The organism is Streptomyces sp. NPDC026092, assembly GCF_040638605.1.
Taxonomy (GTDB): Bacteria; Actinomycetota; Actinomycetes; order Streptomycetales; family Streptomycetaceae; genus Streptomyces.
Window position 1 is genome coordinate 1 of the sequence record NZ_JBEZYN010000011.1, and the last position, 114,115, is coordinate 114,115.

General features: G+C 70.7%; 100 protein-coding genes and 1 pseudogene (1 of these 101 cut by a window edge). 52 read left to right on the forward strand and 49 right to left on the reverse strand.

Annotation, left to right across the window (positions count from 1 at the left end; genetic code table 11):
- Positions 1–464: 464 nt before the first annotated feature.
- Both AB0F56_RS19230 and AB0F56_RS19235 read right to left on the reverse strand, forming a co-directional pair.
- Positions 465–1,130, reverse strand: coding sequence for a DUF402 domain-containing protein (locus AB0F56_RS19230; RefSeq protein ID WP_362010915.1), 666 nt, complete (start codon positions 1,128–1,130; stop codon positions 465–467).
- A 44-nt stretch (positions 1,131–1,174) separates the two neighbouring features.
- On the reverse strand, positions 1,175–2,566 hold the full coding sequence (locus AB0F56_RS19235; protein ID WP_362011446.1) for a class II fumarate hydratase: 1,392 nt from the start codon (positions 2,564–2,566) through the stop codon (positions 1,175–1,177).
- 165 nt (positions 2,567–2,731) lie between these two features.
- On the opposite strand from AB0F56_RS19235, the gene AB0F56_RS19240 reads away from it, so the two are divergent.
- The gene (locus AB0F56_RS19240) at positions 2,732–4,267 is read left to right on the forward strand and encodes a ricin-type beta-trefoil lectin domain protein (RefSeq protein ID WP_362010917.1); all 1,536 of its coding nucleotides are present in this window, start codon (positions 2,732–2,734) and stop codon (positions 4,265–4,267) included.
- A gap of 55 nt (positions 4,268–4,322) precedes the next feature.
- Here the strand turns inward: AB0F56_RS19240 and AB0F56_RS19245 are convergent, their stop codons facing one another.
- The 5 genes from AB0F56_RS19245 to AB0F56_RS19265 form a co-directional block, all read right to left on the reverse strand.
- Positions 4,323–4,967: a lipoprotein gene (locus AB0F56_RS19245; RefSeq protein WP_362010919.1), complete on the reverse strand. Its 645-nt coding sequence runs from the start codon at positions 4,965–4,967 to the stop codon at positions 4,323–4,325.
- Between the two features lie 34 nt (positions 4,968–5,001).
- The gene (locus AB0F56_RS19250; RefSeq protein WP_362010922.1) at positions 5,002–5,643 is read right to left on the reverse strand and encodes an HAD family acid phosphatase; all 642 of its coding nucleotides are present in this window, start codon (positions 5,641–5,643) and stop codon (positions 5,002–5,004) included.
- Positions 5,644–5,813: 170 nt separating this feature from the next.
- Positions 5,814–7,517 carry a fumarate hydratase gene (locus AB0F56_RS19255; RefSeq protein ID WP_362010925.1) on the reverse strand — a complete coding sequence of 568 codons (1,704 nt, stop codon included), beginning with the start codon at positions 7,515–7,517 and terminating at the stop codon, positions 5,814–5,816.
- Positions 7,518–7,690: 173 nt separating this feature from the next.
- Positions 7,691–8,299 carry a TetR/AcrR family transcriptional regulator gene (locus AB0F56_RS19260; protein WP_362010927.1) on the reverse strand — a complete coding sequence of 203 codons (609 nt, stop codon included), beginning with the start codon at positions 8,297–8,299 and terminating at the stop codon, positions 7,691–7,693.
- On the reverse strand, positions 8,296–8,661 hold the full coding sequence (locus tag AB0F56_RS19265; protein ID WP_362010930.1) for a DUF1304 domain-containing protein: 366 nt from the start codon (positions 8,659–8,661) through the stop codon (positions 8,296–8,298). Before AB0F56_RS19265 ends, AB0F56_RS19260 begins: the two co-directional genes overlap by 4 nt.
- Before the next feature lie 102 nt (positions 8,662–8,763).
- On the opposite strand from AB0F56_RS19265, the gene AB0F56_RS19270 reads away from it, so the two are divergent.
- A complete protein-coding gene (locus tag AB0F56_RS19270) occupies positions 8,764–9,477 on the forward strand; it encodes a DUF1707 domain-containing protein (RefSeq protein WP_362010933.1) in 714 nt (237 codons plus the stop codon).
- A 193-nt stretch (positions 9,478–9,670) separates the two neighbouring features.
- Positions 9,671–10,042, forward strand: a complete 372-nt coding sequence (locus AB0F56_RS19275) for a WhiB family transcriptional regulator (RefSeq protein WP_362010936.1) — start codon at positions 9,671–9,673, stop codon at positions 10,040–10,042.
- 113 nt (positions 10,043–10,155) lie between these two features.
- On the opposite strand, the gene glpX is transcribed toward AB0F56_RS19275, so the two are convergent.
- Positions 10,156–11,187 carry a class II fructose-bisphosphatase gene (glpX, locus tag AB0F56_RS19280; RefSeq protein ID WP_362010938.1) on the reverse strand — a complete coding sequence of 344 codons (1,032 nt, stop codon included), beginning with the start codon at positions 11,185–11,187 and terminating at the stop codon, positions 10,156–10,158.
- Positions 11,188–11,304: 117 nt separating this feature from the next.
- Here glpX and AB0F56_RS19285 point away from each other — a divergent pair, with 117 nt between their 5' ends.
- Positions 11,305–11,838: a DUF4245 domain-containing protein gene (locus AB0F56_RS19285; protein ID WP_362010940.1), complete on the forward strand. Its 534-nt coding sequence runs from the start codon at positions 11,305–11,307 to the stop codon at positions 11,836–11,838.
- 73 nt (positions 11,839–11,911) lie between these two features.
- Here AB0F56_RS19285 and AB0F56_RS19290 read toward each other — a convergent pair whose 3' ends face one another.
- The 4 genes from AB0F56_RS19290 to AB0F56_RS19305 all read right to left on the reverse strand — a co-directional run bounded on the left by AB0F56_RS19290 (position 11,912) and on the right by AB0F56_RS19305 (position 15,642).
- Positions 11,912–12,502 carry a malonic semialdehyde reductase gene (locus tag AB0F56_RS19290; RefSeq protein ID WP_362010943.1) on the reverse strand — a complete coding sequence of 197 codons (591 nt, stop codon included), beginning with the start codon at positions 12,500–12,502 and terminating at the stop codon, positions 11,912–11,914.
- Positions 12,503–12,659: 157 nt separating this feature from the next.
- The gene (locus tag AB0F56_RS19295; RefSeq protein WP_362010946.1) at positions 12,660–12,899 is read right to left on the reverse strand and encodes an exodeoxyribonuclease VII small subunit; all 240 of its coding nucleotides are present in this window, start codon (positions 12,897–12,899) and stop codon (positions 12,660–12,662) included.
- Positions 12,900–12,909: 10 nt separating this feature from the next.
- Entirely contained in the window at positions 12,910–14,130 is a 1,221-nt protein-coding gene (gene xseA, locus AB0F56_RS19300; RefSeq protein ID WP_362010948.1) for an exodeoxyribonuclease VII large subunit, read from the reverse strand.
- Positions 14,131–14,295: 165 nt separating this feature from the next.
- The gene (locus AB0F56_RS19305) at positions 14,296–15,642 is read right to left on the reverse strand and encodes an APC family permease (RefSeq protein WP_362010951.1); all 1,347 of its coding nucleotides are present in this window, start codon (positions 15,640–15,642) and stop codon (positions 14,296–14,298) included.
- Between the two features lie 129 nt (positions 15,643–15,771).
- On the opposite strand from AB0F56_RS19305, the gene AB0F56_RS19310 reads away from it, so the two are divergent.
- Together AB0F56_RS19310 and ppgK are read left to right on the forward strand one after the other, a co-directional pair.
- Positions 15,772–16,776 carry a 4-hydroxy-3-methylbut-2-enyl diphosphate reductase gene (locus AB0F56_RS19310; protein WP_362010954.1) on the forward strand — a complete coding sequence of 335 codons (1,005 nt, stop codon included), beginning with the start codon at positions 15,772–15,774 and terminating at the stop codon, positions 16,774–16,776.
- A gap of 107 nt (positions 16,777–16,883) precedes the next feature.
- Positions 16,884–17,636, forward strand: coding sequence for a polyphosphate--glucose phosphotransferase (gene ppgK / locus AB0F56_RS19315; protein WP_362010957.1), 753 nt, complete (start codon positions 16,884–16,886; stop codon positions 17,634–17,636).
- A 36-nt stretch (positions 17,637–17,672) separates the two neighbouring features.
- Here the strand turns inward: ppgK and AB0F56_RS19320 are convergent, their stop codons facing one another.
- Complete coding sequence (locus tag AB0F56_RS19320) at positions 17,673–18,224, reverse strand: DUF6542 domain-containing protein (RefSeq protein ID WP_362011449.1); 552 nt, start codon at positions 18,222–18,224, stop codon at positions 17,673–17,675.
- 332 nt (positions 18,225–18,556) lie between these two features.
- Between AB0F56_RS19320 and ychF the strand changes: the two genes are divergently transcribed.
- Positions 18,557–19,645, forward strand: coding sequence for a redox-regulated ATPase YchF (ychF, locus tag AB0F56_RS19325; protein WP_362010960.1), 1,089 nt, complete (start codon positions 18,557–18,559; stop codon positions 19,643–19,645).
- Between the two features lie 133 nt (positions 19,646–19,778).
- Here the strand turns inward: ychF and AB0F56_RS19330 are convergent, their stop codons facing one another.
- From AB0F56_RS19330 to AB0F56_RS19345, 4 genes and pseudogenes are all read right to left on the reverse strand, one after another.
- Positions 19,779–20,042, reverse strand: coding sequence for a type II toxin-antitoxin system RelE/ParE family toxin (locus tag AB0F56_RS19330; protein WP_362010962.1), 264 nt, complete (start codon positions 20,040–20,042; stop codon positions 19,779–19,781).
- Positions 20,035–20,304: a type II toxin-antitoxin system Phd/YefM family antitoxin gene (locus tag AB0F56_RS19335; RefSeq protein WP_007266282.1), complete on the reverse strand. Its 270-nt coding sequence runs from the start codon at positions 20,302–20,304 to the stop codon at positions 20,035–20,037. Before AB0F56_RS19335 ends, AB0F56_RS19330 begins: the two co-directional genes overlap by 8 nt.
- A gap of 199 nt (positions 20,305–20,503) precedes the next feature.
- Positions 20,504–20,569, reverse strand: a pseudogene (locus AB0F56_RS19340) (Uma2 family endonuclease); the annotation flags it as partial.
- A gap of 92 nt (positions 20,570–20,661) precedes the next feature.
- Complete coding sequence (locus AB0F56_RS19345; protein WP_362010966.1) at positions 20,662–22,299, reverse strand: PucR family transcriptional regulator; 1,638 nt, start codon at positions 22,297–22,299, stop codon at positions 20,662–20,664.
- Between the two features lie 238 nt (positions 22,300–22,537).
- On the opposite strand from AB0F56_RS19345, the gene pucD reads away from it, so the two are divergent.
- The gene (gene pucD, locus AB0F56_RS19350) at positions 22,538–24,943 is read left to right on the forward strand and encodes a xanthine dehydrogenase subunit D (RefSeq protein WP_362010969.1); all 2,406 of its coding nucleotides are present in this window, start codon (positions 22,538–22,540) and stop codon (positions 24,941–24,943) included.
- A gap of 96 nt (positions 24,944–25,039) precedes the next feature.
- Complete coding sequence (locus tag AB0F56_RS19355) at positions 25,040–26,764, forward strand: AAA family ATPase (RefSeq protein ID WP_362010972.1); 1,725 nt, start codon at positions 25,040–25,042, stop codon at positions 26,762–26,764.
- Between the two features lie 14 nt (positions 26,765–26,778).
- On the opposite strand, the gene AB0F56_RS19360 is transcribed toward AB0F56_RS19355, so the two are convergent.
- Entirely contained in the window at positions 26,779–29,727 is a 2,949-nt protein-coding gene (locus AB0F56_RS19360; protein WP_362010974.1) for a hypothetical protein, read from the reverse strand.
- A gap of 60 nt (positions 29,728–29,787) precedes the next feature.
- On the opposite strand from AB0F56_RS19360, the gene AB0F56_RS19365 reads away from it, so the two are divergent.
- Both AB0F56_RS19365 and AB0F56_RS19370 read left to right on the forward strand, forming a co-directional pair.
- Positions 29,788–30,351 (forward strand): hypothetical protein, encoded by a 564-nt coding sequence (locus tag AB0F56_RS19365; protein WP_362010976.1) that lies wholly within the window; start codon positions 29,788–29,790, stop codon positions 30,349–30,351.
- A 63-nt stretch (positions 30,352–30,414) separates the two neighbouring features.
- The gene (locus tag AB0F56_RS19370) at positions 30,415–30,942 is read left to right on the forward strand and encodes a hypothetical protein (protein WP_362010978.1); all 528 of its coding nucleotides are present in this window, start codon (positions 30,415–30,417) and stop codon (positions 30,940–30,942) included.
- A 55-nt stretch (positions 30,943–30,997) separates the two neighbouring features.
- Here the strand turns inward: AB0F56_RS19370 and AB0F56_RS19375 are convergent, their stop codons facing one another.
- The 4 genes from AB0F56_RS19375 to AB0F56_RS19390 all read right to left on the reverse strand — a co-directional run bounded on the left by AB0F56_RS19375 (position 30,998) and on the right by AB0F56_RS19390 (position 36,523).
- Positions 30,998–32,734, reverse strand: a complete 1,737-nt coding sequence (locus AB0F56_RS19375; RefSeq protein ID WP_362010981.1) for a TraM recognition domain-containing protein — start codon at positions 32,732–32,734, stop codon at positions 30,998–31,000.
- Between the two features lie 14 nt (positions 32,735–32,748).
- Positions 32,749–34,860, reverse strand: a complete 2,112-nt coding sequence (locus AB0F56_RS19380; RefSeq protein ID WP_362010984.1) for a peptidoglycan DD-metalloendopeptidase family protein — start codon at positions 34,858–34,860, stop codon at positions 32,749–32,751.
- Positions 34,861–34,866: 6 nt separating this feature from the next.
- A complete protein-coding gene (locus AB0F56_RS19385) occupies positions 34,867–35,547 on the reverse strand; it encodes a hypothetical protein (protein ID WP_362010987.1) in 681 nt (226 codons plus the stop codon).
- A 460-nt stretch (positions 35,548–36,007) separates the two neighbouring features.
- Positions 36,008–36,523: a hypothetical protein gene (locus tag AB0F56_RS19390; protein WP_362010990.1), complete on the reverse strand. Its 516-nt coding sequence runs from the start codon at positions 36,521–36,523 to the stop codon at positions 36,008–36,010.
- A gap of 502 nt (positions 36,524–37,025) precedes the next feature.
- Between AB0F56_RS19390 and AB0F56_RS19395 the strand changes: the two genes are divergently transcribed.
- From AB0F56_RS19395 to AB0F56_RS19435, 9 genes are all read left to right on the forward strand, one after another.
- Positions 37,026–38,495, forward strand: coding sequence for a conjugal transfer protein (locus AB0F56_RS19395; protein WP_362010993.1), 1,470 nt, complete (start codon positions 37,026–37,028; stop codon positions 38,493–38,495).
- A gap of 114 nt (positions 38,496–38,609) precedes the next feature.
- A complete protein-coding gene (locus AB0F56_RS19400; protein ID WP_362010995.1) occupies positions 38,610–38,873 on the forward strand; it encodes a TrbC/VirB2 family protein in 264 nt (87 codons plus the stop codon).
- A gap of 73 nt (positions 38,874–38,946) precedes the next feature.
- On the forward strand, positions 38,947–39,504 hold the full coding sequence (locus tag AB0F56_RS19405) for a hypothetical protein (RefSeq protein WP_362010998.1): 558 nt from the start codon (positions 38,947–38,949) through the stop codon (positions 39,502–39,504).
- Between the two features lie 7 nt (positions 39,505–39,511).
- A complete protein-coding gene (locus AB0F56_RS19410) occupies positions 39,512–42,523 on the forward strand; it encodes an ATP-binding protein (protein WP_362011001.1) in 3,012 nt (1,003 codons plus the stop codon).
- Between the two features lie 38 nt (positions 42,524–42,561).
- Entirely contained in the window at positions 42,562–43,125 is a 564-nt protein-coding gene (locus AB0F56_RS19415; protein ID WP_362011004.1) for a hypothetical protein, read from the forward strand.
- A gap of 62 nt (positions 43,126–43,187) precedes the next feature.
- Entirely contained in the window at positions 43,188–45,452 is a 2,265-nt protein-coding gene (locus AB0F56_RS19420; RefSeq protein WP_362011006.1) for a hypothetical protein, read from the forward strand.
- Positions 45,453–45,463: 11 nt separating this feature from the next.
- The gene (locus tag AB0F56_RS19425; protein ID WP_362011008.1) at positions 45,464–46,084 is read left to right on the forward strand and encodes a hypothetical protein; all 621 of its coding nucleotides are present in this window, start codon (positions 45,464–45,466) and stop codon (positions 46,082–46,084) included.
- Positions 46,085–46,199: 115 nt separating this feature from the next.
- Positions 46,200–47,537, forward strand: a complete 1,338-nt coding sequence (locus AB0F56_RS19430) for a WhiB family transcriptional regulator (RefSeq protein WP_362011011.1) — start codon at positions 46,200–46,202, stop codon at positions 47,535–47,537.
- 24 nt (positions 47,538–47,561) lie between these two features.
- Positions 47,562–47,801 (forward strand): hypothetical protein, encoded by a 240-nt coding sequence (locus tag AB0F56_RS19435; protein ID WP_315891379.1) that lies wholly within the window; start codon positions 47,562–47,564, stop codon positions 47,799–47,801.
- A gap of 71 nt (positions 47,802–47,872) precedes the next feature.
- Here the strand turns inward: AB0F56_RS19435 and AB0F56_RS19440 are convergent, their stop codons facing one another.
- The 4 genes from AB0F56_RS19440 to AB0F56_RS19455 all read right to left on the reverse strand — a co-directional run bounded on the left by AB0F56_RS19440 (position 47,873) and on the right by AB0F56_RS19455 (position 51,343).
- A complete protein-coding gene (locus tag AB0F56_RS19440) occupies positions 47,873–48,256 on the reverse strand; it encodes a DUF4913 domain-containing protein (protein ID WP_362011014.1) in 384 nt (127 codons plus the stop codon).
- Between the two features lie 34 nt (positions 48,257–48,290).
- Entirely contained in the window at positions 48,291–49,448 is a 1,158-nt protein-coding gene (locus AB0F56_RS19445; RefSeq protein WP_362011016.1) for a hypothetical protein, read from the reverse strand.
- 41 nt (positions 49,449–49,489) lie between these two features.
- Positions 49,490–50,125 (reverse strand): hypothetical protein, encoded by a 636-nt coding sequence (locus AB0F56_RS19450; RefSeq protein ID WP_362011018.1) that lies wholly within the window; start codon positions 50,123–50,125, stop codon positions 49,490–49,492.
- Positions 50,126–50,233: 108 nt separating this feature from the next.
- Entirely contained in the window at positions 50,234–51,343 is a 1,110-nt protein-coding gene (locus tag AB0F56_RS19455; RefSeq protein ID WP_362011020.1) for a threonine synthase, read from the reverse strand.
- Between the two features lie 190 nt (positions 51,344–51,533).
- Between AB0F56_RS19455 and AB0F56_RS19460 the strand changes: the two genes are divergently transcribed.
- The gene (locus tag AB0F56_RS19460) at positions 51,534–53,108 is read left to right on the forward strand and encodes a S8 family peptidase (RefSeq protein ID WP_362011022.1); all 1,575 of its coding nucleotides are present in this window, start codon (positions 51,534–51,536) and stop codon (positions 53,106–53,108) included.
- 83 nt (positions 53,109–53,191) lie between these two features.
- On the opposite strand, the gene AB0F56_RS19465 is transcribed toward AB0F56_RS19460, so the two are convergent.
- On the reverse strand, positions 53,192–54,667 hold the full coding sequence (locus AB0F56_RS19465) for a translation initiation factor 2 (protein WP_362011025.1): 1,476 nt from the start codon (positions 54,665–54,667) through the stop codon (positions 53,192–53,194).
- 90 nt (positions 54,668–54,757) lie between these two features.
- On the opposite strand from AB0F56_RS19465, the gene AB0F56_RS19470 reads away from it, so the two are divergent.
- Positions 54,758–55,978 carry a DUF4190 domain-containing protein gene (locus AB0F56_RS19470; protein WP_362011028.1) on the forward strand — a complete coding sequence of 407 codons (1,221 nt, stop codon included), beginning with the start codon at positions 54,758–54,760 and terminating at the stop codon, positions 55,976–55,978.
- Positions 55,979–56,088: 110 nt separating this feature from the next.
- Here the strand turns inward: AB0F56_RS19470 and AB0F56_RS19475 are convergent, their stop codons facing one another.
- The gene (locus AB0F56_RS19475) at positions 56,089–57,489 is read right to left on the reverse strand and encodes a glycoside hydrolase family 18 protein (RefSeq protein WP_362011030.1); all 1,401 of its coding nucleotides are present in this window, start codon (positions 57,487–57,489) and stop codon (positions 56,089–56,091) included.
- A 225-nt stretch (positions 57,490–57,714) separates the two neighbouring features.
- Between AB0F56_RS19475 and AB0F56_RS19480 the strand changes: the two genes are divergently transcribed.
- The 6 genes from AB0F56_RS19480 to AB0F56_RS19505 all read left to right on the forward strand — a co-directional run bounded on the left by AB0F56_RS19480 (position 57,715) and on the right by AB0F56_RS19505 (position 64,539).
- Complete coding sequence (locus tag AB0F56_RS19480) at positions 57,715–58,467, forward strand: GntR family transcriptional regulator (RefSeq protein WP_362011032.1); 753 nt, start codon at positions 57,715–57,717, stop codon at positions 58,465–58,467.
- A gap of 195 nt (positions 58,468–58,662) precedes the next feature.
- Positions 58,663–60,402, forward strand: a complete 1,740-nt coding sequence (locus tag AB0F56_RS19485; RefSeq protein ID WP_362011033.1) for a hypothetical protein — start codon at positions 58,663–58,665, stop codon at positions 60,400–60,402.
- Between the two features lie 156 nt (positions 60,403–60,558).
- Positions 60,559–60,738 (forward strand): SPOR domain-containing protein, encoded by a 180-nt coding sequence (locus AB0F56_RS19490; RefSeq protein WP_362011035.1) that lies wholly within the window; start codon positions 60,559–60,561, stop codon positions 60,736–60,738.
- A gap of 46 nt (positions 60,739–60,784) precedes the next feature.
- Complete coding sequence (locus AB0F56_RS19495; RefSeq protein WP_362011037.1) at positions 60,785–61,228, forward strand: (deoxy)nucleoside triphosphate pyrophosphohydrolase; 444 nt, start codon at positions 60,785–60,787, stop codon at positions 61,226–61,228.
- A 143-nt stretch (positions 61,229–61,371) separates the two neighbouring features.
- Positions 61,372–61,812 carry an ATP-binding protein gene (locus AB0F56_RS19500; RefSeq protein ID WP_362011039.1) on the forward strand — a complete coding sequence of 147 codons (441 nt, stop codon included), beginning with the start codon at positions 61,372–61,374 and terminating at the stop codon, positions 61,810–61,812.
- A 147-nt stretch (positions 61,813–61,959) separates the two neighbouring features.
- Complete coding sequence (locus AB0F56_RS19505) at positions 61,960–64,539, forward strand: SpoIIE family protein phosphatase (RefSeq protein ID WP_362011042.1); 2,580 nt, start codon at positions 61,960–61,962, stop codon at positions 64,537–64,539.
- A gap of 83 nt (positions 64,540–64,622) precedes the next feature.
- Here AB0F56_RS19505 and AB0F56_RS19510 read toward each other — a convergent pair whose 3' ends face one another.
- Both AB0F56_RS19510 and AB0F56_RS19515 read right to left on the reverse strand, forming a co-directional pair.
- Positions 64,623–65,330, reverse strand: a complete 708-nt coding sequence (locus AB0F56_RS19510) for a PspA/IM30 family protein (protein ID WP_362011044.1) — start codon at positions 65,328–65,330, stop codon at positions 64,623–64,625.
- Between the two features lie 59 nt (positions 65,331–65,389).
- The gene (locus tag AB0F56_RS19515; RefSeq protein WP_362011452.1) at positions 65,390–67,474 is read right to left on the reverse strand and encodes a TPM domain-containing protein; all 2,085 of its coding nucleotides are present in this window, start codon (positions 67,472–67,474) and stop codon (positions 65,390–65,392) included.
- A gap of 172 nt (positions 67,475–67,646) precedes the next feature.
- On the opposite strand from AB0F56_RS19515, the gene AB0F56_RS19520 reads away from it, so the two are divergent.
- Positions 67,647–68,666: a hypothetical protein gene (locus AB0F56_RS19520; RefSeq protein ID WP_362011046.1), complete on the forward strand. Its 1,020-nt coding sequence runs from the start codon at positions 67,647–67,649 to the stop codon at positions 68,664–68,666.
- 200 nt (positions 68,667–68,866) lie between these two features.
- Here the strand turns inward: AB0F56_RS19520 and AB0F56_RS19525 are convergent, their stop codons facing one another.
- The 4 genes from AB0F56_RS19525 to AB0F56_RS19540 all read right to left on the reverse strand — a co-directional run bounded on the left by AB0F56_RS19525 (position 68,867) and on the right by AB0F56_RS19540 (position 72,730).
- Positions 68,867–69,637: a succinate dehydrogenase/fumarate reductase iron-sulfur subunit gene (locus tag AB0F56_RS19525; protein WP_362011049.1), complete on the reverse strand. Its 771-nt coding sequence runs from the start codon at positions 69,635–69,637 to the stop codon at positions 68,867–68,869.
- Entirely contained in the window at positions 69,634–71,526 is a 1,893-nt protein-coding gene (locus AB0F56_RS19530; protein ID WP_362011052.1) for a fumarate reductase/succinate dehydrogenase flavoprotein subunit, read from the reverse strand. The genes AB0F56_RS19525 and AB0F56_RS19530 overlap by 4 nt, the downstream gene beginning before the upstream one ends.
- Position 71,527: 1 nt before the next feature.
- A complete protein-coding gene (locus tag AB0F56_RS19535) occupies positions 71,528–72,364 on the reverse strand; it encodes a hypothetical protein (RefSeq protein WP_362011055.1) in 837 nt (278 codons plus the stop codon).
- A gap of 138 nt (positions 72,365–72,502) precedes the next feature.
- Positions 72,503–72,730, reverse strand: coding sequence for a hypothetical protein (locus AB0F56_RS19540; RefSeq protein ID WP_362011057.1), 228 nt, complete (start codon positions 72,728–72,730; stop codon positions 72,503–72,505).
- A 264-nt stretch (positions 72,731–72,994) separates the two neighbouring features.
- Between AB0F56_RS19540 and AB0F56_RS19545 the strand changes: the two genes are divergently transcribed.
- The 13 genes from AB0F56_RS19545 to AB0F56_RS19605 all read left to right on the forward strand — a co-directional run bounded on the left by AB0F56_RS19545 (position 72,995) and on the right by AB0F56_RS19605 (position 90,965).
- Positions 72,995–75,460 carry an ABC transporter substrate-binding protein gene (locus tag AB0F56_RS19545; RefSeq protein WP_362011060.1) on the forward strand — a complete coding sequence of 822 codons (2,466 nt, stop codon included), beginning with the start codon at positions 72,995–72,997 and terminating at the stop codon, positions 75,458–75,460.
- Between the two features lie 330 nt (positions 75,461–75,790).
- Positions 75,791–77,692: a translational GTPase TypA gene (gene typA / locus AB0F56_RS19550; protein WP_362011063.1), complete on the forward strand. Its 1,902-nt coding sequence runs from the start codon at positions 75,791–75,793 to the stop codon at positions 77,690–77,692.
- A 439-nt stretch (positions 77,693–78,131) separates the two neighbouring features.
- A complete protein-coding gene (locus tag AB0F56_RS19555; protein WP_362011064.1) occupies positions 78,132–79,751 on the forward strand; it encodes an ABC transporter substrate-binding protein in 1,620 nt (539 codons plus the stop codon).
- Positions 79,752–79,877: 126 nt separating this feature from the next.
- Entirely contained in the window at positions 79,878–80,807 is a 930-nt protein-coding gene (locus AB0F56_RS19560) for an ABC transporter permease (protein WP_362011067.1), read from the forward strand.
- Positions 80,800–81,744 carry an ABC transporter permease gene (locus AB0F56_RS19565; RefSeq protein WP_362011070.1) on the forward strand — a complete coding sequence of 315 codons (945 nt, stop codon included), beginning with the start codon at positions 80,800–80,802 and terminating at the stop codon, positions 81,742–81,744. Before AB0F56_RS19560 ends, AB0F56_RS19565 begins: the two co-directional genes overlap by 8 nt.
- A gap of 12 nt (positions 81,745–81,756) precedes the next feature.
- The gene (locus AB0F56_RS19570) at positions 81,757–82,815 is read left to right on the forward strand and encodes an ABC transporter ATP-binding protein (RefSeq protein WP_362011073.1); all 1,059 of its coding nucleotides are present in this window, start codon (positions 81,757–81,759) and stop codon (positions 82,813–82,815) included.
- On the forward strand, positions 82,808–83,956 hold the full coding sequence (locus tag AB0F56_RS19575; RefSeq protein WP_362011075.1) for a dipeptide ABC transporter ATP-binding protein: 1,149 nt from the start codon (positions 82,808–82,810) through the stop codon (positions 83,954–83,956). Before AB0F56_RS19570 ends, AB0F56_RS19575 begins: the two co-directional genes overlap by 8 nt.
- 149 nt (positions 83,957–84,105) lie before the next feature.
- A complete protein-coding gene (locus tag AB0F56_RS19580) occupies positions 84,106–85,731 on the forward strand; it encodes an ABC transporter substrate-binding protein (RefSeq protein WP_362011078.1) in 1,626 nt (541 codons plus the stop codon).
- An 82-nt stretch (positions 85,732–85,813) separates the two neighbouring features.
- Positions 85,814–86,737, forward strand: a complete 924-nt coding sequence (locus AB0F56_RS19585) for an ABC transporter permease (RefSeq protein ID WP_362011081.1) — start codon at positions 85,814–85,816, stop codon at positions 86,735–86,737.
- Positions 86,730–87,725 carry an ABC transporter permease gene (locus tag AB0F56_RS19590; RefSeq protein WP_362011083.1) on the forward strand — a complete coding sequence of 332 codons (996 nt, stop codon included), beginning with the start codon at positions 86,730–86,732 and terminating at the stop codon, positions 87,723–87,725. The genes AB0F56_RS19585 and AB0F56_RS19590 overlap by 8 nt, the downstream gene beginning before the upstream one ends.
- A gap of 6 nt (positions 87,726–87,731) precedes the next feature.
- Positions 87,732–88,706: an ABC transporter ATP-binding protein gene (locus AB0F56_RS19595; RefSeq protein ID WP_362011086.1), complete on the forward strand. Its 975-nt coding sequence runs from the start codon at positions 87,732–87,734 to the stop codon at positions 88,704–88,706.
- Positions 88,699–89,832 (forward strand): dipeptide ABC transporter ATP-binding protein, encoded by a 1,134-nt coding sequence (locus AB0F56_RS19600; RefSeq protein WP_362011089.1) that lies wholly within the window; start codon positions 88,699–88,701, stop codon positions 89,830–89,832. The genes AB0F56_RS19595 and AB0F56_RS19600 overlap by 8 nt, the downstream gene beginning before the upstream one ends.
- A 212-nt stretch (positions 89,833–90,044) precedes the next feature.
- Entirely contained in the window at positions 90,045–90,965 is a 921-nt protein-coding gene (locus AB0F56_RS19605; protein WP_362011092.1) for a hypothetical protein, read from the forward strand.
- A 13-nt stretch (positions 90,966–90,978) separates the two neighbouring features.
- Here the strand turns inward: AB0F56_RS19605 and AB0F56_RS19610 are convergent, their stop codons facing one another.
- Positions 90,979–93,120, reverse strand: coding sequence for a prolyl oligopeptidase family serine peptidase (locus AB0F56_RS19610; RefSeq protein ID WP_362011094.1), 2,142 nt, complete (start codon positions 93,118–93,120; stop codon positions 90,979–90,981).
- 174 nt (positions 93,121–93,294) lie between these two features.
- On the opposite strand from AB0F56_RS19610, the gene AB0F56_RS19615 reads away from it, so the two are divergent.
- From AB0F56_RS19615 to AB0F56_RS19630, 4 genes are all read left to right on the forward strand, one after another.
- Positions 93,295–93,489: a hypothetical protein gene (locus tag AB0F56_RS19615; protein ID WP_137993529.1), complete on the forward strand. Its 195-nt coding sequence runs from the start codon at positions 93,295–93,297 to the stop codon at positions 93,487–93,489.
- A gap of 55 nt (positions 93,490–93,544) precedes the next feature.
- Entirely contained in the window at positions 93,545–94,459 is a 915-nt protein-coding gene (gene mshB / locus AB0F56_RS19620; protein ID WP_362011097.1) for an N-acetyl-1-D-myo-inositol-2-amino-2-deoxy-alpha-D-glucopyranoside deacetylase, read from the forward strand.
- 2 nt (positions 94,460–94,461) lie between these two features.
- Positions 94,462–94,800: a DUF6113 family protein gene (locus AB0F56_RS19625; protein ID WP_362011454.1), complete on the forward strand. Its 339-nt coding sequence runs from the start codon at positions 94,462–94,464 to the stop codon at positions 94,798–94,800.
- A gap of 447 nt (positions 94,801–95,247) precedes the next feature.
- Positions 95,248–97,269 carry a hypothetical protein gene (locus tag AB0F56_RS19630; RefSeq protein ID WP_362011100.1) on the forward strand — a complete coding sequence of 674 codons (2,022 nt, stop codon included), beginning with the start codon at positions 95,248–95,250 and terminating at the stop codon, positions 97,267–97,269.
- 76 nt (positions 97,270–97,345) lie between these two features.
- Here AB0F56_RS19630 and AB0F56_RS19635 read toward each other — a convergent pair whose 3' ends face one another.
- Positions 97,346–98,920 (reverse strand): alkaline phosphatase D family protein, encoded by a 1,575-nt coding sequence (locus tag AB0F56_RS19635; RefSeq protein ID WP_362011102.1) that lies wholly within the window; start codon positions 98,918–98,920, stop codon positions 97,346–97,348.
- Positions 98,917–99,495, reverse strand: a complete 579-nt coding sequence (locus tag AB0F56_RS19640; RefSeq protein WP_362011105.1) for a phosphoesterase — start codon at positions 99,493–99,495, stop codon at positions 98,917–98,919. Before AB0F56_RS19640 ends, AB0F56_RS19635 begins: the two co-directional genes overlap by 4 nt.
- Before the next feature lie 174 nt (positions 99,496–99,669).
- On the opposite strand from AB0F56_RS19640, the gene AB0F56_RS19645 reads away from it, so the two are divergent.
- The gene (locus AB0F56_RS19645; protein WP_362011108.1) at positions 99,670–99,870 is read left to right on the forward strand and encodes a hypothetical protein; all 201 of its coding nucleotides are present in this window, start codon (positions 99,670–99,672) and stop codon (positions 99,868–99,870) included.
- A 57-nt stretch (positions 99,871–99,927) separates the two neighbouring features.
- Here the strand turns inward: AB0F56_RS19645 and AB0F56_RS19650 are convergent, their stop codons facing one another.
- From AB0F56_RS19650 to AB0F56_RS19660, 3 genes are all read right to left on the reverse strand, one after another.
- The gene (locus tag AB0F56_RS19650; protein ID WP_362011111.1) at positions 99,928–101,025 is read right to left on the reverse strand and encodes a PQQ-binding-like beta-propeller repeat protein; all 1,098 of its coding nucleotides are present in this window, start codon (positions 101,023–101,025) and stop codon (positions 99,928–99,930) included.
- Between the two features lie 77 nt (positions 101,026–101,102).
- The gene (locus AB0F56_RS19655) at positions 101,103–102,020 is read right to left on the reverse strand and encodes a hypothetical protein (RefSeq protein WP_362011114.1); all 918 of its coding nucleotides are present in this window, start codon (positions 102,018–102,020) and stop codon (positions 101,103–101,105) included.
- A gap of 254 nt (positions 102,021–102,274) precedes the next feature.
- A complete protein-coding gene (locus AB0F56_RS19660) occupies positions 102,275–102,499 on the reverse strand; it encodes a hypothetical protein (protein ID WP_362011116.1) in 225 nt (74 codons plus the stop codon).
- 115 nt (positions 102,500–102,614) lie between these two features.
- Between AB0F56_RS19660 and AB0F56_RS19665 the strand changes: the two genes are divergently transcribed.
- Positions 102,615–103,460 (forward strand): helix-turn-helix transcriptional regulator, encoded by an 846-nt coding sequence (locus AB0F56_RS19665; RefSeq protein ID WP_362011119.1) that lies wholly within the window; start codon positions 102,615–102,617, stop codon positions 103,458–103,460.
- Entirely contained in the window at positions 103,429–103,722 is a 294-nt protein-coding gene (locus AB0F56_RS19670; RefSeq protein ID WP_362011122.1) for a DUF397 domain-containing protein, read from the forward strand. The genes AB0F56_RS19665 and AB0F56_RS19670 overlap by 32 nt, the downstream gene beginning before the upstream one ends.
- Here AB0F56_RS19670 and AB0F56_RS19675 read toward each other — a convergent pair.
- From AB0F56_RS19675 to AB0F56_RS19695, 5 genes are all read right to left on the reverse strand, one after another.
- Entirely contained in the window at positions 103,705–105,327 is a 1,623-nt protein-coding gene (locus AB0F56_RS19675) for a protein kinase (protein ID WP_362011124.1), read from the reverse strand. The genes AB0F56_RS19670 and AB0F56_RS19675 overlap by 18 nt on opposite strands.
- Before the next feature lie 90 nt (positions 105,328–105,417).
- Entirely contained in the window at positions 105,418–106,713 is a 1,296-nt protein-coding gene (locus AB0F56_RS19680; protein WP_362011127.1) for a PQQ-binding-like beta-propeller repeat protein, read from the reverse strand.
- Between the two features lie 152 nt (positions 106,714–106,865).
- Positions 106,866–107,852, reverse strand: a complete 987-nt coding sequence (locus AB0F56_RS19685) for a sigma-70 family RNA polymerase sigma factor (RefSeq protein WP_362011128.1) — start codon at positions 107,850–107,852, stop codon at positions 106,866–106,868.
- 25 nt (positions 107,853–107,877) lie between these two features.
- A complete protein-coding gene (locus AB0F56_RS19690) occupies positions 107,878–109,110 on the reverse strand; it encodes an FAD-dependent oxidoreductase (RefSeq protein ID WP_362011131.1) in 1,233 nt (410 codons plus the stop codon).
- Between the two features lie 111 nt (positions 109,111–109,221).
- Positions 109,222–109,542, reverse strand: a complete 321-nt coding sequence (locus tag AB0F56_RS19695; RefSeq protein ID WP_362011457.1) for a hypothetical protein — start codon at positions 109,540–109,542, stop codon at positions 109,222–109,224.
- 361 nt (positions 109,543–109,903) lie between these two features.
- On the opposite strand from AB0F56_RS19695, the gene AB0F56_RS19700 reads away from it, so the two are divergent.
- Both AB0F56_RS19700 and AB0F56_RS19705 read left to right on the forward strand, forming a co-directional pair.
- The gene (locus tag AB0F56_RS19700) at positions 109,904–110,455 is read left to right on the forward strand and encodes a hypothetical protein (protein WP_362011134.1); all 552 of its coding nucleotides are present in this window, start codon (positions 109,904–109,906) and stop codon (positions 110,453–110,455) included.
- 129 nt (positions 110,456–110,584) lie between these two features.
- Entirely contained in the window at positions 110,585–110,884 is a 300-nt protein-coding gene (locus tag AB0F56_RS19705) for a hypothetical protein (protein ID WP_362011137.1), read from the forward strand.
- Here the strand turns inward: AB0F56_RS19705 and AB0F56_RS19710 are convergent, their stop codons facing one another.
- Positions 110,885–111,523, reverse strand: a complete 639-nt coding sequence (locus AB0F56_RS19710) for a hypothetical protein (RefSeq protein WP_362011140.1) — start codon at positions 111,521–111,523, stop codon at positions 110,885–110,887.
- A gap of 17 nt (positions 111,524–111,540) precedes the next feature.
- Positions 111,541–111,894, reverse strand: coding sequence for a hypothetical protein (locus tag AB0F56_RS19715; protein WP_362011142.1), 354 nt, complete (start codon positions 111,892–111,894; stop codon positions 111,541–111,543).
- An 87-nt stretch (positions 111,895–111,981) separates the two neighbouring features.
- Between AB0F56_RS19715 and AB0F56_RS19720 the strand changes: the two genes are divergently transcribed.
- Positions 111,982–112,575: a TetR/AcrR family transcriptional regulator gene (locus tag AB0F56_RS19720; protein ID WP_362011144.1), complete on the forward strand. Its 594-nt coding sequence runs from the start codon at positions 111,982–111,984 to the stop codon at positions 112,573–112,575.
- A gap of 9 nt (positions 112,576–112,584) precedes the next feature.
- Here the strand turns inward: AB0F56_RS19720 and AB0F56_RS19725 are convergent, their stop codons facing one another.
- A complete protein-coding gene (locus AB0F56_RS19725; protein ID WP_362011147.1) occupies positions 112,585–113,430 on the reverse strand; it encodes a transglutaminase-like domain-containing protein in 846 nt (281 codons plus the stop codon).
- Positions 113,427–114,115, reverse strand: the 3' portion of a protein-coding gene (locus AB0F56_RS19730) for a GNAT family N-acetyltransferase (protein WP_362011149.1). The gene runs 325 nt beyond the window's last position; only the last 689 of its 1,014 coding nucleotides appear in the window; its start codon lies beyond the right edge, outside the window; it ends in the stop codon at positions 113,427–113,429. The genes AB0F56_RS19725 and AB0F56_RS19730 overlap by 4 nt, the downstream gene beginning before the upstream one ends.

The following is a 114,115-nucleotide window of genomic DNA, read 5'->3' on the forward strand; positions in this document are numbered from 1 at the left end:
CCCCGGCCGGCGGGCGTGCGGCGGCCTGCCCGGGCGCGGGACGGCCACCGCCGTCGGGTGCGCCGGGCTGGGCCGGCACCGGTGCCTCGGCCGCCTGCTGCCGGGGGCGGGTGCGCTCATGCGGCCGGGCAGCCAGCGGCTGCCGGCCTTCGTGGGAGGTGGGATGCTCCGTCACGCGTGGGGTTCCGTCCGTCCGGGCCGGTGGTGCGATGCACTCGCTCTTCTCGCCGATGCCGCGCCTTCACGGGGGATAAACCCCTGGCGCGCGGTGGATGTGAATGCCCCGCGAGCAGCGGCTACGACAGGGGTCGGCACACCCGGGCAGACGTCCGGCACTGCTCTCCCCCTCAGAATGACTTACGGTCAGGTCCTGCGCTCTGCTCTGTGGTTGACGCCTCGTCCGGTGGATCACCGCCTTGCGGAGGACGATCCTACGTTTCCACCCCGGGGGCGCATCAAGGGTCTCACGGAGCGGTGTGCGCCGGAGTGCGATCCCAGTCGGCCGGCAGCTCGGGCACGGTCCACCCCGGATCGGGCCGCCAGTCCTCCCAGCCGTCGCGGAACGGAGCCCCCCAGGCCCGTAGGGTTTCGACGGCCGCCTCGCCCGCCGCGAGCACCCGCGCGGCCTGCGCCGCGTCCATCAGACCGTCGCGCTGGGCCTGCGCGAACTCGTCCTCGTCCCGCCACAGCCAACTGCGGTCGGGGTGGACGGAGATGTCGAGGAAGTGGTCCTCGGAGTCGACGCCGCCGGACCACCGGGTGCGGGGCTCCTCCAGGTTGACGTACCAGCTGCGGAACTGCCAGCCGCGGTCCCAGAACAGCCAGACCGACCAGGGTTCGCCGGGCCGGGCCAGCTTCAGGACGCCCTCGCCGGCCCAGCGGGCGCGGGCCGTGGTGCGCGGGGCGGTGTAGCGGGTGGCGAGCGGCTCCTGGTGCACGGACCTGCCGTCGGTGAGCACCGGCTTGACGCACTCGGTGCCCGGCGCCATCCAGACCGCGAGGAGCTCGGGGGTGTCGCGGACGACGGTCACCGGCCGGCAGATGTGCACGTCGCCGGAGCCGTTGTCGCGGTAGCGCCAGAGGATGTGGTCCCCCGGCGCCCAGTGGTGAGAGTCGCCCGATCCTGTCATGCGCAGATATTAGGGGCGCGTCCCACCGGCCGCTGCGATCCAGGTCACGGATGAGTCATACGCAGCACGTCGAGCGCCTCGTCCAGCTGCTCGACCGTCAGCGCCCCCCGTTCGACGTACCCGCCCTCCAGGACGACCTGCCGGATCGTCTTGCGTTCGGCCAGCGACCTCTTGGCGACCTTGGCCGCCTCCTCGTAGCCGATGTACCTGTTCAGCGGGGTGACGACGGACGGCGAGGACTCGGCGTACTCCCGGGCCCGCTCGACGTTGGCGGTGATCCCGTCGACCGTCCGGTCGGCAAGCAGCCGCGCGGCATTGGCCAGGAGTCGTACGGATTCCAGCAGGTTCTTGGCCATCACCGGGAGCATCACGTTGAGCTCGAAGTTCCCGGCCGCGCCCGCCACCGCGACCGTGGTGTCGTTTCCGGTCACCTGCGCGGCGACCATCAGAACGGCCTCCGGAATGACCGGATTCACCTTCCCGGGCATGATCGAGGAGCCGGGCTGGAGGTCGGGGAGGTTGATCTCGGCGAGGCCGGTGCGCGGGCCGCTCGCCATCCAGCGCAGATCGTTGGAGATCTTCGTGAGGCCGACGGCGATGGTCCTGAGCTGGCCGGACGTCTCCACCAGGCCGTCCCGGGCGCCCTGCGCCTCGAAGTGGTCGCGGGCCTCGGTGAGCGGAAGGCCCGTCGCTGCGACGAGTTCGGCGATGACGGCGGCGGAGAAGCCGGGCGGCGTGTTGATGCCGGTGCCCACCGCCGTACCGCCGAGGGGGAGTTCGGCGAGCCGGGGCAGGGAGCCGCGCAGCCGCTCGATCCCGTACCTGACCTGGGCCGCGTAGCCGCCGAACTCCTGGCCGAGGGTGACGGGCGTGGCGTCCATGAGGTGCGTACGGCCCGACTTCACCACGTCCGCGAATTCGGCCGATTTCCGCTCCAGGGAGGCGGCCAGATGGTCGAGGGCCGGGATGAGGTCGTGGGTCACGGCGGCCGTGGCGGCGATGTGGATGGAGGAGGGGAAGACGTCGTTGGACGACTGCGAGGCGTTCACATGGTCGTTGGGGTGGACCTCGCGGCCCTCGGGGAGCCGTTCGCCGGCGAGGGTGGCGATGACCTCGTTGGTGTTCATGTTGGAGGAGGTGCCGGAGCCGGTCTGGAAGACGTCGACCGGGAAGTGGGCGTCCCAGTCGCCGTCGGCGACCTCGGAGGCGGCGGCCACGATGGCGTCCGCCAGGTCCTGGTCGATCACTCCGAGCGAGGCGTTGACCTTGGCGGCGGCCGCCTTGATCCGGGCCAGGGCCGCGATGTGCGCGCCCTCCAGGCGCTGCCCGGAGACGGGGAAGTTCTCCAGGGCCCGCTGGGTCTGGGCCCGCCACTTGGCGTGCACGGGGACCCGTACCTCGCCCATCGAGTCGCGCTCGATGCGGTACTCGCTCACGGTGCCGCCCAGGCCACCCCCCGCGCCGCCGTTCCTGTCGTCGTTCAAGTCCTCGTTCATGACGTCAACCTCCATACAAAGGTGAGCACTTGTCTTGTTCTGCCTATTCCCATTGCGCTTACCGGCCAGTAAAAACCGTGGGTAACCCCACTTCCAGGAGGCGCAATGAGGCGCACCAGGTACAGACTCCGTTGGGCGATCGCGGCCACGGCCGCGGCCGCCGCGGCCTTCGGAACCATGACGGCCGTCGCCCCCGCCGGCGCGGCCGAGGCCACTCCCCGTACCGCTTCCTCCTCTTCCTCGGCACCGCTCCCGCCCGAGCTTGAGGCGATCCGGGCCGCCGAGGCCACCAAGATCTACGGCAGCCCCGAGGAGCGCCCGCTCGCGCAGCGCAGGACCGGGCTGATCTCGCTCGGCGACAGCGAGATCTCCGGCGAGGGCGTCGGCACCTACGAGCCGCCCACCAACGGGCCGACGAACTGGTGCCACCGCTCGCCCGACGCCGCCATCCACCGCACCGGGATCGCCGCCGACCTCACGTTCAACGTGTCCTGCTCCGGCGGCTACACCGGCAACATCCGGATCGGCGGCTCGAAGCAGTACGCCGACGAGCTGGTCCAGAGCGACAACCTGGCCATCAAGGCCCGCAACACCCGGATCAAGATGGTCGTGCTCGTCGCCGGAGCCAACGACGACCTCCAGTTCGGCCCCGTCATGACCGACTGCGTCACCCGGTACCTGACCCTCCAGGGCCCCTGCGAGCCGAAGTACGCCGCCGGCTGGCAGGCCCGCGTCGACGCCCTCGTCCCCAAGGTCGAGCAGACCGTCCGCGACCTCAAGACCGTGATGCGCGACGCCGGATACGCCGACGGCGACTACAAGCTCGTCGTCATGGGCTACCCGAGCCCGATCGGCCCCGACTTCAAGGACAACCCGAACTTCCCCGGCAAGCTGATCTGCGGCGGCCTCGGCTACGACTCCGACACCGTCTGGGGTCGCAACACCGCCGTCCCCGCCTTCGAGCGCGGCATGCGCAGGGCGGCCGCCGGCACCGGGGCGACCTACCTCGACAACTCCCGGCTCTTCCACGGCCACGAGGTCTGCATGGAGGACACCTGGGCCCGGGGCCTGTACATCGACCTCTCCAAGCCCGGCACCCCGGACGAGAACTCGGTCCGGCAGTCCTTCCACCCGAACGCGAGCGGCCACCGCGCCTTCGCGTCCTGCCTCACCCAGATCTACAACTCGGGCCTCCGTGAGGCGAGTTGCGCCGACGTCAACTCCAGCGGGACGCCGACCCTCTTCCCGTACGCCTGGGACGACGTCTACAAGCCGCTGAAGAACGAGGCCACCGGCAACTGCGTGGACGTGAACGCCTCCGCCAGCGCCAACGGCACGGCCGTCCTCGGCTGGGACTGCCACGGCGGCCGCAACCAGGGCTGGTGGTACGACTCCGCCCGGCAGACCGTCCACACCGAGCTGACCCAGGACCGCTGCCTGGACGTGCCGGGCGCCCGCTACCGCGCGGGCGAGGCGCTCATCGTCTGGAACTGCTCGGGCACCGCGAACCAGAAGTTCGTCCGCGACGGGGCCACGATCCGGCCGAGCGCCGCGACCGGGCTCTGCCTGACGCAGGCGGCGGCGAAGCAGCCGCTGCGGCTGCAGAACTGCGACGGCTCGGCGAACCAGCGGTTCGCCTGACCTGAACCCCGTGGCCCCCGTCCGGTGCGGGACGGGGGCCACGGTCATGTCCTGGTTACTGCTCGGCCTTCAGGGTGGAGCGGGCGAGGTCGTACGCCGGGATCATCTCCCGGTGCTCCTCGGTGTCCAGGCCGCCGAGATGGACGATCACCGTCCCCTTCGGGGCGGCGACGGCGAAGGCACGCTCCTCCTTCGACTCCTCCATCAGCTTGTTGTAGACCGTGTAGGTCACCTCGACGGCCGGCAGCGCACCGGCCTTCGTCTCCTTGTAGGAGACCTTGGAGGTGGACTCCTCCGCCTTCACGAACCCTTCGAGGGCGGTACGGGCCGGGCCCTTGCCGGCCGTCCACACACGCAGATAGCCGATGTTGCCGGCCGGCTTCGCGTCGACCTCGCAGACCAGCGTCGCGGGCCCCTGCTTGCCGATGATGGCGAATGCCTCGTCGTCGGTGATCTTCACGGCCGCCGGCTTCCAGTCGGCCGCCAGGCCGAAGGAGACCGGCAGTGCGCAGGCGCTCCCGGGGGCCCCGAGGGACCCGGCCGCCGCCTTGGCGGCGGAGGGGGAGGCGGTGGCGGAGGGGGACTTCGAGCCCTGGGGGACGTCGTCGGGCGTCGGCGTGGTGCCCAGGCAGCCGGTCAGGGTCCCGGCGGCCGCGAGTGCGGCGAACGCCGGGACCAGGACCCGTATCGGATGTCTCATGCGCGCGAGACTATCCGGCGCCTGCTGCGGCGGATCAGGAGAGCTTGCCGCCGTAGTCCGGCAGCTTGAAGGCGCGCTCGGCGTGGCCGCCGACGATGTCGGTGGTGTTGTTGCCGATGTTGGCGATGATCGTGTAGCCCTTGGCCTCGATCTCCGCGCGCTTCTCCGTCTTGTACGCGCTGACCTCCGCGAACAGGTCGGGCAGGGAGCGCACGTAGAGACCGTCGACCGGGTAGCCGGCCTGCTTCAGGTTCCAGTGCGTGAGCGAGTAGATGATGCCGGGCCGTGCGGTGACGAAGAAGACGGCGACACCGCGGTCGTGGGCGTCCTCGACCAGGTCGCGCACGTCGGCGATGGCCGGGGTCGGCAGCTCCCAGAAGGGGTGGAAGTCCGTCTCCAGGGAGGAGTTGTCGATGTCGAGGACGATCGCCTGCTTCTCGCGGCCGGCGTTCTCGGAACGTTCCTCGATGTACGGACGCGCCTGCGCGACGACGGCCGCGACGTCACGCCGCCAGGTCGTGTAGTCGACCTTGTCGAAGGCGGCCGCCGACGTCGAATGGGTGTCCGGGTCGGCCGCGGAGGCGGCGGGCGCGGGCACGACGACCAGCAGGGTGGTCAGGGCGAAGGTCGCCGTGGTTCCGGCGGCGGCGCGCCTGAGGAGGGGGGTGGAGGGCATGGGGGGCTCCCGAGTGGTCGACCGGCTCAGTGGTTGACATGCTCGCGGCCAATACTGGCCAGTAGGCGACGGGAAAGCTACCGGTTGGTAGCGAGTTTCTGAGCGGAGATCGACAACGCCCCTCGGTCCGGGGGGACCGAGGGGCGTCGTTCGGAAGGCTGGTCGGCAGGTCAGCCGAGGCCGGGGCCGCGGACCGGGATGTGGGTGAACGTCGGCTCCGGGGCCGGGTTCTGGAAGAAGTCGTTGCCCTTGTCGTCCACGACGATGAACGCGGGGAAGTCCTCGACCTCGATCTTCCAGACCGCCTCCATGCCGAGCTCCTCGTACTCGACGACCTCGACCTTCTTGATGCAGTCCTGCGCGAGGCGCGCCGCCGGGCCGCCGATGGAGCCCAGGTAGAAGCCGCCGTGGCTGCCGCACGCGTCCGTGACCTGCTTGGAGCGGTTGCCCTTGGCCAGCATGACCTTGGAGCCGCCCGCCGCCTGGAACTGCTCGACGTAACTGTCCATCCGGCCGGCCGTCGTCGGGCCGAACGAACCGGAGGCGTACCCCTCGGGCGTCTTCGCCGGGCCCGCGTAGTAGACCGGGTGGTCCTTCAGGTACTGCGGCATCTCCTCGCCCGCGTCGAGCCGCTCCTTGATCTTGGCGTGCGCGATGTCGCGGGCCACGACCAGCGGACCGGTCAGCGAGAGCCGGGTCTTGACCGGGTACTTGGTCAGCTCGGCGAGGATCTCGTCCATCGGCTGGTTCAGGTCGATCTTCACCACGTCCGAGGCCTCGTCGGCCTCGTTCAGGTGCTCGTCCGTCGTCTCCGGCAGGAAGCGCGCCGGGTCCGTCTCCAGCTGCTCGAGGAAGACGCCCTCGGCGGTGATCTTCGCGACGGCCTGGCGGTCGGCCGAGCAGGACACGGCGATCGCGACGGGCAGCGAGGCGCCGTGGCGCGGCAGGCGGACGACGCGGACGTCGTGGCAGAAGTACTTTCCGCCGAACTGCGCGCCGATGCCGATCTTCTGCGTGAGCTCGAAGACCTTCTCCTCCAGCTCCTTGTCGCGGAAGCCGTGGCCGGTCTCGGCCGAGCCCTCGGTGGGCAGCTCGTCCAGGTAGTGCGCGGAGGCGTACTTCGCGGTCTTCAGTGCGAACTCGGCGGACGTGCCGCCGACGACGATCGCCAGGTGGTACGGCGGGCAGGCGGCCGTACCGAGCGAACGGATCTTCTCCTCCAGGAACTTCATCATGCTCGCCTCGTTGAGCACGGCCTTCGTCTCCTGGTAGAGGAAGGACTTGTTGGCGGAGCCGCCGCCCTTGGCCATGAAGAGGAACTTGTACGCGCCGCCGTCCGTCGCGTACAGCTCGATCTGCGCGGGCAGGTTCGAGCCGGTGTTCTTCTCCTCCCACATGGTGACCGGGGCCATCTGCGAGTACCGCAGGTTGAGCTGGGTGTACGCGTCGTAGATGCCCTTGGACAGGGCCTCCTCGTCGCGGCCCGGGGTCAGCACGTTCTGACCGCGCTTGCCCATGACGATCGCGGTGCCGGTGTCCTGGCACATGGGCAGGACGCCGGCGGCGGCGATGTTCGCGTTCTTGAGGAGGTCGAGCGCGACGAACTTGTCGTTGCTCGACGCCTCCGGGTCGTCGATGATCCGGCGCAGCTGGGCCAGGTGGGCCGGGCGCAGGAAGTGCTGGATGTCCTTGATCGCCTCGGCGGCGAGGGTGCGCAGCGCCTCCGGCTCGACCTTGAGGAACGTACGGCCGTCGGCCTCGAAGGTGGAGACACCTTCGGCGGTCACCAGGCGGTAGGGCGTGGTGTCCTCTCCCAGGGGGAGCAGATCGGAGTACGAAAACGCAGGGCCGGGGGGGCGGGAAACACGGGACATGACGGCAGCCATTCCTCACTCGGCAGACGGCGACGCCACCTCCATTGGCGGCGCCTCCTCCAGCGTAGAACGCGGGCGAGGCACCGATCCTGTGAGGTAAGGCTCACTAGGGGGCGGGATCACGCCGAAGTGGAGTGTGGCGCCGCTTTCGGGCCAGGGGCGGTCGCGGCGCTTCAGGTCAGGGGCGTGCGGTGGAGGGCGATGAGCAGCCGCCAGGTGCGGGCCGAGATCTGTTCGGGGCCGGCGTCGATCAGGCCGTGCAGCCAGTCCGCGAGCAGCCCGGCGAAGGCGGCCGCCACCGCCGAGGCGACGAGGCCCGGCTCGGGCGCCCCGGCCAGCTCGCGCTCGCGGGCGCTGTACGCGCGCAGCTCCCGGTGGAGCAGCTCGCCGAGCGGACCGCCGCCGCCGGGCCGAAGCAGGCTCCGGTAGAGGGCCGCGTGCGGGGCGACCTGGGCGAAGAAGGCGGGCAGCGCGGGCGGCGGGGCGGCCGGGTCGGGCGTGCCGCGCCAGGCGTGCAGGGCCTCGACCGCGTCCCGTACGACATCGGCGCAGGCGTCCACGGCGAGGGCCTGGAGGTCGGCGTAGTGCAGGTAGAACGTGGCCCGGCCGATCCCGGCCCGGCGGACGAGCGCGGCGACGCCGACCTCGTCGAGGGGGCGCTCGGCGCACTCCTCCAGGAGCGCGGCGCGCAGCTTGGCGCGGGTGCGGGCGGCGCGGGGGTCGGTGGCGCGCGGGTCGGTTGCGCGCGGTTCCGGGGTCGGGGCCGGGGTCGGGCTGATCACCCCGCCCACAGTACGGCGGCCAGGGCGAGGGTCCCGGGAAGGGCCTGGGCGAGCAGGATGCGGCGGTTGGCGGTCAGCCCGCCGTACACCCCGGCGATCACGACGCAGGAGAGGAAGAAGAGCTGGACCCGGTACCCGGTGGGGTCGGCGGCGATCAGGCCCCAGACCAGTCCGGCGGCCAGGAAGCCGTTGTACAGCCCCTGGTTGGCGGCGAGGGGTGCGGTCCTGCGCGCCAGGTCGGCGTCGAAACCGGAGAGTTCGCGCCCCGGGCGGCGCTCCCAGAGGAACATCTCCAGGATCAGGATGTAGACGTGCAGGGCGGCGACGAGGCCGACGGCGAGGTTCGCGAGAGTAGTGGACATCTGTCCAGAATACATGGACAGGTGTCTGGGAGTGGCCAGGAGGCTCGGCCCGTCGGCCGTGCCCCCTAGTCGCGATCTATCGCGTTTCGCTACGCTGGCGTCGTGGACCTCGAAAAGCAGCCTCAGAAGCCGGTCGCCCCCGCCGAGCCCGCCCCCGCCCCGGCCGTTCCGGCCGCGGCTCCGGGTGACTCGCTGCGGGCCTCGGACGCGGACCGGGACCGGATCGCGGACATCCTCAGGGACGCGATGGCCGAGGGGCGGATCGACGCCGAGGAGCACTCCGAGCGGATCGACGCGGTCTACCGCGCCAAGACCGTGGGCGAGTTGGAGCCGATCGTCAGCGACCTGCCCGCCGGGAACCGCCCCCGCCCGGAGCCCGAGCCGACGTACGCGTACGGCCCCGACGACGACACCGGCCCCGCCGACACGATGGTCGCCGTCTTCTCCAGCTCCACCCGCAAGGGCCGCTGGCGGGTGGGCCGCAGGACCAACGCCTTCGCGCTCTTCGGCAACATCGAGATCGACCTGACCGAGGCGCTCTTCGCCCAGCGGCTGACCACGATCAACGCCACGTCGATCTTCGGCAACGTGGAGGTCCGCGTTCCGGAGAACATCAGCCTGCGCGGCAACGGCACGGGGATTTTCGGCAACTTCGAGGTCGTGACGCTGGAGGCCGCCGACCCGCAGGCCCCCGTCGTCGTGATCAACGGCTACTCGGTCTTCGGCAACGTCGAGGCCAAGCCCAAGCGCGGCAAGTGGATCACGGACCTGCAGAACGTCGTCCAGGACAAGCTGCGCAAGCACCTCGGCCACTGACGCCGGGTGGTGGTGGGCGGCCGGGGGACGGTCGCCGGCCGCACGTCGCTGACCAGGGATGACGGAGTGACCGGATTCCGCCCCTGCGACTCCGCACTCCGGAACTCGGCGGCACGCAGTGCATAGGCGCGCGCACAGCGGGTAGGGCTGCTCCATCGTCTCTCGCTCGCGAAGCCGTCGTCAGGAGTAGACCGTGCTGCCACTGCCGCATCAGCCCCTCCAGGTCGCCGCCGTGCCGTCCCAGCGTGCCCCCGCTCGGGAGGACGAGGCCGGCCCCTGGCATACGGAGGCGGTGTGCCGCCGGGACGAAGCCGGGCTGTTCTTCGCCCCCTCCAAGGAGCCGACCGCCTCGCGGCTCGCGCGCGAGGAGGCCGCCAAGCGGGTCTGCGCCCGCTGCCCCGTGATGGTCGAGTGCCGGGAGCATGCCCTGCTCCAGCCGGAGCCGTACGGCGTGTGGGGCGGGCTCACCGCCGCCGAGCGCCGCGTCGTGCTCGCCCGGCGCCGCCGCCGTGAGGTCGAGCTCAAGAAGGCCGCCGCGGCGGACCGGATCGCCGCGGCAGGCTGACGGCCCGAGCGACGGCTCCGACGTCGGCCGTACGTACGGAAAGGGGCGCCCCCACCGCACATGGGGGCGCCCCTTTCCGTATGGGCGTGGGCCGCGATGCGACCGCCGTGACGTTACTTCGCCCGGTCGAAGTCGATCTTGCTGTACGCGCGCAGCTTCGACAGCCGGTGCTCGGAGTCGATCTGCCGGATCGTGCCGGACTTCGAGCGCATCACCAGCGACGACGTGGTCGCGGTCTCCGAGCGGTAGCGGACGCCGCGCAGCAGCTCGCCGTCCGTGATGCCGGTGGCGACGAAGAACACGTTGTCGCCGCTGACCAGGTCGTTGGTGGAGAGCACGCGGTCCAGGTCGTGGCCCGCGTCGACCGCCTTCTGGCGCTCGGCGTCGTCCTTCGGCCACAGCTTGCCCTGGATGACACCACCGAGGCACTTGATGGCGCAGGCGGAGATGATGCCCTCGGGCGTGCCACCGATGCCCAGGAGCAGGTCCACGCCGGTGCCCTCGCGGACGGCCATGATCGAACCGGCGACGTCGCCGTCGGTGATGAACTTGATCCGGGCGCCGGTCTCGCGGATCTCCTTGACGATGCCCTCGTGGCGGGGTCGGTCCAGGATGACGACCGTGACGTCCTCGGGGGACATGTTCTTGGCCTTGGCGACCCGGCGGATGTTGACCGAGGCGGGCGCGTCGATGTCGACGAAGTCGGCGGCCTCGGGACCGGTGACCAGCTTGTCCATGTAGAAGACCGCGGACGGGTCGAACATGGTGCCGCGGTCGGCGGCGGCGAGGACGGCGATCGCGTTGGGCATGCCCTTGGCGTTCAGCGTGGTGCCGTCGATCGGGTCGACGGCGATGTCCACCTCGGCGCCGGTGCCGTCGCCGATCCGCTCCCCGTTGTAGAGCATGGGGGCTTCGTCCTTCTCGCCCTCACCGATGACGACGACGCCGTTCATCGAGACGGTGGAGACGAGGGTGCGCATGGCGTTGACCGCCGCGCGGTCGGCGCCGATCTTGTCGCCGCGGCCCACCCAGCGGCCGGCGGCCATGGCGGCCGCCTCGGTGACACGGACCAGCTCGAGGGCGAGGTTGCGATCGGGGGCCTCGGGGGAGACCTCGAGCTCGGACGGCAGGGAATGCTCGGTCATCGGAGCGCACCTTTCTGTACGGCGACGGCCGGAATAAAGAGGGTGCTGCGACTCTATCGGTACGTCGACAAATTGAGCAGAGGGGCCCACGTATGAGCACAACACCATGATGCGACCATGGTGGGCGTGGCAGGTATGCGAGGCAGGCAGACGGTACGCGGGATGTTCCAGTCGCTCGGGGTGATCTTGGTCGCCGCGGGCGTGATGTATCTCTTCATCCCGCACGACGACAAGGCCGACCCGGTCCAGGCGAAGGACTACCGGGTCGAGCTGGTGACGGCACAGCGGGCGGCGCCCTACGCGGTGCTGGCCCCCGAGGGACTCGGGGAGGGCTGGAAGGCGACCGTCGTCTCGTACAAGCGCGAGCAGAACGACGCCTGGCAGCTGGGCTTCCTCGACCCGGACACCCAGTACGTCGCGATCCACCAGTCGACGGCGGAGCCGGAGAAGTTCGTGCCCAAGGTCACTCAGCAGGCCAAGGACTCCGGGAAGACCCAGACGGTCGCCGGCCAGGTCTGGCAGCGCTGGGAGGGCCCGAAGTACGACGCCCTGGTGCGCACGGACGGCGGCGCGACGACGGTCGTGACGGGGACGGCCTCGTTCGAGCGCCTTGCGGAGATGGCGGGCTCGCTGCGGTCGAAGAAGGCGTAGACGTCACGCGTGTGTACAGGGAAAGCCCCCGGACTCCTGGAGTCCGGGGGCTTTCCCTGTGTGTGCGTGAGGCTCAGACGGTGGTGACGACGTCGTCGTAGGCCAGGCGCGGGGAGCGCGGGAACCAGGCGTCCTCGCCCGGCTTGCCGATGTTGACGACCATCAGCGGGGTGTGGTCGTCGTCCAGGAACTCCTTCTGGAGGCCCGCGAAGTCGAGACCGGTCATCGGGCCGGCGGCCAGGCCGGCGGCGCGGACGCCCACGATGAAGTACGCGGCCTGGAGGGCGGCGTTCAGCAGGGCCGAACCCTCACGGGCCGGGCGCTCGGAGAAGAACATGTCCTTGGCCTGCGGGAAGTGCGGCAGCAGGCTCGGGAGCTCCTCGTGGAACTCGTTGTCGGCGGAGAGTATCGCGACCAGCGGGGCGGCGGCGGTCTTCGGCTGGTTGCCCTCGGCCATGTGCTTCACCAGGCGCTCGCGGGCCTCGGGGGAGCGGACCAGCGTGATGCGCAGCGGGGTCTGGTTGAAGGCGGTCGGCCCGTACTTGACCAGGTCGTAGATCGCCTGGACCTGCTCGTCGGTCACCGGCTCGTCGGTGAACGTGTTGGCGGTGCGGGCCTCACGGAAGAGGAGGTCCTGGGCGGCGGAGTCAAGAACGAGGGACATGCGGCGTACCTTCCGGACTGCAAGGGGGGTTCAAGCGATGCCCTCACCGTACGGCGGTGTTTGGTGAAGTTTCAACTAATCCAAGCGGATAGTGATCCGGTTCACACCGTCATGGTACGGGACCCGGGACGGGAACCCGGCGCGGGGCCGTCGGGCCCTAGCCCTGGTTCGCGTCCTCGTCGTCGCCCTCGTCCTCCGAGGTGGACGTCGCGGCGTCGAGGCGGGCCCGTGCGCCCTCCAGCCAACGCCGGCAGACCTTCGCCAATTCCTCCCCACGCTCCCAGAGCGCGAGCGACTCCTCCAGGGACGTTCCGCCCGTCTCCAGACGGCGAACGACCTCGATCAACTCGTCGCGTGCCTGCTCGTATCCGAGCGCCTCTTCGGTGGTGGCTGCCATGGGATCCACCCTATGCGTCGGGTCCGACAACGCGCCGTACCGTGAACTCGCCCGCCGAGACCCGGGCCCGCAGCTCCTCGTCCACCGCGACCTCCTCCGGGGACCGGACGACCGACCCGTCCGCCCGCTGGAGCACCGCGTACCCCCGCTCCATCGTCGCGGCCGGGGAAAGCGCCCTGACCCTGGCCCGGGTGTGCGACAGCTCGGAGTCGGCCCGGTCGAGCAGATGCCCGAGGGTCCGGCGGCTGCGGTGGAGCAGCGCGTCGAGCTCGTCCTCGCGCTGCTCGACCATCCGCTGCGGGTGCTCCATGACCGGCCGCGCCAGGGCGTGCGCGAGCCCGCGCTCCTCCCGGTCGAGCAGCCCCCGCACCGTCCGCAGGGCCCGGTCGCGCAGGGCCTGCACCCGGTCCAGTTCCTCGCCGACGTCCGGTACGACCTTCTTGGCGGCGTCGGTCGGCGTGGAGGCGCGCAGGTCGGCGACGAGGTCGAGGAGGGGCGAGTCCGGTTCGTGGCCGATCGCGGAGACCACCGGCGTACGGCACTGCGCGACGGCCCGGATCAGCTGCTCGTCCGAGAACGGCAGCAGATCCTCGACGCTGCCGCCGCCGCGCGCCACGATGATCACGTCCACGTCGTCGTGCGCGTCCAGCTCCTTCACGGCCTGGACGACCTGGGGCACGGCCTTCACGCCCTGCACGGCCACGTTCCGTACCTCGAAGCGGACGGCGGGCCAGCGGCGCCGCGCGTTCTCCAGGACGTCCCGCTCGGCGGCGGAGGCGCGGCCGCAGACGAGGCCGACGAGGTGGGGCAGGAAGGGCAGCGGCTTCTTGCGGTCGAGCGCGAAGAGCCCCTCGGCGCCGAGGCTCCGCTTGAGCTGCTCCAGGCGGGCCAGGAGCTCCCCGATGCCGACCGGCTTGATCTCCACGGCCCGCAGCGACAGCTGCCCGCGCGGCGCGTACCACTCGGGCTTGGCGTGCACGACGACGCGGGCGCCCTCGGAGACGATGTCGGCGACGGAGTCGAAGACCTGGCGGTAGCAGGTGACGCCGATGGAGATGTCGTAGGAGGGGTCCCGCAGCGTCAGGAACACGACGCCGGCGCCCGGCCGGCGCGACAGCTGCGTGATCTGACCCTCGACCCAGATGGCACCGAGCCGGTCGATCCACCCCCCGATGAGCCGGGAGACCTCTCCGACGGGCAGCGGCGCTTCGGCGGACGTAGTGAGACCCATGCGCAGAGCGTAGTGAACGGCACGGACAGGCGGGGTGGTGGTCGGGGGGTGGTCGTCGATTCGGGCATGCGTCGATGCAGCCGGTCGTGCGGTCGTGCGGTCATGCGCGTGGGCGGCGTTCGCCGGTTCACGCGCGCGTGGCCGCGGCCCGCACACGTGGCCGCTTCACGCGCTCCGCTGCGCAGTCCCCTGCACGCCCAGCACCACGAGCCCCACGGCCAGCCAGATCACGCCCACCACCTGGGCCGCCGCCGACGCCTCGAAGATCACCGCGATCAGGATGGCCGCCCCGACCACGGGCATCACCACGTGCCGGAACCAGTGCGGCGGCCCCTCCATCCGGCGTACCGCGAACCACCCCACCACGCTCGCGTGCAGCAGCACGAACGCCGTGAGCGCCCCGACGTCGACGACCGAGACCAGGTGGTCCAGGCCGTCGTCCCGCTGGGCCGCCCACACGGCCGCCACCATCGTGACCGTCGCCGCGATCAGGAGCGCCACCCGCGGCACCCCCGAGTCCGTACGGGCCAGCAGCCGCGGCAGCCGCCGCTCCCGCCCCATCGCGAAGAGCAGCCGGCCCGCCGCCGCCTGGCCCGCGAGCGCGGCGAAGGCGGCCCCGATCGCCTTCGAGACCGCCACCAGGTCGTGCAGCCAGGTCCCCACCGACACGTCCACGGCGTCGTAGAAGGCGGACCCCTGCTTCCCCGGGTCGGCCGCGAGCTGGGCCGACGACAGCGGTTCGAGGAGCGCGACGAGGTAGGTCTGGGCCACGAAGAGGACACCCGCGAGCGCCAGACAGAACAGCACCGCCCGCGCCACCTTCTCCGAGCCCCCGGTGACCTCCTCGGCGAAGGAGGCGATCGCGTCGAAACCGAGGTACGAGAGCACGGCCACCGACACCGCGCCCACCACGGCCGCCGTCGAGAACGTCCCGTCCCCGGCCAGCGGCGACCACCAGTCGCGCCGCGCCCCGTCCCGTCCGAGCACGACCACCGCCGAGACGACGAAGATCAGCAGCACCACGATCTCCATGGCGAGCACCGCGAAGCCGACGCGCGCCGCCGCCCGTACGCCCCACAGATTGAGCAGCGTCGTGACGACCACGGCGATCGCCGTCCACACCCACTGGTCCACCTCCGGGACCAGCGCCTCCATGGCGATGCCGGCGAAGAGGTACGCGACGGCCGGGATGAGGAGGTAGTCGAGCATCGCCATCCACCCGGCGATGAACCCCGGCCCCTCGCCGAGCCCCTTGCGGGCGTACGTGAAGACGGAGCCGGCGAAGGGGGCGACCCGCACCATCTGCGCGTAACTGAAGGCCGTGAACGCCATCGCGACCGTGGCCACCACGTACACCAGTGCCACCGCGCCGTGCGACTTCGCGTCCAGGGTGCCGTAGATCCCGACGGGGGCCATGGGCGCGATGAAGAGCAGCCCGTAGACGACAAGGTCGCGGAACCCCAGGGTCCGCCGCAGTCCGGTGTGCGCTGCCACCTGTGCTTCCTCGGCCATGGGCCCAGTCTCGGCCACGGTACGGATCAGGGGCCGTACCGACGCGGCGTGGCGGGCCGCAGCCGTGGCGAGCTGAGTTCGTACGCCGGGCCGCAGCCGTCGCGAGCTGTGTTCGTACGCACCCTTACGATGGGACGCATGACTGCGACGCCCGCGACCCACCGCCCGAAGCGTGTCCTCCTCGCCGCTCCCCGCGGCTACTGCGCGGGTGTGGACCGTGCCGTGATCGCCGTGGAGAAGGCCCTGGAGCAGTACGGCGCGCCGATCTACGTGCGCCACGAGATCGTGCACAACAAGTACGTCGTCCAGACCCTGGAGCGGAAGGGCGCGATCTTCGTCGACCAGGCGACCGAGGTGCCGCCGGGCAACATCGTGATGTTCTCGGCGCACGGCGTGGCCCCGACCGTGCACGAGGAGGCCCGCGAGGGTCGCCTGAAGACCATCGACGCCACCTGCCCGCTGGTCACGAAGGTCCACAAGGAGGCGGTCCGGTTCGCCAAGGAGGACTTCGACATCCTCCTGATCGGCCACGAGGGCCACGAGGAGGTCATCGGCACCTCCGGCGAGGCCCCGGACCACATCCAGCTGGTCGACGGCCCCGAGGACGTCGCCAAGGTGGAGGTGCGCGACCCGTCCAGGGTGGTCTGGCTGTCGCAGACCACGCTCTCGGTGGACGAGACGATGGAGACGGTGGACGCGCTGAAGGAGAAGTTCCCGCAGCTGATCTCCCCGCCGTCCGACGACATCTGCTACGCCACGCAGAACCGCCAGCTCGCCATCAAGGAGCTCGCGGGCCAGGCCGACCTGGTGATCGTCGTCGGCTCGAAGAACTCCTCGAACTCGATCCGCATGGTCGAGGTCGCCAAGCAGGCCGGCGTCCCGGCCGCGTACCTGGTGGACTTCGCGAGCGAGATCGACGAGGCATGGCTGGAGGGCGTCACCTCGGTGGGCCTGTCGTCGGGCGCGTCCGTGCCGGACGTCCTGGTGCAGGAGGTCCTGGAGTGGCTCTCGGAGCGGGGTTACGTGGACGTGGAGATCGTCAAGACGGCCGACGAGTCGCTGACGTTCTCGCTGCCGAAGGAGCTCCGGAACAAGGACCTGCGCGCGGAAGCGGCCGAGCTGACCAAGGAGTAGCAGGTCAAGAAGGACCGGCTCACGGAGCACCGGCTCAAGGAGTAACGGCTCCGGGCTCGGGAGCCGTTCGAGGAGTCACTCCGCGCTCGAGCCCTTACCGTGGGTTCATGAACGTCTTCGGAGTGGACATCGGCGGTTCGGGCATCAAGGGCGCCCCCGTGGACCTGGAGCGCGGCGAGCTGGCCGAACCCCGCCACAAGGTACTGACCCCGCATCCCGCCACACCCGACGGTGTGGCGGGATGTGTCGTCGAGGTCGTGGAGAACTTCGGCTGGACCGGCCCGGTGGGCGTCACCTTCCCGGGCGTGGTCACCGGTTCGGTGATCCGGACGGCGGCCAACGTCGACAAGGGCTGGATCGACATGGACGCGGGCAAGCTGCTCCGCGACCGGCTCGGCGGCCTCGAGGTCACGATCCTGAACGACGCGGACGCGGCCGGCATCGCCGAGATGACCTTCGGCGCGGGCCGGGGCCGTAAGGGCACCGTGATCCTGCTGACGCTCGGTACGGGGATCGGCTCGGCGCTCTTCGTGGACGGCCGGCTCGTGCCGAACACGGAGCTGGGCCACCTGGAGCTGAAGGGCCACGACGCGGAGAAGCGGGCGTCGACGAAGGCCAAGGAGGACGAGGACCTCAGCTGGGAGCACTGGGCGACGCGTCGCCTCCAGAAGTACCTGGCGCACGTGGAGATGCTGTTCTCGCCGGAACTGTTCATCATCGGCGGGGGAGTGAGCCGGAAGGCGGACAAGTTCCTGCCGCTGATCGAGGACATCAGGGCGGAGATCGTGCCGGCGGAGCTGGAGAACAACGCGGGGATCGTGGGCGCGGCGATGGCGGCGGGCAGGCGCCTGCAGTCCTAGCTGCAGGCGGGGTCCGGCCCTCGGCGCCTCGCCCTCCTAGGGAGCGCCCCGCTGCTGAGCCGCGGCGGGGCCCTTGCCGGTCACACCGGCACCGGCACCGGCACCCTTCCCCCCACCGGAACGATTCCTCGCCCGTGCGGCGACGGCGCGCTGACGGCGCCCCATGTCGCGTACCTTCCGGACGCTGGTGATCAGACCGGCGACGAGGGTGCCGCCGTACAGCCACCCGGCGTGCACGGCGAGGGCGGTGACGACGGCCATGGCCTGCCCGCCGAAGCCGCCGGAACCGCCGGAGATGGGCACGACGCCGACGGCGAAGGCGATGGGCACGCTGATGGGGGCCGAGACGAGGTCGGCGGTGCGGACCCAGAGCGCGGTCAGGGCGCTGACGGGCAGGAACAGGAGCCCGTAGACGAGGGGCGAGCCGTCGAGGAGCAGCCAGTCGAGGAAGCCGAGGACCAGCATGGTGGCGGAGGCGAAGAGCCCGGCGCCGAGGCCGGTGAGCCGGGGGTTGGGCAACCGCCGGAGGGCGAGGACGAAGGGCGCGACCGGGGCCGCGGGCCGTCGTACGGGAACGGTGACGGGCACGGGCGGCCCGACGGGCGCCCCGGAGGGCGTGGCCCGCTCGACCCGGCCGCGGCCCGGGCGGGCGGCGACGCGGTAGACGGCGGCGCCCTCGACGAGTGCGCCGGGCGGCGTGACGGGGTTTTGCGGCCGCCGGCGGCCTTGAGGCTGACTTGTCCGTTGCTGCTCCACTACACCAACGTAGGTCGGGAGGGGGTGGCGGGGCGGCCCAGGACACGCCCTTTGGGTGACGTAGCCGTAGAGAACGGCCGAAGGTCGGCGTCACAGGCCGGTTCGGACCCCCCGTAAACTGGGGGATCGCCCCACCCGCGCACTTACTCCAGAAGGTCGCCACCGTGTCGCTCACGATCGGAATCGTCGGTCTGCCGAATGTCGGCAAGTCGACCCTGTTCAACGCCCTGACCAAGAACGACGTCCTGGCGGCCAACTACCCGTTCGCCACGATCGAGCCGAACGTCGGCGTCGTCGGTGTCCCGGACGCCCGCCTGACGAAGCTGGCGGAGATCTTCAGCTCGCAGCGGGTGCTCCCGGCGACGGTCGACTTCGTCGACATCGCGGGCATCGTCCGCGGCGCGAGCGAGGGTGAGGGCCTGGGCAACAAGTTCCTGGCGAACATCCGCGAGTCGGACGCGATCTGCCAGGTCATCCGCGCCTTCAAGGACGAGAACGTCGTGCACGTCGACGGCAAGGTCTCGCCGAAGGACGACATCGAGACGATCAACACGGAGCTGATCCTCGCGGACCTCCAGACGATCGAGAAGGTCCTCCCGCGCCTGGCGAAGGAGGCCCGGATCAAGAAGGACGTGGCCCCGAAGGTCGCGGCGGTCGAGGCGGCGAAGGAGATCCTGGAGCGCGGCGACACCCTCTTCTCGCAGGGCGTCCTGCAGGGCTCGGACAAGGCGGAGCTCCTCCACGACCTGCACCTCCTCACCACGAAGCCGTTCCTGTACGTCTTCAACGTGGACGAGGACGAGCTGACGGACGACTCGTTCAAGGACGAGCAGCGCGCGCTCGTGGCCCCGGCGGAGGCGATCTTCCTCAACGCCAAGCTGGAGCAGGACCTCGCCGAACTGGACGAGGAGGACGCCATGGAGCTCCTCCAGTCGGTGGGCGCGGAGGAGCCGGGCCTGGCGACCCTCGCCCGCGTCGGCTTCGACACCCTGGGCCTCCAGACCTACCTGACGGCCGGCCCGAAGGAATCCCGAGCCTGGACGATCAAGAAGGGCGCCACGGCCCCCGAGGCGGCCGGCGTGATCCACACGGACTTCCAGAAGGGCTTCATCAAGGCCGAGGTCATCTCCTTCGCCGACCTCGTCGAAACCGGCTCGGTAGCCGACGCCCGCGCAGCCGGCAAGGCCCGCATGGAGGGCAAGGAGTACGTCATGCAGGACGGCGACGTGGTGGAGTTCCGCTTCAACGTGTGATGCATCGAATGGCGCCACGTCGCTGATCTGACAAACGTGCAGTTCAGAAGGGGTCGAGTCCTCCGGGAGTCGACCCCTTCCGCGTCACCGTGCTGGATGGGGGCTGGATATTCTGACGCCGGATCAGCTGGCATCAGGTGTCGTAAACGGTGGAGCGGTGTCCGACGTGCACGACCCACACCACGAGCTCTCCGTTGTCGATCGTGTAGACGACGCGGTAGTCGCCGACCCGTAGGCGACGGCGGTCGGGCTGTGACACGAGTGCCGTGGTGTGGAAACCGAGGGGATCGGTCTCCAGCTCGGTCAACTTGGCCAGGATGCGCAGCGCCATGTCGCGAGGGATCTTCCGAAGTTCGGCTTGCGCCTCGGGGCGGAAGACGGTTCGGTACTCACTCACTGCGCGCCAGCGTCTCCCTCATGATGTCCTCGATCGGGATGCCGGGTGCCGGGTTGGCCATGCGCTCGTCGATGATCCGATTGATCTCGCGCTCTTCCCATTCCTGGTACTTGCGCAGCACCTCGATGGAGACGACGGCGGCGACTTCCTTGCCCCGGCGTGTGATCACTGTGGGTACGTCGTCGCGATCGGCGCGCTCCACGACCTCGGCGAGGTGAGCACGCACATCGCGGATGGACTCTATGGGCAGCGGCTGCGTCATGCGCTCAAGGGTACCGAGTGTCTCATGTGTACACAACGCGTTGCGGGCAGACGTTCGTCGCGGTCGTGCGTGCTGGATGAACACGTACTGTGCTGGATCGGTGCTGGACAAGGGCTCCGAAAACCGCGTTGCCGCCAGGTGGGAGCTCTGTGTCGAACGTTCCGCTTCAACGTGTAGCTGTTTCGCCGGAAGGGGTCGGATCCAGGTCCTCCGCGAACCAGCCTTCCGCGCGTGGCGGGCGCATCCGGTCGGGCAGTGCGGTCATGACTCAAGCCCAGCCATGTGCGGTCGGCGGGGCGGCGCCGATCGTAGGCCCCCGGAGGTGGCCGGCGGCCTCTCGTGGTTCGTGGGCTTGGTTCAGGTGGCTCTCAGGGCTGCCAGGAAGTCCAGTTTGGTTTCCAGGCGGGTCAGGTCGCGGCCTGTGAGTTGTTCTATGCGGGCGATGCGGTGGCGTAGGGAGTTGACGTGGAGGTGGAGTTGGGCGGCGCAGGTGGTCCAGGAGGCGTCGCAGGTCAGGAAGGTTTCCAGGGTGGTCAGGAGGTCCGTTCGGTGGCGGCGGTCGTGGTCGCGGAGGGGGCCCAGGAGGCGGGTGGCGAAGGCCTGGCGGGTTTCGGCTGGGATGAGAGGGAGGAGCGACAGGATGTGTTGGGTGAGGTCGTCGGGGCCCTGTACGGTCACCCGGTCCGGGGCGTCCTGAGCGACTCGTAGAGCCGTACGGGCCTCGTTCAGGGCGCGTTGGGCGTTGCCGGGCTCCGCCACCGGGGTGCTCGCGCCGATGGAGACGCTTTCCGTCGGGCCGAGCCAGCGGGTGAGCGTCGCCGAGAGTCTGCGGTGGAGGGCCGGCAGGTCCAGGGAGGCTGTGGGGACCAGTGTCAGGAGGACGGCCTGGTCCGCGTCCGTGGTGGAGGCTATGTCCTGGGGTGTGATCCGTATCGGGTGCTCTTGGAGCAGGGCCTCCTCCATGAGTACGCGGAGGGCCTCTGGTGGGATGGGGCGGTCCTGGAGCCAGGTGCCCTCGGCCACCACGAACTGGCAGCGCGGCCATGTGTCGACCTGGCTGACCACGCCCTGCGCCGTGCTGCGCAGCCGGACCGGGATCTCCTCCGGTGGGATGCGGCGCCGCATCAGGTCGAGGAGGCGGGTCGCCAGATCGTGGAGTGCCGCCTTCGACCGCTCGTGTGCGGATCGCGCGTCCGTTACCAACTCCACTATGTGGTGCAGGAGTTGTAGGTCCGGTGGCGGCCAGAGTGACGTGTCCGCTTCCACCACTATCAGCCAGTCGCCCAGTTCCTTGGCGGCCTGGGGCCGTTCGCCCGGGGCCTCTATCGGGAAGAGGTCGTCATGCCCCCTTCCTGTCGTGAACCGGTACGGAGCCTGCTCGTGTGCTCTCCGTGCCGCCAGGTATCTCGACGCCAGGGCCGTCGCCGTCCTTGTGCGCAGCAATGGTTCGACCCCTGCCACCTGGCGGCCCGTCGCGGACAGGACGCGTAGGTTCAGGCCTCGGCTGTGGCGCAGGAGCTCCAGTACCGAGCCCGGGGTGTCCTTGGCGGCCAGGAGCTGGCGGTGGCGTTCCACGACGGCCGCCAGGCCGCCGAAGTCCTCGTCCTGCAGGCGGCGCAGGGCGTACTCCGTGATCGTGGCGAACGCCGTCTCCGGGCGCACCGCGAAGAGCGGGAGGCCGTGACGTCGGCAGGCGTGGACCAGGTCGTCCGGGACCAGGCCGTGCTCGACCTCCCCGGCGGCCAGGGCCGTGACGCCCGCTCGGTCCAGGACGCGTACGTACGCCTCCGCGTCTCCGTCCTCGTGCCACCAGGCGAGTCCGGTGAGGACCAGTTCGCCGCCGGTGAGGAAGCGGCCGGGGTCGGCCCGGTCGATGATCGGGACGGCCGTCACGGGGCGGTCGAGGAGTGTCTCGTCCTCCTCTTCCGGGGCCACCAGAAGGCGCAGGCCCAGCTCCTCCACGTCCAGGAGTTCGCGCAGCCGTAGTCGTCGCATGATCGTCAGCTTTGCACGCGGTGGACTTGGTTGGGGAGGTATTCGTGCAGTTCAGCGGCTTGGCTTGGTCGGAACGCATCGTTGTCCACAAGCGCCCCGCCGCGCCGTTCTGAGCGATCGGTGACTGCCTCCGGGTCGTAGCCCCGCTGTCTACTTCTGCGCAGCGTGCCGCGTACGGGGGTCGCGGCTCCGCCTGGAAACCCGAAGAACATCGACAAGAGCATGAGGCGGTCTGATCATGGCTGGGAATCCCACCGGCATCACCGAGGTCACCCAGGGCGACCAAGGCTCCCGGAGCAAGGGCGGCATCGGGGAGTCCACGCTCCGTCCCGACGGCACCCTGAAAGTCACCGGTGAGTTCGCGTACTCCTCGGACATGTGGCACGAGGACATGCTCTGGGGGCAGACGCTCCGTTCCACCGTCGCGCACGCCGAGATCGTGGCCATCGACGTCGCCGAGGCCCTGACCGTACCCGGCGTCCACGCGGTGATGACGTACGACGACCTGCCCGCGCCGATGAAGTACTACGGCATGGAGTTCAACGACACCCCGGTCCTCGCCCACGGCAAGGTCCGGCACCACGGTGAGCCGGTCGCCCTGGTGGCCGCCGATCATCCCGAGACCGCGCGCCGGGCCGCCGCGAAGATCAGGGTCGAGTACAGGGAGCTGCCGGTCGTCACCGACGAGGCCTCCGCCCTCGCCGCCGACGCCCCGCTGGTCCACGAGAACCGCCGGGACTACCACGCCGGTCGCGTCCCGCACCCGAACATCGTGCACCGTCAGCCGATCATCCGCGGCGACGCCGACGCGGCGGCCGGGCGCGCCGACGTCGTCGTCACCGGCGAGTACGTCTTCGGCATGCAGGACCAGGCCTTCCTCGGCCCGGAGTCCGGTCTCGCCGTACCGTCCGAGGACGGTGGGGTCGATCTGTACGTCGCCACCCAGTGGCTGCACTCGGACCTCAAGCAGATCGCCCCGGTCCTCGGACTGCCCGAGGAGAAGGTCCGCATGACGATGGCCGGCGTCGGCGGCGCGTTCGGTGGCCGTGAGGACATCTCGATGCAGATCCTCGCCTCCGTGCTCGCGCTGCGGACCGGCAAGCCGGTCAAGATGGTCTACAACCGGTACGAGTCGTTCTTCGGCCACGTCCACCGGCACCCCGCGAAGCTCTGGTACGAGCACGGCGCCACCAAGGACGGCAGGCTCACGCACATGCGGTGCCGGATCGTGCTCGACGGCGGCGCGTACGCGTCGTCCACGGCCTCGGTCGTCGGCAACGCCGCGTCCCTCTCGGCCGGCCCGTACGTCGTCGAGAACGTCGACATCGAGGCGGTCGGCCTCTACACGAACAACCCGCCGTGCGGCGCGATGCGCGGATTCGGGGCCGTCCAGGCGTGTTTCGCGTACGAGGCGCAGATGGACAAGCTCGCGGCGAAGCTCGGCATGGACCCGGTGGAGCTGCGGCAGATCAACGCCATGGAGCAGGGCACGATCATGCCGACCGGCCAGGTCGTGGACTCCCCGGCCCCCGTCGCCGAGCTGCTGCGCATGGTCAAGGACCGTCCGCTGCCGCCCGGGCACCAGTGGGAGGTCGCCGACGGCGAGGCCGATGTACGCGCGCTGCCGGGCGGTCTGTCGAACACCACCCACGGCGAGGGAATCGTCCGCGGGGTCGGCTATGCGGTCGGCGTCAAGAACGTCGGCTTCTCGGAGGGCTTCGACGACTACTCCACCGCGAAGGTACGCCTGGAGGTCATCAACGGCGAGCCCGTCGCGATGGTCCACACGGCCATGGCGGAGGTCGGCCAGGGCGGCGTCACCATCCACGCGCAGATCACCCGCACCGAGCTCGGCGTCCAGCAGGTCACCATCCACCCCGCCGACACCCAGGTGGGTTCGGCCGGTTCGACCTCGGCGGCCCGCCAGACGTACATGACCGGCGGCTCCGTCAAGAACTCCTGCGGGCTCGTGCGCGAGCGGGTGCTCGAGATCGGCCGGGGCAAGTTCGGCTCGTACGTGCCCGCTTGGGCCGAGGACGGGCTGCTGCTCGAGGGCGGCAAGGTCGTCACCGCCGGCGGCGAGGTCCTGGCCACCCTCGCGGACGTCCTGGAGGACGAGGCCGTGGAGGTCGAGGCGGAGTGGCGGCACCGCCCCACCGAGCCCTTCGACCTCGTCACCGGCCAGGGCGACGGGCACGTGCAGTACTCGTTCGCCGCGCACCGCGCGGTCGTGGAGGTCGACACCGAGCTGGGCCTGGTCAAGGTCGTCGAACTCGCCTGCGCCCAGGACGTCGGCAAGGCGCTCAACCCGCTGTCGGTCGTCGGCCAGATCCAGGGCGGTACGGTCCAGGGCCTGGGTGTCGCGGTGATGGAGGAGATCATCGTGGACCCGAAGACCGCGAAGGTGAAGAACCCGTCCTTCACGGACTACCTGCTCCCGACGATCCTCGACACACCGACGATCCCGGTCGACTACCTCGAACTGGCCGACCCGAACGCGCCGTACGGAGTCCGCGGCATCGGCGAGGCGCCGACGCTGTCGTCCACCCCGGCGGTCGTCGCGGCGATCCGGAACGCGACCGGCCTCGAACTCAACAGGACGCCGGTCAGGCCGGAACACCTCATCGACCTCATCGGCCTCTGACGCCCGTCGGTTACGTCGGATACGTCTCCTGCTTTCTCTGCCCCTCGTCGTCGATGATGCTGTCCGTAGGCAACCGATGACAGCGGGGGAACCGTCGTGACGGATACGCACGTGTCGTGGCGTTCGATGAGGAAGTGCGAGCAGGCGTGGCTCGAAGGCGTCACGCAGCTGAGGATGCGTAACTGGGCCGCTGCCGCCGACGCCTTCAGTTCGGCCATCGACCACAATCCGCTGGCCGCCGACGCCTGGCTCGGGCTCCACGCCACGGGGATCAACCAGGGCCAGGCCATTGAGGCGATGCACGACGAGGCGCGTTCCTTCGGCGTCCTGCGCACGAAGCTGCAGAGACGGCTGGTGTCGCGGTTCCGGATCGGCCGGTACGTGACCTTCCGGCTGGAGACCTCCCGCGACCTATGGCTGGCGAGGGCGGCGAAGTACCTGGACGACGGTCTGCTCGACGCGGCGGGGAGCATGCTCTCCCAGGCCGTACTCGACTGCGACGAGACCCGCTTCGTCTGCGCGCGGTACGCCCTCCTGGCGAAGCGCTGGCCCCTCCTGCTGTCGTACGCCGAGGGCATCCGGGACCCGCACCTGCGCGACGAGTCGCAGCTCTACGTCGCCGCGGGCCTCATCGCCCAGGGGGTCTGCCACGAGGCCCTCAACGTGCTCGACCCGCTCCCTCGGGCGCTGGCGAACGACGCCGGATTCCTGGGGGAGTTGGCGTATCTGCGGGGGCGGGCGTACGAGGAGCTGGGGCGGGCGGAGGAGGCGCTGAAGCAGTTCCAGACGGCGTTCCGGTACAGCCCAGGCCTGGCCGATGTGGCCCAGCGGGCGAACGCGGTGGTTCCGCGGGCGGAGCGCGTACCCGCCGCCGAGGACGGTGGTGGTGGGCCGGCTCAGGCGGCCGGGCGTTCGTCCGCTGCCGGCGGCCTGACGGAGGAGGAGCGTGCCGCGTTGCTGGAGGAGGCGATGGCCGAACTGGAGGCGATGATCGGCCTCGCTCCCGTGAAGCGGCAGGTACGCGCGCTGTCGGCACAGTTGAGGATGGCGGTGGTACGCAGGGGCCAGGGGCTGGCCGCCTCGCCGGCTCCCCTGCACCTGGTCTTCGCGGGGCCGCCCGGCACGGGCAAGACCAGCGTGGCCCGTGTCGTCGGCAAGATCTTCGCCGGGCTCGGCCTGCTGGACCGGGGCCACGTCGTCGAGACCCAGCGCGTCGACCTCGTCGGGCAGCACTTAGGAGAGACGGGGATCAAGACGTCCAGGGTCATCGACGAGGCCCTGGACGGTGTTCTCTTCATCGACGAGGCGTACGGCCTGTCCAACACCGGCTACTCGGGCGGCGACGCCTTCGGCAAGGAGGCCCTGCAGGTGCTCCTCAAGCGGGCGGAGGACGACCGGCACCGGCTCATCGTGGTTCTGGCGGGGTATCCGGACGAGATGGCCGCGCTGCTGTCCAGCAACCCGGGCCTTGCCTCGCGCTTCAACACCCGGGTGGATTTCCCCTCGTACTCCGCCGACGAACTGATCCTGATCGCGAAGTCCTTCCTCGACGGCCAGGGTGACGTCCTCACCGAGGACGCGGAGGTCGCCCTGCGAACGTCCTGCGAGCTGGCCGTCACCCGGGACCTCGTCGACCCCCTCGGCAACGGCCGCTTCGCCCGCGAACTCGCCCGCAAGGCGTCCGCCGCCCGTGACCTGCGCGTCTACGACCTCCACGGCAGCGCGGGAACCCCGTCACCGGAGGAGGTCACGACGCTCCTGATGGCCGACATCACGACCGCGTACCGCGAACTCGCCGAGAGCGTCCCGCCGGCGGTGTGACCGACCGGGACGTCTCAGTCCCCCAGCCCGGGCCCCCGGTTCGGCCCTGAGCGCTGCTGGTCCGGGGGCGCCTGCTGGGGCTGCGTGGGGGCCGAGACGCTCCGCCTGCCGGTCACCTGGACACCCGGCAAGAACTGGTGCCCGGGGCGTGGGGCCTGGGGGGCGGGTGCGGGGGTGGGGGCCTGCGTGGGTGCCGGGGCCGCGGGGACCGGGGGTGCGGGCGGCCTCTGCTGCGGAACGGTGGCGGTGGGCTTGGCCTGCGGCGGGGGCGCGGCGCCCTCCTTCTCGGTCCCCTGCTGCTGGGGCGTCACGCCCCGTTCTGTGGCTGCTTCCTGCTGCTGGGGCGTCACGCCCCGTTCTGTGGCTGCTTCCTGCTGCTGGGTCGGCGCCGCCGGGCTCGGGGAGTTCGAGGGCCCGTCCGCGGCCGTGGCCGGCGTCGAGAGCTCCGGCCGCTGCCAGCGGAGCGGGATTTTCTGAATCCTCTGCACGGCGTTCTCGTTCCCGGCCTGTTCCGCGGCCACCGCCCTCGCCCGGAGCGCGCTCTGCCGGGCGATGGGGGAGAAGCCGGGCGAGGCGTTGCCGGTCTCGGCGGGCAGGGCGCGGCCGCCCATCTCGTTCAGCTGCTGCTGGATGCCCGACTCGGGGGCGAACACCTCGCGCGGAAGCTGCCAGGAGGCGGCTCCGTCCACGTCGACACGGTGTTCCTTGCCGTCCTCGGTACGGAAGGTCAACCCGTAGCCGATGTACTGGTCGTCCTGGTCGAACATCAGGTCGCCGGAGACCCGTCCGCGGTTGTCCCGAACCTGGTTCGCCAAGGTCTGCACGGCGGGGGGAAGGGGGTTGGTACGGCCGAGGCAGGCGACGTAGCCGTCGCCTTCGAGCACCCTTTCCGGATCGCCCTCGTTCTCGCCCGGGTATTTCAGCCGGAACGACGTTCTGCCATCCTCGCCCTGGAAGGTTTCGATGGCGCCCACGCGCCCGGGGACGAAGTTCAGGCGGTCCTTGAACTCCTCCCGCATCTGCGGGAACTGCACCTGGTGCTCCAGCGCCGGCGGCGGTGCCCCACCGATGATGGTCACCTTCGCGTTCGGGTTCTCCCGCAGGATGATCTCCGCGTTGGCGACCCCCGTCCCGCCGGAACCGGCGACGATCCAGTGCTCGGCGTCCGCCGGGTCGAAGCGGTTCTCGGCGACCTCGTCGCCCATCAGCACCCGGCCAGGGGCTGCCTCCCTCGCCGACTCCCACTTCTCGGTGGCATCCAGCGTCGTGAAGCAGCCTTCCAAGCGCCGCTTGACGGGCCCTTCCCCCAGCCCGTCGAACAGGGCCTCCCGGAGATTGGAGGAGTTGACAGCGGCGAGGACCGTCGCGGCGTCGGCCGCGTCCCGCTCGGCACTGGTGAGCTGCTTCCGAAGCTCGCTCGCTCCGGCGACACTCTGCCCTTCGAGCACTTGGAGACGCTCGCTGATAAGCCGCACGGCCTCACTGCGGCTCTCCACGCCCGGCCCGAGTTCGCCGTTGTCGCGCACGATTCCGGGGACCACTTCGGGGGTCAGACCGGTCGCGACATTGGGGGTACCTTCGACCCGCACCAGCAGAGGTGGCCCGGGGCGCTCGCTGCCGTCCCTGTTGAAAGCCTGCGCCTCGGCGAGCAGCGTGCCGTTCCCGTCGAGCTTCAAGTGGGCGCGGCCGTTCACCACGTCGCCCCGGGTGGCGAGTTGGTCCTCCCAGAGGCGTACCGCGGCAATGGAGATGCGGTCGCCGGGCTCCTCGACCCCCTGGTACGGGTCGACGCCCATCCATTGCGCCAGGTCCCGGTCCTGGTCCGCCGACTGCACGATCCCCTTGCCGGGGTCCTTGTGCCAGCGGCCCACGGCGTCGATGAGCAGGGCCTGATCGTCGCGCCCGGACAGGCTCGCGCCTCCGCCGATCGTCACCTTGCGCTGCGGGATCTCGCCCGCCGCGTTCTGCTTCTCCACCGTCTGCGCGGCAATCTCAGCCATCTGACCGCGGTAGTCCGCCCACTGCTCCGAGGCCGGCTCCACCTGCTCGCGGGGGAGCGGTACGCCGTTCTGGTCGTAGCCCGGCATGGGCATGGTGACTTCGCGCCGCCCGATGAACGCCTCGACCTGCCGCTGCGCGACGACGGCCGCTTCCCGGGAGGCCTGGAGCGTGGCGGCGTCGGTGGGGTCGAGTTGTTCGATGGGGCGGGCGAGCTGGTCGACGAGAAGACCGGCCTCTGAGGAGAGGAAAGGTGCCGACGCCAGGAGCCGTCGCCGCGCGGCCCTGTCCTCGGCCTGGAACGCGGCCTCCTGGGTCATGGGCGACACGGCGCGGAGGCCGCTGTGGTCGAGCAGGGCGGAGAGTTCGAAGCGGGCCTCTGCTCGCTCCTGATCGGACAGATGAGGCGCGGCAGCACGGTCGGCGAGCCAGTTCAGTTCGCCGATCCGGCCGTGGTCCCGACTCGACAGCTCGAGCCGATCACCGATGTCGGCCCCTTGCTCCAGAAGGCTCTCGCGTACCGGTGCCAAGCCCTGGCTCGACCGGTCCCGTGCGGCGACGAGCTCACCCACCTCGTAGGCGAGTACACGCGTCATGTGCTCCTGAGGAAGACCGTCGGAGAACTGAACGATGTACTGGTCCGTCGTCGTGTTCGTCGCCAACTGGGCGACCAGACCCGTCGGCATCGGTATGGAGTCCAGCCAGAGGGCCGCCATGGCCTTGCCTTGGGAGTCCTGGAGGGCCAAGTACTCCCGCGGGGTTCGCTCCTCTGTCCAGGCGGGGTCGAGCGAACCGAAACGATCACGCAGAACCGCCGACGCCACCTCGCGCAACTCGCTTCGGGCCGCCGCCACCAGCGTTGCCTGGTGTGCCCGCCGCTGTTCTTGGAACTCCTCGGAGGAGACTCCCTCGGCCCCCGCCGCAAGCGTGTCCGCCAGCAAGCGTGGATCGATCGAACCGTCCACGTGATGCCCTCCCCCGTGCTCTTCACGCCAAAATCATCGAACAACCCTTAGAATCTTGCCATGTTGACAGCTCGCTCATCGTTCGAAGCACATCTCTACATGGACCTGCACCGCTGTGCGGAGTGCGGTTCCGGCGACTTCGATCGTCAGCACCGGCTGGAGCAGCACGGCGATGACTTCGTGGCCGTGTACGAGGGCGCGTGTCGGCAGTGCGGAGCCCTTCGCCGCTTCGAATTCCGCATGGCGGAGGAGATTCCGCCGCCTCCGCCCGCCTTCGGCGGTTCCGAACCCTCGCAGATCCTCGACCCGGGGGAATTCCTCGATGTTGCGTTTCGGATCTCCGAGTCCACAGGACTTCAGCTCCTCAACTCTCCTGAGTCCGAGCATCACAAGCTGCGCGATTCAATGGTCTACTGCATCGCGGCGTTCGAGGAAGTTCTGAAGTTCATTCCGCCCGGTCAGGATGAGGTACCGGTCGGTGCCTTCACCTCGGAGGCGGGGTTGGACCGGTACAGGCAGGACCCGGGGAAGTTCAGTCGCCGGCTGATCGACATCTACCTCAAGAACGCCCGTGCGGTCCTGGCCGACATCGACCACGTCAGCTCTCCTGACACCCGCCAGTAGGCCTCGGCCCGGAGGGGGATTGCGATGTTGACAGCTCGCTCATCGTTCGAAGCACATCTGTACATGGATCTGCACCGCTGTGCGGAGTGCGGTTCCGGCGACTTCGATCGTCAGCACCGGCTGGAGCAGCACGGTGACGACATCGTGGCTGTCTACGAGGGCGCTTGCCGGCAGTGTGGGGCGACTCGTCGTTTCGCGTTCCGTATGGCCGAGGAGATTCCCCCGCCGCCGCCAGCCTTCGGCGGGTCTGAGCCGTCACAGATCATCGACCCTGGCGAGTTCGCGGAGGTCGCCTTCCGTATCTCCGAATCCGCTGGGATCCAGCTTCTCAACACTCCGGAATCGGAGCATTACAAGCTGCGGGACGCGGTGGCCTATACCGTCGCGGCGTTCGAGGAGATGCTGAAGTTCCTGCCGCCGGGTGAGGACTCCATTCCGGCCAGCGCGTTCACCTCAGAAGTGGGTAAGGCTCGCTACGAGCGCGACCCGGGCAACTTCGACCGCGACATTCTGGAGATGACCGTTCGGCGCGCGCGTGCCGTGCTCGACGACATCGACGAAGTCAGCCGCCCCCCGCACACCCCCCAATAGCCGCAGGGCGGCGAGGCCCTCGGCCCCGCCGCCCTGGATCACGAGCCGGCGTCCCTCAGCGCTTCGCGCCCGGGTCGTATGTCGCGAGCGAGGCCTGGACCGACTGGGCGTAGGGGCCCTCCCACCAGGGAATCGTTTCGACCAGGACCGGCTTCGTGCCGGAGGCGAGGACCAGGGCTCGGCCGGGGGGCATGGAGCCCAGGTCCGAGACGTGGAGGACGCGTTCGCGGCGGACGGACTCGTTGACCGTGCGGTTGCCCGACCAGTGGCCGTGCTCCGACTCGCGGGTCGTGGAGTAGTCGCGGTGTTCGTACTCGCCCGCCAGGTCCGAGAGGTCGCCGAGGAAGCGGGTGTCCGAGACACCGCCGCCGTACACGCGGATGTTCGCCGCGGACCACAGCTTCTCCATGCCGCGGTCGCCCCACACCTCGACGCCCTGCGCCCAGGACTGCAGGATCGTCATCAGGATGATGCCGCGCGAGCCGTAGTGCGAGTACAGGTCGGGCAGGGCCCGCCAGCGGCAGACGTTCGCCGCCTCGTCCAGGACGCCCACCAGGGGCTGAGGGAGGCGGCCGCCGCGCTGGGTGGTCGCGTACTCCTCGGCCGCCTCGACCGTCGCCACCGTCAGGGCCGTCACCAGCGGGCCCGCCGAGTCCGTGCCCTCGCGGGACAGGGAGTAGAGGGTGCCCCGGCTGCGGACGAACTCGTGCGGGTTGAACTGCGGGCGGGTGTCCTGCTGGTCGAGCGGCGTGACCCACTTGTTGATCTCGGGGTTGATCAGGCACGACGCCATCTGCTGGGCCACGCCGTAGATACCGCTGCGCTGCTTGTCGGGCGCCGTGAGCACGCCGTTGAGCGCGTCCGCCGGCATCTCGTGGCCTGCGCCGCGCAGGATGCGCTCCGGGGTGTCGTCCTTGGGGTTGGCGAGCCAGGTGTAGACCTGGGTGATCGGTGCGTTCGCCGTGGCGGCCGAGAGGAGCAGGTTGGCCAGGAGGTCCTGGCCGGCCGGGTCGAAGTACGCGTCCGTGGAGGCGTTCGGGTCGCGCGAGCCGGACGCGAAGTGGTCCGCCAGCTTGCGGGCCTTGGCGACATCGGTGACGTACGAGAGCGGGTTCCACCACCACGCGGGCGGCTCCGTCGCCACCTGCTGCGGGTCGAACACCCAGACCGGACCGACGGCCTCGCGCGGTCCGCGCGTGGCGTCCACGATGTCCCGCTTGTTGGACGTGACCAGCACCGCGCCCGGGCCGTCGAGGATCGCCGGGATCGCGCGGCGGGTCGTCTTACCCGTACGCGGTCCCCAGATGTCCACGTGCATGTCCTCGAAGGAGCCGAACAGCGGCTGCTTGCCCTTGACCGAGCGGCCGATGAACACGCCCGGGACCCGGCTCATCACGCCGAGCCGCTCCGCGGTCGCCGCCGCGCCCTTCATCGTCAGCTTGCCCAACTGCTCGCCCTTGGCGAGGTGGCCGGCGGCCGCGTCGACGTCCGGCTTCCGCTTCGCGCGCTGACGCAGGCGGTACGCCCAGAGGGCGAGTACGAGGACCAGGACGGCCTCGCCGGCCGCCACCGCGCTCGCCGCGCTGCCCGGCCAGGCGTAGTCGCCCTTCGCGAGGGCCACCGTGAACGAGAAGGGGTTGCCGGGCGGGGGCGGCGCGTCGTCGAAGGACGCACCGAGGTACGCGGCGCCCCACGCACCGCACAGCAGCACCAGGACGACGGCGACGAGACCGACTATCTCGTACGTCCAGTCGTCTTCGGCGCGTGGTCTCTTCTTCTGCTCAGCGGACATGTCTCGGACCTTTCTTACGCATGCTCATCGCCGTTGCCGCCGGCCTCGCCCGGGTTGGTGCCGGCCGGGATCGGGACCCGGTAGACGCCGGTGATCTGGCCCATCACGTCCCAGGTGCTGAACTCGACGTTCTTGCCGGTGCGCGGCGCGTGCAGGACCTTCTTCCCCTTCGGGTCCCAGATGAGCCCGACGTGCTCCGAGCCCCTGGGGCCCGGCCGGAAGAAGATGATGTCGCCGGGTTGTGCCTTGCTGAGATCGACCTTGTACGCGGCGAGCTTCTTCTCCTGCTCGTACGTCACCGATCCGATGTTGATCTTGCCGCGGCTCGCCTGGTAGTACGCCCACTGCGTGAAGCTGGAGCAGTCGAACGACACCGGGTTGTCGCCCTGGAGGCGCGGCGCGCCCCACACGTACGGCCGGCCGATGCCGCGCTGCGCCCAGCCGAGCGCCGCCCGGACCACGGGGTCGTCGGAGTCGGGCAGGACGCCCGTGATGCCGGCGCCGTCGGGCGCGACGGGGGTGCCGCCGCTGCCCTCGGCGCAGTTGGCGTACTCGGCGTCACGGCCGTCGCCGCCGCCGGGCGCGGTGCCGTAGTCGGGGTTGGCGGTGATCTTGCCGTTCAGCCAGTCCTGGGGGTCGACCATGCCGGGGCCGTTGTCCTGGCCGCCGACGAACGGGTTGTCGACACCGGGGACGCGGACCTCCCAGTGCAGGTGCGGACCGCTGGTGTTGCCGGTCATGCCGACGGCACCGATCTGGTCGCCGCGCTTGACCTGGTCGCCGAGCTTGACGTTCCTCGTGGACTGGTGGGCGTACTGGGTGATCACGCCGTTCGCGTGCTCGATGTGCGTCTCGTTGCCGTACGCGCCGCCGGAACCCGCCTTGACGATCTTGCCGTCGGCCGGGGCGTAGATGGCCGTGCCGACGGGGGCGACCAGGTCGAGGCCGGTGTGGTAGCCGAGGCTCCACATGCCGCCGCGCTGCTTGTACTTTGCGCCTACCTGGTACGTGCCCTGCTTCAGCGGCCACTGCCAGTCCTTGCCGGTCGAGGGCGCGTCCGGGTCGGGAGCGGGGGCTGCGGGGAAGGCCGCCAGGGACATGGGCACGGCCTCGTTGAAGCCGCCCTGTGCCGCCATCGCCTGGGTCGTCGTACCGCCGTCGCCGTTCAGGGGCGGCGTGGACCAGGAGCGGGCGGGGGAGGAGGCGATGCTGAGCGCCGTCGACGGGTCGGCGTTGTTGCCGACCGGCTCCGGGATGTCCGACTGCTGGCCGAGCGTGGGGAAGTTCGGGTTCTTGTCGACCGTCTGCTTCAGATGCGCGTACCAGTCCTTGATCAGGTCCTTGTCGCCCGTCAGGTTGCCCCGGTAGCGGGCGGCCTGGGTCAGGACGACGCGCATGTAGATGGTGTTGCTGGGGCGGGAGCCCGAGTACCGCATCAGCGCGTTCCAGGCGTTGGTCTCCGCCTTCATCGCGTGCAGGAAGTTGGCGGCGGCGAAGGCCGCGTCGTCGATGTTGTAGAGGTCCTTCTTGCCGTCACCGTTGCCGTCGGCGCCGTAGTCGGTCCAGGCGGGAGTACCGAACTGGAGGATGCCCATGTACCCGGCGCTGTTCTTGCCGCCGGGCGCCGCCGACGGGTCCTGCCCGTACTTGGTCTCCTGGTACATCTGCCCCACGATGAGCGTCCAGTCGAGCCCGTCGTAGCGGGCGGCCGCGCGCATGGCGGCGAGGATCATCCTCGGGGGTATCTCGTTCCGGGCGGTCGCGCTCGGCAGGTACATCTTGCCCGCGGGCACGATGGGGGAAGTGGCGGCCGCGTTACCGGTGTTGCCGGCCTCGGCGTTCTCGCCGTAGTCGCCGCAGGCTGCCGCAGCCGTGCCGCCGCCGATGCCACCGACAAGGCCGGCAATCATGATGAGGATGATGAAGCCGACGCCACCGATCGGCAGCAGACCGCCCGCGCCCAGGAGCAGCCACAGCTTGAGGTTGCCCTTCTTCTGGCCGCCGGGGCCGCCCTGTCCTCCACCGCCGCCTTGGCGCGCGGCCTGGGCGACGTCCTTGGCGGCCTTCGCCGCCTTGGCGACCTTCGCCGCCTTGGCGGCGGCCGCGAGCACGGCAGGAGCCACCATCGGCGCTTACCCTCCTGCCTGGTCGGACGTGCCGACGTTGCCGAGGCCGTAGATCGACACGTTGGACACCAGCCAGGAGCCACCGTGGGTGCCCTGGACCGTCACGAGCCAGGAGTTGGTCTCCGTACCGGTGTTGCGGCCGTCCTCGCTGCGGGTCGCGGTCACTTCGACCAGGCTGGAGAGCGTGATGCCACTGCCGTTGACGAGATCGTCGGCGACCATCGCGTCGCGGAGAACGGTCGCCTTGCCGCGCGAGGCGCATTTGGCGGCCACGCAGGTGTCCCAGGCCTTGCCGGTGGGGAGTGCGGTGTCCTGCCGCAACTGCCGGTCCTCCGTGGTCAATACGAGGAGCGGCGCCGCCCAGGATGCGTTCTTGTCGGTGTGCGCGTAGGTGTTGAGGCCGACCATGTAGTCGGACATGACCTTGTGCGCGGCGGCGGCCTCGGCTGGGGCGAGGATCGGCTTGACGGCGCCCGCGTCGGACACACCACCCTTGTTGTCGGAGGATCCGGACCCGGAACTCCCCCCAGCGGGCGCGGAGGGCGCGGTCGAACCCTCGGACTTCTCGCCGGACGTGTCTTCGTCTCCGTTGAAGAGGGTCAGCACCACGAGGGCGCCGACCATCAGGAGCCCCAGTACCGCCAGGGCGAGTGCCGCATTTCGCTTGTTGTCGGCGGGTGACTCCACCGTCCCGGGCCTCCCTCAGTCAGGTTGCCGAGCCACGGTAGGGGGAGAGTCGGGGAGGGGACGGCATGTTTTCCCCGCCGGGGAAAGCAGGGGACGGGGTGAGGAAAGAAGGGAAAACGGCGGCGTGTGGGGGAGTCGTGGAGGCGGAGGTGACAGATCCTCACGGGTGAGGTGGGGCCCCACCCGATGGCTCACGTGCGTGGGGCCCGGTTCGCGTCGCCGGACGGTCGAACCGTGGCAGGGGAGATCCGTCACGTTCAGGGCGGCGGGACCTGACGCCGTCATCCGCGAGCCACGAGGAACTCGACCGGAGCCCAGAGATCGAGATGCGGCATCGATCCACCGGGCATCGGTAGTCGTCCACGTCGGGAAGGACAGTGACTGGCTCAGCGCGACGTGAGGGTGCGCCCAGCACGGACTGGTCGGCGCGTCGTCGTCGGGCCCTCGGCCCATGAGGGCTTCAGGCCAGGAGGATCCCGAGAATCAGTAGTACCGCCACCACGCCGCCCATGATGTAGCGGGCCCTCGGGTCCTCGCCTTCCCAGAGGTCGTGGACGACCGCCCAGCCTGTCAGGCGGGCGGCGCGGCCGTCGTGGAGGCCGGTGGAGTCGGCGGGCGATGCGGCCTGGTCCTCGCCGTCGGCGTCGGATCCCTCCGCCGTCAGGTCGCCCGTGATGCCCTGCTGCTCCTGGGCCACGATCACCAGGCCTTCCAGGAGTTCGGGCATCGTGTTCGGCGTGAGGGGGTACGCGACCGTGCCGAACTCGGTCTGGAGGACGAGGCTGGACTGCCAGGGGTTGCCGGGCTCGTAACCGTCGATCCAGGCGTGCTTGGCGTCGTACCTCGGCGCCGCCGGGACCGCCGCGGGTGCCGGCTGTTCGGCCGACGGGGCCTCCGCTACAGGCTGCTGGGGCAGCGCCGCCGCCGGAGGGGCGGCAGATGCGGCGTACTCAGGTCCTGCGGTCTGGTCGCTCAACTCTCGTCCTTGGGAAGGTCGGGGACGCTTCGGCGCGCCCTGCGGCGCGTGGGCACCCGCATTGTGCCGAGCCCGCCCGCGGGAGCGGGCGTTCTCGAGTCCCGGAGGGGTGTCACGGTCACATCCGCTTTCCTCGTCTTTCCTCGCCGGCGCTCCTCGGTTTCCTCGATGGGGAAAACGAGGCGTCGCCGCTCCCTCCGTTTGCCACACTGCCCTCCGCACCTGGCCTCACCAGGGCCCGCCGCGCCCGATCGGCGGCCGGGATCAGACGCGGGGGGAGATCGAACCGATGACGGACCACAACAGCCCTGCCGGCGGTACTGGCGGGACTCAACCGCCCGCACAGCCCGGGCAGTTCGGGCCGCCGAGCGCGGCCGCCGGACAGCAGCAGCCTGCCCCCCAGCAGCCTCAGCAAGCGCAGCAGGCACCGCCGCAGGCTCCCGGGCCGTATGGCTACCCCGCCCCGGCGACCCACGCCTCCGCGCCGCAGCCCCAGACTCCGATGGCCTCCGACGCGGCGCGCGCCCAGGTGGCCGCCGCCTGGACGCGGCGCGCCCCGCAGGCCGCGGTGCCGCCCGGCGAGGCCGCCGTACCGGCGCTTCCGCCGCTCCGGCATCAGGCCCCGGGCGCCGCCGGCACGAGCAAGAAGGACCGGCGCGAGCAGGCGAGGCTCGAGCGGAAGGCCGCGTACGAGGCGAAGAAGGCCGAGCGGGAGAGCCGTAAGCGCGGTGGCGCCCCGGCGTCCACCGCAACGCCCGTCGGCGCCTCCGCCGCGCCCGCTCCGGCAGGTGCCGCCGCGAGTGCTTCGACAGGTGCCTCCTTCGTCGTCCCGCGCCCCGGTGGCCGCCTGCCGGCAACGGGCCGCGGCACGCACGTCGCGCTCCGGGCCACCCTGCTCTTCACCGCCTGCGCCTTCGCGCTCGGTTCGTGCGGAGTCATCGGCCTGGCCATCGGCAAGTCCTCCTCCGGGCCGACGGCCGCGCTCGGCAAGAAGGACGTCCAGAAGTACCGGCTCACCGAGTTCCCGACCCGGGCCGCCGCGACCTTCGCCGAGAAGTACGCGACGCTCTGTCTGACGTACGACCCGAAGACCGCCGAGCAGCGGCGTGAAGATCTCGCCCGCTACGCGACTTCCGGCGTGGACCGCGACTGCGGCTGGAACGGCCAGGGCACGCAGAGCGTCACAGGTGCCGTCTGGGACGGCACCATCGAGGACCTGCCCGAGTACGGGAAGAACGGCCGCTACCTCGGCGTCCAGGTCACGCTGTCGACGGGCCGCGTCACCGCCGTCTCCGTACCCGTGTACGTCGCGAATCCGACGTCGGGCTCCGGACTGCGGGTCGTCGGTGACGTCGGCGAGATGCCGCTGCCCGGCCGGGGCACCGCGCCCGAGATCGAGCGCGACTCCGAGGTCGTGGACAGCACGCTCTCGGACCAGCTCAAGGCGCAGGTGCTGCCCGGCTACTTCACGGCCTGGGGCGCCTCCGACACCACCGCGATGTCCCGGTTCACGTCGCCCGACGCCACCGTCGCCGCGACGTCCGGTCTTGCCGGAGCGCTCGCGGCCCCCTTGGTCCAGGAGGTCGAGGCGCTGGCCCCGGCCGGAACAGGTGATGGAGCCGTCACGTACAAGTACGGGCAGTCCGTGCCGGTGCGGGTGACGATCATCTGGGGCGGGGCCGGTGCTGAAGGCGCGCCCGGTCAGGAGACCACCCCGCAGGTCAAGCGCTCTTATCGGCTCACGGTCGTGAACACGGCGCAAGGCTGGTTCATCAAGGACATCCGCGGCGCGCTCCTCGACCCGGCGGGCGGACAGGGCGATGCGGACCCCGCTGCTCCGAGCGCCACGCCTTCGCCCGGACAGCAGACCCCGCCGGCCGGGGGTACCGCCACTCCGCCGCCCGCGACCGGCGCGGCCAAGCCGCCGGCCACGAAGCCGGCCACCGGCCAGCCCAAGCCGCCCAAGCCCTGACGGGGCACCGCTCGCCGGACGATCCGTCCTCTCGGTGCCGGCGCGCCCTTCCCCGATCCCTTCCCCTCGTTTTCCGCTCTTCCCTCACGATCCCCAGAACCGAAAGGACACATCATGTACCTGGCAGCGACCTCGCTGGAGGGCATGTTCGGCGAGATCCAGGAGATCCTCACCACCATCGGAACGATGGTCGCGGTGATCGCCCTGCTCATCCTCGGCATCCGCATGCTGATGTCCATGAAGCGCGGCGACGGCATGCGTGAGGCCTTCCAGGGCTTCGGCATGATCGCAATCGCCGCCCTGATCATCGGTGGCGCCACCGGTCTCGCCGGTGTGCTGATCGACCTCGGCAAGCAGGTCGGCGGCGAAGGCAACTGAGCCACCCGGCCGGGACCGCGCGGTCCCGGCCCTCGGAGGAGCACCGGCCGTCGAGAGAGAGGGGGATTGACCGATGGCGCAGGAAGTGTCCGGTGAGCCGGAGCCGATGGTCGCGTACGACCACACGGATCTGCTCAACCGGCCCAAGCGCATCTGGAACTGGGGCAACATCCCGCTCCCCGGCCTGCTGCTGCCCGCGTTGGGCGCGGCGTTCGGCTTCGGCGTGGTGTGGATGATCGCTCTGTTCTCCCTCTCCGCTTTCGTGCCCTTCCTGGGCATGTCGATGTTCACGTCGGTGCTCTACTTCGGCCCGCCCTTCGGCGTCTACTTCATCTGGGGCCGGCCGCTCCCCTCCGCCCTCACCCTCAGCCAGCAGCTGGTGGTCTGGGCCGACTACTGGTGGCAGCCCAAGCGGCTGCAGGGCCTGGCCGCCGACCGGGAGCCGCAGGAACTGCACTGGCAGGTGATCCTCTGGCAGCCGGGTTCGAGTCGCTGGCAGCAGAGTTACGAGCAGGCGCTCGGCGAAGCCGCGCGCCACGGTTCGTCGTACGGCGGTACGGAGCCGCCGATTCCGGCGCCCTCCGTGTCAGCACGCTCCGCCGCACCCTCCTCCTCCGAGACCGCAGGATGACTCCTCCATGTTCATGATGATCCTTCTGGGCGGGGCGGTCGCCTTCTTCGTGATCGCCATGATCATGGCCGCCTCCTCCTCCAAGACCAAGGGCGCCAACGGCGGCCAGGGTGGCTCGGGCGGCAAGTCCGGCAAGCAGGGCGGCGGTTCCGGTGGTGGGCGGTCGCAGGGCGACCGCGCCCAGTCCCGCCGCGAGGAGATGCGGCTGCCGTACCGCTACGCCGACGACATGATCTTCGTGCACGGCGACTCGGTGTGGACCGGCATCGTCCTGCCGACCTCGATCGACGAGTACCTCAACGCCACCGAGCTCCAGGCCATGGCCGAGGCGCCGGCCCGCGCGCTCCTCAACCTCGCGCGGGGTGACCGGAACGTCGAGTGCCACTACCGCAAGGTGTACCGGCCGATCACCGCCGTCGGCTGGGCCGAGGAGCTCAACGCCGTCGCCTGGGACCCGACCGAGAACTACAAGGCGTACAACTTCCGCAAGGCCGAGTACCAGGAGCGCATCGGTGCGATGCGCGAGCGGAACGTCCTGCTGGTCAAGCTGGGTTCGCTGAAGCGTGGTTCGGGCGACGGCAGTGGCGTGCTGCCCGGCGGGGACGATCCGGTCGAGGACCTCGTCCTGTCCCGGGCCGTGTCCGGCACGGCCGACAAGGTGGTGGCCGGCGCGACCGGTGTCCACGGCGAGTACCTGTCGCCGGGGCTGCTCGCCCAGTGGACGCAGGTCGCGCGCGAGGTGCACGAGAGCCTGGAGAGCCTCGGCGGTACGCCGCTGGCCCGCGAGGAGCTCGTGTGGCTGATCCGCAAGCCGCTCCACGGCGACCTGCCCGTTCCGCCCGAGCCGGTGCTCGGCTCGCGGTCGTGGGGGCCCGACCAGTTCGACCTGGTGGTCGACTTCTCGGGCGAGAACCGCAAGACGCACATCGTGCTGCACCAGTACGACGAGGTCACGGGCGAACAGCACACCAGCTACACGACGACCCTGGTCGCCGCCAACTGGCCGACGGAGACCCGGTTCCGGCAGTCGACCGCCTGGGCGCGGTACGCGGCGCAGAACGTCGAGTTCCCCGTCGAGATCGACATGCGTTTCACGCTCATCCCGTACATGAGGTTCAAGGACCGCGCCGGGAAGATCAGCGGCAACCTCCTCGACGAGATGAACGACATGGCGAACTCGGGCCGTTCGCCGGACACCAAGCTCGCCAACCAGGTCACCCGCGCCCAGCACCTCGTCGACGACATCGAGGAGCACAAGATGCCGGGGATGGAGGCGCAGATCCGGTTCACCATCTCCGCGTCCGACCCGACGGAGCTGGAGCGCCGCCGCCGCATCCTGGAGATGCAGTTCAAGCAGGACCTGAAGGTGACGCTGCTGCGTCCGACGCGTCAGCAGTGGCGGCTGCTCCAGTCGCAGCTGCCGGGCAACGCCCCGAAGCTGCCGATCGCGCCGTACCTGCGGCTGCAGGAGGTGGAGCAGCTCGGCGCCGGGCTGCCGACGGCCGGTACGGAGCTGGGCGACAACCCCGAGCAGCGGTCGGGCAAGAAGCTCGGCTGGGTGGGGAACCTGGTCGGCTGGGCGGGCAAGATGCCGGTCCACTACTCGCTCCACGTCGGCCCGGCCCGAAACGACGGCGGAGGCCTCGCCATCGTCGGCGCGTCCGGTGGTGGAAAGTCCTCGCTCGCGCTGCAGAAGTTCTACGAGGAGTCGGAGGCGGGCGTCCGCTGCCTGGTCATCGACCCGAAGACGGACTTCGCGCAGCTCTGCTACTACCTGGGCTACGGCGCCCAGGTGAACGACCCGGAGTTCGCCTCGGACGCGGAGCGCGGTGTGCTCGGTACGGCGGAGAGCCGGTTCCAGCCGGTGAACCCGGAGTTCTGGGCCGAGACGGAGGTCGTCGACCTTCTCAAGGGCCAGGCGGGCGTGCTGGACCCGTGGGTGATCGCGCGCGATGTACCGTCGGGCCGCCTGCTGGCCGAGTCGATGCTGCGCGGCTTCCTCGGCGACGAGGACTACCAGCGCGTGCGCCTGCCCGTCATCGAGGCGATGGCGACGGTCGTCGGCTGGTACAACTCGGCGATCCGGCAGGCGACGGAGCAGGGCCTGAGCGCCCGCGACGCGGAGCAGCAGGTGCCGCGGCCGACGCTGTGGAGCGTCGTCGACGAGGTGGTCCGGGCGTACGAGCACGCGCTCGCGACGAACGACCGCGAGGCGGCGAAGGACCTGAAGCTCGCGCAGATGCTCCTGACGGAGCTGCGGACGCTGCCGTACGCGCGACTGGCGTTCGCGGAGACGCCGCAGACCCTGTCGGCGATGCGCAAGCGCCGTACGGTCATCACGCTGCGCGGCTTCCAGTCGCCGGCGGCCTCCGACCCCCGTAACTGGAACCCGGCCGAGCGGCTCGCGGCGACGGCGCTGATGGCGGTCGTCGAGCTCGGCAGCCAGATGCTCGACGTCGGGTACGAGAAGAACCCGGTGACGGGCGAGATCGGCCTGCGCCCGAAGGCGCTGTTCGTCGACGAGGCGTACGTCGTCACGGCGACGGAGAGCGGCCGGGACCTGATGCGCAGGGCGCTGAAGCAGGGCCGTTCGTACCTGGCGGTGACGGTACTGATCACCCAGCAGGCGATCGACCTGGTCCAGATCGAGGACTCCGAGGCGCGCAGCGGTGGCGCGAACCAGATCCACACGGTCTTCGCCTTCAAGCAGAAGTCCGCGCAGGAGGCGTCGCTGGTGGCGCCGCTGCTCGGCCGCCCGGAGTCGGACGCGAAGGTGGTGGCGGCGCTCCAGGAACTCCGCACGGGTGTCTGCCTCCAGCGGGACGCGGACAAGCGGGTGGGGACGGTGGCGGTGGACCTGGTCTTCAAGGAGATCCTCGCGGCCACGGACACGAACGGCACGACCCGCCCGTCGCGCCAGGGCGTCAACCCGCCGCTGAGCGTCTGGGACTGGACGTTCCTCCAGGAGACCAACGACCTGGACCCGACGCCCACGCAGGAAGCCACGGCCGCGGTCTGACCCGCCCCGGCCCACCCGAACCGACCAAGGAGAATCCCATGCGCCTGACCAAGACTCTTGCCGCCGGTGCGGTCGCGCTGGCCGCTCTCGTGACGCTGACGGGGTGCGGGAGCGACGAGAGCGGCGGAGGCAGTGGCGGCGGTAGCGGCAGCTCGGCGGGCGCGGATGGACCGCTGAGCAAGCTCCCCAAGGCGAACACGATGGCCGACGTGCAGAAGGCCCTCGTGGAGCGCGGCATCGAGTGCAACGAGCTCAGCTCGAGCCGCGAGGGAATGACCTACATGGAGAGCGAGGCCAAGGACCCCGCCTGGGGCATCAAGGAGCGCGCCGCCTGCCATGACGGCGGCGGCAGCTCCGTCATCCTGCTCCTCATCGGTGACTTGGCCACGTTCCAGACGTCCCTGGCCAACACCGGTGACACCTTCACGGTCGGCCAGAACTTCGCGGTCGCCGCGGAGAACGACTCCACCGGCCAGAGCCTGGTGCAGAACGGTCTGCTCGTCCTGTCCTGCGACCAGAGCATCCGTGACAGCGTGCCCAGTGGCTTCGAGATCCACGAGGGTCTGGTCAAGGGCTGCTTCACCACGAACCACAAGGCGTAGTCACGCCCCGTCCCGGCACGCCGGACCCCGGAAGGAAATCGATAGCCGTGCGCCCTAGGGCCATGTCACGCGGAACCCGTACAGTTCCCCGTTCGCCGGGCAACCTGGTGCGCGGTGCCGGACGGATCGTCAGAGCCGGCCTCTTCCTGGTTCTCGCGCTGGTCGCGCTGACGCTGTCCGTGCCGAACACGGCGCAAGCCATCGACCTGAATCTCAGCTGCAAGGTCACCGGCGACGACATGTACAGCCACGACAACCCGGGCGCGAACGGCGAGTCCATCATCCCCGCGGTCAATCAGTGGGAGGACACGGGCCAGAAGGGTGAGGACGTCAACGACACCCGGGGGCTGATCACCGGTGCCGTCGACATGTCCGGCGGCCCCGCCGAGTACACGTTCTACGAGATCAACGGCATGCGGGGGCTGAACTGGACGGGGACGTTCAAGGGGCGGGGTGACGCCTCGCGCAACAACGGTCCGTCCGGTACCGGCGCCGACAATTGCTCGGTGATGGACTTCGTCAACAACGGCGTGGCCAACATGGTCTTCAACGGGACGAAGATCCTCTCGCGTACGGCCATCTCCATCAAGGAGCTCGCCTCCAACCCGAGTCCTCTCAGGGGCCTGTACACCGGCCGCGACAACGCCGTGACGACGCTGAAGGACCACGTCCTCACTCCGGCTGTGCCCGTCATGATCGCGCTGACCGGCCTCTGGGTGTTCACCAGGTGGCGCCAGCAGCAGATGCGCGAGGTCTGGTCCGGTGTCGCGTGGGCCTCTCTGACGACCATCGCCGTCATCGCCCTTCTCGCCGGCGGCGGTCAGAACAGCAACTACCACAAGGTCATCGAAACGGCCGACGCCGGTATCGCCGAGTTCAACGCGGGGGTGGCCGAGGTCGCCCTGGCGGGTGTGTCCGGGAAGCCGCAGTCGCCCTGTGACATGGAGGGCGGCAACAACCGCAACCGTGGGCTTCGTGCGTCGAGCTGCGCCATGTACGACACCCTGGTCTTCCGGCCGTGGGCTCTTGGACAGTTCGGCGTGGGCGGCACGAACTGCATATTCCGGAAGGACAGCGGCGGCAAGATCGAGAACGGTGCCTGTGTGGTGCCTGGCGCCGGCGAGTGCGAGTTCGGCAAGGGGCCACGTTGCGTGGACCTTCGGGTCAAGCAGGCCGTGTCCCAGTCGACGACCAACTTCGACCGGTATCCGGCCGACGGGAAGAAGCCGCAGGACATCGACAAGGAGAACGCGCAGTGGGTGCCCATCCGCAAGGACATCGCCGGCGGTGAGGGGAGAGGATACCCAGGTCGGTCCAACTCCGTTCCTGACCAGGAGATCTACCCGGTCGCGTTCAACGAGTGGGCGGGTCACAACGCCGGTGGACGGGTCGGCCTCGCCTTCTACTCCCTGGTGGCCGGACTCATCGTCGGCATCATGGTCATCGTGCTCAGCGCCCTCACCTTGCTCTGGCACGCCGTCACACTGATCCTCATCATCCTGCTGCCGTTGGTCGCCACACTCGGCATCCATCCGTCCCAGCAGAAGTTGCTCAAGGGCTGGCTGCAGACCTTCATCCACAGTTTCGTCCTGAGGGCGGGCTTCGGCGTCATCCTGACCATCCTGCTCGTGCTGTACCAGATGATCCTGCCGGCCCGGATTCCCCTGGGCATGCAGCTCCTCATGCTCCTCCTGGTCACCGTCGCCGTCGTGATGATGCTGAAGAAGCTCATCGCGGGGAACTTCAGCCCCCAGATCGCCGGTGCGGCGGATCTGGGTGTGGGCGACATGCCGGGGGCCGTGGCAGGGAAGGCCGTGCCCGCGCTGGGAGCGGCCGGCCGGATGGGCGTCGGTGCCACCAAGGCCTCGGGTCGGGTCGCGGGGAAGGCAGCCTCGAAGGGGGCGGGCTACATCGCCCGCGGTGCGGACAGCAAGTGGAACCAGGGCCGGCTCCAGAAGGGTGGCTGGATCGCGGCGAACAACTCCAAGCGCCAGCAGCGGAAGAACGCCCACAAGGCGGCGACGGTTCAAGAGGACTCGTACCAGAAGGTCGTGAACGGGCAGAACGACGGAGACGGTTCCGCGGAGAAGACCTCCCGTCGCGGCCGCGTGAGCCAGACCGGTACCACTCCGCCGCCGCCGGCCACGCCGCAGCCGGCACCGGCGCCCGCGCCGCAGCAGCCCGCGCCTCAGCCTGCGCAGCAGCCCGTGCCGCAGCAGCGGCCCCGGACTCAGCCGCCGCAGCAGCCCGTGGTGCAGCCGCCTGCCCAGACGCAGCCGCCTCAGTTGCCGCCACAGCCGCGTAACAGCAACCGGATGCCTGAGTAGGAGGTCCGCTCATGTCACGAACGCGATCCGCGACTGTCGCCGATCATCTGAAGCGGCTTCTCCGGCAGGACGAGAGCGACGCGTGGGCAGTGAAGCTGCTGCCCCGCGTCGTCCTCGGACTCGCGGGGGCGTACACGCTCTTCATCCTGGCCTCGTCCAGCGCGAGCTCGTTCATCACCATCTCCGCGCTGCTCGCGCTCGGCCTGCTGGTCTTCCTGCTCCGCCGCCGCGGTCAGTTGCTGCTGGCGCTCGGGTCGACGGTCGTGACCGCCGCGTTCGCCGGGTATCTGGCGGCCGTGGGGGACATCGCGCGGGGTGCTTCGTCCGGGTTGCTCAGTGGGCAGGCGGTGTTCGGGCACTGGGCGCTCGCCGGGATGGCGCTGCTCGGGGCCTGGATCGTCAAGGAGCACCCCGGGCGGCGCGGGCTCACCGTCGTGCTCGCCGATGTCGTGCTGCTCGTGGCGGCCGGCGTGGGCACGGTCGTGCCCGAGGTTGCCGTGCCGCTCGGGTTCGTCGGCATCGTCGGCGTGCTCATGTTCCGGGGTGGGGGAGGTGCCGCCATGGGGCGTCTCGTACGACGTGTCCTGCGGCGGACCGCGCCGGACACCGAGGCGAACAGCAAGCGGGTCTGATGTCGAGTCAAGAAGATGTGGAGCAACTCGGTTACGGTTTGGAACAGCTTTGCGGTCGCCATTTGCACTGCTCTAGAGTCCCCAGGTATCAAAAATTGCCACGGGGGGCACTTTCATGGTCACAACCGCTCGCAGGACCCTTCCCTCACCACCCATATCCACCGGGGCCGGCGCCGCATCCGCGTCCCTGCCCTGCCGGCGCCGACCGGACATTTTCCGCCATCCCCTTCTGGAGAACCCGCCCGTCGCCGCCGCCGAGCTGCCCCTGCAGGGCCGCCGTTCCCAGGCGCTCGCGCACGCGGCACGGCAGCTGTGCGCCTCCTGCCCGCTCCGCCAGGAGTGCCTGCGCGACGCCGTCCTCCGCCCGGATCCGGGCGGGTACCTCGCCGGGACCACCGAGCAGGACCGGCGGCTCATCCGCCGGCAGCTCGGCATCGGTACGCCTCAGGGTGACCTGACCGCGCCCGTCGACCTCCGGCACCGGGCCGCCGAACTCGCCGCCGTACTCGAGGCCTTCGCGCCGCTCGGGCACCCGGCCCGGCCCGTGCGCCGGCCCGCCCGGTCAGGCTCCCGGTCCGTGATTCCACCCCAGAAGACCCACCACGTAGCAGAGGTATCCATGGCGGATCCGGCAGACGAACGGATCACCTTCGCACTCGACGATCCTGTTCTCGCCGTGCGCAAGGCCGTCCTCACGCCCCTGCTGCACGCCGCGCTGCCCGCCGTCGAGGCCACCGAGCAGCTCGCCGGGATGCTGGCGCACGTGCCGTCCGCCGGACTCACGCCCGAGCTGGCGGAGGCCTGCCGCCGCGTGCGCCGCTGCCTGGAGGCCTGGCACGCCGAGTGCGGCGACGACGCGCCCCGCCGGCCTGCGGACACCGGGCTCGTCGGCTCGGTCAGCGTGGAACTGGCGACCAGCGACCCGATAGCCGCCCTGCGCCAGGACCTCTTCGAGCCTCTGTTGCGGCGGGTCTCTGAGTCGATCGTCCGCATCGAGGCGGTCATGTCGGTCCTCGACACCGGTCAGGGCGCGGCGGACGCCGTCGCTGGCACGAACACGAGGAGTATCGGCCTGACCGATCTCCGCGCCGCCCTGCGCGAACTCGCCGCGCGCATAGAGGCGTACGAAGGAGTGGCGACCGCCACTGCCACCGCTTCCGCCTCCGTCGCCGCCCGTCCGCGCCTGCGCTCCGTGCACACCGGCGACGCGGTGGTACGTCCCTTTCCGGCCACCACGAGCCTGCGTCAGGCCGTCGACCGGGCCGTCGCGGCGTTCCCCGGTCCGTTCACGGCCCGCGACGTCCTGCTCGCGCTGCCCCCGGAGGTCTTCCAGGAGTCGGCGAAGTCGATCAGCAACGTCCTGTCCGCCATGGTCAAGTCCGGGCGGCTGCGGCGCGTGTCCCGGGGTACGTACACCATGGACCCCGAACACCCCCTCGCCGCGCACTCCTGAGCGCTCTCCTGAAAGGACCCTGTCGTGCAGCCCACGCCACCGGCGGCCGAAGTCCGCATCTTCTCTCCCAACGCGGGCCTGATCGACGGAGTTCCCGTCACCGCGCCGCCGTACGGCGACATCCAGGAGGTCGTCATCTCGATCCTCCAGCAGCGCGCCCAGCAGTTCGGCGCCCCGGCCCCGGCCTCCATCACGGACGACCGGTACGGCGGCGCGATCCGTCTGCTCATCCACCCGGACGGGACGACGGAGGCGCTGGACTGACGCGTCCCACGGGTGCGGCGGCCGGACGGACGACCGACCGCACCCGTCGGCCTTTGCGCGGCGACATCGGGCTACGCCTGGGGGTCGTACTTCTCCAGGGGCAGCGGGTCGAAGGGATAGACCGTGTGCCCGCCGACCTTGGGCGAACAGGCCGCGAACGGGCCCATGTCCGTGTCCATGAGCACCCGCAGGTGCGGATCGGCGTGGTGCAGCCACCACGTCGACATGCCCAGGGCCGGATCGTGACGCAGGTGCTCCCAGGCCAGCCACAGCGCGGAGAGCCGCGCCCCGGCCTCGGGGTGCTCCCACCAGCGGGGGCACCAGGTGGACACCGATCCGTTCACGCGGCGGCGGATCGTGGGGGAGAGGTACTCGGTGACGAAGGCGAAGACGTCCGGGAAGTAGAACTCCACTTCCTCGCCGGTCTCCTGCCCGTCCTCGGGACTCGTGCTCACGTCGTACCCTTCCTGGTCGCGGGGAGGCTGTCGGTCACCGCTCGACGTCCGTGGACTTGGGCGCGGCCTCGATCGTCGGGTTGATCACGCCGTGCGTACTGGCACTCGCGGCGCGGCGGGCCGGCACGGTGATGGTCTTGGGCATCTCCACACCGGGCATGAAGGCGTTGGCCGCCGTGGGCTGCTTGACCTCGGGTTGCTTGGGCACGGGCGCCTTGACCTCCGGCTGCGTGGTCTTGGGCTGCTCGGCCGCGGGCTGTTCGGCCGCGGGTCCAGCGGGTGCCGGCACCTTCGTCTCGGGCGCGGTGACCTCCGGCTGCGTGACCTCGGGTGCCGTGACCTCCGCCGCCGTGACCTCGGGCTGCGTGACCTCGGGCTGGTCGTTCTCCGCAGCCGGCCCAGTCAGTTCCTCGTACGTCTCGACCGCCGACAGCTGGGCGACGGCGGCCGCGAGCGCTTCCTTCTGGTGCTCCGGGACGTCGAGGGCGGCGAGCTTGGCCACGAATGTCTCGGGGGTCGACCCGCCCGGCAGGTAGTCCTCCCTGCGCAGTTGACACCGCACGGCCGGGTCCGCCAACAGGTCGTGCATCTCCGCCGGCAGATGCGCCTGGTGAGGGAAGTCGATCGGGAACCCCACGGCGTCCCTGCCGACGCCCTGGGGCCCGAGGATCTTGGGCATCTCCGTCTTGCCGAGGATGGAATCGGCACCGATCTCGGCCGCGAAGACCGCGACTTGCCCGGTGACCTCCTTGGCGTACTCCGCGGAGGCCCCGTCCCAGATCTCGTAGGGGGCGTTGCTGACGGTGTCCTCGTCGAGAAGGTACCGATCGGTGAGCGCCGCCTGCACGTCCTCGTCCCACAGCTCGTACGATTCGAGCCTGCGGCCGACCGGTGTGTCCTCCAGGACCTGGTATCCACGGCTCTCACCACATGCCTGGGCCAGGAACCGGTGCCCCACCTCACGTGGCGCTCCCTCGGGCTGGGACCGCCAGGACCAGAACGCGCGGACTTCCCCGCGGTCCTGCGAGGTGGCCGACACCGTCTTGGCGACATGGTCGCTGAAGGCGAGGACGTCCTTGAACTTGTCCTTGCCTCCCGCCGCCTGCCAGTCGCTGTGCAGGAGGCCGACGGCCTCCGCGACCCTCTCCGGGGGGAGGGGGCGGCCCGCCTTGTACGCCTCCTCAAGTTCCATGGCACGTGCGATCTCGGCTTCTGTCAGCGGAGCGAATTCCGTCACAGGCCGGTCTCCAGGTACTCGGCGGGCGGCACCACCCGAAGAGACATCGCGGAGCCGCCCGGCATGTCGGAGGTCCACGTGGCGAAGGCGATCGTCTGGGACAGCATGATGAGCGGCTGCCCCGGAGCGCCACTGCCCGGCGCCCAGTAGGCGAATCGATAGGGCTCGCGGTTGAGTTCCCGCTGCCCGCGGTCGTTCCAGTACCGGGGGTGCGGAGGCTCCGGGAAGTCGTCGGCATCCCAGGGGCCGGTCCACGTGGGAGCGCCGAGTACGCTTTCGGCCGCCTTGAGGTACGTCGGCCACGTCTCCGCCGCGGCGTCGAAGACCGCGCCGTTCTCCTCGGCGGAGTCAGCCCTCAGCTGCCAGGTGTAGTGCCTCAGGGACACCAGCGGGCTCCATTGGCCGCCCATCCGGTCGTAGAACGTCCACCGTCCCCCGCCCGGCGTCCGCACGCGCAACTGCCGGTCGAACGTCAGCGGCTCCCAGCCGTACCGCCCACACCACTCACGGAAATCCGCGGACCCTCCCTGCGGCGGGCCCGACCACACCGACGGCCAGTCGTCGACGGCCCGCATGTTCGCGACCTCAGCCGCAAGGTCCTGCGGCGTCCGGCCGGTCGTCTCCGTCAGCATGCACATCTCCTTAGTACGTGGTGGATTCGACCGTACCTGGTGAGGACGGGTGGGCCCCCGCACGGGGAAAGCGCGAGGACAAGCGGGACACGCACGTGAGCCCCGCGCTCACCTCCGCCCCCCACCAAGCCCCGTCTTCGCCCCCGCCCCGCACAGCGGCACCACCGTCAGCCCCTCCCGCCGGGGGGACGCGCGGACCGCCGCCCAGCACGCCACACCCGTCGACTCGACGAAGAGACCGCGGCGGGCCAGGTCCAGTTGGGCGGTGTGGAGTTGGTCTTCCGTCACGGTCAGGAAGGTGCCGCCCGTCGCGCGGACCGCGTGCAGGATCTGGGCCGCTCGTGGGGGGTTCGGGATGGCGATGCCCTCGGCGAGGGTGGGGCGGGCGGGCTCCGGTTCGAGGAGGTCCTCCGCGCCCGCCTCGAAGGCGCGGGCCAGTGGGGCGACGGCGGCCGCCTGGACGGCGATCAGGGTGGGGCGGCGGTCGACGAGGCCGTGGCCGTACAGCTCCTCCACCGCCAGGGCCGCGCCCAGCAGGAGCGTGCCGTTGCCGACGGGGACGACGAGGGTGTCCGGGAGGCGGCCGCCGAGGTCCTCCCAGAGCTCGTACACGTACGTCTTCGTACCGTGCAGGAAGTGCGGGTTGTACACGTGCGAGGCGTAGAACGTGCCCGGTTCGTCGGCGGCCTCGCGGGCCGCCCGCGCCGTCGCCTCGCGGTCGCCCGGTACGAGGGTCAGCCGGGCGCCGTGTGCCCGGATCTGCTCCAGCTTCTTCGGCGACGTCGCCTGCGGTACGTACACCTCGCAGTCGAGGCCCGCCCGCGCGCAGTACGCGGCGATCGCCGTGCCCGCGTTGCCGCTGCTGTCCGCGAGGACGCGTTCCGGGGCGAGCCGGCGGGCCAGTTCGGCCAGCATGACCGCGCCCCGGTCCTTGAAGGACAACGTCGGCATGAGGAAGTCGAGTTTGGCCGAGACGTCTTCCGTGAGGGGGATGAGGGGAGTGCGGCCTTCCCCCAGTGACACGCGCGGCATTTCCGTCGCCAGCGGTAGTGCTTCTTCGTAACGCCACAGTGAATTCCCGCGTGACGCAAGGGACTCGAGTGAAACCGGGGCGCTCTTGAAATCAAGATCCCATGGGCCCTCGCACTGCGGACAGCGCCAGGTGAGGGCGTCGGCGGGGGCGTGAATACGGCATCGGGGGCACACGTAGGCCGTCATACGCGCCAGCATGGCAGCTGTGTGGCACACGTGTTACGGGGCGCTCGGGACTCTTGTGTGATTCCTATGGATCCGCCAATCTTTCGCTCGGCAGCCGGATGTGCGAAACGGCGTGGACATCTCATGTCGCTTTGTCATGCGCCTGCCATACCCCCACAGCAGCGCACCACCTATGAGGAGGATCCCTCACATGTCAGTGATGCGTGACTCGCGGCGCAGACTCGCCGCGGCCAGCGCCATAGCCGTCGCCGCCCTGGCCCTCGGCACCGCCGCCACCTTCCCGGCCACCGCGGCCGAGGCCGCTCCCGAAGGCGTGATCCAGAACGCCGGGGCCCCCGGGACGATCGCCGGCAGCTACATCGTCACCCTGAAGGACTCCGCCCCGGCGGAGACCTCGAAGGGCCGGGCGGTCGCGGCCAAGCACGGCGCGACGATCAAGAAGACGTACACCGCGGCGCTGAACGGCTACAACGTCGAGCTCTCCGAGGCGCAGGCGAAGAAGCTCGCCGGCGACCCGGCGGTCGCCTCCGTCGTGCAGAACCGTGTCTTCACGGTCGACGGTACGCAGCCCTCCCCGCCGTCCTGGGGCCTGGACCGGATCGACCAGCGGGCCCTCCCGCTGAACCAGAGCTACACCTACCCGGACAGCGCGGGCCAGGGCGTGACGGCGTACATCATCGACACCGGTGTCCGCATCTCGCACAGCGACTTCGGCGGCCGGGCGTTCAACGGCTACGACGCCATCGACAACGACAACGTGGCCCAGGACGGCCACGGCCACGGCACCCACGTCGCCGGCACCGTCGCGGGATCCTCCTACGGTGTCGCCAAGAAGGCCAAGATCGTCGGCGTCCGCGTGCTCAACAACCAGGGCTCCGGCACGACCGCCCAGGTCGTCGCCGGCATCGACTGGGTCACGCAGAACGCCGTGAAGCCGGCCGTCGCCAACATGAGCCTCGGCGGCGGCGTCGACACCGCCCTCGACACGGCGGTCCGCAACTCGATCGCCTCCGGCGTCACCTACGCCGTCGCGGCGGGCAACGACAGCTCCAACGCCTCCAACTACTCGCCGGCGCGGGTCTCCGAGGCCATCACGGTCGGCTCCACGACCAACACCGACGCCCGCTCCAGCTTCTCCAACTTCGGCACCGTGCTGGACATCTTCGCCCCGGGCTCCAGCATCACCTCGTCCTGGAACACGAACGACACCGCCACCAACACGATCTCCGGTACGTCGATGGCGACCCCGCACGTCGCGGGCGCCGCCGCCGTCTACCTCGCGGACAACCCGTCGGCCACGCCGGCCCAGGTGTCGACGGCCCTCACCAGCGCCGCCACCCCGAACGTGGTCGGCAACCCCGGCACCGGCTCGCCGAACCGGCTGCTCTTCGTCGGTGGCGGCGGCACCACCCCGCCGCCCGGCAAGAAGTTCGAGAACACCGCGGACTTCGCCATCAACGACAACTCGACCGTCGAGTCCCCGGTCACCGTCACCGGCGTCACGGGCAACGCGCCCGCCGCGCTCCAGGTGCCTGTGAACATCGTTCACACGTACATCGGTGACCTTCAGGTCCAGCTGATCGCCCCCGACGGCACCGCGTACACGCTGAAGGCGTTCGGCACCGGCGGCAGCTCCGACAACATCAACACCACGTACACCGTCAACGCCTCCTCGGAGGTCGCGAACGGCACGTGGAAGCTGCGGGTCACGGACAACGCGAACATCGACACCGGGAAGATCGACTCCTGGGCGCTGCAGTTCTGAGCGACGCGGACGCGCGTGACCGACTGACTGACTGAACGAGGGCGGTCGCCGATTTCGGCGGCCGCCCTCCGTCGTCCGTCGCGTCAGTGAGTGTCGAGGAGCCTGTCCATCGTCTCCCTGGGGAGTGCCGGGTTCGCCGCCGCCTGCTCCGACAACTCCTCGTCTTCCACGAGTTGAAGAAGCCGTTCGAGCGGAAGGGCGGGGTTCCGCGCCGCCCCCGCACGCACGCGTGCGTCCGGATCCCGGGTGAGCGTCTCGACGAGGGCCGGGTCCGCCGCCGGGTCCAGCGTGGCCAGCAGGCGTACGGCGGGGTCCTCGGCGGTCCCGAAGCGCGCGCCGAGCCCGGCGACCGGGAAGCGCGGGAGGCCGAGCAGCCGGTCGCGGTTCAGACCCGTGTACTCCAGATAGCAGCGCAGGAGCAGCTCGGCGGGCGCCTCGGGGTGGTGCTGCGCGAGGATGATCCGTACGCCCGGGTCCTCGTCGGCGGCGAGGAGCGCGACGAGTTCGGCCGGCAGCTCCGGGTTGTACGCGACGCGGCGGCGCAGCAGGGGATGCGCCGAGCGGGCGAGCGCGAGCGGCGCCAGGTACGGATCCGGGCCCACCTGGACGACCTCGTGCGGCTCGACGACGTAGTCGACGGCGGCCCGTTCGGCCTCGGTCAGTTCGGGGCGTACGGAGACGGCGGTACGGACGCCGGGGTCCGGGTCGCGCGCGAGGAGGTCCATCAGGTCCCGCGGGAGGTCCCTCCGCCGGGCGACCGCCCGCCGGGCCTCGGGGTCGCCGACGCGGGCCACGTGCGCGACGACGTCCGGCGGGGTGCTGTAGTTGTGCGCCAGGCACCACAGGTCGTCGCCCTCGCGCTCCTTGAGCAGCTCGTCCACGACCGCCCGGGAGAGGCGGCAGTTGACGAGGATGTGGTTGCGGGCGTGCGAACGGTGCCCGGGCAGGGCGCGCAGCTGCCGCTCCATCTCCGCCGCGTCGTCCTCCTCCGCCCGCCGGGCCCGCGTCCACTCGGCGGCGGCCCGCACGTCGGGGTCGGGGTCGGCGAGCAGGGCCGCGCGGCGCTCCTCGGTCAAGGACGACCACATCCGGGCCCCGTACACGCGGATCTCGGCGACCGGGTGGGTGGCGCGCGCGAGTTGAGTGCGGTACGGCACCTGGCCGGAGGAGATGAGCCCCTGGAGTTCGTCCCCGCCGTACGTCGTGAGCATCCGGTCGGTCACGTGGTCCGGCAGGTACCGCGGCCAGACCTCGTACCCCGGCCCCGAGGCCAGATGTCCGCGGACGAGCCAGTGCTCGTCGTCGACGAGCCGTCCGCGCACCTCCCCGGGGACGTGCGGATTGCGCGCGAGCGCTCCACGCGCGCGTGGAGCCGGGTGCGCGACGATCGCGTCCACGACCTCCGGGGGCAGGTCCCGGCGCCACCGGCAGAGGGCCGGCCAGACCGCCTCGTAGGGCGGTTCCAGCAGCCGCAGGAGGAGGTCGACGGGGGCGGCCGGGTTGACGGCGAGGCCCCTCAGGGCCGCGCTCCCCGGTCCCTCGGTCGTCGCCGTTGTCATGCGTGTACCGCCTCCGCCCCTGCACCACGTACGATGCGCGCGCCCGCCCGATCGCACGTTCGCACCACCCGCTACAGGAGCACCGTACTCGTGGAGCCCTCCCAGCCTCCCCAGGATTCCCCGCCGCCCCAGCCGCCCCAGGAATCCCAGCCGCCGCGCCAGAGCTGGCCCGCCCCCGCGGCTCCCGGTCCGTACACACCCGGCCCCTACGGCCCGTACGGGCCCTACGGCCCCGGTGCCGCCGGGCCCACCGCCCCCGGCCCCTACGGGATACCGCCGCAACGCACCACCAACGGCCTGGCCATCGCGTCCCTCGTCGCCGGCATCGTCTGCTGCCTCCCGCCCCTCGGCCTGATCTTCGGCCTGATCGCCCTCCCGCAGATCAAGAAGAGGAACCAGACGGGCAAGGGCCTCGCCGTCGCCGGCATCGTCCTGTCCTCCCTCAGCTGCCTCCTCATAGCCGTCGGCCTCGTCTCCGGGGCCCTCGGCGACGGGTGGCGCGACTTCAAGAAGGGCATGGACGAGGCGGCACGGGCGGATTCCACGTTCTCGCTGCGTACGGGCGAGTGCTACAACGTCGCCGGCAAGCTGGAGGCCGAGACCTCCGAGGTCGACGTGGTCGACTGCGCGAAGCCGCACGAGGGCGAGGTCACCGGCGCCTTCAAGCTCATCGGCTACACCAAGTGGCCGGGCGAGAGCACCGTCGACGACGTCGCGACGAAGCGGTGCGGCGACATCGGCAACGCGTACGCGCTCGACAGCTGGGCCTTCCCCGAGGAGGTCTACGACTTCTACTACATGCCGAGCCGCGACAGCTGGAAGTTCGGCGACCGCACCGTGACCTGTGCCTTCGTCGTCGACGGCGGCGAGCCGATGAAGGGGTCGCTGCGCGCCGACAAGACCACCCTCGACGCCGACCAGCTCCACTTCCTCACCACCATGAACCGGATCGACGACATCCTGAGCAAGGAGCCGGAGGCCGACGCGGACGAGGACCTGGCCGCCAACAAGGCCTGGGCGGGCAAGGTCCACGGCGCCATCACCACGGCGAGCCGGGGGCTGAAGAACCACTCCTGGCCGGCGGCCGCCACGACCGACGTCGACAAGCTCGTCAAGGAGCTGGAGACGTCCGCGAAGCAGTGGGACAAGCTGGCGAAGTCGGCCGACGAGGACGCCTTCTGGGAGCACTACGACCGGGCGTACGACGGCACCTTCTGGGACGCGGAGGCCCAGGCCCGCGCGACCCTGAAACTGGCGTCGACACCTTCCCCGTCGTCCACACCGGGGGCCGAGAGCGACTCCTCGGCCTGAGGGCGGTAAGGGCAGCCGTGTGCGCGTGAACGTGACGGGGCCGGGACTCCTCTCCGGGAGTCCCGGCCCCGCCCTCGTACCGAATCGCAGCGCCGTCCGCCGGACACTCCCTAGCGGCGGCCGAGGACGCGGTCGACGGTGCTGATCAGCTCGCCGTCGGGGGTGTCGCCGTCGAGCGACCAGAACATCGCGCCGCCGAGGCCCTTCGCCCGTACGTACGCCGACTTGGTGCCGAGCACCCACGGGTCGTCGTACGTCCACAGGGTGGTGCCGTCGAAGAGCCAGGCGTGGCCGGTGCGCCAGTCCCTGTGGACCTTGTACGTCCCCGAGTCCGCGAGCTTCTTCAGGGCCTTGTAGTCCTCGCTCCCGTTCGCCCAGGTGCCCGTGGCGGGGCCGGTCGCGGGCTTGCCGAGGCCGTTGCCGCCGCCCGAGACGCCGGTCCAGCCCTGGCCGTAGAACGGCATGCCCACCACGAGCTTGCGGGCGGGCGCGCCGCGCCGCAGCCAGTCGTTGACGGTCTGGTCGACGCTGAAGTCGCCGGACTTGGCGAAGAGCGCGGACTGCTGCGCGGTGGTGGACTCCCAGGAGCCGTGGAAGTCGTAGCCCTGGAGGTTCACGAAGTCGAAGTCCTTCATGATCTTGGGGACCTCGAAGCCCGCGTCGATCTTGGCGGGGGCGGTGGGGACGAAGGCGGTCAGCTCGTAGTGCTTGCGCTTGCCGCCGCGCTCCCGCTGCTGCTCCTTCTCGTACGCGTCGAGCTGGGTGCGGAACTCCCGTACGAGCGCGGTGAAGTTCTGCTTGTCCTCCGGGCGGAACACGGTGTCGACGTCGCCTGCCGAGGCCGGCCACTCCCAGTCGAGGTCGATGCCGTCGAAGAGACCCGCGGCGGCTCCCGCGCCGCCACGGGCGCCGTCGGTGGGCAGGTTGCCCTTGATGTGGAGATCGATGCAGGACGCGACGAAGGCCTTGCGGGAGGCGGGCGTGCGGGCCGCGTCGGAGAAGTGGGTGGACCAGCTCCAACCGCCCAGCGAGATCAGGACCTTGAGGCCCGGGTGCTTCGCCTTGAGCTCGCGCAGCTGGTTGAAGTTGCCGGCGAGGGGCTGGTCGGCGGTGTCGGCGACGCCGTCCACCGAGCCCGCCGCGTCGAGCGGGCGCACGTAGTCCGCCCACGCGTCGGCCTCGCCGGGCGTGTTGCCGGTGAAGCACTTGCCGTCCGGACTCACGTTGCCGAAGGCGTAGTTGATGTGGCTGAGTTTGGCCGCCGTGCCACTGGTCTCCAGGTCCTTGACCTGGAAGTTCCGTCCGTAGACGCCCCATTGGGTGAAGTAGCCGACCCGCTTGTAGGCGGTGCTCGACGCCGTGCTCGATGCCGTGCTCGACGCCGCGTTCCGCGACGTGCGGTCGTCGCCGCGCGAGGAGGCGGGATCGGCGCCCGCGGCGGGTGCGAGGCCGGCCACGAGGCCGAGGGAGAGGGCGGCGATCGTCAGCCGGGCAAGGGAAGTTCGACGCATGAGGCTCGTTTCCTGTGCGTGTGCCGGAAGGGAGCGGTGCTCAGCGGTGCGCGGCTGAAGTTATTGGTCTGGACCATTCCCGTCAAGGTCTCGCGCGGCTATACCTGCGGTAAGCGCAGGCGTAAAGGCAAATCATCACTTCGAGTGAAACTCTGGCCCATGCTTGCGGGTGGCCACCGAGGGTTGTCAGTCTGTAGCTGTCCGTCAACCTGAGGGGAGTGTCCTGTGACGTTCGGTGAGCAGCCCGCCTATTTGCGCGTGGCGAGCGATCTCCGGAAGAAGATCGCCAACGGCTCGCTTCCGCCGCATACCCGTCTCCCCTCGCAGGCACGCATCCGCGAGGAGTACGGGGTCTCGGACACCGTGGCCCTGGAGGCCCGCAAGGTGCTGATGGCCGAGGGGCTCGTCGAGGGCCGCTCGGGTTCGGGGACCTACGTGCGGGAGCGGCCGGTGCCGCGCCGGATCGCCCGCTCCGGATACCGGCCGCCGTCCGGCGCCAACCCCTTCCGTCAGGAGCAGGCCGCCGACGGGGCGCGTGGCACCTGGGAGTCCAGCAGCGAGCAGGACCTCGCGAGCGCCGCGGTGGCCGCCCGGCTCGGGATCGAGCCCGGGGAGCGCGTGATGCGCACGCGGTACGTGTACCGGGACGCGGGCGAGCCGATGATGCTCTCCACCTCCTGGGAGCCGCTCGCGGTCACGGGGCGGACGCCCGTGATGCTGCCCGAGGAGGGGCCGCTCGGCGGCTGCGGGGTCGTGGAGCGGATGGCGGCGATCGACGTGGTCGTGGACAACGTGGTGGAGGAGGTCGGCGCCCGTCCGGGGCTCGCGGAGGAGCTCCTCGCGCTCGGCGGCGTCCCGGGGCACGTGGTGATGGTCGTGGAGCGGACGTACTACGCCTCGGGGCGCGCGGTGGAGACCGCCGACGTCGTGGTCCCGGCCGACCGCTACCGCATCGCGTATCACCTGCCGGTGCGCTGACGGACCGTCCGGCGGTTCTCGACCGCCGGTTCGTGACCGCTCGTCGGACAGGGTCGTCCGGGCCGCGTTGCCGGGAGTTTACGAGCCGTCAACTCCCGTAACCGCCTGGCAACCGCGTGCTGACGCGCGCCGTCACGCCCCGCTCCTACCTTCCTCGTCCGTACCCGCACACCGGTCGGACGACAGGAACCCTCCATGACGGATACGGTCACCCCAGCCGAGACCCCGGCTGCCGCGCCGCCACCCCGCCGCAGTTACGCCAAGCTGGCCGCCGACGAGAGCCGCGAGGACTACTCGCTCCGCTACGCGCCGCACTCCTTCCGCCGCTGGTCGCCCTCGATGGTGGCCGGCACCGCGCTCGGCGGCATCGCCTATCTCGCCGACTTCGCCATCGGCGCCTCGATCGTCTTCACCTACGGCTTCACGAGCGGTCTCGCCTCGATCCTCACCGCCGCGGCGATCATCTTCCTCACCGGCATCCCGATCGCCAAGGCCTGCGCGACGTACGGCCTGGACATGGACCTGGTGACCCGGGGTGCGGGCTTCGGCTACTTCGGCTCCACCCTCACCTCCCTCATCTACGCCTCCTTCACCTTCATCTTCTTCGCGCTCGAAGGCTCGATCATGGCCCAGGCCATGCACCAGGCCGTCGGTCTTCCGGTCGAGATCGGCTATCTGGTCACGACCCTCATCGTGATCCCGATTGTCTTCCGCGGCATGGGTGCCCTCGCCAAGGTCCAGGCCTGGACGCAGCCGATCTGGATCGTCGGCATGGTGCTCCCCTTCGTCGTGCTCGCCTTCGAGGCCCCGGACGCCTGGGGCGCCTTCGCCTCTTTCGGCGGTACGGAAGGGGCGGGTTCGGGCTTCTCCTGGATCGGCTTCGGCCTCGGCACGGGCATCGCGCTCTCGCTCATCGCCCAGATCGGCGAACAGGCCGACTATCTGCGCTTCATGCCCGCGAAGACCGAGGCCAACAAGCGGCGCTGGAACCTCGCCGTGCTCGCCGCCGGACCCGGCTGGGTGATCATCGGCGCGGCCAAGCAGCTCGGCGGCGCGTTCCTCGCCTTCGTCGCCCTGGAGGCCGTCGGCAAGACCCACGCCCTGGAGCCGATCGCCCCGCAGATCGAGGCGCTCAAGCCCTGGCTCGGAACCTTCGCCCTGCCGGCCGCCGCCGTGTTCGTGATCGTCTCGCAGATCAAGATCAATGTGACCAACGCCTACAGCGGCTCGCTGTCCTGGTCGAACTTCTTCTCCCGCGTCACCCACAAGCACCCCGGCCGCGTCTGGTACATCTTCCTCAACCTCGCCATCGCGCTGACGCTGATGGAGATGAACATGTTCGCGGCGCTGGGCAAGCTGCTCGGCTTCTACTCCAACGTCGGCATCGCCTGGATCGCCGCCGTCGCCGCCGACCTCGTCATCAACAAGCGGGCCGGCTGGAGCCCGCCGTACATCGAGTTCAAGCGGGCCTACCTCTACTCCGTGAACCCGGCCGGCTTCGGGGCCATGGTGATCGCCTCGACCGTCTCGATCCTCGCCTTCTTCGGCCTCTTCGGTCCGTACGCGGAGGCCTTCTCCACCTTCATCGCCGCCGGTCTCGCGCTGGTCCTCTGCCCGCTGATCGCCTGGGCCACCAAGGGCCGCTACTACCTGGCCCGCCCGAATCCGGTCTGGGGGCACCCCCAGGCCGGAGGCTCTGGGGGAGGGCCGGACGTCGACGTCGCGGACGTGACGGCCACGCACACCTGCTCCGTCTGCGAGACCGCGTACGAGCTGCCGGACATCGCCGACTGCCCCGTGCAGTCCGGGCCGATCTGCTCGCTGTGCTGCTCACTCGACGCCGAGTGCGGCGACGTCTGCCGCAAGGACCCCGAGGCCGCGGGACCGGTCCTGATGCCGGTGCCGACCGTCCCCCAGACCGCCCCGAAGGTCTGATCTTCGGCCTCCCTCCGTCGGTTCCCGGCCGGATCCGTACCTCTTTGTGAAAACCCGTATCCGCTGTGTAAAGGTCAGGCGTAAGGTCGGGCATATGCGGATTGCCATTTCAGGGAGATCCAAAGAGACGACCGGACCGGCGGAGGGAGAAGCCCGATGACCGACAGCGGCCCTGTCCTGCCCTGGCTGGTCATACGGCAGGACGACAACGGCAACCGCTATCGGGTCGGGCGGTACGCGACGAGGGACGAGGCGCAGCAGGTGGCCGACAGCCTCGACGACCGGGGGCACAAGCAGATGTACTGGGTGGAACGCATCGGCCAGCCGGCGGTCTGACCCGCACCGGCCCGCGCTCCGACCCGCGCGGGTTACGCTCCGGCCCATGACAGAGAGCACGTCCGACCACGTGGCCGACCACGTGGTCGTGGTCGCCGGAGCCCTGTACGACCGGGGGCGTCTGCTGGCCGCGCGCCGCAGCGCCCCCGCCGAACTCGCCGGCCGTTGGGAACTGCCCGGCGGCAAGCTGGAGCCGGGGGAGCGCCCCGAGGAAGCCCTGGTCCGCGAATTGCGCGAGGAACTCGGCGTCGAGACCGAGCCCGGCGAGCGCATCCCCGGCGAGTGGCCGCTGAAGCCCGGATACGTCCTCCAGGTGTGGACGGCCCGGCTGCTCTCCGGCGAACCCCGCCCGCTGGAGGACCACGACGAGCTGCGCTGGCTGGCCCGCCACGAGCTGGACTCCGTCGACTGGCTCGACCAGGACCGCCCCGCCGTCGCCGAGGCCGGGCTGCGCTGGCCGTCCGGCGCCGCCGACGGGGCGCGCGGCTGAGGCTCTACGCCGTTCGTGCCACCGTGCGCCCACTGAGCCCTGCGCCGCGATATCCCGCCCCGAATATCGGGTATGTGCTGATTAACCCCCCGAAAAAGGACGTGGGCCTCCCTTCTGGTGATGGGCTGGGGAAGTGATCGGGCGTGATCGACACCGAAGGCGACCGCGTCGAGTGGCATTTCCCGGCGGAGGCCGATGCCGTGCGCACCGCTCGTCACGCGGTACGCGACACGCTGCGGAGCTGGCGGATCGACGCGTCGGTCGGTGATGTCACCGTTCTGCTGGTCAGCGAGCTGGTGACCAACTCCCTGCGGTACGCATCCGGCCCGATCGGCGTCCGGCTCGTCCACCTCCAGCCCGACCCGGACGGCCCCGCCCACGGTCCCGCCGACGACGCCCACCGCCCCGCCCTGCTCGTGGAGGTCTCCGATCCGCTTCCGGATCCGCCCACCGAGCGGCCCGCGGGACCCGACGACGAGGGCGGGCGCGGCCTCCAGCTCGTGGCTTGTTCCGCGCGGCGCTGGGGCACTCGAAAGGGCAGATCGGGCAAGACAGTGTGGTTCGAGCTGGCCCTGCCGGGTTAAGAGAGGGGAGGGACAACGATCACCATGGTCTCGGCCGGAAATGAACGAGACCACCCTGTGATCGTGAACGTCGTGCCGTCGGGGGCCGTAGTGCTGAATACTGCGGGCATGGCCGGTCCGGTGCGGTGAGCTGGAGGGGACGGTCGCGTGAGCGAGATACCTGAGACGGCGAGCGGCGTCGTGTGGCAGAGCAGCCCGCCCGGCTCGATCTATGACTACATCCGGGTCGCCTCCTTCTCGATAGGGCCCGACGGGCTCGTCGACCAGTGGAGCAGGCGGGCCGTGGACCTCTTCGGCGTGCCTGCCGACGAGGCCGTCGGCAAGGACCCGGTCGAGGCCTTCATGCCCGCCGACCTGCGCGACCGTGGGCGTCGGCGGGTCGCGGAGATCCTCGACGGCCGGGAGTGGACGGGCCTCGTCCCGTTCCGGATACCCGGGCAGAACCGGCGCGAGGGCGTCGCCGAGATGTACGTCATGCCGAGCCAGACCCCGACCGGCGAACGGGCCGCGCTCTGCATCGTCGTGGACGTGCGGGCGCTGCGTCACATCGAGACCGACCTCGCCGCTTCGCAGGCGATTTTCGGCCAATCCCCCTTCGGCTTTCTCCTCTTCGGCACCGACCTCACCGTGCAGCGGGCCAATCAGCGCTTCGCCACGGTCTTCGGCGGCTCGGCCGACGACCATCGGGGCCGTACCGTCCACGACTACCTCTCGCGGCCCGAGGCCGAGCGGATGACCGCCGCGCTCGAGCGGGTCCTGGAGACCGGCGAGTCCGTCACCGAACTGCAGATCGTCGGCGCCCCGCCCGGCTCCACCGAGCGGCGCCACTGGTCGATCAACCTCTACCGCGTGAACAGCGGCTCCGGCCGGGCCGTCGGCGTCGCCGGTCTCGGCATCGACGTGACCCGCCGCCACAACGCGGCCCGCGAGGCGGCCAGCGCCCGCCGCAACCTCGCCCTCCTCAACGAGGCCGGTGCCCGCATCGGCAACTCCCTCGACCTGGAGGCCACCGCCCGCGAGCTGCTCGACGTGGCCGTCCCCGGCTTCTGCGACCTCGCCTCCGTCGACCTCTACCAGGGGCTACTGACCGGCGACGAGGCCCCGCCCGGACGGTGGGGGAGCTCCCACGACGTCGGCTACGGAGCGGGCAGCGCCGAGCTGCGCCGGGTCGCCTTCGCCAGCGCCGTGTCCGACACCCCGCTCAGGAACCCGGAGGCCACGGTCGGCTCCGACGCGAGCGGCGGCTGTTGCGGCACGGGACCCGTCGAGGTCGGTTCCGTCCACCGCTACCCGTTCAACTCGCCCTGCGCCGGAGCGCTCCGCACCGGCCGCGTACGGGCCGTACCCGGCCGCGAGGGCGGACTCGTCCAGTCCACCCTCGTCGTGCCGATGGTCGCCCACGACACCGTCGTCGGCCTCGTGCAGTTCTCCCGGGCCAAGGGCAGCGAGCCCTTCGGGGAGCGGGACCGGGCGCTCGCCGTCGAACTGGCCGCCCGCGCGGCGGTCTGCATCGACAACGCCCGCCTCTACCGCCGCGAACACGAACGGGCCCTGATCCTGCAGCGCAGCCTGCTCCCGCCCGGAGACCCCGAGGCCGCCGGCCTCGACATCGCCTGCCGCTACCTCCCCGGCACCACCGCCACCGAGGTCGGCGGCGACTGGTTCGACGTCATCGAACTCCCCGGCCACCGCACCGCCCTGGTCATCGGCGACGTCATGGGCCGCGGTCTGCGCGCCGCCGTCGCCATGGGCGAACTGCGCACCGCCGTCCGCACCCTGGCCCAGCTCGACCTCGAACCCGCCGAGGTCCTCTCCCACCTCGACGAGATCGCCCGCGGACTCGGCGCCCCGGCGGGCGCACAGCAGAGCGCCCGCGCCCACAAGACCCGGGGGCCGGAACTCTCCGAGGTCTACCTCGCCACCTGCGTCTACGCCGTCTACGACCCGGTCACCCGGCGCTGCACCTTCGCCAACGCCGGCCACCTTCCGCCGGTCCTCGTCGAACCGGGCGAGAAGGCCCTCCTGCTCGACGTGCCCCCCGGGATGCCGCTCGGCGTCGGCGGTGAGCCCTTCGAGGAGGTCGAGGTCGAACTGCCCGAGGGCTCCCTGCTCGCCCTCTACACCGACGGTCTCGTCGAGTCCCGCGACCATCCCCTGGAGGAGGGGCTGACCGCCTTCCGCGGGGCGTTCACCGACACGGCCCTGCCCCTCGAAGACGTCTGCGACCGCGTCCTGACCACCCTTCACACCGGGCACGGCGAGGACGACATCGCCCTCCTGATGGCCCGTATCCAGGGACTGCAGTCCGAGGCGGTGGGGGACTGGCGGCTGCCGAGGGAACCCCGCTCGGTCGGCCGGGCCCGCGAACTGGCCCGTGCCCAGCTCACCGCCTGGGACCTCGAAGCGCTCATCGACACCGTCGAACTGCTCGTCAGCGAACTGGTCACCAACGCCCTGCGCTACGGCGAGGGCGAGATCAGACTCCGGCTGCTGCGCGACCGGACCCTGGTGTGCGAGGTCTGGGACGCCGGGCTCGTCCAGCCGAGACGCCGCCGCGCCCGCGACACCGACGAGGGCGGGCGCGGACTGCAGCTGGTCGGACTCCTCAGCGCCGCCTGGGGATCGCGCCGCACCCCGCGCGGCAAGACCGTCTGGTTCGAACTGCCCCTGCCGGACGGCGAGGGAACCGCGGAACCCACCGTGGAGCAGCTCCTGAGCATGTTCTGACCGCCGACACCGGCACCGGCGTCGCACCCACCCGCGGGCGCTGTTCCACAGGCTCCGCGCCCCCGGGCCCCGCCGGCCGCCGGCTACTTCTTCAGCGCGGCGAGCCGGGCCTCGATCTCCGCGCTGTCGCCGAGCGCGTCCAACTGCTCGAACTGGGCGTCCAGCGAGGACGCGGCCAGCTCCTGCTTGCCCATCGCCTTCGCCTCCTCGCGCCGGACCTTGTCCTCGAAGCGGTTCAGCTCGCTCGTCGGGTCCAGCACGTCGATGTTCTTCACGGCGTCCATCATCGTGTTCTGCGCCTGCGCGGACTTGGCGCGGGCCACCAGCTCGTCCCGCTTCGACTGGAGCTCGCCCAGCTTGGCCTTCATCTGGTCGAGCCCGCTCTTGAGCTTCTCCACCACCTCGGTCTGCGCCGCGATCGTCGGCTCGGCCGTGGCGGCCTCCTTCTCCGACTGGAGCTGCCGTCCAAGCGCCACCTTCGCCAGCTGGTCGAACCGGTCCGCCTCGGCCGTCTGCCCGGCGACCCGCAGCTCGTCCGCCTTCCTGCTCGACGCCAGCGCTTTGTCGCCCCACCCCTTCGCCGCGCCCACGTCCTCCTGGTGGTCCTGCTCCATCAGCCGCAGATTGCCGATCGTCGTCGCGACCGCCTGCTCGGCCTCCGAGATGTTGTTGCTGTAGTCGCGGATCAGCTGGTCCAGCATCTTCTGCGGGTCCTCGGCCTGGTCCAGCAGGGCGTTGATGTTGGCCTTCGCCAGCTGGGTGACTCGGCCCAGGATGGTCTGCTTGCTCATGGTCCTTCTCCTTGAACACCGGGGGACTGAACAGGGAACTGAACAGGGGGCGGAAAGGGTCAGAAACGGCCGCCGCCGCCCAGTCGGCCGCGGGTCCCGCCGCCACCGAAACTGCCGGGGCCGCCACCGAACCCGCCCCCGCCGAAACCTCCACCGAATCCCCCGCCATGTCCCCCGCCTCCCCTTCCTCCGCCGAACAGTCCGCCGAGGATGATGCCGCCGAGCACCGCTCCACCGAGCCCGCCGCCACCTCCCACTCCTGATACACCGCCCAGGCCGTTCGGGTTCCCATACGTACGGACGTCCTGCTCGGCGAGCTCCTGCGCGCGCCGTGCCAGCCCGTCCGCCTGCTGGGCCTCGGCGAGCGCCGACTGCGGGTCCTCGGCGTCCGCGAGGGCCCCGGCCTTCTCCAGCCGCCGCTGGGCCTCGGCCAGGCGGGTCCTGGCCTCGCTGCCCACGGCGCCGCGGTGGGTCGTGATGTAGTCGGCGGCCGCGCCGATCGCGGAACGGGCCGTCAGCATCACCTGATCGAGGAGCGCGCGGGCGCGCCGCGTGCCCGACTCGCGCTCCCGTGCGCCGGCCAGCGCCTCGTCGAGCACCGCGTCGGCCTCCTCGACCCGGCGCAGCGCGTCGAGCGGGTCGTAGCGGCCCGCCTCGATCGTCCGGTGCACGTCGGCGACGACCGACTCCGCCCGGGCGATGCGGCCCTGGAGGTCGGCGGTGGAGACGCCCTCGGCGGTGCCCTGGAGCAGGCCGCGGGCGTCGGCGAGGTCCGCCTCGGTCTCGGAGAGCGCGGTCGGCAGCTTGCCCACGGCCTCGGCCAGTTCCTGCGCCCGCCGGTCCACGGCCTCGCTCAGCCGGGCCGCCTGGTCGACGGCCCCCTCGGCCGCCCGGATGTGGACCGCCGCCGTGCCGTTGTCGCCGGAGTCGACGGCCTGCCGGGCCTGGTTCAGATGCGTGGTCGCGAACACCAGCCGGTCCTTCGCCTGTTCCACGTCGCCGGCGACGGGCGAGGCGGCCGACTCGGCGTACCGCTCCCGCATCGCCGTGAGCGCCGCCTCCGCCGTGCCGACGTGGCCGGTCTGCTCGCGGAAGGCGGCCTCCGCATGGGCGAGCGCGTCGGGAGCGTTCTGCTCCAGGGCGCGCAGCCGGTCGAAGTCCTCGGACTCGGCGTCGAGCCGGGCGTTCGCCTCGGCGCAGCGCCGGAGGATCTCGTCCAGCATCGAGCGGCGGGTCGCGTCGTCCTCGGGGAAGGCGTCGTCGAGCTTCTGCCGCAGCCGGAACGCGGCCGTCAGCTCCTCCTTCGCGAAGGCCACCGCGTCGGTGAACGGCTGGGCGGCCTCCTCGCCGAACTGGGCGGTCGCGAAGCCGAGTTCCTCCTGGCTCGTGCGGACTGCGTCGTCGGTGTCGACGAGCGCCTGCCGTGCCTGCTTGTCCAGCTCCTCCAGCGGGAGCTCCGCGGGTTCCTTCGGAGCGCCCCAGCCCTGCCCGGCCTGTGGCTTCGCCGCCCCGCCACCGCCACGGCCGCCGGGGCCGGTTCGGCGCCGGCGCCGGGTCCAGGCGTACGCGGCGACGACGCCCGCGCCGCCGACGAGGACGACCGGGAGGACCAGGTCGGTCCCCGAGGTGCCGTCGGCGGCCGCGCCGCCGGGATCGGCCGGGCCGGGTGTGATCGTGGGCGTGGGCACGGGCTGTCCGGCGAGGACGGCGTCGTAGCCGTTCGCCGCGCCGATCGCGGCGCCCGCCCAGTCGTTCTGCCGCAGCGCGGGCTCGATCGAGGTCCGGGCGACGTCGTCGAGCTGGGTCTGGGTGAACCGGGAGCCGGGGTCGGCGGAGTAGCCGTACTGACGGTCGTGGGTGGCCACCGCGAGCAGGACGTCATCCACGCCGAGCCCGTTGCGCTGGGCCGTGGCGTCGGCCCAGCTCTGGCCCGAGCGCCCGGAGAAGTCCCGTACGTACACGACGAAGAGCTGCACCCGGCGGTCGTCGTAGAGCTGGTCGAGGGCCCGGACGACTGCGCCGCGGCGGTCGCCCAGCGCACCCACCGTGTCGGTGATCTGGCCGTCGCGGGAGAGCACGACGGGGTCGTCGGCCCGGGCGCCGTGAACGGCCGGCACGACCAGCCACCACGCCGCCACCAGCATCGCGAGAAGGGCTCGGGTGGCTGTTCGCGTCACAGGGGGAGGTTATGTCCCGATCTGTCGGCCCGCGACCGGGCCGCGACCGGGCGGAAACCATTCTCCACAGCCCTGCGTCACTGTCAGTAGCCGCCGCTACGGTGGTGCTCACGTAACGAACACGATCTTGGGGGCTCGGGTGGACGGTCGCGTACGACGCTGGTGGCGGCGGGGGCGCTGGGTCGCGCTCGGCCTGGCCCTGCTCCTGATCCTGCCGACGGCGGGCAGCGCGCTCGCGCTGCGCCTCAACTACACGGGAGACCTCCGCGAGGGGACCAAGACCCGGGGCAAGGACGCGATCTGGCTGGGCCACGCCTGGGTCGACGGCCGGAAGAAGGACGCCGACCTCGCCGCCTTCGCCGCGCGTATCAAGGGGACGGGGATACGGGACCTGTACGTCCACGCCGGCCCGCTGGAGCACGACGGCACCCTGCCCGCCGCGCGCTACCCCCGCGCCGCCTGGCTCATCGACGCCGTCCACCGGACGATGCCCGGCATACGGGTGCACGCCTGGCTCGGCGACATCCTGGCCACCGAGGGCCCCGAGGGGCTGCGCCTGGAGGACGCGGCCTCACGGGCCGCCGTCGTGGGCTCGGCCCGCCAGATCCTGGACGCCGGCTTCGACGGGGTCCACTTCGACCTGGAGCCCCTGCTCTCGGACGATGCGCACTATCTGTCCCTCCTGGACGACCTCGGCGAGCTGACCAGGGCCCGCAAGGCCCCGCTCTCCGTCGCCGCCCACCAGATCGACCCCCTGCCCGCGCTGCACTCGGTGAACGGCGCGATCAGCGGCAGCGAGAAGTGGTGGTCGCAGGAGTTCTTCGGCCAGGTCGCCCGCCGGGTCGACCAGATAGCCGTCATGTCGTACGACACCTGGATGCCGCTGGAGGGCATGTACGGCGGGTACGTGGCCCAGCAGACGAGCCTCGCCCTGGAGGTCACGCCCGAGACGACCGACCTGCTGATGGGGCTGCCGTTCTTCCACGAGGACGACCTCGGCCACCACGACTCGGCCGAGACCGTCGCGGCCGCGATCCGCGGCACCAGGCTGGGCCTGGGCCGTACGGACCACGACCGCGAGCGGTTCGGGGTCGCGCTCTACGTCGACTTCGCCGCGAAGGAGGAGGACTGGGCGTCCTACCGCCGCGACTGGCACTGACCCACCGCCGAGGGCGGGCCCGGCCTGGACCGCCCGGACCGCCCGGACCCGCCCGGCTCGGCCCGGACCCGCCCGGCTCGGCCCGGACCGCCCGGACCGCCCGGACCGCCCGGACCGCCCGGACCGCCCGGACCGCCCGGCTCGGCCCGGACCCGCCCGGCTCGGCCCGGACCCGCCCGGCTCGGGCCGACCCGCCCGCCCTACGCCCCCCGCCGCCGGATCTTGTTGCCCAGCCACACCAACGGGTCGTACGAGCGGTCCACGACCCGTTCCTTCAGGGGGATCAGGGCGTTGTCGGTGATCTTGATGCCCTCCGGGCAGACCTCCGTGCAGCACTTGGTGATGTTGCAGTAGCCGAGCCCGTGCTCCTCCTGGGCCGTCCGCTTCCGGTCGAGCCCGGACTCGGCCGCCGCGTCCAGCGGGTGCATGTCCAGCTCCGCGACCCGCATCAGGAAGCGCGGCCCGGCGAACGCCGTCTTGTTCTCCTCGTGGTCGCGCACCACATGACAGGTGTCCTGGCACAGGAAGCACTCGATGCACTTGCGGAACTCCTGCGAGCGCTCCACATCCATCTGCCGCATCCGGTACTCGCCCGGAGCCACCCCCTCGGGCGGCACGAAGGCCGGGATCTCCCGCGCCTTCGTGTAGTTGAAGGACACGTCCGTCACCAGGTCCCGCACCACGGGGAAGGCCCGCAGCGGGGTGATGGTGAGCGTCTCGGCGCGGTCGAAGGTCGACATCCGGGTCATGCACAGCAGCCGTGGCCGCCCGTTGATCTCGGCGGAGCACGAACCGCACTTGCCCGCCTTGCAGTTCCACCGCACGGCGAGGTCCGGGGCCTGGGTCGCCTGCAGCCGGTGGACGATGTCGAGGACCACCTCGCCGTCGTGCACCTCGACCGTGAAGTCCGTCAGCTCCCCGCCGTCGGTGTCGCCCCGCCACACCCTGAAGTGCGCGTCATAGGTACTCACTCGTACAGCTCCTCCTCGGCGAGGTACTTGACCAGCTCCTCCTTCTCGAACAGCGCGAGGAGGTCCGGACGGATGGGTTCCGTACGTGTCCGTTCGAGCGCGATGCCGTCGTCCCCCGTACGCGCCGGGTGGCAGAGCAGGTTCACCGGCCGCCACACCCGCTCCATCGACGGGTAGTCCTCCCGGGTGTGCCCGCCCCGGCTCTCGGTCCGCTCCAGCGCCGCGCGGGCCACGCACTCGCTCACGAGCAGCATGTTCCGCAGGTCGAGCGCCAGGTGCCAGCCCGGGTTGAACTGCCGGTGCCCCTCGACCCCGGCCCGCCGTGCCCGGACGCGCAGCTCGGCGATCCGCTCCAGGGCCTCGGCCATCTCGCCCTCCCGCCGGATGATCCCGACGAGGTCGTTCATGGTCTGCTGGAGCTCCTGGTGGAGGGTGTACGGATTCTCCGCCGAAGGCTCCTCCGCCGCGCCGAACGGCGCCAGGGCCTCGGCGGCGGCCGCCTCGATCCCCGCCTCCGTGACCGCCCCACGCTCCGCCGCGGTCGCGTACTCCGCCGCGTGCCACCCCGCCCGCCGCCCGAAGACCAGCAGGTCGGAGAGGGAGTTGCCGCCCAGCCGGTTGGATCCGTGCATCCCGCCCGCGACCTCACCCGCCGCGAAGAGCCCCGGCACGCCCACGGTCGCCGCCGTGTCCGAGTCGACCGCGACGCCGCCCATCACGTAGTGGCAGGTCGGCCCGACCTCCATCGCCTCCGCCGTGATGTCGACGTCCGCCAGCTCCTTGAACTGGTGGTACATCGAGGGCAGCCGCCGCTTGATCACCTCGGCCGGCATCCGGGTCGACACGTCCAGGAAGACCCCGCCGTGCGGCGACCCGCGCCCCGCCTTCACCTCGGAGTTGATGGCCCGGGCCACCTCGTCGCGCGGCAGCAGTTCGGGCGGGCGCCGGTTGTTGTCCGGGTCCTCGTACCAGCGGTCGCCCTCCTCCTCCGTCTGCGCGTACTTCTCCTTGAAGACGTCGGGGATGTAGTCGAACATGAACCGCTTGCCCTCGGAGTTGCGCAGCACCCCGCCGTCCCCGCGCACCGACTCGGTGACGAGGATCCCCTTCACGGACGGCGGCCAGACCATCCCGGTCGGGTGGAACTGCACGAACTCCATGTTCACCAGCGGCGCGCCCGCGAGCAGCGCGAGCGCGTGCCCGTCGCCGGTGTACTCCCAGGAGTTGGACGTCACCTTGAAGGACTTGCCGATCCCGCCGGTGGCCAGGACCACGGCCGGCGCCTCCAGGACGAAGAAGCGGCCGGTCTCCCGCTCGTAGCAGAACACCCCCGCCACACGCCCCGACTCGTCCCGCAGGATCTGGGTGACCGTGCACTCCTGGAAGACCTTGAGCCGGGACTCGTACTCCCCGGTCTCCCGGAAGTCCTCCTGCTGGAGGGCGACGGCCTTCTGCTGGAGCGTACGGATCAGTTCCAGGCCGGTCCGGTCGCCGACGTGCGCGAGGCGCGGGTACTCGTGGCCGCCGAAGTTGCGCTGGGAGATCCGGCCGTCCGGTGTGCGGTCGAAGAGGGCGCCCCAGGTCTCCAGCTCCCAGACCCGGTCGGGCGCCTCGCGCGCGTGCAGCTCCGCCATCCGCCACTGGTTGAGGAACTTGCCGCCGCGCATGGTGTCGCGGAAGTGGGTCTGCCAGTTGTCGTGCGGGTTGGCGTTGGCCATGGAGGCGGCGATTCCGCCCTCGGCCATCACTGTGTGGGCCTTGCCGAACAGCGACTTGCAGATGACGGCCGTCCGCGCGCCCCGCTCGCGCGCCTCGATCGCGGCGCGCAGTCCGGCGCCACCCGCGCCGACCACGACCACGTCCCACTGCTGCCGGTCGACTCGCGTCATGTCAGAAGATCCTCGGGTCGTCGAAGGTGCCGGTGGCGAGCAGGTACACGTACAGGTCGCAGACCGCGACCGAGACCAGGGAGGCCCAGGCGAGCACCATGTGACGGGTGTTGAGGCGCCCGACGAGGCTCCACGCGCGGTAGCGCACCGGGTGCCGGGAGAAGTGCTTGAGCCGCCCGCCGACGATGTGCCGGCAGGAATGGCAGGAGAGCGTGTACGCCCAGATCAGTACGGTGTTGATCAGGAAGATCACGGTCCCCAGGCCCGCGTGGCCCCACGCGTAGGAGGAGTCCCGGAAGGTCAGCACGGCGTCGTACGTGAGGATCGCGGCGACCGGGAGCGCGGTGTAGAAGAAGTACCGGTGGACGTTCTGCAGGATCAGCGGGAAGCGGGTCTCGCCGGTGTACGTCGTGTGCGGCTCGGCGACCGCGCAGGCCGGCGGAGAGGCCCAGAAGCCCCGGTAGTACGCCTTGCGGTAGTAGTAGCAGGTCAGCCGGAAGCCGAGCGGGAAGATGAGGATCAGCAGGGCGGGGGAGAGGCCCCACCAGCTGCCGAAGATCTCCCAGTTGGGGCCGTCCTTCATCGGGACGCAGTTCTCGGCGAGGCAGGGCGAGTAGAACGGCGAGACGTAGGGGGCCGCGTAGTAGTCGCTGTTGGCGAAGGCTCGCCAGGTGGAGTACGCGACGAAGGCGAGCAGCCCGGCGGCGGTGGCGGCGGGCGCCAGCCACCAGCGGTCGGTCCGGAGGTGGCGCGGCGCGATGGCCGCACGGGAAGGGGAGTGCACGCCGGTGGCGCGCACCCCCCTTCCGGTGGACGGCGGTTCGGTTCCTGTGGCCAAGGTCGGTCTCCTGGGTCCGGGGATCGGTCCGGGATCTCCTGGCGCCGGGATCTCCTGGGGCCGAGCGGGATCGCCTAGGTCTGAGATCGCCCAGGTCCGAGATCTCCCGGCTCGCGGATCTCCTGGCTCCGGGATCTCCTAAGGCGCGTGCCGGTCGCGCGCTCCCAGGCCCTCGTCGTCGGAGTCCGTCCACAGCCCGCTGTCGTACGGGGTGTCGGGGATCGTCACGAGGTTCTCGGGGCGGCCCTGCGGCGGTCCCGGGGTGACGCCCTTCTCCGCCGCGATGCTGCGTTCCAGTTGTCCGACCGTGCGAACCAGGTCTTCGAGGCAGCCCTTGACGGCCGCCAAATCGTCCTGAAGGGACATGGATTGCCCTCACTTCCGCGAGTGCGGGTGGCGAACACGCGATGGGGGGAGAGTGTCGCGCGTCACATCCCGCTTGTGAAGCCATGTGTACGGGATTCCACTCGTCCGGAGAGCGGCGCCGCCCGGCGGTTGGGCCGCACGGGTGGGTTTGCCCCGTCCTGTCGCCGTGTCGCCGTGGCCGGATCCGGTCCGTCCTTTTCAGTGTATGAGCAATAGGTGTGATCATCGCCAAATGGCATAAAACTGGACGAAGGGGTACAAGTCATGTCCCAGGTCGGCGCCCCTCGCGGGAGGACATGCTCCAGGAGCCCCCGCTCCCGCACGCTCCGTTCCGTCGCCACGCTCACCAGTGCCGTGCTCGCCATCTCCGTCCTGGCCGGATGCAGCTCCGGCGACGGAGCGGAAGAGGCGACCGCCGCCGCCCCCGACCACGCGCCGGCCGCGCGGGACCAGGTGAAGGACGGCTCCACGCTGAACTGGGCCGTGGACGCGATGCCCACCACCCTCAACACCTTCCAGGCCGATGCCGACGGCGCCACCTCCCGCATCGCCGGGGCCGTACTCCCCGCGCTCTACACCCTCGACGGGCGCGGCCGGCCGCAGCGCAACCCGGACTACCTGGAGTCCGCGCAGGTCGTCGAGACGGAGCCGAAGCAGGTCGTCCTCTACAAGCTCAACCAGCAGGCGGTGTGGAGCGACGGCCGCGAGATCGGCGCCCCCGACTTCGTCGCGCAGTGGCGGGCCCTGAACGGCCGGGACACCGCGTACTGGACCGCCCGCAACTCCGGCTACGAGCGGATCGAGAAGATCGAGCGCGGCAAGAACGACCTGGAGGTACGGGTCACCTTCGGCAAGCCGTACGCCGACTGGCAGTCCCTCTTCACCCCCCTCTACCCGAAGGAGGTGATGGGCTCCCCGAACTCCTTCAACGACGGCGCGCGGACCACTCTGAAGGCGACCGCAGGACCGTTCCTGCTCAAGGCCTCCGACCCCAAGGCCAGTACGGTCACCCTCACCCGGAACCCGCGCTGGTGGGGCCAGCCCGCCAAGCTCGACCAGATCGTCCTGAAGGCCGTGGCCCGTAAGGACCGGATCGCCGCGCTCGCCGCCGGCACCCTCGATCTGGCCGAGATCGATCGGTCGGCCGCCGACCGCATCGCGCTCGCGGTACGGGACGCCCGCGCCGGCCAGAGCGGCGCGCAGGCCCTCTCCCACGGGCCGGGCGCCGGGATCACCCCGTCGGCGGCCCTGAAGTCCTGGGCCCTCGCCAACGGCTCCGACGAGGAGAAGGCGGAGACGGTCCGGGTCGCGCGCGAGAAGAACCAGCAGGCCATCGACCGGTACGCGGAGGAGCAGCGGGCGCTCGGGAAGCTGGTGGTCCGCAAGTCGCTGGAGCCCGCGTACACCCAACTCTCGCTGAACGGCGAGAACGGTCCGCTCGCCGACGAGCGGGTACGGCGGGCGGTGGCCCGCGCGCTCGACCGCCAGGAACTGGCCGAATCCGTACTGAAGCCGCTGGGTCTTCCGGCCAACCCTCCGGGCAGCCACCTGGCCCTGGCGGGACAGGCGGCGTACGCGGACAGCAGCGACGCGCTCGGCGCCCAGGACGCCAACGAGGCACGGGCCCTGCTCGCGGACGCCGGGTGGGTGCCGGGCGGCGCGGCGAAGAAGCCCGCGGGGACGAAGGCGGGCAGCGAGGCGGTGGAGAAGGGCGCCGGCGCCGACAAGAAGACGGACGCGGAGAAGAAGGCGGACGCCGGGAAGACCGAGGCGGACAAGAAGGCCGACGCCGAGAAGAAGACGTCCGACAAGGCCCAGAAGCCCGGCGCCGATACCGCCTCCGACGAGGGCCTCTACATCGTCGGCGACGACAAGCCGGGCGGCACCGCCGTCCGCGCCGACGGCAAGGCGCCCGAGCCCGTGATCGGCGCCGGCGGACCGGAGAACGGCACGAACATCCTCGCCCCCGCCCCGGGCGCGGCCCTCCAGAACATGGCCGTGCTCCGCCAGGCCACCCTCCTCGACACCGCCGCGGGACGGGACACGGACACCGAGGCCAAGGCCCAGAACCCGGCCGTGGGCCCCGACAAGGGCGTCGCCGGGGCCTACGCCCCGCGCGGCACCGCCGCCCCCGCCGTGCCGGCCGCCGCCACCGGGGCCCTCGGCAAGGACGGCAAGCCGCTCAACCTGCGGTTCGTCCTGCCGTCGGGCCCCGGCTCGGAGTCGCTCCGCGCGGTCGGCGACAAGATCGTGCGGATGCTCGACGCGATCGGCATCCGTACCGAGATCACCAAGGTCGCCGACGAGAGCTTCTTCAAGGACCACATCGCCGCCGGCGACTACGACCTCGCCCTCTACTCCTGGCCCGCGTCCGCCTTCCCGGCGACCGACGCGCGGCCGATCTTCGCCAAGCCCGAGCCGGCCTCGGACGGCTCCCTCCTGGTCGAGCAGAACTACGCCCGCGTCGGGACGGACCGTATCGACCAGCTGTTCGACCAGGCGGTGGCCACCCTCGACGAGGAGGAGGCCCGCGATCTGGTCCGCCAGGCCGACGCCCGGATCTGGGCGGCTGCCGGATCGATTCCCCTCTACCAGCGCCCCCAGCTGGTGGCGGCCAAGCCCGGCATCGTGAACGCGGGCGCCTGGGGCTTCGCGACCCCGCGCTACCAGGACATCGGCTTCAAGAAGCCGGAGTCGGCCAAGGGCGCGGAGCGCAACATCAAGAAGTAGCCAGAAAGTCGCCGATAAGCAGGCGAAACCGCGTACCGACCCAAGAAACCGCAGGTCGCAACCTCAGAAGCCGCTCAAGTTCCTTGCCCGCCGGTCTCCCCGGCGGGCAGGATCGCGTCCGGCCCCTTGACCCGGCCGGTTCCGCACCCTCGGTGGCCCCCACACACTCCACCGAGGCCCCAAACCTCCCAGTAGACCCTCTCGAATCCGGGCGGGGAAGCCCCTTGCACGGCGGCCCCGTACCATAGGACATAGCCGTGGCGCGTCCGCCCGGCGGGCGTAAGAGGAACCGACGCCGCATCCCACGATCCGAGAGAAGCGCAAGCACCCATGCCCACGCGCCACGACATCCGTAACGTCGCCATCGTCGCCCACGTCGACCACGGCAAGACGACCATCGTCGACGCCATGCTCAAGCAGGCCGGTGCCTTCGCCGCCCACCAGCAGCTCGACGACCGCATGATGGACTCGAACGACCTGGAGCGTGAGAAGGGCATCACGATCCTCGCCAAGAACACGGCGGTGAAGTATCACCCCAAGGACGGCGGGGCCCCGATCACGATCAACATCATCGACACCCCCGGCCACGCCGACTTCGGTGGCGAGGTCGAGCGCGGTCTCTCGATGGTCGACGCGGTCGTCCTCCTCGTGGACGCCTCCGAGGGTCCGCTCCCGCAGACCCGCTTCGTGCTGCGCAAGGCCCTCCAGCAGCGCAAGCCCGTCATCCTCTGCATCAACAAGACGGACCGCCCGGACTCCCGGATCGACGAGGTCGTCAACGAGACCTACGACCTCTTCCTCGACCTGGACGCGGACGAGGACCAGATCGAGTTCCCGATCGTCTACGCCTGCGGCCGCGACGGCGTCGCCTCGCTGACCAAGCCGGAGAACGGCACCGTCCCCGCGGACAGCGACAACCTGGAGCCGTTCTTCTCCGCCATCCTGGAGCACGTCCCGGCCCCGGTGTACGACGAGGAGGCCCCGCTCCAGGCCCACGTCACCAACCTGGACGCCGACAACTTCCTCGGCCGTATCGCGCTCCTCCGCGTCGAGCAGGGCGAGCTGCGCAAGGGCCAGACGGTCGCGTGGATCAAGCGGGACGGCACGATCTCCAACGTCCGCATCACCGAGCTGATGATGACCGAGGCGCTCACCCGCAAGCCCGCCGAGGTCGCCGGCCCCGGTGACATCTGCGCCGTCGCCGGTATCCCGGACATCATGATCGGCGAGACGCTGGCCGACCCGGAGAACCCGATCGCGCTTCCGCTGATCACGGTCGACCAGCCGGCCATCTCCATGACCATCGGCACCAACACCTCGCCGCTCGTCGGCCGCGGTGGCACGGGCAAGGGCGCGGACGCCAAGTCCGCGGTCAAGCAGCGCAAGGTCACCGCCCGCCAGGTCAAGGACCGTCTGGACCGCGAGCTGATCGGTAACGTCTCGCTCCGCGTCCTCGACACCGAGCGTCCCGACGCCTGGGAGGTCCAGGGCCGCGGCGAGCTCGCGCTCGCCATCCTGGTCGAGCAGATGCGCCGCGAGGGCTTCGAGCTGACCATCGGCAAGCCGCAGGTCGTCACCAAGGAGGTCGACGGCAAGATCCACGAGCCCGTCGAGCGCCTCACGGTCGACGTGCCCGAGGAGCACATGGGCGCGGTCACGCAGCTCATGGGTGTCCGCAAGGGCCGCATGGACAACATGTCCAACCACGGCTCCGGCTGGGTCCGCATGGAGTTCGTCGTTCCGTCCCGTGGCCTCATCGGCTTCCGTACGGAGTTCCTGACCAACACCCGCGGTACGGGCATCGCGCACTCGATCCACGAGGGCCACGAGCCGTGGTTCGGCACCCTGACGACCCGTAACAACGGTTCGCTGGTCGCCGACCGCGCGGGTGCGGTCACCGCCTTCGCGATGACCAACCTGCAGGAGCGCGGTGTCCTGTTCACCGACCCCGGCACCGAGGTGTACGAGGGCATGATCGTCGGCGAGAACTCGCGCTCCGACGACATGGACGTGAACATCACCAAGGAGAAGAAGCTCACCAACATGCGCTCCGCCTCCGCCGACTCCTTCGAGGCGATCGTCCCGCCGCGCAAGCTCTCCCTGGAGCAGTCCCTGGAGTTCTGCCGCGACGACGAGTGCGTCGAGGTCACCCCGGAGGCCGTGCGCATCCGCAAGGTCGTCCTGGACCAGAACCAGCGCGGTCGCACCGCGTCGCGCGCCAAGAACGGCTGACGCGCACACAGGTGTGATCTCGGCCGCTGACGTCGGCTGACACCACCTCAGGCACGAGGCCCGGACCCCCGCAGTCACTGTGGGGGTCCGGGCCTTTCGTCAAATCCATTTCATGGGCAGGGTGTCCGGATATCGGCCGTCGCTCTCCGGAACGTGTGTTAACGGTCCGTTTCGCGGGTGTCTGTCTGTGATCGCTTTGTCCGGATTTCGGTCTCATGACCCCTGGCGATGTTGTCAAAACGAGACCACTTAAGTGTGGTTTACAGCCCGGACGTACTTAATAGTTGGCTGCATTGAGCTCGGGTCAATGGGTCACGCACTGTGGGGAGTGCCGACTCACGAGCACACTCGGGGCACATGGAGTGCAATGCCGTCAGGGGTGTCGGCGCACTCGGAGTGCCCTTCTTGTAGTGACAAGTGGACTCATGAGGAGGAACCCATGCGCGGTGCCAAGAGCGCCAAGTGGGTAGTGGGCGCGACCATCGTGGCCCTGGCAGCGACCGCCTGTGGCGGCGGCAGTGGCAAGGACGACAGCGCCTCGAAGGAGAAGGGCAAGCCCGCGGGCTATGTCTCGATCGACGTCGGTGAGCCCCAGAAGCCGCTGATCCCGGCCGACACCAATGAGTCGCTCGGTAGCTACGTCATCCAGTCGCTCTTCACGCAGCTGCTGGACTTCGACGCCTCGGGCAAGATCGTCTACACGAACGCCGAGTCGATCAAGACGACCGACTCCAAGACGTGGACGGTCAAGCTCAAGCCGGGCTGGAAGTTCCACGACGGCACCCCGGTCACGTCGGCGTCGTACGTCAAGGCGTGGAACTGGTACGCCAACATCGAGAACAAGCAGCAGAACGCCTTCTGGTTCGAGGACATCGCCGGCTACGGCGACGTCCACCCGGACAAGGGCGCCCCTGCCAAGAAGGAGATGTCGGGCCTCAAGGTCGTCGACGACACCACCTTCACCATCGAGCTGGCCAAGCCGGTCCCGTACTTCGAGTACAAGCTCGGCTACACCACCTGGGCCCCGCTGCCCGAGTCCTTCTACAAGGACCCGGCCGCGTTCGGTCAGAAGCCGGTCGGCAACGGTCCCTACATCTTCGAGAAGTGGGACCACAAGAAGCTCATCCAGGTCAAGGCCAACCCTGACTACCAGGGCCCGAACAAGGCCAAGAACAAGGGTGTCCTCTTCAAGAACTACGCGACCGTCGAGGCCGCGTACCAGGACCTCCTCTCCGGCAACCTGGACATGATCCGCCAGGTCGGCCCGAAGGACCTGCCGAAGTACAAGCAGGACCTCGGCGACCGCGCGATCGAGCAGCCGTACGCGGCCATCCAGAGCCTCGTCCCGACCTTCTACTCGAAGACCTTCAAGGGCATCAACCCGAAGGTCCTCCAGGGTCTGTCGATGGCGATCGACCGGGACACGATCACGAAGACCGTGCTCAACGGCACCCGCCAGCCGGCCACCAGCTTCATCCCGCAGGGTGTCGCCGGTAAGCAGGACCTCGGCAGCGACGTCTTCAAGTTCAACCCGGCCAAGGCCAAGCAGCTCGTCACCGAGGGCGGCGGCGTTCCGGACAACAAGATCTGGATCCAGTACAACGCCGACGGCGGCCACAAGGAGTGGATCACCGCGGTCTGCGAGTCGATCCGCAACTCCACCGGTGTGGACTGCATCCCGGACGCCAAGCCGGACTTCCAGACCGACCTGGAAGCGCGCGACAACAACCAGGTCAAGGCGATGTACCGCGGTGGCTGGGTCGCCGACTACCCGGTGAACGTCAACTTCATGCGTGAGCTGTACGGCACCACGGCCGAGGCGAACAACGGTCGCTTCTCGGACCCCGAGGTCGACGCCGCGTTCAAGAAGGGCGACAACGCCAAGTCCCTGGAAGAGTCGATCAAGCTCTACCAGGAGGCCGAGAAGCTCGTCCTCACGAAGATGCCGGCCATCCCGCTGTGGGAGTACAAGATCAACGGTGGCCACTCCGCGGCTGTCGACAACGTGACCGTCGACTTCCACGGCGACTTCAACATCACCGAAGTCACCACCAAGTAACGAGCCCTACGGGCCCACCCCACATGGCCGTCACCCCGCCACCGCAACGGCGGTAGGCCCCCGGGGCCGGTTCCCACATCCTGGGACCGGCCCCGGGGGCTGCAGGTATTCATATCGGAGGCAAACATGGGGCGTTATGTCGCGCGGCGACTGCTCCAGATGATCCCGGTCTTCATCGGGTCAACCTTGCTGGTCTTCTCCATGATGTACGCGCTGCCCGGCGATCCCGTGCGCGCGCTCGCCGGAGAGCAGACCGTCGACCCGGCGCAGATCGCTGCGATGAAGAAGGACCTCGGGCTCGACCAGCCGCTCCTCGTGCAGTACGGGACCTACCTCGTCAACCTGCTCCAGGGCGACTTCGGCACGCAGATCGCCAGTGGACAACCGGTCGCGGACATCATCGCGGACGCGTTCCCCATCACGATCAGACTCACCCTGTTCGCCTTCACCTTCACCGCGCTCGTCGGTATCTCCCTCGGTGTCTTCGCCGGACTGAAGGCCGACACGCTCCGGGACCGCGGCCTGCTGGTCCTGACTCTGCTCCTCATCTCCGTTCCCTCGTTCGTCCTCGGCTTCCTGGCGCAGTACTTCTTCGCCCACCAGCTCGGCTGGGTCGACCCGAACGTGAGCGCCGTGGCGGACTGGAACGAACTGGTCCTGCCGGCCGTCGTGCTCGGTTCGCTGTCGCTGGCGTACGTCGCCCGCCTCACGCGTACCTCGATCGCCGAGAACCTGCGCTCCGACTACATGCGCACCGCGGTGGCCAAGGGCCTGCCGCGCCGCCGCATCATCGGCGTCCACCTGATGCGCAACTCGATGATCCCCGTCGTCACCTTCCTCGGCACCGACATCGGCGCCCTGATGGGCGGCGCGGTCGTCACCGAGGGCATCTTCAACGTCCAGGGCGTCGGCTACAACGTCTTCTCCGCGCTGAAGCACCGTGAAGGCGCCACCGTCGTGGGCATCGTGACCCTGATCGTGGTCGTCTATCTCGTCGCCAGCCTGCTCGTCGACCTGCTCTACGCGGTCCTGGACCCGAGGATCCGTTATGCCTGAGGCACTCAAGGAAGCTGTCGCCGGAGAGACTTCGGCGGACGTGTCCGCCGCGCAGCCGGTCGAGAAGCAGGAGAAGCCGCGCAGTCTCTGGTCGGACGCCTGGCACGACCTGCGCCGCAACCCGATCTTCCTGGTCTCCGCCGTGCTGATCGCGGTCCTGCTGACGATGGCCGTCTTCCCCGGCCTGTTCACCAGCGCCGACCCGCGCCACGCGGACCTCGCCAAGCACTACCTGCAGAAGCCCAATTGGGGCAGCTTCTTCGGCGAGGACTGGTTCGGTTACGACATCCAGGGCCGTTCGATCTACGCGCGTGTCATCTACGGTGCCCGCGCCTCGATCGCCGTCGCCGTCGTCGTCACCGTGCTCGTCACCGTCCTCGGCACGATCGTGGGCATGCTCGCCGGCTACTTCGGCGGCTGGGCGGACACGATCCTGTCCCGCATCACGGACATCTTCTTCGGTGTCCCCTTCATCCTCGGCGCGATGGTCGTCCTGACCTCCTTCGAGGAGCGCAAGCTCTGGGTCGTCATCCTCGCCCTGGCCTTCCTGGGCTGGACCCAGATCGCCCGAGTCGCCCGCGGCTCGGTGATCACCATCAAGCAGGCGGACTACGTGATGGCGGCCAAGGCGCTCGGCGCCTCCACCACGCGGATCCTGCTCCGGCACATCCTGCCGAACGCCATCGCCCCGGTCATCGTGGTCGCCACCATCGCGCTCGGCGGCTACATCTCGGCGGAGGCGACGCTCTCCTTCCTCGGTATCGGCCTCGCCGAGCCGACGGTCTCGTGGGGCGTCGACATCTCCTCGGGCCAGGAGCAGCTGCGCAACGCGGCGTTCGTCCTGATCATCCCGTCGGTCATGGTGTCGATCACCGTTCTGGCGTTCATCATGCTCGGCGATGCGGTTCGCAGCGCCCTCGACCCCAAGCTGCGCTAGGAGGGCGTACACGTGAGCCTCATCGACAAGACCGCGAACGTCCCCGCCCCGCGCGGCGGCGACGAGCACACCGGCCCGCTGCTCGAAGTCCGCGACCTGCACGTGGAGTTCCACACCCGCGACGGTGTGGCCAAGGCGGTCAACGGCGTCAACTACAGCGTCAACGCGGGCGAGACGCTCGCCGTGCTCGGCGAGTCCGGGTCCGGCAAGTCCGTCACCGCGCAGGCCGTCATGGGCATCCTCGACATGCCGCCCGGCAAGATCCCCAAGGGTGAGATCTTCTTCCGCGGCGAGGACATGCTGAAGATGTCCGGCGAGGAGCGCCGGAAGATCCGTGGCCAGAAGATTGCGATGATCTTCCAGGACGCGCTCTCCTCCCTCAACCCGGTCCTCTCCGTCGGCTACCAGCTCGGCGAGATGTTCCGGGTGCACCACGGCCTCTCCAAGAAGGAGGCCAAGGCCAAGGCCATCGAGCTGATGGACAAGGTCAAGATCCCGGCCGCCGCGGCCCGGGTGAACGACTACCCCCACCAGTTCTCCGGCGGTATGCGCCAGCGCATCATGATCGCGATGGCGCTCGCCCTCGAGCCGGACCTGATCATCGCGGACGAGCCCACCACGGCGCTCGACGTGACCGTCCAGGCCCAGGTCATGGACCTGCTCGCGGAGCTCCAGCGCGAGTACAACATGGGCCTGATCCTGATCACCCACGACCTCGGCGTCGTCGCCGACGTCGCGGACAAGATCGCGGTCATGTACGCGGGCCGGATCGTCGAGACCGCGCCGGTCCACGAGCTGTACAAGCGCCCGGCCCACCCGTACACCCGGGGTCTGCTCGACTCGATCCCGCGCCTGGACCAGAAGGGCCAGGAGCTGTACGCGATCAAGGGCCTGCCGCCCAACCTGCTCCGCGTGCCCACCGGCTGCGCCTTCAACCCGCGCTGCCCCAAGGCCGACGACATCTGCCGCACGGAGATCCCGGCGCTCGCGCCGGTCACCGAGCAGGACGGCACGGAGCTGCCCGGCCGCGGCAGCGCCTGCCACTTCTGGAAGGAGACGATCCATGGCTGAGCTCAGCAAGAAGGACGAGGCCGCGGACGCGACTCCGAACGTCACCGAGGTCGAGACGGTCGACGCCGCCACCGAGGCGGAGGCCGTGGCCGCCATCGAGGCGCCCGTCGAGCGCGGTGAGCCGATCCTGCAGGTGCGCAACCTGGTCAAGCACTTCCCGCTGACCCAGGGCATCCTGTTCAAGAAGCAGGTCGGCGCGGTCAAGGCCGTGGACGGGGTCTCCTTCGACCTCTACCAGGGCGAGACCCTCGGCATCGTCGGCGAGTCCGGCTGTGGCAAGTCCACGGTCGCCAAGCTGCTGATGACCCTGGAGCGGGCCACCGCCGGCGAGGTCTTCTACAAGGGCCAGGACATCACCAAGCTGTCCGGCCGCGCGCTGAAGGCCGTCCGCCGCAACATCCAGATGGTCTTCCAGGACCCGTACACCTCGCTGAACCCGCGTATGACGGTCGGCGACATCATCGGTGAGCCCTTCGACATCCACCCCGAGGTGGCCCCGAAGGGCGACCGTCGCCGCCGGGTGCAGGAGCTGCTCGATGTGGTCGGTCTGAACCCCGAGTACATCAACCGCTACCCGCACCAGTTCTCCGGCGGTCAGCGCCAGCGCATCGGCATCGCCCGAGGCCTCGCGCTCAACCCGGAGATCATCATCTGCGACGAGCCGGTCTCGGCCCTGGACGTCTCCGTCCAGGCGCAGGTCATCAACCTGATGGAGAAGCTGCAGGACGAGTTCAACCTCTCCTACGTCTTCATCGCCCACGACCTGTCGATCGTCCGGCACATCTCGGACCGGGTCGGCGTGATGTACCTCGGCAAGATGGCCGAGATCGGTACGGACACGCAGATCTACGACCACCCGACGCACCCCTACACCCAGGCGCTGCTCTCGGCGGTCCCGGTCCCGGACCCGGACGCGCGTGAGGGCCGCGAGCGGATCATCCTCACCGGAGACGTCCCCTCGCCGGCCAACCCGCCGTCGGGCTGCCGCTTCCGCACCCGGTGCTGGAAGGTGCAGGACAAGTGCTCCACCGAGGTGCCGCTGCTCGCCATCCCCGAGCGCTTCCAGGGTCAGGACACCCCGGCCGCGCACGAGTCGGCGTGCCACTTCGCCGAGGAGAAGGACGTCGTCCACGCGTCGTAGTTCTCCCGCTGTGCATCGAGGGCGCCCCGGCCGTGACGGCCGGGGCGCCCTCGCGCTTCTCTCCTTACGGGTGTCGCTAAGGTGCATACCGCCCGCACTCGGGTGATATTGGGGCTCTCGGTACATACCAGGACCTCGGGAGGCACCTCATGCGCGGAGCCACGCACGCCAAGTGGGCCGCAGTGGCCGTAGCCGTCGCCCTCACGGCCACGGCCTGCGGCGGCGGAGACGATGGCGGAGGTGGTGGCGCGGACGGTGTCGTGAGCTCCTCGTGGGGCGACCCGCAGAACCCGCTGGAGCCCGCGAACACCAACGAGGTGCAGGGCGGCAAGGTCCTCTCGATGATCTTCCGGGGGCTCAAGCAGTACGACCCGAAGACCGGCGCGGCCACGGACATGCTCGCCGAGAAGATCGAGACCACGGACTCCACGAACTTCACCATCACCGTCAAGGACGGCTGGACCTTCTCCAACGGCGAGGCGGTCACCGCGAACTCCTTCGTGGACGCCTGGAACTACGGCGCCAGCCTGAAGAACAACCAGAAGAACGCCAGCTTCTTCGGCCAGATCGAGGGCTACGACCAGGTCCACCCCGAGAAGGGCGAGCCGACCGCCGACACGATGTCAGGACTCAAGGTCACGGGCCCCCAGACCTTCACGGTCAAGCTCACCCAGAAGTTCTCCACCTGGCCCGACACCCTCGGCTACGCCGCCTTCTCCCCGCTCCCGAAGTCCTTCTTCGACGACCACGCGGCCTGGCTGAACCAGCCCGTCGGCAACGGCCCGTACACGATCTCCTCGTACGCCAAGGGCTCCCAGATGGAGCTGAAGCGCTGGGACCAGTACCCCGGCGACGACAAGGCGCAGAACGGCGGTGTGACCCTCAAGGTCTACACCGACAACAACACCGCCTACACCGACCTGACGGCCGGCAACCTCGACCTCGTCGACGACGTGCCCGCCTCGCAGCTCAAGAACGTCCAGGCGGACCTCGGCGACCGGTACATCAACGTCCCGGCCGGCATCATCCAGACCCTCGGCTTCCCCTTCTACGACCCGGCGTGGAACAAGCCCGGTCAGGAGAAGCTCCGCCAGGGCCTCTCCATGGCGATCAACCGCGAGCAGATCACCGACACCATCTTCCAGAAGACCCGCACCCCCGCCGTCGACTGGACCTCCCCGGTCCTCGGCGAGGACGGCGGCTTCAAGGACGTCTGCGGCGACTTCTGCAAGTACGACGCGGCGGAGGCGAAGAAGCTGGTCGCCGAGGGCGGCGGCATCCCCGGCGGCACGATGAAGATCTCGTACAACGCCGACACCGGCTCCCACAAGGAGTGGGTGGACGCCGTCTGCAACTCCATCAACAACGCCCTCGGCAACAACCGGGCCTGTGTCGGCAACCCGATCGGCACCTTCGCGGACTTCCGCAGCCAGGTCTCCACGCAGAAGATGCCCGGCCCGTTCCGGGCCGGCTGGCAGATGGACTACCCCCTCATCCAGAACTTCCTGCAGCCGCTGTACTACACGAACGCCTCGTCCAACGACGGCAAGTACACCGACCCGGAGTTCGACAAGCTCGTCGACCAGGCCAACGCCGAGTCCGACATCGGCAAGGCCGTCGAGACCTTCCAGCAGGCCGAGGAGGTCCTCCGCGACGACATGGGCGCGATCCCGCTCTGGTACCAGAACGGCAGCGCCGGCTACTCCGACCGGGTCTCCAACGTGACCCTCAACCCCTTCAGCGTTCCGGTCTACGACCAGATCAAGGTCAACTGACGCAGCGCGTCGGCGGGCGGCCCGGCGCGGTATCTCCCCGCGCGCCGGGCCGTACGCCTACCCCACACCCCCGGAGCCCCCCATGGGTCGTTATGTGATCCGGCGTCTGCTGCAGATGATCCCGGTCTTCATCGGCGCCACCCTGCTGATCTTCCTGATGGTGACCGTGATGGGCGACCCCATCGCGGGCCTCTGCGGCGACCGCGCCTGCGATCCCGCGACCGCCGCCCAGCTGGAGAAGGAGTTCGGCCTCGACAAGCCCGTCTGGCAGCAATACCTGACCTACATGGGCAACATCTTCACCGGCGACTTCGGTACGGCCTTCAACGGCCAGCCGGTGACCGAGCTGATGGCCAGCGCCTTCCCGGTCACCATCCGGCTGACCATCGTGGCGATCCTCTTCGAGATCGTCATCGGCATCAGCCTCGGCGTCCTCACGGGCCTCAAGCGCGGCCGCCCCGTCGACACCACCGTGCTGCTGCTGACCCTGGTCGTCATCTCGATCCCGACCTTCGTCACCGGTCTGCTGCTCCAACTGCTCCTCGGTGTGAAGTGGGGCTGGATCAAGCCCGCGGTCTCCTCCGAGGCCACCTTCGACGAGCTGATCGTCCCCGGCCTCGTCCTCGCCTCCGTCTCCCTCGCGTACGTCACCCGGCTCACCCGGACCTCGATCGCGGAGAACAAGCGCGCCGACTACGTCCGTACCGCCGTCGCCAAGGGCCTGCCGCGCCACCGGGTCATCACCCGCCACCTGCTGCGCAACAGCCTCATCCCCGTGGTCACCTTCATCGGCGCCGACATCGGCGCGCTGATGGGCGGCGCGATCGTGACGGAGCGGATCTTCAACATCCACGGTGTCGGCTACCAGCTCTACCAGGGCATCGTCCGGCAGAACACCCAGACCGTCGTCGGCTTCGTGACCGTCCTCGTCATCGTCTTCCTGCTGGCCAACCTTCTGGTCGACCTCCTGTACGCCGTCCTTGACCCGAGGATCCGCTATGCCTGAGCCGCTTAAGCCGCATGAGCCGTTCGACGACGGGCGCGCCATCGACCACACGGGCGCGGGCGCCGGCACGGACCTCGCCATGGAGGAGGGTGAGTCCCTCGAGAAGACCCCGGGCGGCCCCCTCGGTACGGGACCGGCCGGCAAGCCGCGCTCGCTCTGGTCCGACGCCTGGCACGACCTGCGCCGCAACCCGGTCTTCATCATCTCGGGCCTGATCATCCTCTTCCTCGTGATCATCTCCATCTGGCCGTCCCTGATCGCCAGCGGAGACCCCCTCCAGTGCGACCTTTCCAAGGCCCAGGAGGGCTCCCAGCCCGGCCACCCGTTCGGCTTCAACGGCCAGGGCTGCGACGTGTACACCCGTACGGTCTACGGCGCCCGGACCTCCGTCGCCGTCGGCGTCCTCGCCACCCTCGGCGTCGCGATCCTCGGCTCCCTCCTCGGCGGCCTCGCGGGCTTCTTCGGCGGCGGCTGGGACGCGGTCCTCTCCCGGATCACCGACGTCTTCTTCGCCATCCCCGTCGTCCTCGGCGGACTGGTGCTGCTGTCGGTCGTCACCAGCGCCACCATCTGGCCCGTCATCGGCTTCATGATCCTGCTCGGCTGGCCGCAGATCTCCCGCATCGCCCGCGGGTCGGTCATCACCGCCAAGCAGAACGACTACGTGCAGGCGGCCCGCGCGCTCGGCGCCTCCAACTCCCGCATGCTGCTCCGCCACATCACGCCCAACGCCGTCGCCCCGGTCATCGTCGTGGCGACCATCGCCCTCGGTACGTACATCTCGCTCGAAGCGACCCTGTCGTACCTCGGCGTCGGCCTGAAGCCGCCGACCGTCTCCTGGGGCATCGACATCTCCTCGGCCTCGCAGTACATCCGCAACGCCCCGCACATGCTGCTCTGGCCGGCGGGTGCGCTCGCCATCACCGTGCTCGCGTTCATCATGCTCGGCGACGCGGTGCGCGACGCCCTCGACCCGAAGCTGAGGTAGGCACCCATGCTGCTCGAAGTGCGCGATCTGCACGTGGAGTTCCACACCCGGGACGGCGTGGCCAAGGCGGTCAACGGGGTCAGCTACTCGGTCGACGCGGGCGAGACCCTGGCCGTCCTCGGCGAGTCGGGCTCCGGGAAGTCCGTCACCGCCCAGGCGATCATGGGCATCCTCGACATCCCGCCCGGCAAGATCACCGACGGCGAGATCCTCTTCCAGGGCAGCGACCTGCTGAAGCTCAAGGAGGACGAGCGGCGCAAGGTCCGTGGCGCGAAGATGGCGATGATCTTCCAGGACGCGCTGTCCTCCCTCAACCCCGTGATCAGCGTCGGCGACCAGCTCGGCGAGATGTTCCAGGTCCACCAGGGCCTGTCCCGCAAGGACTCCCGCGCCAAGGCCGTCGAGCTGATGGACCGGGTACGCATCCCCGCCGCCAAGGAGCGGGTCGGGCAGTACCCGCACCAGTTCTCCGGCGGCATGCGCCAGCGCATCATGATCGCGATGGCGCTCTCCCTCGAACCCGACCTGATCATCGCGGACGAGCCGACCACCGCCCTCGACGTCACCGTCCAGGCCCAGGTCATGGACCTCCTCGCCGAGCTCCAGCGCGAGCTCAACATGGGCCTCATCCTCATCACCCACGACCTCGGCGTCGTCGCCGACGTCGCCGACAAGATCGCCGTGATGTACGCGGGCCGGATCGTCGAGACCGCCCCCGTCCACGAGATCTACAAGGCCCCCGCCCACCCCTACACCCGGGGCCTGCTCGACTCGATCCCGCGCCTGGACCAGAAGGGCCAGGAGCTGTACGCGATCAAGGGCCTGCCCCCGAACCTGCTCGCCATCCCGCCAGGCTGCGCCTTCAACCCGCGCTGCCCGCTGGCCAGGGACGTCTGCCGCACCGACGAACCGCCCCTGTACGACGTGTCGGAGGAACGCCGCAGCGCGTGCCACTTCTGGCAGGAGGCCCTCCGTGGCTGAGCCGATTCTCCAGGTCCGCGACCTGCACAAGCACTACCCGCTCACCCGGGGCATCGTCATCAAGAAGCAGGTCGGCGCGGTCAAGGCCGTCGACGGCGTCGACTTCGACCTGACGGCGGGGGAGACCCTCGGCATCGTCGGCGAGTCCGGCTGCGGCAAGTCGACCGTCGCGAAGATGCTCGTCAACCTGGAGCGCCCGACCTCCGGTTCGATCCGCTACAAGGGCGACGACATCACCACGCTGTCGCCGAAGGCGCTCCGCGCGGTCCGCCGCAACATCCAGATGGTCTTCCAGGACCCGTACACCTCGCTCAACCCGCGCATGACGGTCGGCGACATCATCGGGGAGCCGTACGAGATCCACCCCGAGGTCGCCCCCAAGGGGGACCGGCGGCGGAAGGTCCAGGACCTGCTCGACGTCGTCGGGCTCAACCCCGAGTACATCAACCGCTATCCGCACCAGTTCTCCGGCGGCCAGCGGCAGCGCATCGGCATCGCCCGCGGCCTCGCGCTCCAGCCGGAGATCATCGTCGCCGACGAGCCGGTCTCGGCCCTCGACGTCTCCGTCCAGGCCCAGGTCGTGAACCTCCTGGAGAAGCTCCAGAACGAGTTCAGCCTGTCGTACGTCTTCATCGCCCACGACCTCTCGATCGTGCGGCACATCTCCGACCGGGTCGGCGTCATGTACCTCGGCCGGATCGTCGAGATCGGCACCGACAGCCAGATCTACGAGCACCCCACGCACCCCTACACCCAGGCCCTGCTGTCGGCGGTCCCGGTGCCCGACCCGGACGCGCGGGAGCACCGCGAGCGCATCATCCTCAGCGGTGACGTGCCCTCGCCGGCCAACGTCCCCTCCGGGTGCCGCTTCCGCACCCGCTGCTGGAAGGCGCAGGAGCGCTGCACGCTCGAAGTCCCGGAGCTGGCGGTCCCGGCGGTCTTCCGGCTCACCGACTCCCCGGCCAAGCACGACTCGGCGTGCCACTTCGCGGAGGAGAAGCACGTGGTGCCGACGGAGGAGGAGTTGGGGAAGCCGGGGGTGGAGCTGGGGAAGCCGGAGGAGGGGCTGAGGAAGCCGCAGGAGCCTGGGGAGCCGGGCGGGCAGCAGGAGGGCAATTCCGGATGAAGGGGCGTCAAATTCGTTAACGAGCAGGCAACTCGGCCGACCCGGATCCGATATACGAACGCGCCAAGCTCCACAGCGTACGGCCGTGCGGGTGCCGTAGGCCGGCCGGAGCGCGCCATGTCGCCCCGGCCGGCCGACACCGCCCCTCCACTTGCCGGTCGAATATGCGGAACCGCTTGTTTCGACGCGTGGTAGCCGTGAGTATCGGCTCCGTGACAGTGACACGACCGGCACGTCTCACCGGCGCCGCACTGTGCGGCGCGCTCGCGCTCGTCATCGTCGTCTGGCTCCTGCGGGACCTCGCGGCCTTCGGCTCGCTCGCCGATCTCGGCCGGTACTGGGCCGGCGACCACGCCTTCCTGCTCCGGAGCAGGTCCGCCACGTCGCTGCTCGACCCCCTCCTGCTCCTCGCCTACGCCGCCACCGCGCTCACCGCGCTCCGGTCCTCCCTCGCCGGACCCGCGCTCGCCGCCGCCGGAGCCCTCACGCTCGCGCTGCGGCTCCCCGGCCTGTGGGCCACCGGCGTCGACGCGCTCGTGACGACCCTCCTCACGCTCGCCCTCGCCTCCGGACTCGTCGTCACCGCCGCCCTGGGCCGCCAACCCGCCTCAGAGCCCCATGCCCGCCCCCGTACGGGCCCCGCCGTCGCCGCCGGGGTGTTATGCGCGGTCGCCGCGGTCGTGGGGGTGGCCTGGGAGGTGCACTGGGCGCGGGCCCTGCCGGTCGAGGCGACCGTCGACCGGTTCACCGGCGGCCGCTCGCTCCTCCTGCCCGCGCTCGCGGTCCCGCCGGCCTGGCTCAGCGTGATGCTCGCCGCCCTCTTCCTGGCCGCCGCGGGCAGCGCCTTCGCCCGCGCCCCGCACGCCCGGCCCCTCGGCCTGCTCGCGGGGCTGCTCCTGGCGGGCAGCGGGCTCGCCGGGGTCGCCACGGCGTTACGGACCGGGTGGGCCGCCCACCTCGCAGGCCTGGACGACACCGGCCGGCTCGCCCTCGCCACCTCCGCGTACGGGCTGCTCGCCGGGGCCGCTGTCCTCGTCCTGCTCTCCGTGCGCGGCGCGCCCCACCCCGCACCCCGGCGCCCGGTCGCCGCCCTGCCACCGGCCCCGCCGCACCCCCGCCCACCGGGCTGGTGAGCCCCGGGCCGAACTACCGCTCCATCCCCAGCGAGCGCTTCAGGAACTCCACCTGAAGCAGCAGCAGGTTCTCCGCCACCTGCTCCTGTGGGGTCATGTGCGTCACGCCCGTGAGCGGCAGCACCTCATGGGGGCGGCCCGCCGCGAGCAGCGCCGAGGAGAGCCGGAGGGTATGGGCGACCACCACATTGTCGTCGGCCAGGCCGTGGATGATCATCATCGGCCGCGCCGGCTCCTCGGGCTCCACCAGGCCCTCGTCGGTGACCAGCGAGTTCGCCGCGTACACCTCCGGGTTGTCCTGAGGCGTGCCGAGGTACCGCTCGGTGTAGTGGGTGTCGTAGAGCCGGAAGTCCGTCACCGGGGCGCCCACCACGGCCGCGTGGAAGACGTCGGGCCTGCGCAGCGCACCGAGCGCGGCGAGATAGCCGCCGTACGACCAGCCCCGGATCGCCACCCGCTCCAGGTCGAGCGGGAAGTCCTTCGCCAGCGCGTGCAGCGCCTCGATCTGGTCGTCCAGGGTCGGCATCAGGTCGTTCTTGATCGCCTTCTCCCAGCCGGGCGACCGGCCCGGCGCGCCCCGGCCGTCCGCGACGATCACCGCGAAGCCCTGGTCGGCGAACCACTGCGAGGTCAGGTGCGGGTTGTGCGCGGCGACCACCCGCTGGCCGTGCGGACCGCCGTACGGATCCATCAGGACGGGAAGCGGCCCGTCCCCTGCCGCGTACCCGGAGGGGAGCAGCACGGCGCACGGAATCCGCCGTGCGCCCCCCTCGACGAGTCGCACCCCCGCCGAGAGCACCGGCGTCTCCGCGTACGAGGCGATCACCGCGACCTGCTCGCCGTCCCGCAGCACCCGCGCCACGCTCCCGGGCGCGTCGGGCCGCGCCGAGACCAGCACCGTCACCCCGCCGCCGCGGACCGCCGAGTGGACCCCCACGCCCTCCGAGACCCGCTCCACGCCCCGCTCGTCGACCCGGTACACATGGATCTCCCCGGTCTCCGGCTCCGCCCGCTCCTCGCCCGCGGAGGCCGACACCAGGACGCCGTCCTCCCCGATGTCCAGGACCGCGCGGACGTGGAGCGCCGCACTTGTCAGCGCCCGGTCCCCGACCGCGAGCACCCGCGCCCCGCCCTCGTCGGCGATCCGCACGAGCCGCCCGTCCGGGGCCCACGCCGGCGCCCCCGGCAGCAGCTCCAGCCACACCGGGTCCTCGTCCGCGTGCACCGTCCGCGTCGCCCCGGTCGCCGGGTCCACCGCCAGATGCAGCTGCGTCCGCTGGTCCCGCGCCTGGACGAGCAGCAGCGGAGCCCCGTCCGCCGACCAGTGCACGCGCGCCAGATACGGGTACCGCTCCCGGTCCCACTCGACCTCGGTACGCTCCCCGGCCAGATCCACCACGTACAGCCGCACCTCCGCGTTCGGCGTCCCCGCCGCCGGGTACGGCACCACCTGCGGCTCCCGCTCCGGGTGCGCGGGGTCGGCGATCCACCAGCGCCGTACGGACCGGTCATGGGCCCGCGCCACCAGGAGCCGGTCCGAGTCGGGCGACCACCAGAACCCGCGCGAGCGGCCCATCTCCTCCGCCGCGACGAACTCCGCGAGCCCGTACGTGGTGTGCGCGTCCTCCGGCTCCGCGAGCGCCCGGTCGCCCGCCCCGTCCGCGCCCGTCACCCGCAGCGCGCCGCCCACCACATAGGCCACGTGGCGCCCGTCCGGCGACGGCCTGGGGTCGATCACCGGGCCGGGCACCGGGAGTTCCCGCGAGGTCCCCGCCCGCAGCTCCGTCGCGAACAGTCGCCCCGAGAGTGCGAAAGCGGCCAACTCCACGGCCGCGTCCACCGCGTACCCCACGATCCCGCCCGACCCCTCGCGGCTCCGCTCCCGCCGGGCCCGCTCCTCCGCCGACAACTCCTCGGCGGCGCCCGCGAGGAGGGCCTCCGGGTCCGCCGCGAGCCGCTCCCGCGGCTCGTCCGTCAGGTCGAGGACCCAGAGCGCGTGGGACCGGTCCGTCCCCGACGACGACCGTACGAACACCACGCGTTCACCGTCCGGGGAGACCGTGAACGTGCGCGGAACGCCCAGCGTGAAGCGCTGCGTCCGGGCGTACTGGCGGGGGAACGAGAGCGGATGCGACGGCAGTTGCGTGGAGGTCATGCGACCGAAACTAGCGCTGTGCGCCCCCTCTGTGCCTCCGTACACCATCAATGCGGTGCCACACATAGTTATGATCCGTAGCGCTAGGTGGGTAGGGGTCACCTGACATCTGGCACATGCTCGCCGACCTGACCGTCCGAATATCCGACCGATGAAGTGTGGAGGTGAACCGCCGTGGCACTCTCGATTTCGGCGGTGGTGCTGCTGGCGATCGTCGTCTTCCTGCTGATCCGGAAATCCGGGCTGAAGGCTGGACATGCGGCGGTCTGCGCGCTCCTGGGGTTCTACCTGGCGAGCTCGTCCATCGCCCCGTCCATCAGCACGCTCACCACGAACGTGGCGGGCATGATCGGCGGCCTCAAGTTCTGAGCCTCGCGCTCGGGGGTGCCCGGCGGTCCCCGGCCCCGCCTCGTAGGGTGGGGCCATGACGGTTCTCCCAGCCCGTCGTCTGCTCCTGGTGCACGCGCACCCCGACGACGAGTCGATCAACAACGGCGCCACCATGGCCAGGTACGCGGCCGAGGGCGCCCAGGTCACGCTCGTGACCTGCACACTCGGCGAGGAGGGCGAGGTCATCCCGCCCGGGCTCGCCCATCTCGCGCCCGACCGGGAGGACCGGCTCGGGCCCCATCGCGTCGGCGAACTCGCCGACGCGATGAAGGAGCTGGGCGTCACCGACCACCGCTTCCTCGGCGGCCCCGGCCGCTTCCGCGACTCCGGGATGATGGGCGTCGAGCAGAACCGTCGCGCGAACGCCTTCTGGAACACGGACGTCGACACCGCCGCCGCGTACCTGGTCGAGATCGTCCGCGAGACCCGTCCGCAGGTCCTGGTCACCTACGACCCCGACGGCGGCTACGGCCACCCCGACCACATCCAGGCCCACCGCGTCGCCATGCGCGCCGCCGAGCTGGCCGAGGACCCCGCGTACCGCCCCGACCTCGGCCCGGCCCACACGATCGCGAAGATCTACTGGAACCGCGTCCCGCGCCCGCTCGCCGAGGCCGCCTTCGCCCGGCTGCGCGCCGAGGGCACCGGCTTCCCCGGGATCGCCGACATCGACGACGTGCCGGGAGTCGTCGACGAGGCCCTGATCAGCGCCGAGATCGACGGCGACACGGCCTGGGCGGCCCGCAAGACCGCCGCGATGCGCGCCCACGCCACCCAAATCGCCGTCGAAGGACCGTTCTTCGCGCTCTCGAACAATCTGGGGCAGCCCATCCTCACCACGGAGCACTACCAGTTGGTCAGGGGTACGCCGGGCGCGCCGGAGGGCGTGCGCGAGACGGACCTGTTCGCGGGTGTGGACACGGGCTCCGAGCCGGACGGGGGCGCGTGAGTATGCGGATCGTCTGGTACGTCGTCCTGGTCGTCCTCGGCGCCCTCGTGGCCGTCGCGGGCTCGTTCGTCCAAAACGCCTGGTTCCCCGGCGGGTTGATCCTCGCCCTCCTCGCCACCGCCGCCGTCTTCTACGGCGGGCTGCGGGCCACCGACACCCAGCTCGGCGTCGTGGCCCCCGGGGCGGGCTGGCTCGTCACCATCGTGCTGCTCAGCCTCGGACGCCCGGAAGGCGACGGGGTCTTCGGTGGCGGGGTCGCCGAGATGATCTTCCTGCTCGGTGGCATGGCGATGGCTGTGATCTGCGCCACGATGTCGCGGCTCGTCCGACCGGCCCCGTGAACAGCGTGACTTGAGCGAAGCTTCGGTGAAGGGGTGCCCGGCTTCGGCCGGATTGCCCCCACCTGGGTCCCCGGTCGTAGGGTGCCTGTCCGCCCCGCCCAGTATGGTGGTGCGCGCCGCCGAGCCGCCCGGGTACACGAGCACCAGCAAGAGAGCGGGCGGTGGAGCCAACCGGGAGATCCTGCTTTGAGTCGTGAAACTGGTCGAGACACCGATAGTTCGTCCTCCGGCGCCCAGGGGCGTGGTGGAGCCGCGTACCCGTCGGGTACACCGCCGTACGGATCCCGCCAGTATCCGTCGCTCCACCCCACGCAGGACGGGCCCGACGAGACGGCCGGTGCCGCAGCCGCGCCGCCCGCTCCTCCGCAGCCGGAAGAGCCCAGGACCGAGACCACGCTGACCACGCGCATCCGGATCAACATCCCGGGTTCGCGGCCGATCCCGCCCGTGGTCGTCCGCAAGCCGGTCGGCGACAGCGCCTCGGACTCCACGCCCGCCCCGGCCGCCGACGCCTCGGCACCGGCCCCCGCGCCGGAGGCCCCGGCCGCCCCGGCGCCGGCTCCCGTGGAGCCGCCCAAGGCCGAGGACAAGCCGACCAGCGACTGGTTCGCCCCGCGCAAGTCGGCCGCCCCCGAGGCGCCTTCCGCCCCGGCTCCGTCGGCCCCGGCCGGTCCGGGAGCTCCGGGCGCGAAGTCCGGCCTGGCGGGTCTGTCTCAGCCCTCCGCGCCCGCCTCCGGCCCCGGTGCGCCGCGTCCGGGCGCTTCCGGGCCGCGCCCCGGAGGCCCGGCCGGTGCGCCTCCGGCGGGCGTACGGCCCCCGGTCACGGGCGGCCCGACGCGCGGTTCCGGCTTTGCCGGTCCCGCGACGGGCGGCATCCCGAAGGTAGGCGGCGCGTCGATCTCGGCCACGCCCGCGTCCGGTACGCCGATGTTCCTCTCGACCCCGCCGCAGGACGAGGCCGCGTACGGCCCCGACGGCGCCCCCTACGCGCAGGGCGGGCCGCAGGGCCCCGCCGGCCCGGCCGCCCCCACCGGCCCGACCACGGGCCCGGCGACGGGCAACGCCGCACTCGGCACCGGCCCTATGGGCGGTGGCCCCATGGGTGGTGCGCCTATGGGTGGCGGCCCCATGGCCGGCGGCCCCGTCGTGGGCAACCCGCTGGCAGGCCTCGGTCCCAGCCCCAGCCAGAACCCCATGGCCGGCAACCCGCTGGCGGTCGGTGACCCCTTCGGGGGAGCGCCGCGCATGTCCGACGACACGGCCGTCCTGACGCCCCAGAACGCCGGACCGATGACCCCGGGCGCCCCCGGCCAGACGCAGCCGCCCGGCGGCCACGTCTCCGGGGACACGCTCACCAGCGGCATCCCGGTCGTCCCGTCGGGCCCCGACATGACGCCCCGCGCCCCGGAGCGCGGCTTCTCGACCCCCGAGTACGTCGGCGGTGCCCCGGCCGAACCGCGCCCCGCGCCCTCGTCCCCGGCCCCCGCCGCCTCCCCGGCCCGCTCCTCCGCCCCGCCGAAGAAGGGCCGCTCCAAGCTGGTCCTCGTCGGCGCCGGCGTCTTCGGTCTGGTCGGTGTCGCCTACGGCGCCGGGCTGCTCCTCAACCACTCCGACGTCCCCAAGGGCACGACCGTCCTCGGTGTCGACATCGGCGGCGGTACGAAGGAGGAGGGGGTCAACAAGCTCGAGGCAGCCCTCGGCAAGCGGGCCCACGCCCCGCTCCAGCTCAACGTCGGCGGCAAGACCGTCACGCTCGCCCCGGACAAGGCCGGTCTCTCCCTGGACAGCCAGGAGACCGTCCGCGCGGCGGCGGGCAGCGACTACAACCCGGTCTCCGTGATCGGCTCCCTCTTCGGCGGCGAGCGCGTCGCCCAGCCGAAGCTCCCGGTCGACGAGGAGAAGCTGGCCGTCGCCCTGCGCGACGTGGCCGGCGTCTCCGGCTCGGCGACCGAGGGGACGATCACCTTCGCCCCCAACAAGGTCACCGCCGTCGAGGGCAAGCCGGGCAAGGGCCTGGACGTCGCCCGTTCGATGCTCTTCGTCAAGGACGCCTTCCGCGCCCAGGTCGAGACCGGCAAGGCCAAGACCGTCGAGCTGCCGGTCGTCACCCGCCAGCCGTCGGTCACCAAGGCGGAGCTGGACCGGGCGATGAAGGAGTTCGCCCAGCCCGCGATGTCCGACGCGATCGTGATCAAGGCGGGCGCGAAGGAGATCAAGTTCGGCCCGGCGCGTTCGCTCCCGCAGATCCTCTCCATGAAGGCCGTCGAGGGCCGTCTGGTGGAGGTCTACGACAAGAAGGCGATCGACCGGCTCCTGGACGGCGTCTTCGACGGCATCATGATCACCAAGGCCGACGGCAAGAAGCACCAGGTCTCCGCCGACGACGTCGCGTTCGTCATGCGGGACGCGCTGATGGGCAAGACCACGGCCGAGCGGACGAAGACGATCGACCTCACCGGCCAGGGCTGAGCACGGCAGACGGAAGGGCCCGTCCCACCCGGTTCATGACCGGCGGGACGGGCCCCTCGTCGTCGATGCCGCCGTGTCAGTCGCGGCGGTACTGCGCCGGCGAGTTCTTCGTCGCCGGGTCCTCGTACGAGCCCGCCTTCCCGCGGTCCACGTGGAAGGTGGTCAGCGTGGAGACGGGGGAGTTCGGGTCGCGGCGGTCGTCGATGACCCGCATGTGGGCGCTGAAGCGCTCCGGGGTGACCTCGTAGACGTCGTAGCCGTAGCGGTTGCCCTCGAAGTACTTCAGGTGCGGGTTGCCCGCGCCCATGACGGGCCCGTTCGTGGCGTTCCAACTCGCCGAGTACGCGCCCGAGGTGACCGAGTGCGCCGTGAACTCCGTACCGATGACGGGCGACGAGACGTCGTCGAAGTCGGGCCGGATGTCGTCGACGAACGCCGAGTGCCAGTCGCCGGTGATGACGACCAGGTCCTCCATGCCGGTGTTGTGCACATGGCCGAGGACCTCCTTGCGCTCGGTGCGGAAGCCGTCCCACTGGTCGGTGAACATGTACGAGCCGCCCGGCCGGCTCCGCAGCTGGCTGAGCATGATCGAGTTGGCCCACACGTGCCAGGTGTCGGGGGCGCTGTCGATGTTCTTCTTCAGCCACCCCTTCTGTCCGGCACCGAGGATGGTTCCGTCGGCGAGGTTCTGCGCGGAGCGGTACGAGCGCAGATCGAGGACGGTCAGCTCCAGCAGGTCGCCCCAGCGGCGCACGCGGTGGATCTCGGGGTCGGGCAGTGCGGCCGTGGTCCCGGCGCCGCCGTCGCGGTGCGGCATGTTCTCGTACCAGGCCTGGTACGCGGCCGCCCGGCGCTGCATGAACGGCGCGCCGCCGCCCGTACCGGAGTAGTCGTTGACGACCTCGTGGTCGTCCCAGGTCAGGAACCACGGGTGGGCCGCGTGCGCCTCGCGCAGGGAGGCGTCGCCCTTGTAGAGCGCGTGCCGGCGGCGGTAGTCGGCGACCGTGAAGATCCCGGGGCCCTCGTGGTCGCGGACGTGGTCCGCGGGGACACCGCCGACCTGGCCGTGCTCGTAGATGTAGTCGCCGAGGTGGACGACGAAGTCGACCTTCTCGCGGGCGATGCCCCGGTGGGCCGCGTAGAAGCCGTCGTGGAACGCCTGGCAGTTGGCTGCGGCGAAGCGGACCGAACGGACGTCGCCGACGGGCGCGGTCTTCGTACGGCCGATGCGGCTCCGCTTGCCGAGCGCCGTGAACGCGTACCAGTAGTGGACGCCCGGACGGAGCCCGGAGACCGGCACGTGGACGCTGTGGCCGAGCGTCGCGGAGGCGGGCACGCAGCCGCGCGCGACGACGCGCCGCAGCTGGGGGTCGGCGGCGACGACCCACTCGACCTCGACGATCTCGCTCAGCTTCTGCTCGGCGGCCAGCGGCTCGGGGGCGAGCCGGGTCCACAGTACGACGCTGTGCGGCTGCGGGTCGCCCGAGGCGACACCGAGCGTGAACGGCGCCGGGTCGTACTCGGCACCGAGCGCCTGAGCCGCCTCCAGGGCCTGGGCGGGGGAGAGCCCGGCGGAGAGCGGCCAGACGAGGTTCAGGGCCCCGGCGGCTCCGGCGGCCTTGAGCAGATCGCGTCGGTTGAGCCTGGTCACTTGCTTCCCCCCGTGGCGTGCAGCGTGAGCGATATGGCGTCGGCGTAACCGTCGTTGGACGTCCCGCCGCCGCTGCGGGTGAAGACGAGCAGCACGCGCGCGGTGCGCGCCGTACGCGGCACGCGCGCGGTGGCGGTGCGCTCCAGGAGCGCGGTACGGGAGAGCCGCTCGCCGGCCGTCACAGGCCCGAGCACGGACAGGGCGACCGGGGTGCCCTGGGCGTTCCTGAACTCGACGGAGAGTCGCGCCCCGTCCTCCTGCGTCGCGTACCCGCCCAGCCACCCGGCGAGCGTGTAACCGACCCGCCCGGCGTCGATGTGCCGCCACCCCGTGGCACCGTTCCGGGGCAGGGCGATGTCCTGGACGAGCGCGGTACGGGGGCTGTTGCCCCCGGAGAAGAACCGCGTCCCGCGCTCGGCGGGACCCGGGTCGCCGGCCCCCGGGTAACCGTTCCCCAGGGCGTACGAGATGAGAGCGGGCGCCCCTTCGGGCACCACCCACCCGGTCACCTCGGCAACGGGATCCGCGGACCCGCCGGGTCCGCTCTCCGCGTCGCCGTTGACTACGAGATTCACTCGAGCCTCCTCGATCAAGCGCTGTTCGTCGTGCAAAGGGCGCGTGTATCGCAGCAGTCGGGAGTGAACTCTTGAAGGCCGATCGGCGAACGGCGACCGGGAGTTGTACAGACAACTCCCGGGTAGGGGAGGGGTGATGCTCGTGTCGACGGCGGCTGCGGAGAGAATGTCTGTATGACCGACGATCAGATTCCCGCATCGGATGCGCAGACGACTCCGGACACGGCTGCGGAGCCCGCGCCTCGCTGCAACGAGCCCGGACCGGACAGCTGGACGATTGATCCGCAGGGGAACTTCTTCTGCGACCTGCCGCGTGGCCACGACGGACTGCACTTCGAGACGGGTGCACCCCGTAAGTGGTGGGCCGGCGAGTAGGCCCCTCAGGAGGCGTGGCGGGTGACGTCCGCGATTCGGCACACCTCGATACGCGCCCTACCGCCAGTGGAAGACGCGTATGGGCATCGAGTAGGTCGGGTGAGTGATCACGGCGAAGCGGTCGTCGGCGACGCAGAGCGTTCCGTAGCCGTAGCCGCGCAGTCGGCGACGGGCGACTACCCGTCCGTCGCGGGCGTCGAGCACCGTCACCCTGGTGCCGAACTTGTCGAGCACCAACAGCAGCCCGCGGTACGGGACGAGGCATTGGCCGCGCAGCCGGTGGAAGGAGCGCTTCCAGAGGATCTTGCCCGTGGACAGGTCGATGCCGCCGATCCAGTCCGGCTTCTCGGTCTGCCATTCCTCGTCATGGGCGGAGGGGCTGTGGTCCGGGTCCACCGTGGCGACGAGGACGTCGTTGACGACGGTGGACGGCTGCTCGACCCGCTCGTACCGGCTGGGGAGGGCGGGGGACGCCGTGACCTTGCCCTGCTCGTCGAGGACGAGGAGCCTTCGCCGGCCTCGGGCGCCGCGTTCCGTGCTGACGACGGTCAGCGGGTCGGCGTTGGCGATCCAGGCGTCCTCGGTATTCACCTCGACCCTCAAGGAAGTGCGCCAAGCCTTGCTGCGGTCGCGCACGTCGACCGACTTGACGTGCGCGTCGGTGACCGAGACGACGTGCCGCCCGCTCAGGACGGTGGTCGGAGCGGAGCCGTAGAGCGCACGGTGCACCGCGTCGGACGGGGAATCGCCGCGGTAGGCGTGCGACGAGACCCGCGTGCCCTCGGCGAGGTCGACGGCCGCGATCCTGGGCTCGCCTCCACCGGACTGCGAGTCGTCGTGGTGGAGGACGTACGCGAGCCCCGCGTCGACGTCCCAGGAGACCTCCGCCACGACGTTGCGGCCGGGGGTGGTCCAGGTCCAGCGGGGGTCGACGGCCTCACCACCGCCGTCACGGATTTCGTAGGCCCGCAACCCGTCGAGATCGGCGCGTATGACGGCGTCCCGGAGGAGCAGACCGCCGACCGGCTCGACCAAGGTCGTGGACGAGGCGCCGTCGTTCGGGCGGTCCTCCTCGGCCGTCTTCCACACCGGTCGCAGCGCCTTGAGCCGCCACTTCGGTCCCCAGGCATCTGCCGGCGCGGTGTCCTCGTACATCCCTGCCCCCCCAAGAAGAGATCCCGCCGACATCGTGCCGCACCGATGAGTCACGGCCACGCCCCGGGGTCCCTCGCCTAGATGCGCCCCCGGAGGGCCGCGCGGGCGAGAGCGGGGCCGATCCGTGCGGGCGTGGGCGAAGCGGGAGCGGTGGGGAAGGCCGGGTGGTGGCAGTCCACGCAGTGGTCCTCGTCCGCCAACGGGCGGAACAGGTACGGCTGGACGTGAAGCCCGCTCTCGCACTCGCGGAGCGTGGCGACCCGGGGCTGCGCGGGCGGCGGCGGTACGGGTGGCACCTCGCGGAGGATGTACCGCAGCAACCCACCGGGCCGGTGGATCGGACTGCCCCGGCCTGGCAGGCAACGGGCGATGGAGTCCCGTACGGCGTCGGCCAGGTGCCCGGCCTCCAGCCAGCGGGCCGCGAGGCCCGCCAACTCGGGGAGCATGGCGCGCGGTACGCGCAGCCGGGGATCGAGAGCGGGCAGCTCGTCGACGATCCGCCGAGCCTCCTCGGGGGCGGCCTCCGGGGCCTCAGGGGCCTCCGGGACCTCGGGCGGCGGAGGGTTGGAGGTGTTCCCTACGGGTGTCGGATCTGGATGACGGCCGACGGCCCGACGGGTCGGCTCACCGGCGGCCGGACGGGTGTCCGTCGGTGGGGCGGGGGCCGGGCGGCCGGACCGCAGGGCCTCCACCTCGGTGGGACTGAGAGGCACGTTGGAGAGCAGCTGCCGGGTGGCCCACCGCCCGCCCGTGCCCTGCTCGCGCCACTCGTGGAGGAACCCGGCGAGCTTCAACTGCCCCTTGGCGCGCAGGAAGGCGACCTTGCGGATGCCCGCCCGTTCGGCGGTTTTGGAGAGCGGCTCGTTGACGCCGTCGGGGAGGGAGAGCTGCCAGCAGAGCAGCCGTACGGCATCGGAATTCAGGTCGCGGTGCCGGAGGATCTCGTGGGAGATCTGGCTGAAGCGACAAGACGGGGGGATAGCATGACGAAGCATTTTGGGTGCTCCTAGGGATAGCGCACTCGAAGTGAAGGCCCTCGGCGCTGGCTGCAACCAGCTCGGGGGCCGCTTTTGTGCTCACCGTACAGCAGGATGAGTGACCGTACGGTTGCTTGCTGTGACGAAGCAGCGGGGGCAGCGGCAGGGCGGATAGCGCAGAATCGGTTCGACCGGCACTTCTCCCCGCCGGGGCGTGTAGGTCCTGACCTCGGACCAGGTCCGTCCGCCGTCCCGCGAGACGCGGAGCCGCATCACCACTCGCCGCCGTACCGCTGCTGCTTGGCGCGCAGCCACGCCTGGATCTCCCGCGTCTCGCGGGGTGAGGCGGCGCGGAGGTCGTCGGCGCGGATCGTCGCCACGAAGTGCACGAACCGCACGCGTCGGTGCACTCCGTCCACCGCGATGACCTTGCCGGGGCCGTAGACGTCGGTTCCGGTGTGGGCGACGAAGGCGCCGGGACCGTGGGGGGTTTGCATTGCTCGTGAGCCCTTTCGCTCTGTGTGTTGTTCCGGTCACACAGTGGCGTGGATCACGTTACGCTCGACAGGGGTTTGCACGTGACAACGCGACCAGCACGTCGGGGGGTTGGCGATGGCGATCGAGGACAATCCTGAGACCCGTCGAAAATACGGTGAAGAGCTGAAACGCCGAAGAGAAGCGGCGGGGTTGACCCAGGAGCAGTTGAGCGAGGTCGCGATCATCTCGCGCACGCACCTCGCCCACATGGAAGCGGGCCGCCGCCGCCCGAGCGCGGAGGACGCCCGCCGCCTGGACCGCGCGCTGAACCCGGGCGACGACTTCTTCGAACGGTTCCTGCCGACGCTGGACGGCAAGAAGGTAGCCGAGCACTTCGCGGAGGCCTTGGAGTTCGAGGGCCAGGCGACGACGATCCGGGTGTATGGGCAGACGCTGGTCCCGGGCGTGCTCCAGACCAGGGCGTATGCCGAAGAGGTCCTCACCTCGGGGCCCGAGCCTCAGAGCGACGACGAACGTGACAGGCTGCTGGTCACACGACTGGAACGGGCGCGTGTCCTGGAGAAGTTCGACTCTCCGATGTTCTGGGTCATCCTCGACGAGGCCGTCCTGCGGCGGAACATAGGCGGCCCGGCGGTGATGTGCGAGCAGCTCCGTCACATCGTGCGATTGGCTGAGAGCCGCCGCATTCGTGTGCACGTACTGCCATTCAGCGTGGGCGCTCACACTCTCCTTAAGGGACTCGTCTCCCTGATGTGGTTCGAGGATCAGCCCCCGATCGCATACGTCGAGGGGCTCAACAGCGGCCGTGTCTGGGAGGCTCCGGACATGGTCCGCGCATGTCAGCTCGACTACGATCACGCCCTGGGTGACGCGCTGTCTCATCGCGAGTCGCTGGCTCTGATCAGGTCCGTTGCGAAGGAATACGAGCATGCATCACAGCAGCACGACCAGCATCCCTGACGCCTCGGTCGTTCCCGGCTGGCGCAAGTCCTCGTACAGCGGTGGCGAGAGCGGCAACTGCCTCGAAGTCAGCGACGCCTGGCGCAAGTCCTCCTACAGCGGTGGCGACAGCGGTGCGTGCCTCGAAGTCAACGACGGCGCATGCCCCGCCCACGTCCCCGTCCGGGACAGCAAGAACCCCACCGGCCCCGCTCTCCTCTTCCCCGCCCCCGCGTGGGCGGCCTTCGTGGACGGGGTGAAGGGGTCACTTGGGGACCGTTGACACCGCCGCCTGCGCGATCGCCCTGGCCTCCGACTCGCACGAGCCGTCGGGGTGGCTGTCGCCGCTGAGCGCGACCCACACCACGGCGTTGCCGTCGCGGACGTTCAGTGAGCAGTTCAGGTTCTCGTTGGGCGGGTCCCAGGAGGCCTCGTCCGCGTAGTCGACCGTCGTGTCCCGGAGGGTGGGCGGCTTCGAGATACCGTCGAACTCCTGGTCTTGGAGGGTAGTCCCGTTCGCACCCCCGTCCACGGTGCGCCTGACGGTCCACTGGACGATGGCGTGCGGGCGTGCGGCCCAGTTCATGGCAGGGGTCTCGCCGTCGTACCACTCGCAGCGGGTTACATCGAAGGGGCCTGACGTCCCGTTGGTGTCCCGGCTGGACTCGCGTGCGGGAAGGGGTAGCGAGGGGGCGGCGTCCGCGCAGAGCGGAGTCTTCGCGTACTTGTCCGGCTCGCCTCCGTCCGTATTGCGCAGCAGCAGGTACGTACCGACTCCGGCACCTGCCAGGGCGACCGTGCCGGCGGTGACCAGGGCCACCAGCTTGCCGCGCTTGCGCGGGGAGGGCGTCGGTGGTGCCGGCTGCGTGGCGGCCGTGACGGTCCGGGCGTCCCGATCGACCTCGGCCTCGGGTTCGACGTCGACTTCGGGCTCGACGCCCTCGTCCTCCACGTCAACGTCGGGCGGCTCCGGCGATGTGCGTTCCGCGCTGTCACCTTCGCCCAGCAGCTCGACCAGGCGGTCCTTCTGGTCGGCGATCAGGCCATGGACGGCGGACGGCCACGGCCGGGTCGCGGGCCGGACCGGCCCGAGGAGGTCCCGGAGTTCGGCCGGAGTCGGGCGATCCGAAGGCTCTTTCGCGAGGCACCGGGCCACGATCGGGCGCAGGTCGTCCGGCACTTCACCCAGCTCGGGCTCGGTGTGGACGACGTTGTGGAGCGTCAGGAACATCGACGCGGCGGCGAAGGGCGCGCGGCTCGTCAGCGCGAAGGCGAGGACCGAGCCGAGCGAGAACACGTCGCTCGCCGGGGTGAGTTCCTTGCTCTCGGCCTGTTCGGGCGACATGAACGGCGGCGAGCCGATCACCCACCCCGTCTGCGTCAGCGCCGTCGACCCCACCGGCTCCACCGCCCGTGCGATGCCGAAGTCGATGACGCGGACGCCGTCCTCGGCGAGCAGGACGTTCTCCGGCTTCAGGTCGCGGTGGATCAGACCCACCCGGTGGATCTCCTCCAGCGCCGTCACCAGGCCCAGGGCGAGACGGCGTACGGTCTCGGCGGGCAGCGGCCCCGTGGCCGTCACGGCGGCGCCGAGCGACGGTCCGGCGACGAACACCGAGGCCAGCCACGGCAGCTCGGCGTCCGCGTCGGCGTCCATCACGGCGGCCGTATAGGCGCCCGAGACCTTGCGGGAGGCGGTGACCTCGCGGCGGAACCGGCTCCGGAAGCCGTCCTCGGCGGCGAACCGGTGGTGCACCTGCTTCACCGCCGCCAGGCGGCCGTCAGGGGCCGCGCCGAGGAAGACACGGCCCATGCCGCCGCTGCCCAGCTCGGTGAGGAGCCGGTACGGCCCGGCCTCCGCCGGCACGGATGCGTCGAGCGGCCTCATACCGGTTCCCCCACGGCTCCCCCTCGGATCTCCCGCGAACGCGCGGTGATCCTATGGCCCTTGGCCGCGCTGCGGGTGGTCAACGCGTGGTCAACGCGTGGCGCGGAGGACGTCGATCTCGCGCTGCACTCCGTACGACAGCCCCACGTACGCGTTGACCAGCACGGGTGCGTAGCCGGGATCGGTGGCCTTGTCGGCTCCGGTCGCCCCGTCCAGGACGATCGCCGCGCCCGTACCGCCGTTGAACGTCGCGTAGACGACCCCGTGGAACGCGGACGTAAGGATCATTTCCTTCCGCCCCGAGTCGTCCGAGGGCCCGCCCACGCGCCAGAGGCGTTTTCCGCCCCGGTCGTACGCGGAGATCTCCCCGCCCCTGACCGTGCGGGAGAAGCAGAAGGTGGTCTTGAGCTGGTCGTCCACGCAGTCCTCGATGGAGTGCAACTTCTCACCGAAGCCTTCGTACTCCAAGTCCTTGCCGGTCGCGCTGTCGACCACCGCCCGGCCCTCCGGGTCCCCCACCCAGGCCCGGTCCGGCGCGAAGGCCTTGACCGGCCAATCCCTGCCGACCCCCATCCCGGACCAGAGATACCGCCCGTTCGCGCCGTCGACGGCCCCCAGCGAGAGGGCGGTGTCGGCCCCGCGCTTCTGGCCGAGGACGCGCGTTCCCTGGACCAGCTGCGCCTTGAAGTCGTCCTTGCGCCAGGTCTCCTTGCGGGTGACGAGGTCGATTCCGTACGTCACGGGGTCCCGGTACTCGCCGTGGGACACGACGACCGCCGTGCTACCGACGACACCGGCGACGTACGTGACCAGGTACGACTCGTCGGACCTTGGCAGGTCCCACTTCGTGCGCCACGCCTCCTGGCCGCTCTCGGCGTCCATCGCGACCACCTCGACGCCGATGCTGTCGGGGCTGCTGCCGGACCCCTTCGTGCTGGTGGGGAAGGCGGCGACCGCGTACCGCTTGCCGTCGACCGTGCCGAGGCCGGGGGAGTACGGGATCGTCTTGTAGGTGCCGTCGTGTTCGGGGTGATGGGTCCAGGAGGACGCCTCGGCCTTGAGCGTTCCGATCTCCTCGTCGCCCGCGAGGTCCCACGCGACCAGCTCGCCGGGGGCGACGTAGTACGCCTTCTGCTCGTCGAGCGCGACGGCCCCCACTCCGGGGGCGCGGAGGCCGGCGCCGTGCTGCTCGAACCGGGTCGGCGGGTCGTACGCGGTGAGCGGGTCCGCGGTGGGGGTGGGTGTCGCCTCGGCGGGCGCCGAGGAGGACGGCCGGGCGGACGGCCTGTCGCCGGCGCCGCCGTCCCCGTCACCGCCGCCGCAGGCGGCGAGCAGAGCGAGCAGTGTGGCGGCGCCGACGGCGCGTAAGGGTGTGGTGCTTCGCATCCTGTCTCCCCCAACTCTCAGTCCATCAGACGTAACTGATGGTACGTCTGATGAGTGGGACGGGCTGGGGGTTCAGGCTCAGCAGTGGGGAACCATGCGCTGGTTGGAGACGCGCCCGGGAGCGGGCCGACGGCCCCTGGATGAGCGGCGGTTCACCACTCGGCGACGAGGGGTGGTGTGTCCGGTCGGTCGCGACGCCAGGCGTCGGTGACGCGGGCGAGACGGTCGGAGGCGGCGATGCCGCGTACCGTCGCGATCCTGCCGTCGACGAGGTCGAAGGTCACCGAGCCGACGACCCGGCCGCCGTCCTCGTCGGGGAGCACGGCGAGGAGGGCGGGGGCGCCGTTGACCAGGGCGTAGTGCAGGGCCGGTGTGCCGCCGACGAGGCGGCGCTTCGCGGGCGTGGGCGTGAAGCCGGCCCGGGCGAGGGCGGCGATGCGCTCGGGAGTGTCGTACCGCAGCAGCTTCTTGGCGAGGCCGCCGGCGCCGTCGGAGATCGCGGTCGCGTCGCCGGTGAGCAGGGCCACCAGTTGTTCGGTACGGCCCGAGGTGGCGGCGGCGAGGAACTCCTCGACGATCCGGCGGGCGGCCGCCGGGTCGACCTCGCCGTCGCCGACACCGGGGCGACGGCGCGTGGTGGTGGTGACCCGGTTCCGGGCCCGGTGGAGGTGCTGCTGGCTCGCGGACTCGGTGATGTCGAGGATCTCGGCGATCTCGGCGTGGCTGTACGAGAACGCCTCGCGCAGGACGTAGACGGCCCGCTCGACGGGGGACAGCCGCTCCATGAGGGTCAGTACGGCCAGGGAGACGGATTCGCGCTGCTCGAAGGTGTCGGCGGGGCCGAGCATCGGGTCGCCCTGCAGGAGCGGTTCGGGCAGCCAGTCGCCGGCGGCGCGTTCGCGGCGGGCCTGGGCCGAGCGGAGCCGGTCGAGGCACAGGTTGGTGACCACCTTGGTCAGCCAGGCCTCCGGCACCTCGATCCGCTGCCGGTCGGCGGCCTGCCAGTGCAGGAAGGCGTCCTGCACGGCGTCCTCGGCGTCGGCGGCGGAGCCGAGCAACCGGTAGGCCAGCGAGGCCAGCCGGTTCCGGCCGGCCTCGAAGCGGCTGGTGTCGAAGGGGTCGGAGGCGGTGGAGTCCACGGAAGTCACCCTAGTGATCGGGCGACTACGCGACCGCCGCCCGGGCGGACACGTCCGTCGACGCGTCGGCCAGGCGGTGCCTGCGCGTGGGCAGACCGAAGGTCGGGTGGGAGGTGGCCCAGAGCGACGTCGCGAGGACCGCGGCCTTGAACCGCGCGGCCTTCCGGCCCCGCACGCACGTCGGCTTCGCCCGTGCCTCGCCGTCGACCAGCTGCAGGATGCCGTCGCTCCGTCCGAGGCTGATGTGGTTGGCCACGTACTCCAGCTTGACGTTCCCGACCTTGCGGCCGGTCAGGCCGCCCACGATCGCCAGCATGGCCTGGCGGCCGGTGTAGCCGGCCGAGGCGCAGGACATCGGCAGGGGGCGGCCGTTGTCGCCGATGACGTGGACGCTGTCCCCGGCGGCGTAGACGTTCGGGTGCGAGACCGACCGCATGGTGCGGTCGACGACGATCCGACCGTCGTCCGTGACGTCGAGGCCGCTCGCGGCGGCGAGGGGGTGGACCGCGAACCCGGCGGTCCACACGGTGGCGTCCGACGCCACGGCGGTGCCGTCGGCGCACAGCACGCGCGTCGCTTCGACGGCGGCGACGGTGGTGTGCTCCAGGACGGTGATGCCCAGTCGGCCGCAGGCCCGGCGCAGGTGGTCCCGGGCTCCGGTGGAGAGCGGGGCGCCCAGCTCGCCGCGGGCGATCAGGGTCACGGACAGGTTGGGGCGGCACTCGGCGATCTCGGTGGCGGTCTCGATGCCGGTCAGGCCGTCGCCGACGACGACCACGGTCCTGCCGTGGGGGCGGTCCGTGCGATCGGGGCCGTCCATCCGGTCCAGGCGGTCGCGCAGGCGCAGCGCCGAGGGACGGCCGGCGACGTCGAAGGCGTGCTCGGCGAGGCCGGGGACGCCGTGGTCGGCGGCGTGGCTGCCGAGGGCGTAGAGGAGGGTGTCGTAGCCGAGTTCGCCCCCGCTCTCGCCGTCGCCGCTCTCGCCGTCGGTGACGGAGACGACCTGGCGTACGGGGTCGACGGCGGTCACACGGGCCAGGCGCAGCCGGATGCCCGTGCCCGCGAAGACCTCGGTGAGCCGTGGGGCCTCGATCTCCTGGCCGGCCGCGAGCTGGTGCAGCCGCAGCCGCTGGACGAAGTCCGGCTCGGCGTTGACCACGGTGATCTCGGTGTCCGCCGGGGACAGTCGCCGGGCCAGGTTCCCGGCGACGTAGGCCCCGGCGTAGCCGGCGCCGAGGACGACGATGCGGTGCTTCATGAGCTGCTCCCGTCAGTTCGCTCGCTCGCTGTGTGCGTGCTCTCTGCGGGTTGAGCGGGACAGCGGCCCGATTCCTGACAGGAAGGGATGGTGAACTGGGTCACACGGTTGTCACGTGGTGACGGGACCGTCGAGGAAGCGCAACAGCACCTCGGCCTCGGCGCGCAGCCGCTCGGCCCGGTCGGCGTGGGCGGGCGCGGTCAGCTGCTCGGCGGCTTCCAGACGCTCGGCCGCCTCGGCGCGTACGACCTCCACCACCGTCTGCTCGCTGAGCTCCTGCCGTACGGCCTCCGTGGCGCCGGCACCGGCGGGCGACGCCTCCAGGGCCGTGCCGCGGAGCTGCTCCTCGCCCAGGGGCACCGCCTCGGCGTTGTCCAGGGCGGCGAGGGTCGTGCGCAGGGCGCTGACGGCGGCCTTGTCGCGGGCGCGCATCGCGTCGGGCAGGGCTTGCTGCATGCGGAGACGTAGAGACATACCGCGACCCTATGGGCGCACCTTGGGCCCCACAACGCGATATGCGGGCAGGGGGAGTCGTCAGCTCAAGCTCCGCTCCTGCGTCTCGATCAGCTCGTCCCAGTGCTCTCGCGTCCACGCGCAGGCCGCGGCCCAGGGGAGTCGGGGCGTACTCGACGTGGCCGCCACCCACGACAGCCCCACCCCCTGGAGCGCCGACCACATCCGCCGCAGTACCGCACCGCCACGACCCGGGAGATGCCCTGATACTGGTGACTCCGGTGGGGTGAGGCAGCCGAAGCGACACGGTCTGTCGCCGGGTTCAAGGAGGGGGATTCCTGTGTCTTCGCACGTGAGTGGTGGGCGGCGCGGCCGCAGAGCGCTCGTCGTCACCCTGGTCGCGGTACCGGTTCTGGCCGTGCTGACCGCCGCCGGGATCTGGGTGTACGGCGTCTACGCGATGTCCGATCCGCTCAACCCCGGTCTCGTAGGGATCCGGATCGACGGGTCCCGGGTGTCGATCAAGGCCGCGACCTGCCCGACGGAGGCCGTGGACAAGGTCCAGGTGTTCGACGGGGAGTCGGAGAAACCCGTCTGGCAAGCGCGCGCCCCGAAGACCCCTGAGGGCAAGCGAGGCGCGCTCACCCTCTGGGCGGCGGACGCGTACGAACACCCAGGCCCGGTACGGCAGTCGACGCCACTCCCCAAGCTCCTCGACGTCGCCCTCACCATGGCGGACGGTGAAGGCGGGGGCGGGGACATGTTCGACACGGCCGTCGTGAAGGCTGCGAAGGTCCCCGAGGGTCAGTACTGGACCGTCAACGGCCCGAAGACGGCCGAGGCCATCGACGGCCTGCTGATGTGCGGATCGCCCAACCGGTCTTCCTCGTAGGAGATCCCCGTGATCACACAAGGAGTGCGGGTCACAGGCTCGTGCAGTGCCTGCGGGTCCACGACGACGTGCGATGTCGGTCAGTTCTTCGACTGCGGCGTGCTCCGTTGGGGCACCGAGGGGCGATGCGTGGACTGCCCGAACGCGTGGTGCGAGGAGGACAGCGGGCCCGTCACGCCCGAGCACATTCGGCGGGCTCTGCTGCAGGCGCACGGGCCCGCTCGGCTTCCCCTGGCCGGGGACCTGCCGAGCCTTGTTCCCGTGGTGCTGGCCCTCCGCAGTGCACGGGAACTGTCGCTCGGCGAAGCGCGAGCGCAGGCGACGGAGCTCGCCGAGGCCGGGCTCGTCGGCACGCTCGTCGAGATGGAGGTCCTGGCGGTTCACCTTCGAGGACGAGCCATCGCGGTGAGCGTCGAGCCGGCGGCGTGATCAGGTCAGCGCGGCCTCGATCCTGGCCGCCAGAGTGAGGACCGCCTCCGCGCAGAGGGACCAGCCTCCGGTGGTCTGCCGGTGCAGTGTGCGGGCCAGGAGCAGGCCGCCCTCCGGGCGTGGCTGGACGGTCAGGAGCCGGTCCACGGTCCACTGGTGGTTGAAGTCCGGGCCGGCGACGGTGGTGGACACCTGGTCGGCCAGGGCGAGGAGTTCGGGGTCGGAGTTGAGCCGTCGCACCGCCACCGGGTCGCCTTCGAAGGCCGACGGGCGGCCACGCCGGCGTTCGCCGAGGGCGGCGGGGCCCAGGACCGGCGTGGTGAGCGGTACGGCGTACTGGAGCAGGCCCAGGCCGAAGCTGCGCCGGATCGCCCGGCCGGTCAGGACGGAGGCGCGCAGCTCGAACGGTCTCGGCGCCTGGGCGTCCACGTACACGAAGCAGTGCGTCAGGGCCGGCATCCCGCTGAACCGCTCACGGGGCGGCAGCAGGCTCCCGGCCGGGACGCCCTCGCTGTCGCCCGCGAGGACGTGGGTGGGCGGTGGGCCGGGGAGACCGAGCTCGGCGGTGAGGGCGCGGGAGATGTCGGCGGACACGACGGCGGAGTCCCGGCTCCGGCCGGTCCAGGTGGCGATGGCCATGGCAGGCCCCTCCCTGCTCAGACCGAGCCCGCGCGGCTGCGGAGTTCCTCCTGGCGGCGCAGCGCCGCCTGCCGCTCGCCCTGGAACCGGCCGACGCGGGCCTGGGTGAGCGCGGTCCAGTGGTCGACGGCCTCGCCGGCGTGGAAGAGCGCGTCGGCGAGGCGGCCCTGGGCGGCCAGTTCGTCCCGCTCCCGGTCGGCCTCCTCGGCGTGCCGCAGCAGCGTCTGCGTCGGGTCCTCGGTCGAGGTCTGGTTCGCCTCGGCGCGCGCGACCTGCCGTCGGCGGCGCGCCACGCTCGCGTAGCCGACGATGGCGACGAGGCCACCCGTGATGGCGCCGGAGACGAGCTTCATCATCAGATCATCATCCATGCCCGCAGTATGGATCGGCGGGACCTGGTTTTGGAGATTGTTTCTAGAAAAAGATTCGAGTTTTTCACGCCTGCCTATACTCCCTCCATGGCAAAGCAGTCCCGTGGCGAGGCCACCGTCGAACGCCTCCTGGCCGCGGCACTGGAAGTGTTCGCCACGTCGGGGCAGGCCGGGTTCACCGTCAACGCGGTGACGCGGACGAGCGGGGTCAGCCTCGGCAGCCTGTACCACCACTTCGGCAGCTTCGACGGCCTGGCGGCGGCCCTGTACGGCTCCTGCCTGCAGCAGACGTACACGGCGGCCCTCGGCGCCGTCGACCGAGCCCGTACCGCCCACACCGGCATCCGGGCGTTCGTGACGACGTACCTGCGCTTCATCCGCGAGAACCCGGCCGTGGCCCGCTACCTGCACGGTTCGGCGTACTCCAGCTACCTCGCCGTCGACGCCGACCGGGACCGAGGCGTCGAACCGGACCACTTCCCCCGGGTCGCCGACCACCTGACGCGCTGGATCGACTCCGGCGAGATCGCCCCCCTCCCGGCCCCGCTCCTGGAGGTCCTGATCATCGGCCCGGTCGCGGTGGCCGCCCACCGCTGGCTGGCCACCCCGGAGGACATCGACCTCAACCAGGCGACCCGGGTCCTCTCGGACCGCATCTGGGCGTCCGTACGGGCTGACTAGGGCCCTACGTCAGTTCAGCAGTGCCCGTGCCGCCTGCGCCCGGTTGCGGATCGAGGCCGCCGCGCTCGGTTCGACCGCGTCCACGACCGAGGCGTACGCCTCCATCTCCGCGGCGCCCGCCTGGAACTCGCCGCGTTGCACCAGCAGCTCCGCGTGTTCGTAGCGGAGTCGGGCCGGGTGGGAGGGGAGGAGCAGGGACAGTTCCACCGCCCACAGCGCCACGCTGGAACGCTCCGGGCGGGGGGCCGCCCAGGCGCGGATGTTGTTGAGGATGCGCAGGACGATGTCCAGGGAGTCCGTCGGGCGCAGCATCGACGGTTCGAGGGGCTCGCCCGTCGCGCCCGCGACCAGCAGCTCCGCGTCCACGCCGGTCATCGGCCGGCCGCCCGCGAAGGGGTCCGCGAAGACCTGGGCCGACGGGTCGCCGAAGCCGATCACGAAGTGGCCCGGCAGGCCGAGGCCGTACACCGGGGCCCCCGCGCGGCGCGCGACCTCCATCCAGACGACGGAGAGGAGGATCGGCAGACCCCGCCGCCGCTTCAGGACCTCGTGCAGCAGCGAGGACTCCAGGCGCTGGTAGTCGGCCGGGACGCCCTGGAACCCGTACCGCCCGCCGAGCACCCGCTCCAGCGCGGCCACCCAGTCGGCGGGGTCGTGCATCCCGTACGGCAGCTCACCGGCCAGCCGGTCCAGCTCGATCTCCGCCGCGTCCAGGTCCGCCTCGCGCAGGCCGTCGTCCGCCACCGCCCCGATCAGCAGACAGAGCCGTGCGAGGTCCGGGCGCCGCGTACGGGCCTCCTCCGCGAACTCCCGCCGCCAGTCGGTCTCGCCCGTCACGCCGTCCACCTCGCTCACGCCTCCGTCGGACCGAGGTCCGGCCGGTAGTGGTGGTAGTGGTGATGGACCGCGAAGCCCATCCCCTCGTACATCGCCCGCGCCCCGTCGTTCTCCCGCTCCACCTGGAGCCAGGCCGCCGACGCGCCCTCGTCGAGGGCCTGCCGGGCGAGCGCCGTCATCACGGCCGTGGCCAGGCCCTGACGCCGCTGTTCGGGGTCGACCTCCACCACCATGAACCCGGCCCAGCGGCCGTCGACCACACACCGTCCGATCGCCGCCGGTATGTCTCCCGTGCCCGGTACGGACGCGAACCACACACTCGGGCCGCCGGACAGGACGCTCAGCACATGGGGCCCGACCACACCGGACCGGTTGTAGCGGCGCAGCCACGCCTCGTCGACGCTCCGCGCGAGCCGGACCCGCGAGACGTCCGCGTCCAGGTCGCCGACCGGCGCGAGGCCCCCGATCCGTACCTCCGCCGTGACCTCCGACCGCCAGCCGTGCCGCTCGAGCTCCGCGCAGAGCAGCTCCTGCGTGCCCTCGGCGCCCGTCGCCGTCTGGACGTACGGAGGCAGGTCCCGCTTCTCGTACCAGTCGCGCACGCGCGCGAGGGCGGCGTCCATCGGAAGGCCGGGGTCACCGAGCGGCAGCACCGAGTTCGCGCGCCGCGTGAAGCCGCCCGAGGCCCTCAGCGTCCACTCGC

What these genes read in the sequence shown, in the direction of transcription:
- AB0F56_RS19230 (WP_362010915.1), bottom strand. Translation starts at nt 1,130, where the DNA reads ATGACAGGATCGGGCGACTCTCACCACTGGGCGCCGGGGGACCACATC.
- AB0F56_RS19240 (WP_362010917.1), top strand. Translation starts at nt 2,732, where the DNA reads ATGAGGCGCACCAGGTACAGACTCCGTTGGGCGATCGCGGCCACGGCC.
- AB0F56_RS19245 (WP_362010919.1), bottom strand. Translation starts at nt 4,967, where the DNA reads ATGAGACATCCGATACGGGTCCTGGTCCCGGCGTTCGCCGCACTCGCG.
- AB0F56_RS19250 (WP_362010922.1), bottom strand. Translation starts at nt 5,643, where the DNA reads ATGCCCTCCACCCCCCTCCTCAGGCGCGCCGCCGCCGGAACCACGGCG.
- AB0F56_RS19255 (WP_362010925.1), bottom strand. Translation starts at nt 7,517, where the DNA reads ATGTCCCGTGTTTCCCGCCCCCCCGGCCCTGCGTTTTCGTACTCCGAT.
- AB0F56_RS19265 (WP_362010930.1), bottom strand. Translation starts at nt 8,661, where the DNA reads ATGTCCACTACTCTCGCGAACCTCGCCGTCGGCCTCGTCGCCGCCCTG.
- glpX (WP_362010938.1), bottom strand. Translation starts at nt 11,187, where the DNA reads ATGACCGAGCATTCCCTGCCGTCCGAGCTCGAGGTCTCCCCCGAGGCC.
- AB0F56_RS19285 (WP_362010940.1), top strand. Translation starts at nt 11,305, where the DNA reads ATGGTGGGCGTGGCAGGTATGCGAGGCAGGCAGACGGTACGCGGGATG.
- AB0F56_RS19290 (WP_362010943.1), bottom strand. Translation starts at nt 12,502, where the DNA reads ATGTCCCTCGTTCTTGACTCCGCCGCCCAGGACCTCCTCTTCCGTGAG.
- AB0F56_RS19295 (WP_362010946.1), bottom strand. Translation starts at nt 12,899, where the DNA reads ATGGCAGCCACCACCGAAGAGGCGCTCGGATACGAGCAGGCACGCGAC.
- xseA (WP_362010948.1), bottom strand. Translation starts at nt 14,130, where the DNA reads ATGGGTCTCACTACGTCCGCCGAAGCGCCGCTGCCCGTCGGAGAGGTC.
- AB0F56_RS19305 (WP_362010951.1), bottom strand. Translation starts at nt 15,642, where the DNA reads ATGGCCGAGGAAGCACAGGTGGCAGCGCACACCGGACTGCGGCGGACC.
- AB0F56_RS19310 (WP_362010954.1), top strand. Translation starts at nt 15,772, where the DNA reads ATGGGACGCATGACTGCGACGCCCGCGACCCACCGCCCGAAGCGTGTC.
- ppgK (WP_362010957.1), top strand. Translation starts at nt 16,884, where the DNA reads ATGAACGTCTTCGGAGTGGACATCGGCGGTTCGGGCATCAAGGGCGCC.
- AB0F56_RS19335 (WP_007266282.1), bottom strand. Translation starts at nt 20,304, where the DNA reads ATGACGCAGCCGCTGCCCATAGAGTCCATCCGCGATGTGCGTGCTCAC.
- AB0F56_RS19345 (WP_362010966.1), bottom strand. Translation starts at nt 22,299, where the DNA reads ATGCGACGACTACGGCTGCGCGAACTCCTGGACGTGGAGGAGCTGGGC.
- pucD (WP_362010969.1), top strand. Translation starts at nt 22,538, where the DNA reads ATGGCTGGGAATCCCACCGGCATCACCGAGGTCACCCAGGGCGACCAA.
- AB0F56_RS19365 (WP_362010976.1), top strand. Translation starts at nt 29,788, where the DNA reads ATGTTGACAGCTCGCTCATCGTTCGAAGCACATCTCTACATGGACCTG.
- AB0F56_RS19370 (WP_362010978.1), top strand. Translation starts at nt 30,415, where the DNA reads ATGGATCTGCACCGCTGTGCGGAGTGCGGTTCCGGCGACTTCGATCGT.
- AB0F56_RS19375 (WP_362010981.1), bottom strand. Translation starts at nt 32,734, where the DNA reads ATGTCCGCTGAGCAGAAGAAGAGACCACGCGCCGAAGACGACTGGACG.
- AB0F56_RS19380 (WP_362010984.1), bottom strand. Translation starts at nt 34,860, where the DNA reads ATGGTGGCTCCTGCCGTGCTCGCGGCCGCCGCCAAGGCGGCGAAGGTC.
- AB0F56_RS19395 (WP_362010993.1), top strand. Translation starts at nt 37,026, where the DNA reads ATGGCCTCCGACGCGGCGCGCGCCCAGGTGGCCGCCGCCTGGACGCGG.
- AB0F56_RS19400 (WP_362010995.1), top strand. Translation starts at nt 38,610, where the DNA reads ATGTACCTGGCAGCGACCTCGCTGGAGGGCATGTTCGGCGAGATCCAG.
- AB0F56_RS19405 (WP_362010998.1), top strand. Translation starts at nt 38,947, where the DNA reads ATGGCGCAGGAAGTGTCCGGTGAGCCGGAGCCGATGGTCGCGTACGAC.
- AB0F56_RS19410 (WP_362011001.1), top strand. Translation starts at nt 39,512, where the DNA reads ATGTTCATGATGATCCTTCTGGGCGGGGCGGTCGCCTTCTTCGTGATC.
- AB0F56_RS19415 (WP_362011004.1), top strand. Translation starts at nt 42,562, where the DNA reads ATGCGCCTGACCAAGACTCTTGCCGCCGGTGCGGTCGCGCTGGCCGCT.
- AB0F56_RS19420 (WP_362011006.1), top strand. Translation starts at nt 43,188, where the DNA reads ATGTCACGCGGAACCCGTACAGTTCCCCGTTCGCCGGGCAACCTGGTG.
- AB0F56_RS19425 (WP_362011008.1), top strand. Translation starts at nt 45,464, where the DNA reads ATGTCACGAACGCGATCCGCGACTGTCGCCGATCATCTGAAGCGGCTT.
- AB0F56_RS19430 (WP_362011011.1), top strand. Translation starts at nt 46,200, where the DNA reads ATGGTCACAACCGCTCGCAGGACCCTTCCCTCACCACCCATATCCACC.
- AB0F56_RS19445 (WP_362011016.1), bottom strand. Translation starts at nt 49,448, where the DNA reads ATGGAACTTGAGGAGGCGTACAAGGCGGGCCGCCCCCTCCCCCCGGAG.
- AB0F56_RS19450 (WP_362011018.1), bottom strand. Translation starts at nt 50,125, where the DNA reads ATGCTGACGGAGACGACCGGCCGGACGCCGCAGGACCTTGCGGCTGAG.
- AB0F56_RS19455 (WP_362011020.1), bottom strand. Translation starts at nt 51,343, where the DNA reads ATGACGGCCTACGTGTGCCCCCGATGCCGTATTCACGCCCCCGCCGAC.
- AB0F56_RS19460 (WP_362011022.1), top strand. Translation starts at nt 51,534, where the DNA reads ATGTCAGTGATGCGTGACTCGCGGCGCAGACTCGCCGCGGCCAGCGCC.
- AB0F56_RS19465 (WP_362011025.1), bottom strand. Translation starts at nt 54,667, where the DNA reads ATGACAACGGCGACGACCGAGGGACCGGGGAGCGCGGCCCTGAGGGGC.
- AB0F56_RS19475 (WP_362011030.1), bottom strand. Translation starts at nt 57,489, where the DNA reads ATGCGTCGAACTTCCCTTGCCCGGCTGACGATCGCCGCCCTCTCCCTC.
- AB0F56_RS19485 (WP_362011033.1), top strand. Translation starts at nt 58,663, where the DNA reads ATGACGGATACGGTCACCCCAGCCGAGACCCCGGCTGCCGCGCCGCCA.
- AB0F56_RS19490 (WP_362011035.1), top strand. Translation starts at nt 60,559, where the DNA reads ATGACCGACAGCGGCCCTGTCCTGCCCTGGCTGGTCATACGGCAGGAC.
- AB0F56_RS19495 (WP_362011037.1), top strand. Translation starts at nt 60,785, where the DNA reads ATGACAGAGAGCACGTCCGACCACGTGGCCGACCACGTGGTCGTGGTC.
- AB0F56_RS19510 (WP_362011044.1), bottom strand. Translation starts at nt 65,330, where the DNA reads ATGAGCAAGCAGACCATCCTGGGCCGAGTCACCCAGCTGGCGAAGGCC.
- AB0F56_RS19515 (WP_362011452.1), bottom strand. Translation starts at nt 67,474, where the DNA reads ATGCTGGTGGCGGCGTGGTGGCTGGTCGTGCCGGCCGTTCACGGCGCC.
- AB0F56_RS19530 (WP_362011052.1), bottom strand. Translation starts at nt 71,526, where the DNA reads ATGACGCGAGTCGACCGGCAGCAGTGGGACGTGGTCGTGGTCGGCGCG.
- AB0F56_RS19540 (WP_362011057.1), bottom strand. Translation starts at nt 72,730, where the DNA reads ATGTCCCTTCAGGACGATTTGGCGGCCGTCAAGGGCTGCCTCGAAGAC.
- AB0F56_RS19545 (WP_362011060.1), top strand. Translation starts at nt 72,995, where the DNA reads ATGTCCCAGGTCGGCGCCCCTCGCGGGAGGACATGCTCCAGGAGCCCC.
- typA (WP_362011063.1), top strand. Translation starts at nt 75,791, where the DNA reads ATGCCCACGCGCCACGACATCCGTAACGTCGCCATCGTCGCCCACGTC.
- AB0F56_RS19555 (WP_362011064.1), top strand. Translation starts at nt 78,132, where the DNA reads ATGCGCGGTGCCAAGAGCGCCAAGTGGGTAGTGGGCGCGACCATCGTG.
- AB0F56_RS19560 (WP_362011067.1), top strand. Translation starts at nt 79,878, where the DNA reads ATGGGGCGTTATGTCGCGCGGCGACTGCTCCAGATGATCCCGGTCTTC.
- AB0F56_RS19565 (WP_362011070.1), top strand. Translation starts at nt 80,800, where the DNA reads ATGCCTGAGGCACTCAAGGAAGCTGTCGCCGGAGAGACTTCGGCGGAC.
- AB0F56_RS19575 (WP_362011075.1), top strand. Translation starts at nt 82,808, where the DNA reads ATGGCTGAGCTCAGCAAGAAGGACGAGGCCGCGGACGCGACTCCGAAC.
- AB0F56_RS19580 (WP_362011078.1), top strand. Translation starts at nt 84,106, where the DNA reads ATGCGCGGAGCCACGCACGCCAAGTGGGCCGCAGTGGCCGTAGCCGTC.
- AB0F56_RS19585 (WP_362011081.1), top strand. Translation starts at nt 85,814, where the DNA reads ATGGGTCGTTATGTGATCCGGCGTCTGCTGCAGATGATCCCGGTCTTC.
- AB0F56_RS19590 (WP_362011083.1), top strand. Translation starts at nt 86,730, where the DNA reads ATGCCTGAGCCGCTTAAGCCGCATGAGCCGTTCGACGACGGGCGCGCC.
- AB0F56_RS19595 (WP_362011086.1), top strand. Translation starts at nt 87,732, where the DNA reads ATGCTGCTCGAAGTGCGCGATCTGCACGTGGAGTTCCACACCCGGGAC.
- AB0F56_RS19610 (WP_362011094.1), bottom strand. Translation starts at nt 93,120, where the DNA reads ATGACCTCCACGCAACTGCCGTCGCATCCGCTCTCGTTCCCCCGCCAG.
- mshB (WP_362011097.1), top strand. Translation starts at nt 93,545, where the DNA reads ATGACGGTTCTCCCAGCCCGTCGTCTGCTCCTGGTGCACGCGCACCCC.
- AB0F56_RS19625 (WP_362011454.1), top strand. Translation starts at nt 94,462, where the DNA reads ATGCGGATCGTCTGGTACGTCGTCCTGGTCGTCCTCGGCGCCCTCGTG.
- AB0F56_RS19645 (WP_362011108.1), top strand. Translation starts at nt 99,670, where the DNA reads ATGACCGACGATCAGATTCCCGCATCGGATGCGCAGACGACTCCGGAC.
- AB0F56_RS19650 (WP_362011111.1), bottom strand. Translation starts at nt 101,025, where the DNA reads ATGTACGAGGACACCGCGCCGGCAGATGCCTGGGGACCGAAGTGGCGG.
- AB0F56_RS19655 (WP_362011114.1), bottom strand. Translation starts at nt 102,020, where the DNA reads ATGCTTCGTCATGCTATCCCCCCGTCTTGTCGCTTCAGCCAGATCTCC.
- AB0F56_RS19660 (WP_362011116.1), bottom strand. Translation starts at nt 102,499, where the DNA reads ATGCAAACCCCCCACGGTCCCGGCGCCTTCGTCGCCCACACCGGAACC.
- AB0F56_RS19665 (WP_362011119.1), top strand. Translation starts at nt 102,615, where the DNA reads ATGGCGATCGAGGACAATCCTGAGACCCGTCGAAAATACGGTGAAGAG.
- AB0F56_RS19670 (WP_362011122.1), top strand. Translation starts at nt 103,429, where the DNA reads ATGCATCACAGCAGCACGACCAGCATCCCTGACGCCTCGGTCGTTCCC.
- AB0F56_RS19675 (WP_362011124.1), bottom strand. Translation starts at nt 105,327, where the DNA reads ATGAGGCCGCTCGACGCATCCGTGCCGGCGGAGGCCGGGCCGTACCGG.
- AB0F56_RS19680 (WP_362011127.1), bottom strand. Translation starts at nt 106,713, where the DNA reads ATGCGAAGCACCACACCCTTACGCGCCGTCGGCGCCGCCACACTGCTC.
- AB0F56_RS19690 (WP_362011131.1), bottom strand. Translation starts at nt 109,110, where the DNA reads ATGAAGCACCGCATCGTCGTCCTCGGCGCCGGCTACGCCGGGGCCTAC.
- AB0F56_RS19695 (WP_362011457.1), bottom strand. Translation starts at nt 109,542, where the DNA reads ATGCGCGCCCGCGACAAGGCCGCCGTCAGCGCCCTGCGCACGACCCTC.
- AB0F56_RS19710 (WP_362011140.1), bottom strand. Translation starts at nt 111,523, where the DNA reads ATGGCCATCGCCACCTGGACCGGCCGGAGCCGGGACTCCGCCGTCGTG.
- AB0F56_RS19715 (WP_362011142.1), bottom strand. Translation starts at nt 111,894, where the DNA reads ATGGATGATGATCTGATGATGAAGCTCGTCTCCGGCGCCATCACGGGT.
- AB0F56_RS19720 (WP_362011144.1), top strand. Translation starts at nt 111,982, where the DNA reads ATGGCAAAGCAGTCCCGTGGCGAGGCCACCGTCGAACGCCTCCTGGCC.